This window comes from Citrobacter freundii complex sp. 2024EL-00216 (assembly GCF_043945515.1).
GTDB lineage: Bacteria > Pseudomonadota > Gammaproteobacteria > Enterobacterales > Enterobacteriaceae > Citrobacter > Citrobacter portucalensis.
On the sequence record NZ_JBIMRA010000013.1, the window covers coordinates 1 to 115,343 of the forward strand.

108 protein-coding genes and 2 pseudogenes (1 of these 110 running past the window's edge) are annotated in these 115,343 nt (G+C 52.4%); 51 read left to right on the forward strand and 59 right to left on the reverse strand.

The features are described 5' to 3' along the window. Positions 1–198: 198 nt before the first annotated feature. Together mobB and mobA are read right to left on the reverse strand one after the other, a co-directional pair. On the reverse strand, positions 199–702 hold the full coding sequence (gene mobB, locus ACHHZ7_RS16905) for a molybdopterin-guanine dinucleotide biosynthesis protein MobB (protein WP_060683030.1): 504 nt from the start codon (positions 700–702) through the stop codon (positions 199–201). Beyond that, positions 699–1,283 (reverse strand): molybdenum cofactor guanylyltransferase MobA, encoded by a 585-nt coding sequence (mobA, locus tag ACHHZ7_RS16910; protein ID WP_048227536.1) that lies wholly within the window; start codon positions 1,281–1,283, stop codon positions 699–701. Before mobA ends, mobB begins: the two co-directional genes overlap by 4 nt. 69 nt (positions 1,284–1,352) lie before the next feature. Here mobA and ACHHZ7_RS16915 point away from each other — a divergent pair, with 69 nt between their 5' ends. From ACHHZ7_RS16915 to dsbA, 3 genes are all read left to right on the forward strand, one after another. Next, entirely contained in the window at positions 1,353–1,622 is a 270-nt protein-coding gene (locus tag ACHHZ7_RS16915) for a YihD family protein (RefSeq protein WP_003028616.1), read from the forward strand. A gap of 76 nt (positions 1,623–1,698) precedes the next feature. Then, complete coding sequence (locus tag ACHHZ7_RS16920) at positions 1,699–2,685, forward strand: serine/threonine protein kinase (protein WP_008786978.1); 987 nt, start codon at positions 1,699–1,701, stop codon at positions 2,683–2,685. A 16-nt stretch (positions 2,686–2,701) separates the two neighbouring features. Beyond that, on the forward strand, positions 2,702–3,325 hold the full coding sequence (gene dsbA / locus ACHHZ7_RS16925; RefSeq protein WP_003028621.1) for a thiol:disulfide interchange protein DsbA: 624 nt from the start codon (positions 2,702–2,704) through the stop codon (positions 3,323–3,325). Positions 3,326–3,338: 13 nt separating this feature from the next. On the opposite strand, the gene ACHHZ7_RS16930 is transcribed toward dsbA, so the two are convergent. Continuing rightward, complete coding sequence (locus ACHHZ7_RS16930) at positions 3,339–4,202, reverse strand: acyltransferase (RefSeq protein ID WP_225624899.1); 864 nt, start codon at positions 4,200–4,202, stop codon at positions 3,339–3,341. Between ACHHZ7_RS16930 and ACHHZ7_RS16935 the strand changes: the two genes are divergently transcribed. Together ACHHZ7_RS16935 and polA are read left to right on the forward strand one after the other, a co-directional pair. Next, positions 4,087–4,422, forward strand: a complete 336-nt coding sequence (locus tag ACHHZ7_RS16935; protein ID WP_224759913.1) for a hypothetical protein — start codon at positions 4,087–4,089, stop codon at positions 4,420–4,422. The two genes, ACHHZ7_RS16930 and ACHHZ7_RS16935, sit on opposite strands and share 116 nt — an antisense overlap. A 215-nt stretch (positions 4,423–4,637) precedes the next feature. Continuing rightward, positions 4,638–7,424, forward strand: a complete 2,787-nt coding sequence (polA, locus tag ACHHZ7_RS16940; protein WP_060683031.1) for a DNA polymerase I — start codon at positions 4,638–4,640, stop codon at positions 7,422–7,424. Between the two features lie 333 nt (positions 7,425–7,757). On the opposite strand, the gene yihA is transcribed toward polA, so the two are convergent. After that, complete coding sequence (yihA, locus tag ACHHZ7_RS16945; protein ID WP_071845249.1) at positions 7,758–8,390, reverse strand: ribosome biogenesis GTP-binding protein YihA/YsxC; 633 nt, start codon at positions 8,388–8,390, stop codon at positions 7,758–7,760. A 209-nt stretch (positions 8,391–8,599) separates the two neighbouring features. On the opposite strand from yihA, the pseudogene ACHHZ7_RS16950 reads away from it, so the two are divergent. The 3 genes and pseudogenes from ACHHZ7_RS16950 to hemN all read left to right on the forward strand — a co-directional run bounded on the left by ACHHZ7_RS16950 (position 8,600) and on the right by hemN (position 11,026). Further along, a pseudogene (locus tag ACHHZ7_RS16950) lies at positions 8,600–8,785 on the forward strand (hypothetical protein). A gap of 169 nt (positions 8,786–8,954) precedes the next feature. Continuing rightward, positions 8,955–9,464, forward strand: a complete 510-nt coding sequence (gene yihI / locus ACHHZ7_RS16955; RefSeq protein WP_003028627.1) for a Der GTPase-activating protein YihI — start codon at positions 8,955–8,957, stop codon at positions 9,462–9,464. Between the two features lie 188 nt (positions 9,465–9,652). Further along, positions 9,653–11,026, forward strand: a complete 1,374-nt coding sequence (gene hemN / locus ACHHZ7_RS16960) for an oxygen-independent coproporphyrinogen III oxidase (protein WP_020996122.1) — start codon at positions 9,653–9,655, stop codon at positions 11,024–11,026. Positions 11,027–11,113: 87 nt separating this feature from the next. Here hemN and ACHHZ7_RS16965 read toward each other — a convergent pair whose 3' ends face one another. The 4 genes from ACHHZ7_RS16965 to glnA all read right to left on the reverse strand — a co-directional run bounded on the left by ACHHZ7_RS16965 (position 11,114) and on the right by glnA (position 15,498). After that, positions 11,114–11,224, reverse strand: coding sequence for a YshB family small membrane protein (locus tag ACHHZ7_RS16965; protein ID WP_020996121.1), 111 nt, complete (start codon positions 11,222–11,224; stop codon positions 11,114–11,116). A 112-nt stretch (positions 11,225–11,336) separates the two neighbouring features. Next, positions 11,337–12,746: a nitrogen regulation protein NR(I) gene (gene glnG / locus ACHHZ7_RS16970; protein WP_003825317.1), complete on the reverse strand. Its 1,410-nt coding sequence runs from the start codon at positions 12,744–12,746 to the stop codon at positions 11,337–11,339. Between the two features lie 10 nt (positions 12,747–12,756). Then, positions 12,757–13,806: a nitrogen regulation protein NR(II) gene (glnL, locus tag ACHHZ7_RS16975; RefSeq protein ID WP_008786986.1), complete on the reverse strand. Its 1,050-nt coding sequence runs from the start codon at positions 13,804–13,806 to the stop codon at positions 12,757–12,759. A 282-nt stretch (positions 13,807–14,088) separates the two neighbouring features. Then, positions 14,089–15,498 carry a glutamate--ammonia ligase gene (glnA, locus tag ACHHZ7_RS16980; protein WP_060683032.1) on the reverse strand — a complete coding sequence of 470 codons (1,410 nt, stop codon included), beginning with the start codon at positions 15,496–15,498 and terminating at the stop codon, positions 14,089–14,091. A gap of 379 nt (positions 15,499–15,877) precedes the next feature. On the opposite strand from glnA, the gene typA reads away from it, so the two are divergent. After that, positions 15,878–17,701, forward strand: coding sequence for a ribosome-dependent GTPase TypA (gene typA, locus ACHHZ7_RS16985; protein ID WP_008786988.1), 1,824 nt, complete (start codon positions 15,878–15,880; stop codon positions 17,699–17,701). A 69-nt stretch (positions 17,702–17,770) separates the two neighbouring features. On the opposite strand, the gene ompL is transcribed toward typA, so the two are convergent. The 8 genes from ompL to yihU all read right to left on the reverse strand — a co-directional run bounded on the left by ompL (position 17,771) and on the right by yihU (position 27,408). After that, positions 17,771–18,463 (reverse strand): porin OmpL, encoded by a 693-nt coding sequence (gene ompL / locus ACHHZ7_RS16990; RefSeq protein ID WP_060683033.1) that lies wholly within the window; start codon positions 18,461–18,463, stop codon positions 17,771–17,773. A gap of 66 nt (positions 18,464–18,529) precedes the next feature. Further along, on the reverse strand, positions 18,530–19,951 hold the full coding sequence (locus ACHHZ7_RS16995; RefSeq protein ID WP_060683034.1) for an MFS transporter: 1,422 nt from the start codon (positions 19,949–19,951) through the stop codon (positions 18,530–18,532). Between the two features lie 46 nt (positions 19,952–19,997). Next, positions 19,998–21,380 (reverse strand): MFS transporter, encoded by a 1,383-nt coding sequence (locus tag ACHHZ7_RS17000; RefSeq protein WP_048227542.1) that lies wholly within the window; start codon positions 21,378–21,380, stop codon positions 19,998–20,000. 45 nt (positions 21,381–21,425) lie between these two features. Then, a complete protein-coding gene (locus tag ACHHZ7_RS17005; RefSeq protein WP_060683035.1) occupies positions 21,426–23,462 on the reverse strand; it encodes an alpha-glucosidase in 2,037 nt (678 codons plus the stop codon). A 48-nt stretch (positions 23,463–23,510) separates the two neighbouring features. Beyond that, positions 23,511–24,353 (reverse strand): aldose-1-epimerase, encoded by an 843-nt coding sequence (locus tag ACHHZ7_RS17010; protein ID WP_060683036.1) that lies wholly within the window; start codon positions 24,351–24,353, stop codon positions 23,511–23,513. An 18-nt stretch (positions 24,354–24,371) separates the two neighbouring features. After that, positions 24,372–25,613: a sulfoquinovose isomerase gene (gene yihS / locus ACHHZ7_RS17015; RefSeq protein WP_060683037.1), complete on the reverse strand. Its 1,242-nt coding sequence runs from the start codon at positions 25,611–25,613 to the stop codon at positions 24,372–24,374. A 12-nt stretch (positions 25,614–25,625) separates the two neighbouring features. Further along, positions 25,626–26,501 carry a sulfofructosephosphate aldolase gene (gene yihT / locus ACHHZ7_RS17020; protein ID WP_043018880.1) on the reverse strand — a complete coding sequence of 292 codons (876 nt, stop codon included), beginning with the start codon at positions 26,499–26,501 and terminating at the stop codon, positions 25,626–25,628. 10 nt (positions 26,502–26,511) lie between these two features. Continuing rightward, entirely contained in the window at positions 26,512–27,408 is an 897-nt protein-coding gene (yihU, locus tag ACHHZ7_RS17025; RefSeq protein WP_060683038.1) for a sulfolactaldehyde 3-reductase, read from the reverse strand. A gap of 166 nt (positions 27,409–27,574) precedes the next feature. Here yihU and ACHHZ7_RS17030 point away from each other — a divergent pair, with 166 nt between their 5' ends. The 6 genes from ACHHZ7_RS17030 (at position 27,575) to fabY (ending at position 32,300) form a co-directional block, all read left to right on the forward strand. After that, positions 27,575–28,471 carry a sugar kinase gene (locus ACHHZ7_RS17030; protein ID WP_060683039.1) on the forward strand — a complete coding sequence of 299 codons (897 nt, stop codon included), beginning with the start codon at positions 27,575–27,577 and terminating at the stop codon, positions 28,469–28,471. A gap of 33 nt (positions 28,472–28,504) precedes the next feature. After that, positions 28,505–29,308: a DeoR/GlpR family DNA-binding transcription regulator gene (locus ACHHZ7_RS17035; RefSeq protein ID WP_060683040.1), complete on the forward strand. Its 804-nt coding sequence runs from the start codon at positions 28,505–28,507 to the stop codon at positions 29,306–29,308. Positions 29,309–29,414: 106 nt separating this feature from the next. Then, on the forward strand, positions 29,415–30,014 hold the full coding sequence (gene yihX / locus ACHHZ7_RS17040) for a glucose-1-phosphatase (protein ID WP_060683041.1): 600 nt from the start codon (positions 29,415–29,417) through the stop codon (positions 30,012–30,014). After that, positions 30,008–30,880, forward strand: a complete 873-nt coding sequence (locus tag ACHHZ7_RS17045; protein WP_008786998.1) for a virulence factor BrkB family protein — start codon at positions 30,008–30,010, stop codon at positions 30,878–30,880. The genes yihX and ACHHZ7_RS17045 overlap by 7 nt, the downstream gene beginning before the upstream one ends. Then, a complete protein-coding gene (dtd, locus tag ACHHZ7_RS17050; RefSeq protein ID WP_003825289.1) occupies positions 30,877–31,314 on the forward strand; it encodes a D-aminoacyl-tRNA deacylase in 438 nt (145 codons plus the stop codon). Before ACHHZ7_RS17045 ends, dtd begins: the two co-directional genes overlap by 4 nt. Before the next feature lie 44 nt (positions 31,315–31,358). Then, entirely contained in the window at positions 31,359–32,300 is a 942-nt protein-coding gene (gene fabY / locus ACHHZ7_RS17055; protein WP_003825286.1) for a fatty acid biosynthesis protein FabY, read from the forward strand. 17 nt (positions 32,301–32,317) lie between these two features. Here fabY and ACHHZ7_RS17060 read toward each other — a convergent pair whose 3' ends face one another. From ACHHZ7_RS17060 to ACHHZ7_RS17070, 3 genes are all read right to left on the reverse strand, one after another. Further along, a complete protein-coding gene (locus ACHHZ7_RS17060; protein ID WP_060683042.1) occupies positions 32,318–32,764 on the reverse strand; it encodes a type II toxin-antitoxin system HigA family antitoxin in 447 nt (148 codons plus the stop codon). Continuing rightward, entirely contained in the window at positions 32,761–33,072 is a 312-nt protein-coding gene (locus tag ACHHZ7_RS17065; protein WP_048215202.1) for a type II toxin-antitoxin system HigB family toxin, read from the reverse strand. Before ACHHZ7_RS17065 ends, ACHHZ7_RS17060 begins: the two co-directional genes overlap by 4 nt. Positions 33,073–33,156: 84 nt before the next feature. Then, a complete protein-coding gene (locus ACHHZ7_RS17070) occupies positions 33,157–34,086 on the reverse strand; it encodes an alpha/beta hydrolase (protein ID WP_060683043.1) in 930 nt (309 codons plus the stop codon). A 219-nt stretch (positions 34,087–34,305) separates the two neighbouring features. Here ACHHZ7_RS17070 and ACHHZ7_RS17075 point away from each other — a divergent pair, with 219 nt between their 5' ends. Together ACHHZ7_RS17075 and nadS are read left to right on the forward strand one after the other, a co-directional pair. Next, entirely contained in the window at positions 34,306–34,617 is a 312-nt protein-coding gene (locus tag ACHHZ7_RS17075) for a hypothetical protein (protein WP_060683044.1), read from the forward strand. Further along, positions 34,618–34,905, forward strand: coding sequence for a NadS family protein (gene nadS / locus ACHHZ7_RS17080; RefSeq protein ID WP_038635893.1), 288 nt, complete (start codon positions 34,618–34,620; stop codon positions 34,903–34,905). A gap of 43 nt (positions 34,906–34,948) precedes the next feature. Here nadS and fdhE read toward each other — a convergent pair whose 3' ends face one another. The 4 genes from fdhE to fdnG are packed head-to-tail and all read right to left on the reverse strand — an operon-like array spanning position 34,949 to position 40,472. After that, positions 34,949–35,878: a formate dehydrogenase accessory protein FdhE gene (fdhE, locus tag ACHHZ7_RS17085; protein ID WP_060683045.1), complete on the reverse strand. Its 930-nt coding sequence runs from the start codon at positions 35,876–35,878 to the stop codon at positions 34,949–34,951. Beyond that, positions 35,875–36,510, reverse strand: a complete 636-nt coding sequence (gene fdoI, locus ACHHZ7_RS17090) for a formate dehydrogenase cytochrome b556 subunit (protein WP_003028686.1) — start codon at positions 36,508–36,510, stop codon at positions 35,875–35,877. The genes fdhE and fdoI overlap by 4 nt, the downstream gene beginning before the upstream one ends. After that, positions 36,507–37,409: a formate dehydrogenase O subunit beta gene (fdoH, locus tag ACHHZ7_RS17095; protein ID WP_003825273.1), complete on the reverse strand. Its 903-nt coding sequence runs from the start codon at positions 37,407–37,409 to the stop codon at positions 36,507–36,509. The genes fdoI and fdoH overlap by 4 nt, the downstream gene beginning before the upstream one ends. Before the next feature lie 12 nt (positions 37,410–37,421). Continuing rightward, complete coding sequence (fdnG, locus tag ACHHZ7_RS17100) at positions 37,422–40,472, reverse strand: formate dehydrogenase-N subunit alpha (RefSeq protein WP_123969740.1); 3,051 nt, start codon at positions 40,470–40,472, stop codon at positions 37,422–37,424. Positions 40,473–40,666: 194 nt separating this feature from the next. Here fdnG and fdhD point away from each other — a divergent pair, with 194 nt between their 5' ends. Beyond that, the gene (gene fdhD, locus ACHHZ7_RS17105; RefSeq protein WP_060683047.1) at positions 40,667–41,503 is read left to right on the forward strand and encodes a formate dehydrogenase accessory sulfurtransferase FdhD; all 837 of its coding nucleotides are present in this window, start codon (positions 40,667–40,669) and stop codon (positions 41,501–41,503) included. On the opposite strand, the gene ACHHZ7_RS17110 is transcribed toward fdhD, so the two are convergent. Both ACHHZ7_RS17110 and ACHHZ7_RS17115 read right to left on the reverse strand, forming a co-directional pair. Beyond that, the gene (locus ACHHZ7_RS17110; protein WP_060683048.1) at positions 41,470–41,976 is read right to left on the reverse strand and encodes a YgjV family protein; all 507 of its coding nucleotides are present in this window, start codon (positions 41,974–41,976) and stop codon (positions 41,470–41,472) included. The two genes, fdhD and ACHHZ7_RS17110, sit on opposite strands and share 34 nt — an antisense overlap. Positions 41,977–42,034: 58 nt before the next feature. Continuing rightward, a complete protein-coding gene (locus ACHHZ7_RS17115) occupies positions 42,035–42,556 on the reverse strand; it encodes a Crp/Fnr family transcriptional regulator (RefSeq protein WP_032945571.1) in 522 nt (173 codons plus the stop codon). A gap of 129 nt (positions 42,557–42,685) precedes the next feature. On the opposite strand from ACHHZ7_RS17115, the gene ACHHZ7_RS17120 reads away from it, so the two are divergent. Continuing rightward, positions 42,686–42,898, forward strand: a complete 213-nt coding sequence (locus ACHHZ7_RS17120) for a DUF1471 domain-containing protein (RefSeq protein WP_003825262.1) — start codon at positions 42,686–42,688, stop codon at positions 42,896–42,898. 42 nt (positions 42,899–42,940) lie between these two features. Here the strand turns inward: ACHHZ7_RS17120 and ACHHZ7_RS17125 are convergent, their stop codons facing one another. Beyond that, positions 42,941–43,264, reverse strand: coding sequence for an AzlD domain-containing protein (locus tag ACHHZ7_RS17125; protein ID WP_003825260.1), 324 nt, complete (start codon positions 43,262–43,264; stop codon positions 42,941–42,943). Next, positions 43,264–43,923: an AzlC family ABC transporter permease gene (locus ACHHZ7_RS17130; protein ID WP_003825259.1), complete on the reverse strand. Its 660-nt coding sequence runs from the start codon at positions 43,921–43,923 to the stop codon at positions 43,264–43,266. The genes ACHHZ7_RS17125 and ACHHZ7_RS17130 overlap by 1 nt, the downstream gene beginning before the upstream one ends. A 101-nt stretch (positions 43,924–44,024) precedes the next feature. Between ACHHZ7_RS17130 and ACHHZ7_RS17135 the strand changes: the two genes are divergently transcribed. Beyond that, positions 44,025–44,573, forward strand: a complete 549-nt coding sequence (locus ACHHZ7_RS17135) for a helix-turn-helix domain-containing protein (protein WP_003825255.1) — start codon at positions 44,025–44,027, stop codon at positions 44,571–44,573. 57 nt (positions 44,574–44,630) lie between these two features. Here ACHHZ7_RS17135 and rhaM read toward each other — a convergent pair whose 3' ends face one another. From rhaM to rhaB, 5 genes are all read right to left on the reverse strand, one after another. Beyond that, entirely contained in the window at positions 44,631–44,945 is a 315-nt protein-coding gene (rhaM, locus tag ACHHZ7_RS17140) for an L-rhamnose mutarotase (RefSeq protein WP_008787008.1), read from the reverse strand. After that, complete coding sequence (gene fucO, locus ACHHZ7_RS17145) at positions 44,942–46,090, reverse strand: lactaldehyde reductase (RefSeq protein WP_060683049.1); 1,149 nt, start codon at positions 46,088–46,090, stop codon at positions 44,942–44,944. Before fucO ends, rhaM begins: the two co-directional genes overlap by 4 nt. 74 nt (positions 46,091–46,164) lie before the next feature. Beyond that, on the reverse strand, positions 46,165–46,992 hold the full coding sequence (rhaD, locus tag ACHHZ7_RS17150; protein ID WP_008787010.1) for a rhamnulose-1-phosphate aldolase: 828 nt from the start codon (positions 46,990–46,992) through the stop codon (positions 46,165–46,167). A 143-nt stretch (positions 46,993–47,135) separates the two neighbouring features. After that, positions 47,136–48,395 (reverse strand): L-rhamnose isomerase, encoded by a 1,260-nt coding sequence (rhaA, locus tag ACHHZ7_RS17155; protein ID WP_008787011.1) that lies wholly within the window; start codon positions 48,393–48,395, stop codon positions 47,136–47,138. Next, a complete protein-coding gene (gene rhaB / locus ACHHZ7_RS17160) occupies positions 48,392–49,861 on the reverse strand; it encodes a rhamnulokinase (RefSeq protein WP_060683050.1) in 1,470 nt (489 codons plus the stop codon). Before rhaB ends, rhaA begins: the two co-directional genes overlap by 4 nt. 303 nt (positions 49,862–50,164) lie before the next feature. Between rhaB and rhaS the strand changes: the two genes are divergently transcribed. Together rhaS and rhaR are read left to right on the forward strand one after the other, a co-directional pair. After that, positions 50,165–51,013 carry an HTH-type transcriptional activator RhaS gene (gene rhaS / locus ACHHZ7_RS17165; protein WP_008787013.1) on the forward strand — a complete coding sequence of 283 codons (849 nt, stop codon included), beginning with the start codon at positions 50,165–50,167 and terminating at the stop codon, positions 51,011–51,013. Between the two features lie 147 nt (positions 51,014–51,160). Continuing rightward, positions 51,161–52,009: an HTH-type transcriptional activator RhaR gene (gene rhaR / locus ACHHZ7_RS17170; RefSeq protein ID WP_008787014.1), complete on the forward strand. Its 849-nt coding sequence runs from the start codon at positions 51,161–51,163 to the stop codon at positions 52,007–52,009. Here rhaR and rhaT read toward each other — a convergent pair. After that, on the reverse strand, positions 52,006–53,040 hold the full coding sequence (gene rhaT, locus ACHHZ7_RS17175; protein ID WP_003825242.1) for an L-rhamnose/proton symporter RhaT: 1,035 nt from the start codon (positions 53,038–53,040) through the stop codon (positions 52,006–52,008). The two genes, rhaR and rhaT, sit on opposite strands and share 4 nt — an antisense overlap. Before the next feature lie 289 nt (positions 53,041–53,329). Here rhaT and sodA point away from each other — a divergent pair, with 289 nt between their 5' ends. Together sodA and kdgT are read left to right on the forward strand one after the other, a co-directional pair. Continuing rightward, entirely contained in the window at positions 53,330–53,950 is a 621-nt protein-coding gene (gene sodA / locus ACHHZ7_RS17180) for a superoxide dismutase [Mn] (RefSeq protein WP_003825239.1), read from the forward strand. Positions 53,951–54,183: 233 nt separating this feature from the next. Continuing rightward, positions 54,184–55,167 carry a 2-keto-3-deoxygluconate transporter gene (gene kdgT / locus ACHHZ7_RS17185; protein ID WP_395149131.1) on the forward strand — a complete coding sequence of 328 codons (984 nt, stop codon included), beginning with the start codon at positions 54,184–54,186 and terminating at the stop codon, positions 55,165–55,167. Positions 55,168–55,208: 41 nt separating this feature from the next. Here the strand turns inward: kdgT and ACHHZ7_RS17190 are convergent, their stop codons facing one another. After that, on the reverse strand, positions 55,209–56,105 hold the full coding sequence (locus ACHHZ7_RS17190; RefSeq protein ID WP_060683052.1) for a dihydrodipicolinate synthase family protein: 897 nt from the start codon (positions 56,103–56,105) through the stop codon (positions 55,209–55,211). A 152-nt stretch (positions 56,106–56,257) separates the two neighbouring features. Between ACHHZ7_RS17190 and yiiM the strand changes: the two genes are divergently transcribed. The 4 genes from yiiM (at position 56,258) to ACHHZ7_RS17210 (ending at position 60,198) form a co-directional block, all read left to right on the forward strand. After that, positions 56,258–56,932, forward strand: coding sequence for a 6-hydroxyaminopurine reductase (gene yiiM, locus ACHHZ7_RS17195; RefSeq protein WP_020996113.1), 675 nt, complete (start codon positions 56,258–56,260; stop codon positions 56,930–56,932). A 229-nt stretch (positions 56,933–57,161) separates the two neighbouring features. Beyond that, complete coding sequence (locus ACHHZ7_RS17200; RefSeq protein ID WP_060683053.1) at positions 57,162–57,866, forward strand: GntR family transcriptional regulator; 705 nt, start codon at positions 57,162–57,164, stop codon at positions 57,864–57,866. A gap of 7 nt (positions 57,867–57,873) precedes the next feature. Next, positions 57,874–58,830 carry a sugar phosphate isomerase/epimerase gene (locus tag ACHHZ7_RS17205; protein ID WP_060683767.1) on the forward strand — a complete coding sequence of 319 codons (957 nt, stop codon included), beginning with the start codon at positions 57,874–57,876 and terminating at the stop codon, positions 58,828–58,830. A gap of 117 nt (positions 58,831–58,947) precedes the next feature. Then, on the forward strand, positions 58,948–60,198 hold the full coding sequence (locus tag ACHHZ7_RS17210; protein WP_095533158.1) for an MFS transporter: 1,251 nt from the start codon (positions 58,948–58,950) through the stop codon (positions 60,196–60,198). Positions 60,199–60,241: 43 nt separating this feature from the next. Here the strand turns inward: ACHHZ7_RS17210 and cpxA are convergent, their stop codons facing one another. Continuing rightward, positions 60,242–61,615 (reverse strand): envelope stress sensor histidine kinase CpxA, encoded by a 1,374-nt coding sequence (gene cpxA / locus ACHHZ7_RS17215; RefSeq protein ID WP_003028758.1) that lies wholly within the window; start codon positions 61,613–61,615, stop codon positions 60,242–60,244. After that, positions 61,612–62,310 carry an envelope stress response regulator transcription factor CpxR gene (gene cpxR, locus ACHHZ7_RS17220; protein ID WP_003028763.1) on the reverse strand — a complete coding sequence of 233 codons (699 nt, stop codon included), beginning with the start codon at positions 62,308–62,310 and terminating at the stop codon, positions 61,612–61,614. The genes cpxA and cpxR overlap by 4 nt, the downstream gene beginning before the upstream one ends. A gap of 150 nt (positions 62,311–62,460) precedes the next feature. Here cpxR and cpxP point away from each other — a divergent pair, with 150 nt between their 5' ends. The 7 genes from cpxP to ACHHZ7_RS17255 all read left to right on the forward strand — a co-directional run bounded on the left by cpxP (position 62,461) and on the right by ACHHZ7_RS17255 (position 70,167). Next, on the forward strand, positions 62,461–62,961 hold the full coding sequence (gene cpxP / locus ACHHZ7_RS17225) for a cell-envelope stress modulator CpxP (protein ID WP_008787022.1): 501 nt from the start codon (positions 62,461–62,463) through the stop codon (positions 62,959–62,961). Positions 62,962–63,108: 147 nt separating this feature from the next. Next, complete coding sequence (gene fieF, locus ACHHZ7_RS17230; RefSeq protein ID WP_003825216.1) at positions 63,109–64,011, forward strand: CDF family cation-efflux transporter FieF; 903 nt, start codon at positions 63,109–63,111, stop codon at positions 64,009–64,011. Between the two features lie 185 nt (positions 64,012–64,196). Next, positions 64,197–65,159 (forward strand): 6-phosphofructokinase, encoded by a 963-nt coding sequence (pfkA, locus tag ACHHZ7_RS17235; protein ID WP_003825214.1) that lies wholly within the window; start codon positions 64,197–64,199, stop codon positions 65,157–65,159. A gap of 200 nt (positions 65,160–65,359) precedes the next feature. Then, a complete protein-coding gene (gene sbp, locus ACHHZ7_RS17240; RefSeq protein WP_060683054.1) occupies positions 65,360–66,349 on the forward strand; it encodes a sulfate/thiosulfate ABC transporter substrate-binding protein Sbp in 990 nt (329 codons plus the stop codon). A 104-nt stretch (positions 66,350–66,453) separates the two neighbouring features. Then, positions 66,454–67,203, forward strand: coding sequence for a CDP-diacylglycerol diphosphatase (locus tag ACHHZ7_RS17245; RefSeq protein ID WP_020996109.1), 750 nt, complete (start codon positions 66,454–66,456; stop codon positions 67,201–67,203). Between the two features lie 73 nt (positions 67,204–67,276). After that, positions 67,277–68,581, forward strand: coding sequence for an SLC13 family permease (locus tag ACHHZ7_RS17250; protein WP_060683055.1), 1,305 nt, complete (start codon positions 67,277–67,279; stop codon positions 68,579–68,581). A 113-nt stretch (positions 68,582–68,694) separates the two neighbouring features. Next, the gene (locus ACHHZ7_RS17255) at positions 68,695–70,167 is read left to right on the forward strand and encodes a DASS family sodium-coupled anion symporter (RefSeq protein WP_003825206.1); all 1,473 of its coding nucleotides are present in this window, start codon (positions 68,695–68,697) and stop codon (positions 70,165–70,167) included. Positions 70,168–70,206: 39 nt separating this feature from the next. Here ACHHZ7_RS17255 and tpiA read toward each other — a convergent pair whose 3' ends face one another. Beyond that, on the reverse strand, positions 70,207–70,974 hold the full coding sequence (gene tpiA, locus ACHHZ7_RS17260) for a triose-phosphate isomerase (protein ID WP_003028783.1): 768 nt from the start codon (positions 70,972–70,974) through the stop codon (positions 70,207–70,209). 228 nt (positions 70,975–71,202) lie between these two features. Next, positions 71,203–71,805 (reverse strand): YiiQ family protein, encoded by a 603-nt coding sequence (locus ACHHZ7_RS17265; protein WP_008787027.1) that lies wholly within the window; start codon positions 71,803–71,805, stop codon positions 71,203–71,205. A 100-nt stretch (positions 71,806–71,905) separates the two neighbouring features. Between ACHHZ7_RS17265 and ACHHZ7_RS17270 the strand changes: the two genes are divergently transcribed. Then, positions 71,906–72,334: a DUF805 domain-containing protein gene (locus tag ACHHZ7_RS17270; RefSeq protein ID WP_008787028.1), complete on the forward strand. Its 429-nt coding sequence runs from the start codon at positions 71,906–71,908 to the stop codon at positions 72,332–72,334. Positions 72,335–72,397: 63 nt separating this feature from the next. On the opposite strand, the gene fpr is transcribed toward ACHHZ7_RS17270, so the two are convergent. The 4 genes from fpr to ACHHZ7_RS17290 form a co-directional block, all read right to left on the reverse strand. Next, positions 72,398–73,144, reverse strand: coding sequence for a ferredoxin--NADP(+) reductase (gene fpr / locus ACHHZ7_RS17275; RefSeq protein WP_008787029.1), 747 nt, complete (start codon positions 73,142–73,144; stop codon positions 72,398–72,400). 95 nt (positions 73,145–73,239) lie between these two features. Beyond that, the gene (gene glpX, locus ACHHZ7_RS17280) at positions 73,240–74,250 is read right to left on the reverse strand and encodes a class II fructose-bisphosphatase (RefSeq protein ID WP_008787030.1); all 1,011 of its coding nucleotides are present in this window, start codon (positions 74,248–74,250) and stop codon (positions 73,240–73,242) included. A gap of 135 nt (positions 74,251–74,385) precedes the next feature. After that, positions 74,386–75,894 carry a glycerol kinase GlpK gene (gene glpK, locus ACHHZ7_RS17285; protein ID WP_003028792.1) on the reverse strand — a complete coding sequence of 503 codons (1,509 nt, stop codon included), beginning with the start codon at positions 75,892–75,894 and terminating at the stop codon, positions 74,386–74,388. 22 nt (positions 75,895–75,916) lie between these two features. Next, on the reverse strand, positions 75,917–76,762 hold the full coding sequence (locus ACHHZ7_RS17290) for an MIP/aquaporin family protein (protein ID WP_008787032.1): 846 nt from the start codon (positions 76,760–76,762) through the stop codon (positions 75,917–75,919). A 428-nt stretch (positions 76,763–77,190) separates the two neighbouring features. On the opposite strand from ACHHZ7_RS17290, the gene zapB reads away from it, so the two are divergent. Then, entirely contained in the window at positions 77,191–77,436 is a 246-nt protein-coding gene (gene zapB / locus ACHHZ7_RS17295; RefSeq protein ID WP_088732415.1) for a septal ring assembly protein ZapB, read from the forward strand. A gap of 221 nt (positions 77,437–77,657) precedes the next feature. Here the strand turns inward: zapB and rraA are convergent, their stop codons facing one another. The 7 genes from rraA to priA form a co-directional block, all read right to left on the reverse strand. Next, positions 77,658–78,143 carry a ribonuclease E activity regulator RraA gene (rraA, locus tag ACHHZ7_RS17300; RefSeq protein ID WP_008787034.1) on the reverse strand — a complete coding sequence of 162 codons (486 nt, stop codon included), beginning with the start codon at positions 78,141–78,143 and terminating at the stop codon, positions 77,658–77,660. 92 nt (positions 78,144–78,235) lie between these two features. After that, positions 78,236–79,165: a 1,4-dihydroxy-2-naphthoate polyprenyltransferase gene (menA, locus tag ACHHZ7_RS17305; protein ID WP_003825185.1), complete on the reverse strand. Its 930-nt coding sequence runs from the start codon at positions 79,163–79,165 to the stop codon at positions 78,236–78,238. Between the two features lie 67 nt (positions 79,166–79,232). Further along, complete coding sequence (gene hslU, locus ACHHZ7_RS17310; protein WP_003028803.1) at positions 79,233–80,564, reverse strand: HslU--HslV peptidase ATPase subunit; 1,332 nt, start codon at positions 80,562–80,564, stop codon at positions 79,233–79,235. Positions 80,565–80,573: 9 nt separating this feature from the next. Then, the gene (hslV, locus tag ACHHZ7_RS17315; protein ID WP_003028805.1) at positions 80,574–81,104 is read right to left on the reverse strand and encodes an ATP-dependent protease subunit HslV; all 531 of its coding nucleotides are present in this window, start codon (positions 81,102–81,104) and stop codon (positions 80,574–80,576) included. Positions 81,105–81,195: 91 nt separating this feature from the next. After that, a complete protein-coding gene (ftsN, locus tag ACHHZ7_RS17320) occupies positions 81,196–82,170 on the reverse strand; it encodes a cell division protein FtsN (protein WP_071845252.1) in 975 nt (324 codons plus the stop codon). 93 nt (positions 82,171–82,263) lie between these two features. Then, positions 82,264–83,289 carry a DNA-binding transcriptional regulator CytR gene (cytR, locus tag ACHHZ7_RS17325; RefSeq protein ID WP_003825179.1) on the reverse strand — a complete coding sequence of 342 codons (1,026 nt, stop codon included), beginning with the start codon at positions 83,287–83,289 and terminating at the stop codon, positions 82,264–82,266. A gap of 156 nt (positions 83,290–83,445) precedes the next feature. Then, complete coding sequence (gene priA, locus ACHHZ7_RS17330; protein ID WP_048215183.1) at positions 83,446–85,644, reverse strand: primosomal protein N'; 2,199 nt, start codon at positions 85,642–85,644, stop codon at positions 83,446–83,448. Positions 85,645–85,901: 257 nt separating this feature from the next. Between priA and rpmE the strand changes: the two genes are divergently transcribed. From rpmE to ACHHZ7_RS17345, 3 genes are all read left to right on the forward strand, one after another. After that, on the forward strand, positions 85,902–86,114 hold the full coding sequence (gene rpmE, locus ACHHZ7_RS17335) for a 50S ribosomal protein L31 (protein WP_008787040.1): 213 nt from the start codon (positions 85,902–85,904) through the stop codon (positions 86,112–86,114). 338 nt (positions 86,115–86,452) lie between these two features. Next, complete coding sequence (locus tag ACHHZ7_RS17340) at positions 86,453–87,133, forward strand: oligogalacturonate-specific porin KdgM family protein (RefSeq protein WP_003825173.1); 681 nt, start codon at positions 86,453–86,455, stop codon at positions 87,131–87,133. Positions 87,134–87,211: 78 nt separating this feature from the next. Continuing rightward, a complete protein-coding gene (locus tag ACHHZ7_RS17345; RefSeq protein ID WP_060683058.1) occupies positions 87,212–88,636 on the forward strand; it encodes an MFS transporter in 1,425 nt (474 codons plus the stop codon). Between the two features lie 58 nt (positions 88,637–88,694). Here the strand turns inward: ACHHZ7_RS17345 and metJ are convergent, their stop codons facing one another. After that, positions 88,695–89,012, reverse strand: a complete 318-nt coding sequence (gene metJ / locus ACHHZ7_RS17350) for a met regulon transcriptional regulator MetJ (protein WP_003825168.1) — start codon at positions 89,010–89,012, stop codon at positions 88,695–88,697. Between the two features lie 265 nt (positions 89,013–89,277). Between metJ and metB the strand changes: the two genes are divergently transcribed. Both metB and ACHHZ7_RS17360 read left to right on the forward strand, forming a co-directional pair. Next, positions 89,278–90,438: a cystathionine gamma-synthase gene (metB, locus tag ACHHZ7_RS17355; protein ID WP_003028818.1), complete on the forward strand. Its 1,161-nt coding sequence runs from the start codon at positions 89,278–89,280 to the stop codon at positions 90,436–90,438. 2 nt (positions 90,439–90,440) lie between these two features. Beyond that, the gene (locus tag ACHHZ7_RS17360) at positions 90,441–92,873 is read left to right on the forward strand and encodes a bifunctional aspartate kinase/homoserine dehydrogenase II (protein ID WP_032945630.1); all 2,433 of its coding nucleotides are present in this window, start codon (positions 90,441–90,443) and stop codon (positions 92,871–92,873) included. 44 nt (positions 92,874–92,917) lie between these two features. Here ACHHZ7_RS17360 and ACHHZ7_RS17365 read toward each other — a convergent pair whose 3' ends face one another. Continuing rightward, positions 92,918–93,151 (reverse strand): hypothetical protein, encoded by a 234-nt coding sequence (locus ACHHZ7_RS17365; RefSeq protein WP_060683059.1) that lies wholly within the window; start codon positions 93,149–93,151, stop codon positions 92,918–92,920. 58 nt (positions 93,152–93,209) lie between these two features. Here ACHHZ7_RS17365 and ACHHZ7_RS17370 point away from each other — a divergent pair. Next, positions 93,210–94,205 (forward strand): annotated as a pseudogene (locus ACHHZ7_RS17370) (bifunctional metallophosphatase/5'-nucleotidase); the annotation flags it as partial. 38 nt (positions 94,206–94,243) lie between these two features. Here the strand turns inward: ACHHZ7_RS17370 and ACHHZ7_RS17375 are convergent. Then, positions 94,244–94,621 carry a carboxymuconolactone decarboxylase family protein gene (locus ACHHZ7_RS17375; RefSeq protein ID WP_060683060.1) on the reverse strand — a complete coding sequence of 126 codons (378 nt, stop codon included), beginning with the start codon at positions 94,619–94,621 and terminating at the stop codon, positions 94,244–94,246. 89 nt (positions 94,622–94,710) lie between these two features. On the opposite strand from ACHHZ7_RS17375, the gene ACHHZ7_RS17380 reads away from it, so the two are divergent. From ACHHZ7_RS17380 to katG, 3 genes are all read left to right on the forward strand, one after another. After that, entirely contained in the window at positions 94,711–95,619 is a 909-nt protein-coding gene (locus ACHHZ7_RS17380; RefSeq protein ID WP_060683061.1) for a LysR family transcriptional regulator, read from the forward strand. A 157-nt stretch (positions 95,620–95,776) separates the two neighbouring features. Next, positions 95,777–96,664: a methylenetetrahydrofolate reductase gene (gene metF / locus ACHHZ7_RS17385; protein WP_060683062.1), complete on the forward strand. Its 888-nt coding sequence runs from the start codon at positions 95,777–95,779 to the stop codon at positions 96,662–96,664. A 168-nt stretch (positions 96,665–96,832) separates the two neighbouring features. Next, positions 96,833–99,013, forward strand: coding sequence for a catalase/peroxidase HPI (gene katG, locus ACHHZ7_RS17390; RefSeq protein ID WP_048215178.1), 2,181 nt, complete (start codon positions 96,833–96,835; stop codon positions 99,011–99,013). An 86-nt stretch (positions 99,014–99,099) separates the two neighbouring features. Here katG and ACHHZ7_RS17395 read toward each other — a convergent pair whose 3' ends face one another. Genes ACHHZ7_RS17395 through ptsP form a run of 3 tightly spaced genes read right to left on the reverse strand, consistent with a single transcriptional unit; the run spans position 99,100 to position 103,395 of the window. Continuing rightward, a complete protein-coding gene (locus ACHHZ7_RS17395; RefSeq protein ID WP_060683063.1) occupies positions 99,100–100,203 on the reverse strand; it encodes a glycerol dehydrogenase in 1,104 nt (367 codons plus the stop codon). 12 nt (positions 100,204–100,215) lie between these two features. Next, the gene (gene fsa / locus ACHHZ7_RS17400) at positions 100,216–100,878 is read right to left on the reverse strand and encodes a fructose-6-phosphate aldolase (RefSeq protein WP_060683064.1); all 663 of its coding nucleotides are present in this window, start codon (positions 100,876–100,878) and stop codon (positions 100,216–100,218) included. A gap of 15 nt (positions 100,879–100,893) precedes the next feature. Further along, a complete protein-coding gene (gene ptsP, locus ACHHZ7_RS17405) occupies positions 100,894–103,395 on the reverse strand; it encodes a phosphoenolpyruvate--protein phosphotransferase (RefSeq protein ID WP_048227754.1) in 2,502 nt (833 codons plus the stop codon). Positions 103,396–103,703: 308 nt separating this feature from the next. On the opposite strand from ptsP, the gene ACHHZ7_RS17410 reads away from it, so the two are divergent. The 5 genes from ACHHZ7_RS17410 to ACHHZ7_RS17430 all read left to right on the forward strand — a co-directional run bounded on the left by ACHHZ7_RS17410 (position 103,704) and on the right by ACHHZ7_RS17430 (position 108,719). Beyond that, positions 103,704–104,783 (forward strand): PTS fructose transporter subunit EIIC, encoded by a 1,080-nt coding sequence (locus ACHHZ7_RS17410; protein ID WP_003825153.1) that lies wholly within the window; start codon positions 103,704–103,706, stop codon positions 104,781–104,783. Between the two features lie 14 nt (positions 104,784–104,797). Further along, positions 104,798–105,118, forward strand: coding sequence for a PTS fructose-like transporter subunit IIB (locus tag ACHHZ7_RS17415; RefSeq protein ID WP_003825151.1), 321 nt, complete (start codon positions 104,798–104,800; stop codon positions 105,116–105,118). A 101-nt stretch (positions 105,119–105,219) separates the two neighbouring features. Then, the gene (locus ACHHZ7_RS17420) at positions 105,220–107,517 is read left to right on the forward strand and encodes a formate C-acetyltransferase (protein WP_048237074.1); all 2,298 of its coding nucleotides are present in this window, start codon (positions 105,220–105,222) and stop codon (positions 107,515–107,517) included. Further along, positions 107,483–108,361: a [formate-C-acetyltransferase]-activating enzyme gene (locus ACHHZ7_RS17425; protein ID WP_008787051.1), complete on the forward strand. Its 879-nt coding sequence runs from the start codon at positions 107,483–107,485 to the stop codon at positions 108,359–108,361. Before ACHHZ7_RS17420 ends, ACHHZ7_RS17425 begins: the two co-directional genes overlap by 35 nt. A gap of 1 nt (position 108,362) precedes the next feature. Then, a complete protein-coding gene (locus ACHHZ7_RS17430; protein ID WP_008787052.1) occupies positions 108,363–108,719 on the forward strand; it encodes a PTS fructose-like transporter subunit IIB in 357 nt (118 codons plus the stop codon). Here the strand turns inward: ACHHZ7_RS17430 and ACHHZ7_RS17435 are convergent. The 4 genes from ACHHZ7_RS17435 to argE form a co-directional block, all read right to left on the reverse strand. Then, positions 108,706–109,566, reverse strand: a complete 861-nt coding sequence (locus tag ACHHZ7_RS17435) for a helix-turn-helix transcriptional regulator (RefSeq protein WP_008787053.1) — start codon at positions 109,564–109,566, stop codon at positions 108,706–108,708. The two genes, ACHHZ7_RS17430 and ACHHZ7_RS17435, sit on opposite strands and share 14 nt — an antisense overlap. A 151-nt stretch (positions 109,567–109,717) precedes the next feature. Further along, entirely contained in the window at positions 109,718–111,451 is a 1,734-nt protein-coding gene (locus tag ACHHZ7_RS17440; protein ID WP_008787054.1) for a phosphoethanolamine transferase CptA, read from the reverse strand. Positions 111,452–111,661: 210 nt separating this feature from the next. After that, a complete protein-coding gene (gene ppc, locus ACHHZ7_RS17445) occupies positions 111,662–114,313 on the reverse strand; it encodes a phosphoenolpyruvate carboxylase (protein ID WP_008787055.1) in 2,652 nt (883 codons plus the stop codon). A gap of 269 nt (positions 114,314–114,582) precedes the next feature. Then, a protein-coding gene (gene argE / locus ACHHZ7_RS17450; RefSeq protein ID WP_032945643.1) for an acetylornithine deacetylase crosses the window boundary here: on the reverse strand, positions 114,583–115,343 show its 3' portion. It continues 391 nt past the right edge of the window; the window shows 761 of its 1,152 coding nt (coding positions 392–1,152); the start codon falls outside the window, past its right edge; it ends in the stop codon at positions 114,583–114,585.

The following is a 115,343-nucleotide window of genomic DNA, read 5'->3' on the forward strand; positions in this document are numbered from 1 at the left end:
CGGGCAGGACGCCCGCCATAAACTGCCAGGCATTAATTTAGTGAAGAAGCCCATCCTGACGGATGGGCTTTTTTGCGTCTGTGCGGGATGAAAACCGCCGGATGCGGCGTGCCGCCTTATCCGGCCTACAGGGGCCGGGCTGAATGTATTTTGTAGGCCTGATAAGCGCAGCGCATCAGGCACATCACAACACCACGGTTACCATCTTATCCATTGCGTAACAAAATCAGCAATTTGCTGTATGTCGTTAATATCTAACAATGGAACATCCACCGCCAGCGGAACATCACTGGCAACCGCGATAACATATTCGTCTATCGCCAATTCTTCAGGACTATGCCCGCAACCGTCGCGAAAAAGCACGATCTTAGCGACAGGTTCATGCTTAAACCCTTCAACCAGCACCAGGTCCAACGTTGCTGCATCCATCCGGCTTACCAGATACGCTAAATCCAGTTCGGGCTCTTCCGGTGTTTCTACCATTAATGCCCAACGTTGCTGGCTGGCGACCAGCGTTTGTGCTGCACCGGCTTTGCGCAGTTCATAGCTATCTTTACCGGGCTTGTCGACATCCATATTGTGATGAGTATGTTTAATCAATCCGGGACGTATACCTCTGGCACGTAGCTCCGGGATCAACTTTTTGAGCAGCGTGGTTTTTCCCGTGCCGCTCCATGCCGCAATGGCGAGAAATGGGATCATGATTTATCCTGCCATTTTGCGAGCTCTTCGGGGGTGTTCACGTTTACGAACGCATCTTTATGATCGCTGAAATCGACAGCATGGCCGCCAGCCAGACGCATAAAGACCATGACACGTCGTTCACCGGACTGAAGATAATCCTGCAGCAAAGGCTGCATCGAGCGGTGCATCAACGCAATGGTTGGGTGATCTCTTTCCCCATCATGCACCCAGACAACGGGAGCAGCTTTGCGCTGCTCTTTTAAACGAGCGACCAGATTGTGAGGAATATAGGGCATATCGCACGGGCAAAACAGAAACCACTCCCCCGTTTGCTGCAGGAATACCGATAGCATCCCGGCCAGTGGGCCAGGGAAATCGGCCAAGGAATCGGGAATAACTTTCAGGCCGCTTTGCTGGTATATATCCCGGTGGCGATTGGCATTAACCACCACGGTTTCGACCTGCAAAGCGAGAATGTCGGCCACATGCCGCCAAAGAGGTTTACCGTCCAGTTCAAGCAGACCTTTATCGGTCCCACCCATCCGTCTGGCCTTACCGCCAGCCAGCACAACCCCTGTTATTGCACTATCCAGAATCACTGATATCGCCTCTTTTAATGTGGGATTGACCCTGCTAACGTATCTGTATTGAGCCTAAGGAGCACAACCATGAAATGTAAACGTCTGAATGAAGTTATTGAACTCCTCCAGCCTGCCTGGCAGAAGGAACCCGATCTTAACCTGATGCAATTTTTGCAGAAACTGGCGCAAGAGTCAGGTTTTGACGGCGAACTGGCGGATTTAACTGATGACATTCTGATCTATCACCTGAAAATGCGAGACTCAGCGAAGGATGCTGTCATCCCTGGTATTCAGAAAGATTATGAAGAAGATTTTAAAACCGCACTACTCCGCGCTCGTGGCGTAATTAAAGAGTAAAAGCTTGTAATCGCCGCCACCGAAAGCGCTGCGAAATGATATCCTGAATCATTCGTAGTATTTTCCGGATGATGGGATGAACGACAACGCTTTTAATTTCCAGACGCTACACCCGGATACCATCATGGATGCACTGTTTGAGCAGGGGATCCGGGTGGATTCCGGGCTTACCCCGCTTAACAGCTATGAAAACCGTGTCTATCAATTCCAGGACGAAGACCGTCGACGCTTTGTCGTTAAGTTTTATCGCCCTGAACGTTGGTCTGTCGATCAGATCCAGGAAGAGCACCAGTTTGCTCTGGAACTGGTAAGCGATGAAGTCCCGGTAGCTGCGCCGTTGGTACTGAACGGCCAAACGCTGTTAAGCCATCAGGGTTTTCATTATGCGATCTTCCCCAGCGTCGGTGGGCGCCAGTTTGAGGCCGACAACATCGATCAGATGGAGGCGGTCGGGCGCTATCTCGGGCGTATGCACCAGACCGGATCCAAGTGTACTTTTGCCTTCCGACCGACGATTGGCCTTGAAGAATACCTGACTGAGCCGCGTAAAGTTTTTGAACACGCACAGCTTATCCCATCAGGGCAAAAAGCGGCTTTCCTGAAGGCAACGGATGCGCTTATCGCGGTGGTTACCGAACGCTGGCATACGCGTTTTACTACGTTACGCCTGCACGGTGATTGTCATGCCGGTAATATTTTGTGGCGCGATGGCCCGATGTTTGTCGATTTAGATGATGCCCGCAATGGTCCGGCTATTCAGGATTTATGGATGCTCCTCAATGGTGATAAAGCTGAACAACGCATGCAGCTAGAAACCATTATCGAGGCTTATGAAGAGTTTAGTGAGTTCGACATCTCTGAAATCGGACTGATAGAACCTTTACGCGCTATGCGTTTAGTTTATTATCTTGCCTGGCTGATTCGACGTTGGGCTGACCCTGCGTTCCCAAAAAACTTCCCGTGGTTAACCGGGGAAGATTACTGGCATCGTCAGACCGCGACCTTTATTGAGCAGGCAAAAATTCTGCAAGAGCCCCCCTTACAATTAACGCCAATGTATTAATCGGAGAAACTTGAACATGAAAAAAATATGGCTGGCGCTGGCTGGTATGGTCTTAGCTTTTAGCGCATCTGCAGCGCAGTTCCAGGATGGTAAACAATACATCACCCTGGAGAAGCCTGTTGCGGGTGAACCGCAAGTGTTGGAGTTCTTCTCCTTCTACTGCCCGCACTGCTACCAGTTTGAAGAAGTGCTTCATGTGTCTGATAACGTGAAGAAAAAACTGCCGGAAGGCACCAAGATGACCAAATACCACGTCGAGTTTCTCGGGCCTTTGGGCAAAGATCTGACGCAGGCATGGGCGGTTGCAATGGCGCTGGGCGTTGAAGATCAGGTCACTGTTCCGCTGTTTGAAGGGGTTCAGAAAACCCAGACCGTTCAGTCTGTTGCTGATATCCGTAAAGTGTTTGTCGATGCGGGTATTAAAGGCGAAGACTATGATGCGGCATGGAACAGCTTCGTAGTGAAATCTCTCGTTGCACAGCAGGAAAAAGCAGCGGCTGATTTACAGCTGCAGGGCGTTCCGGCGATGTTCGTGAATGGCAAATATCAGGTCAACCCGCAGGGCATGGATACCAGCAGTATGGATATCTTTGTACAACAGTATGCGGATACCGTGAAATACCTGGTCGGTCAGAAGTAAAAGCAAAAGCCGGTCACTGACCGGCTTTTTTATTTGCAGCTTTAATCGCGTCGAGCTGCGCGTCTTTCTCACTCCACAGCGTATTCAACCACAGCTGAAAGCGGCGCTTGAATGCCTTATCGTTCACGTAATCACCGTGTAACTCTTCATGGATTGGCTCCAGATTCACCCGCACGACAATCCTCGTTAGCTTACCGCTCAGCATATCGTAGAACGGTCGGCTACTGTTTTCCGGATAGCACAACGTGACATCCAGCATTTTATCGAACTGTGACCCCAGCACATTTAATGCCATCGCAATACCGGCCGCCTTGGGTGGGAGCAGGTTTTGATAAGGAGAACGGGTTTGCTCACGCTTCTCATGAGTAAACCGCGAACCTTCGACAAAATTCACAATGGTTGTCGGGTGCGCACGAAATTTCTCGCAGGAACGACGCGTCGTTTCGACATCTTTACCACGGCGTTCCGGATGGCGAAGCAGATAGCCACGTGAATAGCGTTTCATAAACGGCATATCCAGCGCCCAGCAAGCCAGGCCAATAAAGGGCACCCAGGCCAACTGCTGCTTGAGGAAATATTTATTCATCGGGATGTGCTTACGTAACAGAACGCAAAGCACAACGATATCGGCCCAGCTGTAATGATTACAAATGAGCAGATACCAGTTTTTCTTGCTAAGACCTTCCAGTCCTTCAACATCCCACTTCAGCCGTGGATTAAGGTGCAGCAGTAGCGCCAGACCTTCACACCAGCAGTACATCATGAAATTACAGAAGACAGAAACCTTGCGCCAGACGACAGGAATGGGCAAAAGGAGTTTCACAACCCCGGCAAGGATGATCGGCACAGAACAAAAAATTGTGACCAATATGGTCAATACGATACTCAGCAACAGCGTTATCGCAGCGAGTATTCTCGTCATAATTAAATTATTCAAAAGGTTAGCCATAGACAGTGCGCGAAAGAGGCGCAAGGGGCTGATTTTATCAGAAAACGAACCAAATGATGGATCTTCCCTGAATAGAAAAAAAGAGAATATCTATCCACATCAGGATATAAGCTGTAAAAATGGAATAAAATGCTGCGCGCTAAATTAAGTTTATGAAAAATATATATAAATACAATGAAGCACTAATTGCCTTGCTATATTTAAAGAACTGAAAATTATTTACTCACAAAGTTATCCACAGCCGTGTTTGCGAGCAAAGCAGAAGAACTGCAAAAGTTTTTCGACAAATGCGGCGAAAAACTCATGTTTTTATCCTGTCTGTGGCATCCTTTATCCATAATCTGATAAACAGGCACGGACATTATGGTTCAGATCCCAGAAAACCCACTTATCCTTGTAGATGGCTCATCTTACCTGTATCGCGCATACCACGCGTTCCCACCGCTGACTAACAGCGCAGGAGAACCTACGGGCGCGATGTACGGTGTCCTCAACATGCTGCGTAGCTTGATTCTACAATATCAACCAACCCATGCAGCGGTGGTATTCGACGCCAAGGGTAAAACCTTCCGTGATGAATTATTCGAACATTATAAGTCTCACCGCCCACCGATGCCGGACGATCTGCGTGCGCAGATTGAACCTCTGCATGCGATGGTAAAGGCGATGGGGCTGCCACTGTTGGCTGTTTCTGGCGTGGAGGCGGACGATGTTATCGGTACGCTGGCGCGGGAAGCAGAGAAGATCGGTCGCCCGGTGCTGATTAGCACCGGTGATAAAGATATGGCTCAGTTGGTGACGCCGAATATCACCCTTATCAACACCATGACCAATACGATCCTCGGCCCGGATGAAGTGGTAAATAAGTACGGCGTCCCGCCGGAACTGATCATCGATTTCCTGGCGCTGATGGGGGATTCCTCAGATAACATTCCTGGCGTTCCAGGCGTAGGCGAAAAAACCGCTCAGGCACTGCTGCAGGGGCTGGGTGGGCTGGATACCCTCTATGCCGAATCAGACAAAATAGCGGGGCTGACCTTCCGTGGTGCGAAAACCATGGCGGGCAAACTTGAGCAGAACAAAGAGGTGGCGTACCTCTCTTATCAATTGGCTACCATCAAAACCGATGTTGAGCTGGAATTGACCTGTGAGCAGCTGGAAGTGCGTCAGCCCGCTGCAGAAGAACTGCTTGGCCTGTTTAAACAGTATGAATTTAAACGTTGGGTTACCGACGTTGAAGCGGGTAAATGGCTACAGGCGAAAGGGACGAAACCGGCGGCAAAACCGCAAGAAACTATTGTCGTCGATGAAACGCCTGAGGAGCCGGCCACGGTTCTTTCGTATGAAAACTATGTGACGATTCTGGACGAAACGACGCTGGAAGAGTGGATCGCTAAGCTGAAAAAAGCACCTGTCTTTGCCTTCGATACTGAAACTGACAGCCTGGACAACATTTCCGCGAATCTGGTTGGCCTGTCTTTTGCCATTGAACCGGGTGTGGCGGCGTATGTTCCTGTTGCCCACGATTACCTGGATGCCCCTGACCAGATCGCGCGCGACCGTGCGCTGGAGCTGCTAAAGCCGCTGCTGGAAGATGAGAACGCGCACAAAGTCGGGCAAAACCTGAAGTACGATCGCGGCATCCTGGCGAACTATGGCATCGAGCTGCGCGGCATCACCTTTGACACCATGCTCGAATCCTACATTCTTAACAGCGTCGCTGGACGACACGATATGGACAGCCTGTCGGACCGCTGGCTGAAACATAAAACCATCACCTTTGAAGAGATCGCCGGAAAAGGCAAAAACCAGCTGACCTTTAACCAGATAGCACTGGAAGAGGCTGGCCGTTACGCTGCGGAAGACGCCGACGTTACGCTACAGCTGCATCTGAAAATGTGGCCAGAATTGCAGCAGCATAAAGGGCCGTTGAACGTCTTTGAAAATATCGATATGCCGCTGGTGCCGGTTTTGTCTCGCGTTGAGCGCAACGGTGTGAAAATCGATCCGGCTGTTCTGCACAAGCATTCAGAAGAGCTGACGCTGCGTTTGAATGAGCTGGAGCAAAAAGCGCACGAGATCGCCGGAGAAGCGTTTAACCTCTCTTCCACTAAGCAACTGCAAACTATCCTGTTTGAAAAGCAGGGTATTAAGCCGTTGAAGAAAACCCCTGGCGGCGCGCCATCAACGTCGGAAGAGGTACTGGAAGAGCTCGCGCTGGATTACCCATTGCCGAAAGTGATCCTGGAATATCGTGGTTTAGCAAAACTGAAGTCGACCTATACGGATAAGCTTCCGTTGATGATTAACAAGAAAACCGGGCGCGTGCACACCTCATACCATCAGGCGGTAACTGCCACCGGGCGCTTGTCTTCAACGGATCCAAACCTGCAAAACATCCCGGTACGTAATGATGAAGGTCGTCGTATTCGTCAGGCGTTCATTGCGCCAGAAGACTACCTGATTGTCTCTGCGGACTACTCACAGATTGAACTGCGTATCATGGCGCACCTTTCACGTGATAAAGGTCTGCTTACCGCGTTTGCCGAAGGGAAAGACATTCACCGCGCAACGGCGGCAGAAGTCTTTGGTTTACCGCTTGATTCTGTGACCAGCGAGCAACGCCGCAGTGCTAAAGCCATTAACTTCGGTTTGATCTACGGGATGAGCGCCTTTGGTTTGGCGCGCCAGTTGAATATTCTGCGCAAAGAAGCACAGAAGTACATGGATCTCTACTTCGAACGCTACCCTGGTGTGTTGGAATACATGGAACGCACCCGCGCGCAGGCGAAAGAGCAAGGCTATGTAGAAACGCTGGAAGGTCGCCGTCTCTATTTACCGGATATTAAATCCAGTAATGGTGCTCGTCGCGCTGGTGCTGAACGTGCGGCTATTAACGCCCCGATGCAGGGAACTGCCGCAGACATTATCAAACGAGCCATGATTGCCGTGGATGGATGGCTGCTAACCGAGCAACCGCGCGTGCGCATGATCATGCAGGTACACGATGAACTGGTGTTTGAAGTGCACAAAGATGATCTGGAAAGCGTCTCCAAAAAGATCCACCAACTGATGGAAAACGAGACTCAGATTGACGTGCCGTTGCTGGTGGAAGTCGGGAGTGGTGAAAACTGGGATCAGGCGCACTAAGGGTTTACTTAATAACGCTCCTTTTTCGTAACTAAGCAACATAAGAGAGAGCTTTTTGTGATGTCCATTAGAATTCCCTATGTAAGGAATGAAAAAAAATTACAAAAAGTGCTTTCTGAGCTGCTCAAAAAAGAGTAAAGTTATTCTCGTAGGGTACAGAGGTAAGATGTTCTATCTTTCAGACCTTTTACTTCACGTAATCGGATTTGGCTGAATATTTTAGCCGCCCCAGTCAGTAATGACTGGGGCGTTTTTTATTGTGCGAAAGAAAAGTTTTGCACATGCTGTAGGCCGGATAAGACGCGCAGCGGCGTCATCCGGCATATCGGTGGGTTATTCCTCTTCCTGCACCTCTTCAACTGGTGCCAGTTCACTAAACCAGCTATCCAGTTTTTGCCGCAGTTTGTCCACACCCAGTTTTTTCAGCGATGAAAATGCTTCTACCTGCACATCACCGTTAAATGCCAGTACGGCTTCACGTACCATATTCAGCTGCGCTTTGCGTGCGCCGCTGGCCAGCTTATCTGCTTTAGTCAGCAGTACCAGAACCTGAACGTTGCTCTCAACTGCCCACAGGATCATCTGTTGATCGAGATCTTTTAACGGGTGACGAATATCCATCAGTACCACCAGACCTTGCAGGCTCTGACGCTTTTCCAGATATTCAGCCAGCGCGCGTTGCCATTTACGCTTCATTTCTTCTGGAACTTCGGCATAACCGTATCCTGGCAAATCGACCAGGCGTTTGCCGTCAACGACTTCAAACAGGTTGATGAGCTGAGTACGACCCGGCGTTTTAGATGTACGCGCCAGACCTTTTTGATTCGTCAGGGTATTTAGCGCACTGGATTTGCCTGCGTTGGAACGGCCAGCAAAAGCCACTTCGATACCGGTATCGGAAGGTAAGTGGCGAATATCAGGCGCACTCATCACAAAGTGCGTCTGTTGATAATTCAAGTTAGTCAAAGCAGTCCTCTCCATCAATCAGGGCTTTGCAGCGATTATACCTGAACCCCAGCAAAAGGCTGGTTTTTCGACGAGTGAGCTGTGTAAGTAAAAACCTCGCGCTTTGTGAGACATTGCCGACAGTTTCTATACGAGATGACAGAGTAAAAAATGACAGAACTAAAATAAATCATATGGTTACATTTGGGCGCTATTCTTAAAATCAGAAATTGTTACCCAGGTTACTTGTACGTTTAAACCAAAACGGTAAAGTAGCGTCCATAGCGAGGAAGCTGAAAGGATAGACGACTCAGGATGAGGGTCAGGAGCGCCAGGAGGCGAAGACACAGGATTGTCAGGAAGACAAACGTCCGGAGACGTTAGTAAAAGGAAATGGAAACAACACGGAATGTTAGAGGCTAAGGGAAAAACAGGGTGTGTTGATAGCCAACAGGGATTGTAGAGCCCGTAAGGGTTGAGAGTCAGGAAAAAAGGCGACAGATTACTCTGTCGCCTTTTTTCTTTATTTCTGCTAGATTCCGGCGCAATTATATACTGAATAAAAACAGCCAAAGACGAATCATGATGAAACCAACTTCTACACCACGCGGTAAAGGTCCTGCAAAAGCGCGTCGTAAAACACGCGAAGAAATTAACCAGGAAGCTCGCGACCGTAAGCGCCAGAAAAAACACCGTGGTCATGCGGCAGGTAGCCGTGCGTCCGGTAGCGAAGGCGCATCTGGTGGCGGAAACCAAAATAAGCAAAAAGATCCTCGTATTGGCAGCAAAACCCCCATTCCATTGGGCGTGACCGAAAAAGTCACCAAACAGCACAAACCGAAGAGTGAGAAACCTATGCTTTCACCACAGGCTGAGTTGGATTTACTGGAAACGGATGAGCGCCTGGATGCGCTGCTGGAGCGTCTTGAAGCAGGAGAAACCCTGAGCGCGGAAGATCAGTCCTGGGTTGATGCCAAGCTGGATCGCATCGATGAGCTGATGCAAAAGCTGGGTCTTTCTTACGATGACGAGGAAGAAGAGGAAGAAGAAGAAAAGCAGGAAGACATGATGCGCCTGCTGAAAGGCGGCAACTAACGGTTTCACACCGTGGGTCTTCCCGTCCTGCTTATAACCCTTCCGGTTATATGTTATCTGGTGTGGTTATTCGTTAAACTACAGCGGTTGTCGCGGCGACAGAAGTGGCTGCGCAACCGACTTATCACCCGTACTGGGGTTAAGTCGGTACGCCGTACCCGCCAGAGACGCCATCGGAAGGAGTGAGCATGTCAGAGCAGTTAATAGACTGGGACCTGGCCCTGATCCAGAAATATAACTATTCCGGGCCACGATATACCTCGTACCCGACCGCGCTGGAGTTTTCTGAAGACTACGGCACTGAAGCATTTCTAAAGGCCGTGGCGCGTTATCCTGAGCGTCCTCTCTCGCTGTACGTTCACATCCCGTTCTGCCACAAGCTGTGCTACTTCTGCGGCTGTAACAAGGTCGTGACTCGCCAGCAGCATAAAGCCGATCAATACCTCGATGTCTTAGAACAAGAAATTATTCATCGCGCACCGCTGTTCGCCGGACGCCATGTCAGTCAGCTGCACTGGGGCGGCGGCACGCCAACGTACCTGAATAAAGCGCAAATCAGTCGTTTGATGTCGCTGCTGCGTGGCAACTTTAACTTTAACGACGACGCTGAAATCTCGATCGAAGTGGATCCGCGAGAAATTGAGCTGGATGTGCTCGATCATTTACGCGCTGAAGGTTTTAACCGCCTGAGCATGGGGGTGCAGGACTTCAATAAAGAAGTTCAGCGCCTGGTGAACCGTGAGCAGGATGAGGAATTCATCTTTGCGCTGCTGAATCATGCGCGTGAGATTGGCTTTACTTCGACGAATATCGATCTGATTTATGGTTTGCCAAAACAGACGCCGGAAAGTTTCGCCTTCACCCTGAAACGCGTTGCTGAGCTGAATCCAGATCGACTGAGTGTCTTTAACTACGCGCACCTGCCGACGCTGTTTGCCGCTCAGCGCAAAATTAAAGATGCCGACCTGCCCAGCGCGCAGCAGAAGCTGGATATCCTGCAGGAAACCATCTCTTCACTGACCGAAACTGGCTATCAGTTCATTGGCATGGATCACTTTGCCCGTCCGGATGACGAACTGGCCATTGCTCAACGCAAGGGTGTGCTGCATCGTAATTTCCAGGGTTATACCACCCAGGGTGATACCGATCTGCTGGGAATGGGCGTGTCAGCCATCAGTATGATTGGTGACAACTACGCGCAGAACCAGAAAGAGCTGAAGCGCTATTATCAGCAGGTAGACGAGCAGGGGGACGCGCTGTGGCGCGGAATTGCACTGACCCGTGACGACTGCATTCGTCGAGATGTTATTAAGCTCCTGATCTGCAACTTCCGCCTCGACTATGCCACTGTGGAACAGCAATGGGATCTGAACTTCGCTGACTATTTTGCCGAAGACCTGAAACTGCTGGCACCGCTGGCGAAGGATGGGCTGGTGGATGTCGATGAGAAGGGGATTCAGGTCACGCCGAAGGGCCGTCTGCTGATCCGTAATATTTGCATGTGCTTCGATGCGTATCTGCGCCAGAAAGCACGGATGCAGCAATTCTCGCGGGTGATTTAACGCTTTTCCGGGTGGCGCTTCGCTTATCGTGCCTACGAAAATCTCAATATGTAGGTCGGGTAAGCGAAGCGCCACCCGGCGAACCCGCTAGCTGAACAGTCCAACCAGCGCTGCGCACAATACTGCGGCGACCGCAGTTTGTGGCGTATGGCTTTCGACCGCACCGCTCGACAGCAGATTAATGATTGATTCCAGCATGATGACTTCCCCCCGTTAGTCGGGCACGATCATACTTAACTCATCGGAACAGTAAAGCGCAAAATAGCAGCTATTTGCGCTCAATTATTAATCTTTACACAGTGACGATATGTCACTCCATTCCGAGTTCTTTTAGCTTACGCGTCAAGGTATTACGACCCCAACCGAGCAAGCGTGCCGCTTCCTGTTTATGCCCCTGGGTATGACGTAGCGCGGTAGTCAACAGCGTGCGCTCCATCTCTGGTTGGGCCTCAGAAAGCAAGTTTTGATGACCGGAGCGTAATGCCCGATCCGCCCACTGTGCCAATAGCGTTGCCCAACTATCCGGCTGCATATGGGACGGTGCGTCTGGCACAGAGGTTTCAAACAGCTCGGTTGGTAAGTCCTGAATCAGGACTTCCTGCCCGGCGGCCATTACGGTTAACCAGCGGCAGGTGTTCTCAAGCTGACGCACGTTACCTGGCCAGGCCAGACGGGTGAGCGCAGCCTCGGTTTCCGGGTGTAATTGTTTGGCTTCCACCCCCAGTTCGCGGGCGGCCTCCTGCAGGAAATGACGCGCCAGGCGGGGGATATCTTCCCGACGTTCGCGCAGTGGCGGCAGATGTACCCGGATGACGTTCAGGCGATGGAATAAGTCCTCACGGAATTTGCCTTCCTGTACGCGCAGTTCAAGGTTTTGGTGCGTGGCGGCGATAATGCGCACATCCACTTTCACCGGTGCGTAACCACCCACGCGGTAAAACTGTCCATCGGCTAATACGCGCAATAAACGCGTTTGCACGTCCAGCGGCATATCGCCAATTTCATCGAGGAACAGCGTACCGCCGTCTGCCTGTTCAAAGCGCCCCTGACGAATGGTATTCGCCCCGGTAAACGCGCCTTTCTCGTGGCCAAACAGCTCAGATTCGATCAAATCTTTCGGGATTGCCGCCATGTTCAGCGCGATAAACGGCGCTTTGACGCGCGGGCTATGACGGTGCAACGCATGGGCGACCAGCTCTTTACCGGTTCCTGACTCCCCATTAATCAATACGCTGATTGAAGACCGGGACAGGCGACCAATAATGCGAAAGACGTCCTGCATTGCTGGCGCTTCGCCGATGATGTCGGTTGTGGGGCCGTTAATCTGAACATTGCGCGGCTGCTGCTGTTCCTGATAATGACTGATGGCGCGCTCGACCAGCGCCACCGCTTCATCAATATCAAAAGGTTTGGGCAGATAATCAAACGCTCCTTGCTGATAGGCGCTGACGGCAGCATCCAGATCGGAGTGCGCGGTCATTATGATGACCGGAAGCATCGGATGCCGCTGTTTAATCTGTTTTAACAGCGTCAGGCCGTCCATACCCGGCATGCGGATATCCGACAACAGCACGTCCGGCGTTTTGCTGGCCAGCGCGTCCAGTACCTCTTTACCACTTTCAAATGTGGTACAGCTTAGCCCTGCCCCTGCGAGCGCACGTTCAAGCACCCAACGGATGGAACTATCGTCATCAACGACCCAGACTATTCCTCGTTGCATAAACGTCACCTTATTTCCTGATAGGCAGGTAAACCGAGAACTCGGTATGACCCGGCCAACTGGTAAATTCAATTTTGCCGGAATGTTGATCAATCAAATTACGGGCGATAGATAATCCAAGGCCGGTACCGCCTTCGCGACCGCTAACCATTGGGTAGAACAGCGTATCCTGCAAATGCGAGGGAATACCTGGACCGTTATCCTCGACATCAATTCGTGCCGCCAGACGGTAACGCATGCCGTGTAGCGTGAGCTGAAACGCGGTGCGGGTGCGCAGAATGATCTCGCCGCCTTCCGGTCCCAGCGCCTGCAAAGCATTGCGTACGATGTTCAGCAATACCTGCTCGATCTGGTCCGGGTCGTGCAGTAATTCGGGCAGGCTTGGGTCGTAATCCCGGATTAGCGTGACGTTTTCCGGCAGCTCCATCGAGACCAGCGCCACCACGCGTTCCGCCACTTTGTGAATACTTTCCGTGATGTGCATGCCGGGCTGTTGTGGCCCCAGCAGACGGTCGACCAGATTACGCAGGCGGTCCGCCTGTTCAATAATGACTTTGGTATATTCGGTCAGCGCCGGGTCCGGAAGCGCTTTACTGAGAAGTTGCGCCGCACCGCGTAATCCGCCCAGCGGGTTTTTAATTTCATGTGCCAGACCACGCACCAGATCACGGGCGGCAATCTGCTGGGCGTGCTGGAGCTGTTCCTGACTCAGACGGCGCTGGTTATCCATAGGGGCCATCTCCAGCAAGATAAGGCCATCAGGCAGCCTCTGAGCGGTCACAGAGAGGATATGTGAGTGGCTGTCTATCACCAGCGTCACTTCGTTATCCGTAAAGCCCTGGCCTGCTTCCAGGCTCTCTCGCATCAGTCCGATGTTTAAGGAGAAATAACTCAACAGATCGGGAAGCGGTGTACCAAACAGTTTGCGGGAGCTTTGGGCGAGCAACTGCTGTGCCGCCGGGTTGGCGTAATGTACAGCCAGCTCATCGTCGACGAGTAAAATGCTGTTGATTAAAGAATTTAGGATCTGCCCAGCATCGGGCAGCGTGCCGGTTGCCATTCAGCAGTCTCCTGAAAAGTGTTGCACCAATTTAGTGCATTATAGCTTTTTACATCAAAAAAGCGCGAAAAAGCAGGTTGTTAGTGGAGAAAAAAGCCCATCCAGAGATGGGCTACAGATGACTGGCAAACATAGATGCCGGATGGCGGCTTTGCCTTATCCGGCCTACAAGGTAATGTTACCCTCCAGGCCTGATAAGTTTGCGCCATCAGGCGTCCTATCATTCACCATCGATCTCAAGCCTGCCTGAGCAGGCTAAAAGTTCCACGGCAACTCAAACGATTAAACGCTGTAGTACAGCTCAAACTCTACCGGGTGCGGAGTCATGCGCACGCGGTCATCTTCTTCGCGACGCAGCGCAATGTACGCATCGATCGCTTCATTGGTGAACACGCCGCCTGCGGTCAGGAACTCGCGGTCCAGATCCAGTTCTTTCAGTGCTTCTTCCAGAGAACCAGCAACCTGTGGGATCTCTTTCGCTTCTTCCGGCGGCAGGTCGTACAGGTTTTTATCCATTGCTTCGCCCGGGTGGATCTTGTTCTTAATACCGTCAAGACCAGCCATCAGCAGCGCTGCGAAGCACAGGTATGGGTTAGCAGCCGGGTCCGGGAAACGCACTTCGATACGACGCGCTTTCGGAGAAGCAACCACCGGGATACGGATAGACGCAGAACGGTTACGGGCAGAGTAAGCCAGCATTACCGGTGCTTCGTAACCCGGGACCAGACGCTTGTAGGAGTTGGTGGTCGGGTTAGCCAGGGCGTTGATCGCTTTAGCGTGCTTGATTACGCCACCGATGTAGTACAGCGCCTGCTCAGACAGACCCGCATATTTGTCACCGGAGAACAGGTTTACGCCGTTCTTGGACAGGGACATGTGGCAGTGCATGCCGGAACCGTTATCGCCAAACATTGGTTTTGGCATAAAGGTTGCGGTTTTACCGAAACGGTGAGCGATGTTGTGAACGACATATTTGTAGATCTGAATTTCGTCCGCTTTTTTGGTCATGGTGTTAAAGCGGGTCGCGATTTCGTTCTGACCGGCAGTCGCCACTTCGTGGTGATGCGCTTCAACAACCAGGCCCATTTCTTCCATGATCAGACACATGGTAGAACGGATATCCTGAGAAGAATCTACCGGAGGAACCGGGAAGTAACCGCCTTTCACGCCTGGACGGTGACCTTTGTTACCACCTTCGTATTTGGTGGAGGAGTTCCATGCGCCTTCGATGTCATCGATAGCCACGTGGGAACCGGAAATAGTTGCGCCGAAACGGATGTCGTCAAACAGGAAGAATTCTGGCTCTGGCCCGAACAGAACGGTGTCTGCGATGCCGGTAGAACGCAGATACTCTTCAGCACGTTTAGCAATGGAGCGCGGGTCACGGTCGTAGCCCTGCAGCGTACCTGGTTCCAGGATATCGCAACGGATGATCAGGGTAGACTCTTCAAAGAACGGGTCGATGAGAGCAGTAGACGCATCTGGCATCAGAACCATGTCTGATTCGTTAATGCCTTTCCAGCCACCGATTGAGGAGCCGTCAAACATTTTGCCTTCTTCAAAGAATTCGGCATTTACCTGATGAGCAGGAATAGTGACGTGCTGTTCTTTACCTTTGGTATCAGTGAAGCGTAAATCAACAAACTTCACTTCGTGTTCGTTCAGCATCGTCAAAACGTGTTCAGCGGACATACTTACTCTCCCGGATTGGTCATTGTCGTCGTGGTAACGAAGTCTTCAATTCTGCAAAAATTGGCCGTGTCGCCATAAAAAATATAAAGCGAAATCTGTGCCAACTTTTAAATTGCCCCTAAAAGGCGTTATCATGCGCACCATCGTGCAAAGGGGCTGCACCATGAAGGTTGTATTGCACCATTATAGTGCTTTAATGTGAACATTAAGCACCATATTGGTGCAAAGCATGTCAGATTACCCCTTTTAACGCTCCGTGAATGTGATCACAAAGAAACTCTGCAATACTTGTTTGCGGAGGATGTTTGTGATCCTGTTTTGTACTGCGATTAATCCGTGTACAATAACGCGCTATTTCTAAAATGCCTGAGGCAAAGTTGTGATCGAAAATTTGCGTAACATCGCCATCATCGCGCACGTAGACCATGGTAAAACGACCCTGGTAGACAAGCTGCTCCAACAATCCGGTACGTTCGATGCACGTGCTGAAACCCAAGAGCGCGTGATGGACTCCAACGATTTGGAGAAAGAGCGTGGGATTACCATCCTCGCTAAAAACACCGCTATCAAATGGAATGACTACCGTATCAACATCGTTGATACCCCGGGGCACGCCGACTTCGGTGGTGAAGTTGAACGTGTAATGTCCATGGTCGACTCTGTGCTGCTGGTGGTGGATGCAATGGACGGTCCGATGCCGCAGACGCGCTTCGTGACCAAAAAAGCCTTTGCCCATGGCCTGAAGCCAATTGTTGTTATCAACAAAGTTGACCGTCCTGGCGCGCGTCCTGACTGGGTTGTTGATCAGGTATTTGACCTGTTCGTTAACCTCGACGCTACCGACGAGCAACTGGACTTCCCGATCGTTTACGCTTCTGCGCTGAACGGTATCGCGGGTCTGGATCACGAAGACATGGCTGAAGACATGACTCCGCTGTATCAGACTATCGTTGATCGTGTACCGGCTCCGAGCGTAGATCTTGATGGCCCGCTGCAGATGCAAATCTCTCAGCTGGACTACAACAACTACGTTGGCGTAATCGGTATCGGCCGCATCAAACGCGGTAAAGTTAAACCGAACCAGCAGATCACTATCATTGATAGCGAAGGCAAAACCCGTAACGGTAAAGTCGGTAAAGTTCTGACTCATCTGGGTCTGGAACGTATCGAGAGTGATATTGCCGAAGCAGGCGATATCATCGCGATCACCGGTCTGGGCGAACTGAACATCTCCGACACCATCTGCGATCCGCAGAATGTTGAAGCGCTGCCAGCTCTGTCCGTTGATGAACCGACCGTTACCATGTTCTTCTGCGTAAACACCTCTCCATTCTGCGGTAAAGAAGGTAAATATGTTACCTCTCGTCAGATCCTTGACCGCCTGAACAAAGAGCTGGTGCACAACGTTGCGCTGCGCGTTGAAGAAACCGAAGATGCGGATGCGTTCCGTGTATCCGGTCGTGGTGAGCTGCACCTGTCTGTTCTGATCGAAAACATGCGTCGTGAAGGTTTCGAAATGGCGGTTTCCCGTCCGAAAGTAATCTTCCGCGAAATCGATGGCCGTAAACAAGAGCCGTTCGAAAACGTAACGCTGGACGTTGAAGAGCAGCACCAGGGTTCTGTGATGCAGGCTCTGGGTGAGCGTAAAGGCGACCTGAAAAACATGAATCCAGATGGCAAAGGCCGCGTACGTCTTGACTACGTGATCCCAAGCCGTGGTCTGATCGGCTTCCGTTCAGAATTCATGACCATGACTTCCGGTACCGGTCTGCTGTACTCCACCTTCAGCCACTACGACGATGTTCGTGCGGGTGATGTTGGTCAGCGTCAGAACGGCGTACTGATCTCCAACGGCCAGGGTAAAGCAGTTGCGTTCGCACTGTTCAGCCTGCAGGACCGCGGTAAGCTGTTCCTGGGTCACGGTGCTGAAGTTTACGAAGGCCAGATCATCGGTATTCACAGCCGTTCTAACGACCTGACTGTAAACTGCCTGACCGGTAAGAAACTGACCAACATGCGTGCGTCTGGTACTGACGAAGCAACGGTTCTGGTTCCGCCGGTTAAGATGACTCTGGAGCAGGCTCTGGAATTCATCGATGACGACGAACTGGTAGAAGTAACACCAACCTCTATCCGTATCCGTAAGCGTCACCTGACTGAAAACGATCGTCGCCGTGCAATGCGTGGCGCGAAAGAAGAGTAATTAACACTCTTTTTCAGGTAAGCACAAAAAAGCCGCTGGTTATCAGCGGCTTTTTTTATTTCGGAAAGATTAGAAGAAATACTTAGCCCCGACACGAATTTGATTTTGTTCGCGGTGATAAGGTTCTACATTGCGATCTAACCAGCGTAGTTCCAGGTAGGGTAACCAGTGTTCATTGATACGATACTTGAAGGTATTCGTAATCTCCCAGTGATGATCTTTTCCGTTACTGCTATTGAAGTCATTCACTCGAATAAAATAGTGCGGCTCAAAGGTATAGGAAAACTTATCGGTGATGGTAAAGTTCCAGTAATTACCTATTTCATAAGTATCGTTATTATCCTGATCACCGTTTAGATCGGTTGAACTATAGTTATTATGGTTATAACGGTTACGCACGGTAAGATTAAACCACGGGGTAAATTTATAGTTAACATCCAGATAAGCCGCACCACCGGAACCCGTACTCTTATCATTTATCAACCCACCTGGCTGGATAGTTAATTTATCTGTCGGTTTAAATAACGGATACCAGCCCTCTATTTCATTATAGCCGTGTTTTAACTCATCCTTGCGTTGCATTGTGTAGGTGTTGGTGAGCATGATACCCGCGCCCATATCGGAGTTATAGCCAACGCGCATCATCACTTCTATCTGATCTGACGCCAGATTATATGCCTCGCGGTTCTCGACATAGGCACCCGCAAAAACAGAGGTAGAAGCAACCGAAGATAAGAGAATTATTGTTGTTAACTTTTTCATAATAAATTCATTTTTTAAGCGTAGGGAGGCCGCCATCCATTAAGATGGAATAGGCGGCTATTATTTTTATACGTTTACAGCAGAGGTATTATTTTTAGTGGTAACAGGATCCGATAGAGCATTGTTTTTCTTCCGTTGGCTGATTTCCTCAATAATAAAAGCAAAGCGAGTTTCGTTGAGCTTATAAAATAAACCCATCGTGAATGCAGCGATAATGGCCAATCCACAAGGCCAAAGGAAAATAAGCTGACGCAGGCCGAGCAAAGTTGCATCGCTTTGAGTTATGTTGGGGATATAACCGATTTGCGTCAGCATTATGCCCGGCAGGAAACCAGCGAGCGCAGCGGAAATTTTGCGCGAAAAGGTATAACCCGTATACACCGAACCTTCCGCGCGGATCCCTGTTTTCCATTCGCCATAATCGACCGTATCCGGAACCAGCGCCCAGTTCAGGCTGTTAACAAAAGCGGTTCCGAAGAAGGCCATACAGGAGAATGTCACGAACAAAAATGATGTGTTGCCCCAGAAAAAGTTCAGTACATCGCCGATAGCCCATAATGCCAGACCGCCGAGGTAAACCTGCTTTTTACCGAAGCGTTTCACCGCAGCGGGAACCAGCAGTACCCCAACCAGAATGCATCCCATGCTGAAGAACCCCATCCACGACAGCAGATGAATATCATTGAGCACGTACTGGGTGTAGTACACCTGGATTGCCAGCTTGATGTTGAATGCCGCCAGCGTGCATAAGTTGGCGACACACAGCACCAGCAGGGGAGGGTTACGGAAAATGGCACAGAACGATTTGAGAATGCTGGGCTTATGGTGGTCCGGCACAATTTCAATGTAGCGTTCCTTCACTCCGCTGAAACACCACCACATGCTGAACAGCCCGCAGACTGAAAAGATCAGTGCGGCGATCAGATAACCCAGTGAGGATGAACTGACAAATAGCGCTTGAATCGGCATAAAGCCAACGGTGCACAGTAACAGACCAACGGTAGCGCCGCCCTGACGCCAGGCGGCGAGCTGAGCGCGTTCATGCGGGTTTTTAGTGATCGCAGGCACCATCGCGCCGTAGGAGCAGTTCATCAGGCTATAGAACAGACCGAATAGCATAAACAATACCGTCGCCAGCCCAGTTTTTACCGTTAGCGTAAAATCTGTCGCCAAAAACTGCGCGCTGGCAACAACTGCGACAGGAAATGACGCATACAAAATAAAAGGTCTGAATTTACCTTTTGCGCCAATATTACGTCTTGAGTCCAGCAATACACCGGTCAACATATCAGTGAAGGCGGTGAAGAACTTCGCCACCAGAAAGATAATCCCACCGTAATACGCCGGCATCCCTAGTTCATCGGTATAAAATTTAAGCAGATACAGTGTGCCGATACACAGCATCAAATTTGAGCCGAAGTCACCCACTCCGTAGGCGAATTTTTCACGCAGGCTCAGTTTTAGCGTTAGCGGATCATGAAAAGACATAATCGCTCCTCAATAGCGCCCCGTAGAGCGCTATTCATTATTATTATCAAACGGGTTGTTTACGCGCTTCTATCTCTTCAACGATGCGGACATACATCTTCTCGTTAAGGTTGTAGAAACAGCCCATAGCCACAATGGTGATCACCGCTAAAGCGCAGGGATAAATAAAGATCAACTGACGCAAACCTTCGACCGTACTTGCTGATTGCACCACGTTGGGAACGTAGCCGATTTGCGTCAGCATCCAGCCGGGGAAGAATCCTGCCAGCGCTTGTGACACTTTACGAAAGAAGGTGAAACCGGTGTATACCGTGCCTTCAGAGCGTACGCCGGTTCGCCATTCGCCATATTCCACCGTATCGGAGACCAGCGCCCAGTTCAGGCTGTTAACGAATGCTGAGCCGAAGAACGCCAGGCAGGAGAAGGCGACAAAGCTGACGGAACCGCCACCAAAGAAGTAGTTAAGCAAATCCCCTGCAACCCAAATTAGCAAACCGCCAATGTAGACTTTTTTCTTGCCGAAACGCCTAACCATTCCTGGCATCAAGAAGACGCCGATGAAGATACAGCCCATGCTGAAAAAGCCCATCCAGGAAAGGAGGATTGGGTCATTCAGTACGTACTGGGTGTAATAGACCTGAATTGCCAGCTTAACGTTAAATGCGCCAAGCGTACAAAGGTTGGCAACGCACAGAATAAACAGAGGGCGGTTACCGGCGATGGCGCGGAAGGATTGCAATAATCCCGGTTTTTGCGCGGCATCCACGGGTTTCACTTCCACGTAGCGTTCTTTTACCCCGGCATAGCACAGCCACATAAACAGCAGGCCAAACAGCGAGAACAACGTGGCGGCGAAGATATAACCCAGCTGTGAATTGCCTTCGATCAAGTTCATTACCGGTACAAAGCCGACTGTACATAGCAACAAACCAAGGGTTGCGCCCCCTTGTCGCCAGGCTGCCAGTGAAGCGCGCTCGTCCGGATTTTTCGTAATCGCGGGAACCATTGCACCATAGGAGCAGTTCATCATGCTGAAGAACAGTCCGTACAGCATAAACAGCACCGTTGCCATCACCGTTTTACCGGTTACTTCAAACGGTGTACCGACAAAGTTGGCAATCGCCAGCAAGGTAACTGGAAATGCGGCGTAAAGAACGAACGGACGGAATTTCCCTTTCGGGCCGATTTTGCGGCGGGAATCGAGCATAATCCCGGTGCCCATATCGGTAAACGCGGTAAAAAATTTGGCGATAAGGAAAATGATGCCGCCATAAGTACCTGGTAAACCAAGGACATCGGTATAAAACTTGAGTAAATAGAGCGTACCAATGTCCAACAGGATATTGGAGCCTAAATCACCCATCCCATAGGCGAGTTTTTCTTTGAACGGCAAGCGTAGGGTTGCCGGATTAGAGGAATTCTGACTCATTATTATTCTCCATTTGCCCGCGAGTTGCCCCGCGGGCGAGCCGTGTTAGATGTTGCGTAAAGTGGCAAACAGTGACGCCCATTCACTCTTCGCGCGATAAAACACCGGAGGTTTGCCAATAGGCGTATCTACGGTAATTTCACCGCCCTGGTAAGTTTCCCCAGTCCAGACGTTTACCCAGCTATCCTCTGGCAGATACAGCGTCCAGTTTTGCTGGCCCTGTTCGTGAACCGGCGCGACCAGCAAATCTTGTCCCAGCAGATACTGATATTTCAGGGTATAGGTCCGAGCATCGTCTTCGTAATGCAGGAACAGCGGGCGCATCACCGGCAGACCGGTAGCGCTGTTTTGCGCGACAGCCTGTTTTAGATACGGTTTCAGGGTGGTAAAGACGGTGGTCATACGGGCAAAGTGGGCGATGGTTTCAGCATCACCATCAAACTGCCAGTTATCGCCAGGGCGGTTACCTTCGTGGGTGCGCATCATCGGCGTGAAGGCGCTGAAGTCACACCAGCGCAGTAGCAGTTCTTTGCTGCGTTTCATGTCAAACAGGGTGGTGTAGCCGCCGATATCGCTGTGGTGCAGACCGTGACCGGTCATCGCCAGCGACAGCGCCGCAGGAACGACGGAAGCCAGACCGTCGTCGAGGCTCCAGTCAACGTTCTGATCGCCTGCCCACATCATGGTGGAGTACTTCTGGCTGCCGGTGTAGCCCGCACGCATAAAGAACAGGATTTCGCCGAGTTTGCCGGTCTCCTGTAACGCTTCATAGTTGCATTTCGCCCACAGTGCGGGCCAGGCGTTATGCATAATTTCAGCGCTGACGCCGTTGTGCAGATACGTATCGGTTGGCAGGTATTCGCCAAAGTCGGCCATCCAACCGCCGCAGCCCAGCTCAATCATGTTCTTTTTGATGACTTCTTTGAACCAGTCGTAGGCTTCGGGGTTGGTCAGATCGACCACACCGCCGTAAAACTCGCCGAACTCAACCAGATAGTCAGCGCCTGAGGCATCTTTCGCCAGATAACCGCGTTCAGCCGCTTCGGCACAGAGATCTTTGTCGCTGGCGACGTACGGGTTGATATAGGAGAGGAACTGTACACCTTCTTCTTTCCACTGCTTAATACGGTTATCCAGCTGCGGATAGTTGTCGCTGTTCCACTTCCAGTTCCACATCACGCGCTTGCCAAAGGAGGTCATGCGGATCCCGGACCAATCCTGCGCCCAGATGCCGTTTACTTTCACGCCTGCGTTACGCATGGTGTCCAGTTTGTTCTGGCAAATTTCAGTACCGCCCTGAATACCGAGCGTGACGCCATCGTAGATCCAGTCCGGCAGCTCCGGTTGGCGTCCTAACAGCGCAGTCAGTTTTTCCAGCAGAGAGATATAGGTTTCGGCGCACTCAATACGCAGAGTGGTTTTGTCTTCCCACAGAGCGAGTTCGTGATACTCCGGCGCGCTGAAATCGAAATTCATATAGCAACTGTTATCAACGTGGCAGTAGTACTTCTGTGTGCTGACGAAGGTTGGCTGCGGAAAGAAGGTCCAGTAATAGTCACCGCCGGCATTTTCTTTGCAGTCGGCCTGCCAGGTGACATAGCTGTTTTTGTTGCGGCCCACGCCCTGTTCGCTGGTCCACAGCGGGAACGGTTTACCGCGTAAGTCGAAATAAGAGAACTGTTCGCCGCAGCCGTAAATATGATCGTCTGGGTTGGCCGCCAGACGCAGCCAGATACGGTTATGGCTGAGTTCCTCGTTATGGAGGTCGAGCTTCAAACGACCCTGATCATCGGTAGAGATGTGTAGCGTGGCGTTGATGGTATTACCGCGGCTGAAATGTACCAGCCAGCCATCAGGTGACTCGCTAACCGTGGCGTCGGTCAGAGCAATCTTCTCATTGAGCTTGTCTTTGATGCTGAAGTTGCCGCGAAACATGTCAATGTCGGCAACGCCAGTGCCGATCCACAGACAGGGGGTTTCTGTGCTGTGACGTAAAATCAGGCGCTGGTGGTACGTTAAAGCAAATCCATCAGGTAATGATGTGAGTTCTAAGGCGGTTGACCGTTGTTGTAGCGAATTCATTATCGTCTCCGTAAAAATAGGGTAATTCGGTAATTTGTCGGAAATCTGTTATTCACTGCCGATTAAAAAATGCATTTGATGTGTTTCTCCGGGCGCGAGATGAATCAGGCTAATTCCGGAGTTAAAGGCGTCTGGCGGGCAGGTCATCGGTTCAACCGCCAGGCCACGCCGTGCTAATTTTTCGCCGGTGTACACCTGTAGCCAGGGCTGGTGGCTGCGTAAAAAAGTGGACATGTTTTGCGATGGACTGGTTATCCTGACTTCCCACTCAGCGTCAGGTGGCATGGTCCTGAACGTATGATCGATAGTGGTCTGCGCAATGCGTCGCTGCGTTGTGAAATCCCGTTCATCGCATGTTTCTTCACTCGCTGGGAGTGTTAATTCACAGTCATCGATAGGGTGCAGATTGCAGGTCAAGTAGGGATGTGCTCCCGCGCCATAGGGTGCAATTTCGTCACCCACATTCTGTGTCCGAATAATGACGTGCAATCCGCTGTCGGCCTCCAGTCGGTAAATCACCTCTGAAACCAGCGCAAAGGGATAGCCATAAGAGGGCGGAAGAAAAATCGTCAACGACACTTCCGTGTTCGACAGTTGATTAATCTGCCAGTCCCGCCAGGCCAGCAATCCATGGATGGCGGTATGTGAAACAGGGTCGTTAACGGCAAGTTGGAAGGTCTTGCCGTTATGTTGATAGCAGCCATCTGCAACGCGGTTTGGCCAGGGAACCAGCACTTTTCCTAAATGTGCCAGCGGCATCTCTTCCGGCTTATGTGGAATCACAATGTGACGCCCAAGGTGCGTCAATTCTGCTAGTCCAGCACCAACCGTGACGATTTTCGCCTGGAAGTTTCCGGCTTGAAGATGAATGGTTTTTCCACCGTTATGCATGGCTGCTCACCTTGTTACTTATTTAGCGTTGATATCCAGCAGACCGGCAGCCACTGCCGGAGCAAGGCCCGGAGCCAGCGGTAGACGCGGGATCACCAGGCAGTGCAGTAGGTGATAAATGTCCTGCTTACCGTCCCAGACTTTGGTAGTCACCTTGTTATCGGTGTCCAGCTCCTGCCACCATGAACCGGTCTCGTAGTCCATCAGATATGTGATGCAGTAATCCCACCACTTCTGGTACCAGGCTTCGTATTGGCTGTCGCCGGTGAGGGTATACAAGGCATAGGCGGTACCCATGGCTTCGACTATCGGCCAACGCACTCTTTCGCGAACGATGGGTTTACCATCCCAGTCCACCGAATAGACAAAACCATCTGCGCCGTCCGGTGCCCAGGCATCACGGATGGTGGCGTGGAACAAGCCTTTGGCATCTTCCAGCAGCCATTTGGGAGGCGTTTCAAAACGGGCTTCCAGCGCGGCATGCAGATGCAGCATCAGGCGGCCCCATTCGATCCAGTGTCCCGGCGTGCCGCCGTAGGCGCGGAAACGGTGAGCTAGGTTATCCTTGTTGTAATCGCGGATTGGGTTCCACTGTGAATCGAAGTGTTCGTTAACGCGATACTCCCCGCTGCGGGCTACGTCGTGAATAATCACCGAAGCAATTCGCAGTGCGCGATCGAGCCATTTACGGTCATGGGTAACGTCATACACGATCAGGAAAGCCTCGACCGCGTGCATGTTGGCGTTACCGCCGCGGTAATCTTCCGTCTGGCTAAAAGCTTCGTCCCAGGATTCCAGGCACATCTGCTCCTCTTCGCTCCAGAAGTACTTTTCAATCACGTCGATAGCGTCATCCAACAATTGTCTGGCCTGCGGATGACCGGTGGTGACCGCACTTGCCGCACCAAGCAAAACGAAGAAATGCTGATAGCCCTGTTTGGAGGCGTCCATAACGCCTTCATCATTTACGCAGGCGTACCAACCGCCGTAGCGAGTGTCGCGTAACGCACCGTTCAGTGCTTTAATGCCGTGATCGACTAGCTGATATGCGCCAGGACGACCCATTGACGCGGCAACGGAGTAGACGTGCAGCATGCGGGCGGTGATCCACAGATGTGTCCCCATATCTGCTCTGACCTGACCACTGTTTCCCAGCCAGCCAAATCCGGTGGGTACCGCCGCATTCTTACCAAAGTTAAAGATGCGGTCGGTTTCTTGTTCCAGCCAACGGTTGTGGCTTAGGGTGTTGAACCATTTCATTCTTAGATCCTCTTAGCGCCGGGCCATCATTTCGTCGACGATATCGCCCAGGCGTTGTAATTTAGGCGCGGAAACATCGCGCAGCATCAGTTCGGTATCTGGCAGGCCAACAACCGATGACCAGACCGCACGTCCGGCCAGGAAGCCAGATGCGCCTGCGGTCATTGCTACGCTGACTGCGCGCGGGAACAGTTTTTCATCCACACCAGAGGAGAGAATGACCCACGGCATGTTGATGTTCTCATTCAGGCGTTGAGAGGCGCTAAGCAGTTCTTGTTGGGTACCTTTGCCGTACAGCGGCATTTCGACCTTGTAGAGATCGGCACCGCTATCACCCAGCTCTTTTGCGGCATCGATAATGGCCTGTTCGCGATCGAACTTATCGCCACGACGCGGCGGACGAACAACCGGCTCGATGATGCTCAGTAAGCCATTGGAATGGCATAACTCATTGAATTCTTTCACCATGTCCAGACGCTGTTGGGCATCTTCATCGCTACGCCATAGCACCAGCAGTTTGAGAGCCTTAGCACCATCTTGCTTCACGGCCTGCGGGTTGATTTTTTTATCAATCACCACGCTATCGACCGGAATACCGTTACCCGGAATGAACTCATCAGCGGCCACAATCATGGCGCAGCTTTTGGCGACAGCGTTTTGCTCTACAACCTGGCGGTAGCAGAACTGCTGATCGACCAGAATGGCGGAGGCATAGGGGGACAGGATCTTCGCCGCATTGACTTTGAAATCGGTCAGCACGCTGTCATTGACCGGGGATTTTGCACCCGCTGCGGCAAACATTAAGCGCATGGCTTCGCGCTGATCGACCGCCAGCATGGCAAAACCGCCAGAAGCTCGGGTGATATCTTTCAGGGTGTACTTCGTCATTGTTCAGTCCTTACTTATCTGTGTGTTTATTTAGCCCGGCGGATGCGCGAACCTGTTCGAGAATTGCCGTCCAGTCTTCCCGGCCACGGCCAGCGGCGCGTGCCTGGTTATAGACTTCGCGGGAGGCGGCGCCGAGCGGCATCGGCACATGCAGTTGGTTGGCAACGTCCAGGGCGATGCCAAGATCCTTGTGAGCTAAATCGATCATAAAGGCCGGGGAAAGATCGCCTTTCAGCACTTTGTTTGGCCAGGAGGTGGTGAAGTGGCCTTTCCCGGCGGGGGTGCCGCTCATAACTTGCAAGGCCACATCAAAGGAGAGGCCAAGTGCCTCGCACAACACGGCTGCTTCGGCAGAAAGAGCGTTCAGTGCGATACTCATGTAGTTGTTGATGAGTTTCACGCGGATCCCCATGCCGGGACCCCCTGCATTGATCAATTCATTACCCATCGCCATCAGAACCGGTGCGGCGCGTTCTACCTGCTGTGCCGTTCCGCCTGCCAGCAGCAACAGTGTTCCCGCGATAGCGTGATCGGAGGTGCGTCCAACCGGGCAATCCATCATGTCGAAACCTTTGGCACGCATATCAGCGATAAGCTTGTCGGTTTGCAGTGGATGAATGGTCGACATATCAATCACTAATTCCTGTGGGGAGAGGCTTTCACAGATACCTTGCTCTCCGAACAGTACGCTACGCACCAGATCGCCGTTTGGCAGCATGGTGATGACAAATTCGGCCCCTTTTGCTGCCTGAGCCGGGTTGCTGGCAGGCTGTGCTCCTTTTTCCACCAGGCGCTGAACAGCATCCGGGTTAACGTCAAAGACGCTGAGTTGATGACCCTGCTTCAGCAAGTTGCTCGCCATGGGTGAACCCATCTGACCTAATCCGATAAATGCTATAACTGCCATAACGTTCTCCTGAGACGTGGATGTCATTTTTTGTCATTTAAGGTCGTTTGTTTTTGTCTGTTTTTGATCGTATTTGTAATTTATGGTCAAAAAATTGACAGCCGTCACTTTTTAAACATTTTGTGAAATTAAAATGATCCCATCTTGAAATGCCTAAGGAATGACCATGATTCGTATTGCTTGTGTAGGTATTGCCGTGATGGATCGCATCTATTACGTGGAAGGTTTACCGACCGAAGGAGGTAAGTATGTGGCTAAGCGTTATACGGAAGTGGGCGGCGGGCCTGCTGCAACGGCCGCAGTGGCTGCAGCGAGGCTGGGCGCGCAGGTGGACTTTATTGGCCGTGTGGGCGATGACGACACCGGAAATAGCCTGCTGGCGGAGCTGGAATCCCTGGGGGTAAACACCCGCTACACCCGGCGCTACGCGGGGGCAAAGTCTTCGCAATCGGCAATTATGGTTGATGTGCAAGGGGAACGGATTATCGTTAACTATCCCAGCCCGGATTTATTGCCGGATGCTGATTGGCTCAATGAGATCGATTTTTCCCAGTGGGATGTGGTGTTGGCGGATGTTCGCTGGCACGAAGGGGCCAGGCAGGCGTTCGCGCTGGCGCGTCAGGCGGGAGTGATGACGGTACTGGATGGCGACGTAACGCCACAAGATATCAGCGAGCTGGTGGCGCTAAGCGATCATGCTGCATTCTCTGAACCTGGACTGGCGCGTTTAACCGGGATAAACGATTCTGTCGCTGGACTGAAACAAGCACAAACGCTCACAAATGGACATGTTTACGTAACGCGGGGAAGTGAAGGCTGTGACTGGATAAAAAATAATACGTTGCAGCATCAATCTGGATTTAAAGTCGATGTTGTGGATACTACGGGAGCTGGAGATGTTTTCCACGGTGCGCTCGCATTCAGCCTGGCCGGCGGCGATGCTCCAGAAGAGGCCGTCAGGTTTGCCAGTGGGGTTGCTGCGTTAAAATGCACTCGCCCGGGAGGAAGGGCCGGAATCCCTGACTGTGATCAAACCCGATCTTTTCTGTCACTTTTTGTATAAAATGCCAGGGCAATGGTTTTTCGAGGAAATTTCATGAGTCTTACCGAACTGACCGGTAACCCGCGACACGATCAACTGCTTATGCTGATTAGCGAGCGCGGTTATATGAATATCGACGAGCTGGCCAGCCTGCTGGACGTGTCCACGCAAACCGTGCGTCGTGATATTCGTAAACTCAGCGAGCAGGGATTAATTACGCGTCATCATGGTGGCGCGGGCAGAGCTTCCAGCGTGGTGAATACGGCGTTTGAGCAGCGTGAAGTCTCCTGGACGGAAGAGAAAAAAGCCATCGCGGAAGCGGTGGCTGATTACATTCCCGATGGGTCAACGGTGTTTATTACCATTGGCACCACCGTTGAGCAGGTGGCACGCGCGCTGTTAAACCATAATCATTTGCGCATTATCACCAATAGCCTGCGTGTGGCGCACATTCTGTATAACAACCCGCGTTTTGAAGTCATGGTACCGGGGGGAACGTTACGCCCGCATAACAGTGGCATCATTGGCCCTTCTGCCTCGGCATTTGTCGCTGATTTTCGGGCCGACTACCTGGTTACCAGCATTGGCGCGATCGAAAATGATGGTGCGCTGCTGGAGTTTGATGTCAACGAGGCCAGCGTAGTGAAGACGATGATGGCCCATTCAAGGCATATTCTGTTAGCTGCGGATCATACGAAATACACGGCTTCTGCCGCGGTAGAAATTGGTAACGTGTCTCAGGTGACCGCGCTATTTACCGATGAATATCCAGGCCCGGCACTGCATAATTTACTTCAGTCACAGCAGGTGGAAATTGTGCAAGTGAGTCCTTCACAGGATGATGCTCTGGCAGTGTAATTCTCCCCCAATGATGGCTCGATAAGTTCGTAGCCATCACTCTCGCATAGTCAAACTTCTCCTTTCCCGCTACAGTTATTCATCCACGGCGAATAAGGAGAAGGGCATGCTCTATATCTTTGATTTGGGGAATGTGATTGTCGATATCGACTTCAATCGCGTGTTAGGTACTTGGAGCGATCTGAGCCGTGTACCGCTGGCTTCGTTAAAGCAAAGTTTCACCATGGGAGAGGCTTTTCACCAGCACGAGCGAGGTGAAATAACGGATGAAGCCTTTGCCGAAGCGCTATGTCATGACATGGCGCTACCGCTAAGCTATGAGCAGTTCTCCCACGGCTGGCAGGCCGTTTTTGTTGCCTTGCGTCCTGAAGTCATCGACATCATGCAAAAGCTGCGTGAGCAGGGGCATCGGGTGGTCGTCTTGTCGAATACTAACCGTCTGCACACGACGTTTTGGCCGGACGAATACCCCGAAATCCGTCAGGCTTCTGACCATATTTACCTTTCCCAGGATCTGGGCATGCGTAAACCGGAAGCGCGGATTTACCAGCATGTCCTGCAGTCTGAAGGTTTTTCTGCGCATGAGGCGGTATTTTTCGACGACAATGCCGATAATATTGAAGGGGCTAATCGGTTAGGGATTACCAGCATCCAGGTTGTCGATAAAACGACCATTCCGGACTATTTCGCGAAGTTGCTATGCTAAAAAATGTTCAGCAACAAGCCAGGCACCATACGCGTCCTGTTCGGGCCTGGCTGAAGCTACTATGGCAGCGGATTGATGAGGACAACATGACGACGCTGGCAGGGAATCTTGCCTATGTCTCATTACTCTCATTAGTGCCGCTTATTGCCGTAGTTTTTGCGCTTTTCGCTGCATTTCCGATGTTTTCTGACGTCAGCGTCCAGCTACGTCATTTCATTTTCGCAAACTTTATCCCGGCGACGGGAGATGTCATTCAGCGTTATATCGAACAGTTCGTTGCCAACTCGAACAAAATGACCGCCGTTGGGGCGTGCGGGCTGATTGTGACAGCGCTATTACTGATGTATTCCATTGATAACGCGCTGAATACTATCTGGCGCAGCAAGCGTACTCGGCCTAAAGTTTACTCTTTCGCCGTTTACTGGATGATTTTAACGCTGGGGCCACTGCTGGCGGGGGCCAGTCTGGCGATCAGCTCTTATCTGTTGTCATTGCGCTGGGCCAGCGATCTCAACACGGTGATCGATAACGTCCTGCGTATTTTCCCGCTGGTGCTTTCCTGGCTCTCGTTCTGGCTGCTTTACAGCATCGTACCGACTACGCGTGTACCTAACCGTGATGCGGTTATTGGCGCCTTTGTGGCCGCAGTGTTGTTCGAAACCGGAAAGAAAGGATTTGCGCTCTATATCACGATGTTCCCGTCTTATCAGCTCATTTACGGTGTCCTGGCGGTGATCCCCATTTTATTCGTCTGGGTATACTGGACCTGGTGTATCGTCTTGCTAGGCGCGGAAATAACTGTCACTCTCGGGGAATACCGCAAACTTAAACAAGCCGCAGAACAAGAAGAAGCAGAGCAACCATGATTGCATTAATTCAGCGCGTAACCCGTGCCAGCGTCACCGTGGAGGGCGAGGTGACGGGTGAAATTGGCCCAGGACTTTTGGTCCTGTTAGGTGTCGAAAGGGATGATGACGAACAGAAAGCGAACCGCCTGTGCGAGCGCGTACTCGGCTATCGAATCTTTAGCGATGCCGAAGGCAAAATGAACCTTAACGTGCAGCAGTCAGGGGGCAGCGTGCTGGTGGTTTCACAGTTCACGCTGGCGGCAGATACCGAACGCGGCATGCGCCCGGGGTTTTCAAAAGGGGCTGCGCCCGATCGTGCAGAGGCGCTGTATGAGTACTTTGTTGAGCGTTGCCGCCAACAGGAAATGAATACGCAAACCGGTCGATTCGCTGCGGATATGCAGGTTTCACTGGTTAATGATGGCCCCGTGACGTTCTGGTTACAAGTATGAACCAGCTACCGGTGTGGCCGCGGACAACAAGAGAGAATACGACGATGTATCACCTTCGAGTACCGCAAACAGAAGAAGAATTGGAGCGTTACTACCAGTTTCGCTGGGAGATGCTGCGTAAACCGTTGCACCAGCCTAAAGGCTCCGAACGGGATGCCTGGGATGCGATGGCGCATCACCAGATGGTGGTGGACGAAGAGGGGAATCTGGTCGCAGTAGGACGTCTGTACATCAATGCGGATAACGAAGCCTCCATACGCTTTATGGCCGTTGACCCCTCCGTGCAGGAGAAAGGGTTGGGCACGCTGATGGCGATGACCCTGGAGTCTGTGGCGCGTCAGGAAGGGGTAAAGCGCGTAACCTGTAGCGCCCGTGAAGATGCGGTCGAATTTTTCGCCAAGCTGGGGTTTGTGAGCCAAGGAGAAATCACCACGCCGCAAACCACGCCGGTGCGTCACTTTTTGATGATTAAACCCATCGCGACGCTGGACGACATTCTCCATCGCGGGGACTGGTGCGGACAGCTACAGCAAGCCTGGTACGAACATATTCCATTGAGTGAGAAAATGGGTGTGCGCATTCAGCAGTATACCGGGCAGAAATTTATCACCACGATGCCCGAGACGGGCAATCAGAACCCGCACCATACGCTGTTTGCCGGGAGCCTGTTTTCACTGGCGACGCTAACGGGCTGGGGGCTAATCTGGCTGATGCTACGCGAGCGTCATCTCGGCGGGACGATAATCCTTGCTGACGCGCATATACGGTACAGCAGGCCGATCACCGGGAAACCTACAGCCATCGCCGATCTGGGCTCGCTGAGCGGAGACCTGGATCGTCTGGCAAGAGGTCGTAAGGCGCGCGTTCAGATGCAGGTCGGGGTATTTGGCGACGACACGCCGGGCGTGGTGTTTGAAGGCACCTACATTGTGCTACCCGCAAAACCGTTTGGCGCGTATGAAGAAGGCGGGAACGAGGAAGAGTAAGTCAGAGGGTATCTTCTCTACTCGATGAATGCGTCTGCCGGAAGATTAAAGCGTTCTGCAAGCGCTTTAATATGGCTTACAGTCAGTGCTCTGCGACCATTTAAGATGTTGCTGACGTTCGATTTTGAACCGAGTTCGTTGGCAAGGTCTGATGCTTTGAGACTGTATTGGTCCATGAGCGTACGCAATACTGAAACGCCAGAGGGTGTTTTCTCCAGGTGTTGGTTGAGTGCTTTGAATTCCGGCGCATGTTTTTCATATTTACTGATTCGGGCACAGAGCAATTCAAATAGTGGGTTTTCAAGATCGTCGTGGTCGACCAGATACTCCACTAGCGCAAGTGCCCTGCGATACTCAGTGTCATTTCGGTCTTCCCCCAACAGTGGGATGGTTTTTACCGCATCGCTGAAGGTATCAACAATCTTTTTTGCGCTGGCTGTATCCATATGACGATGCGTTCTCATTCTTTATTACCCCGATAATATGCTGTCAGTTTGTCATATTCGGCATGGGAAACGATATGTTTGACAAATATCTTATGTGACCTGAAATCTATGTAGGAGATGAGTCTTAGGCTGTTACCAGAAACATCAATCACCCACCATTTATCTCTGTACTTAAAATTATCCAGTGAAGGAATATACTGCTTCATCTCTTCAGGCTGAATGAATGTTTTTTTCTCCAAAACATTCAGTAAATCAGCGAGAGCAAGCTGATGATTTGGATACATGAGCATTGCCTCGTTAAAAGGTTTTCGGCTGATAACATGCAAGGTGTAGTTCCATTACAAGGTTTTCAACCTGAAAACAAAATAACGCAACGCAATTAAGTTTACAAGATGAAAACACTATATTAATTAAGCATGTCTTATTGCTGTAGAATTTATGGCGCGCCAGGCAACATCCCGCATTGCGCTTCGTGCCGCTTGACTCACCCCTGCTAGCTGGAAAAATCCGTGGATAACACCGAGATAGCGTTGGCAGGTGCAATCCACGCCCTGCTCCTGGAACTGTTGATACAGGGCCTCACCTTCATCTCGCAGTGGGTCGAATTCAGCTGTAATGATGTGCGTGGGCGGTAAACCGTTGAAGTCTTCGCGCCAGAGCGGGCTGACTTCGGGATGCAATGGATCGGTTTGCGGCATATACATCTCGTAGCCCGACAGCAGTGTGTCGCGGGTGATAATGTAATCCTGTCCATTATGGTCATAGCTCGCAAAGCTGGCGGTTGCATCCAGCATCGGGTAGATCAGCATAAGCTGCGCAGGTTGCCATTGCCTGGTAGCTTTCAGGCGTAGTGCGGTGACCAGCGCCAGATGCCCGCCAGCGCTGTCGCCAGCCAGCGTAATGTTGTCCCGGTCTACTCCCAGTTTCTTGGCATACTTCCAGATAATATTGGCCCCCGATTCAGCATCGTTATGTGCTGTCGGGAAGATGTGCTCTGGTGCGAGGCGATACTGCACCGCAATGACCCGACAGCCGCTGTACCAGGCGAGTTGCCTTAGCTGGTTATCATGAGTGGTAAATCTGCCGCTGACAAAGCAGCCGCCGTGATAATAGATAACGCAGGGGAGATTTCCCGTGCAGCCCCGCGGCGAAACTACGCGAAACATCATGGCATCGAGTTCAATATCTTCAACCTGTACGCGGGTTTCAGTGTCTCCGGCCAGGACCGTGCTGGCGATGTAGCCTGCTCTCCGGTCATCAATATTCTGCTCGCGCGAAGAAGGGCGTCCCGCCGCGATAAATGCTTCAACCAGCTGTGCAATCCCGCTTTCCAGTGCCATTTTCACATCTTCTTATCTGTATGGATATACAGGTTTATAACCTGGATAACTAAGAATGAAAATGGGAAAAATGGGGGTGGTTATGATTCTGGAAAGCTGCTCGCAGATTAAATACCGTCATTGGTTTCTGCTGTTTGAATTCTGTATTGTGAGGAAAATGTACTATACGCCATTGACGTATAGTTAATTTCTATTAATATAGTCCAATGGCGTACTAAAATGCTATTCATAGAAACGGAAATCTTCACTGAAGACGTCAAAAAATTACTGGATGATGATGAATACCGTAGATTACAGATATTCCTTGCGATTCAGCCTGATTGTGGCGATCTGATACAAGAAACGGGCGGACTGAGAAAGGTTCGCTGGAGAGCGCGAGGGAAAGGCAAACGTAGCGGTGTGAGGATTATTTACTTTCATCAAATCAGAAAATCACAAATTCGATTGTTGCTGATTTATCAGAAAGGGATCAAGGATGATCTGACTCCACAAGAAAAAGTGCTGCTGCGTATGTTGAATGAGAGGTGGTAAATGGATAAGGCACTATTTGAGCGATTAACTCAAAGTATGGTTCAGATGAATGAGATCGCTGAAGGAACGCGACAACCTTCCCGTACCTTTCATATTGACGCCATGAAAATAAAGGAAATTCGCCAGTCTTCAGGATTATCACAGACTCGTTTCGCAGATTTGATATCGGTAAGCGTGGATACGTTGCGAAATTGGGAGCAAGGGCGTCGTTCACCGACCGGTCCAGCAAAAGCGTTGTTACGTGCTATTGCCAATGATCCAAAACATGTCATTCAGGCACTAAGATAATCCCCGGCAGTTTGGTTCAATTGCCGGGGGAAGATCTTAAAACTTACTCCCCTTCACCTGGGAACAGGAACGGGTTGATAGAGCTGCGGGCAAAGCCCTCTTGCTCCATGTGCGCGTCCAGCATCAGTGAAGCGAGATCGTCAGCCACGGCTTCAACTTTAGGGTCCTTTTCCTGATAGAGAATCTTCAGATAAGTCCCACAGTCGCCGCAGCTTTCAGCTTTAATTGCCGCCTGTTCGTTATCCAGCGACCAGTAGTTCAAATCACGGCTTTGCTCGCAGTTGCTGCATTTCACGCGCACCACGTGCCACTCGGTTTCACACAGGTTGCAGTGCAGATAACGCAGCCCCTGAGTGGTACCGATTTGCACCATGCTGGAGACCGGCATTGAACCACACACCGGGCAGTACTGACGCTGTTCACCGTATTCCGCACGGGCTTTGCCGGGGATCAGGCTTGCCATCTGCGCCCAGTAGAGCGACAGGGCAGCCCAAATGAACGGCGCTTTATCGCTGCTGACGGAGGCGAAATCAGAGGCAAACAGCGCGCTGGCCATCAGCTCCAGTTCCTGTTCTGAGGCTTTTTCCAGATTTTCGATCACGGCAAGCGCAGGACCGCTCATTTCTGGTTTCAGCTCAGCAATTAACGACTGCAGCAGTTTTTGCCAGTGCTTGTCGCGCGGCAGGACGTGGATATCCAGCGGCGGTTTGCCCTGATCGTTCGCTTCTTTGATGCGATCGGTCAGATCCATCTGCAGCGGATGGTCGTACAACACCACTTCCTGCGCGTGGGCAATCAGCGCGGCAAAGCGCAGATAATCGCCCAGCGGGTTGTTCTCGGCCAGCTCGCGCAGGCGCTCAGCGCGGCGGTTATACAAATTTTTGAGTCTGGGGAATAATAACGGCGGAATCATATCCGCCGTGCGTTTCTCGCTCTTCTCCAGCTCATCTTGCGGGATTATGCGAATACTCATTCAGATGACTTTTCCTGTTTCTGGCGGACTTCACGGTACCAGCGTGGGTGATGTTTCTTCGCCCATGAACTGGTAACCCATCCTTCCACCATCGCGGTAATGGTGCCTTTCACCCAAAGGGCGGCGTAAATGTGCACCATGATAACCACAATTAACGCTACTGCGGCAAATGAATGCAGCATTAACGCGAATCGGATCACCGGGATTGAGAAAGCAGGCGCAAAATACGGACGCCAGATGACCACTCCGCTCACCAGCAACAGGACCAGGAAGATAATCGCCGCCCAGAATACGCATTTCTGGCCGAAGTTATAACGTCCCGTGTCACCTACTTCCTCGTTGACGACAATCTTACGAATATTCTTCGCCCAAAAGATATCATCCCGATTGATTAGATTGTGGTGCCAGTAACGGAAAAACATGATGATAAACGAGGCAAACATGATCACGCCGACAAACGGGTGCACAATTCGCGCCAGTTGTGGAGTGCCCATGATGTGCATCAGCCAGTTAAAAGACGGGAAGAGAAAGCCCATCCCGCTCACCGCCGCCAGAATGAAGCAGAAGGCGGTGATCCAGTGGTTGATGCGTTCCGGCGCCGTGTAGCGCACGATGGTGTCACGTCGTTTCATTTGCGCACCTCGTCGTCTTTTTCATGCAGATTGTCTTCTTCCTCTTCCGCACGGTTCGGGCCTACGCCGACGTAGTGGAAGATGCTGGCCGCAAATGTCGCTGCAAAGCCGACGGCTGCGAGGGGTTTCCAGATGCCTTTCCAGAACTTAACGGTAGCGCTGATCTCCGGGTTCTCCGGCAGGCCGTGATACAGATTTGGCTTGTCAGCATGGTGCAATACGTACATCACGTGCGTCCCGCCAACACCCGCCGGATCGTACAGACCCGCGTTTTCGTAACCACGCGTTTTCAGCTCCGCCACGCGCTCGCCTGCCAGCGTTTTCATCGACTCTTTGGTGCCGAAATGAATGGCGCCGGTTGGACAGGTTTTCACGCAGGCCGGTTCTTGCCCGACCACAACACGGTCAACGCACAGCGTACATTTGTAGACGCGGTTGTCTTCCGGATTGAGGCGCGGCACGTCGAACGGGCAGCCCGCGATGCAGTAGCCACAGCCGATACACTGCTCAGACTGGAAGTCGACAATACCGTTGGCATACTGAATGATTGCGCCTTCAGCCGGACACGCCTTCAGGCAGCCCGGATCGGCGCAGTGCATACAGCCATCCTTGCGGATAAGCCATTCCAGTTTGTCGTTTTGTTCCACTTCCGAGAAGCGCATCACCGTCCAGGATTTGGCGGTCAAATCGGCCGGGTTGTCGTACACCCCAACGTTGTTGCCCACTTCATCACGGATGTCGTTCCATTCAGAACACGCCACCTGACACGCTTTACAGCCGATACAGGTGGTGACGTCGATAAGCTTCGCCACTTCTTCCTGATGGTCCCGCGCCTGAGGCGCGGGGGTGAAACCGTTAGTGGCGGAACGACGAATGATGTCTTGCGATTGATAAGCCATAGGTCGTCTCCGTTACACCTTTTCCACGTTCACGAGGAAGGACTTAAATTCCGGCGTCTGCGTGTTCGCATCACCGACGAATGGCGTTAACGTGTTAGCGATAAAGCCTTTTTTCGCCACACCTTCGTAGCCCCAGTGAATCGGAATACCGATAGTGTCGATATCCTTACCGTTAGCCTTCAGCGTGCGAATACGTTTGGTCACCACAGCCTTGGCCTTAATGTAGCCGCGATTAGAGGAGACTTTGACGGTATCGCCGTGGGAGATACCGAGCTTATTCGCCAGCTTCTCGCCAATTTCCACAAACTGTTCCGGCTGAGCGATGGCATTCAGCAGCGCATGCTTGGTCCAGTAGTGGAAGTGCTCGGTCAGACGGTAGGTTGTACCGACGTACGGGAACTTATCTGCTTTACCCAGTGCTTCTTCGTCACCTTTAAAGATGCGCGCGGCAGGGTTAGAGATAACGTTCGGGTGCAGCGGGTTAGTCCCCAGCGGTGTTTCAAACGGCTCGTAGTGTTCCGGGAACGGACCTTCCGCCATCTTATCGATAGCAAACAGGCGTCCCATCCCTTCCGGCTGCATGATGAACGGCCCTACGTTGCTGCCAGGTGCGGCGGCACTGTAGTCCGGAATATCCATCCCGCTCCACTTCGCCCCATCCCATTTCAGGATCTGACGTTTTGGATCCCACGGATTCCCCTGCGGATCAGCGGAGGCGCGGTTATACAGAATGCGTCGGTTAAGCGGCCATGCCCAGGCCCAGCCCAGCGTATTACCAAGGCCTGACGGGTCGGCGTTATCGCGACGTGCCATCTGGTTGCCTTCCGGCGTCCAGCTACCGGCAAAAATCCAGCAGCCGCTGGAGGTCGTGCCATCGTCACGCAGTTGGGCGAACGAGCTAAGCTGTTGGCCTTTCTTGACGATAACCGCACCGGTTGCCGGGTCGGTAATGTCGGCCAGCGCTTTACCGTTGCTCTCCATCGCCACTTCTTCCGAAGCCGGTTCGTGCGGGGTGGAGTAGTTCCAGGTCATGCTCAGCACCTGTTCCGGGTTCGCGCCACCTTGCTCGGAATACATCTTGCGCAGGCGAAGGAAGATACCGGCGAGGATTTCGCCATCGGTAACGGCAATCCCCGGGGCATCAGCGCCTTTCCAGTGCCACTGCAGCCAGCGGCCGGAGTTGACGATAGAACCGTTCTCTTCGGCGAAGCAGGTGGATGGCAGACGGAATACTTCGGTCTGGATTTTCGACGGATCAACATCGTTCGACTCACCGTGGTTCTGCCAGAAGGTGGAAGTCTCAGTGTTGAGTGGGTCGATAGTGACCAGGAACTTCAGTTTGGACAGTGAAGCCACAACTTTGTTTTTGTTCGGGAATGACGCGACCGGGTTAAAGCCCTGGCAGATATAGCCATTCACTTTGCCCTGATTCATCATCTCGAAGTACTGCAGGACGTCGTACCCTTTATCCCACTTCGGCAGCCAGTCGAAGCCCCAGCTGTTTTCCGCTGTCGCTTTATCGCCAAAGAAGGCTTTCATCATCGAAACGAAGAATTTCGGGTAGTTGCCCCAGTAGTTCACCTGACCTTCCAGCAACGGTTTTGGCGTGTTGGCGGCAAGGTAGGTTTGCAGGTCAGTCTGTTTCTCGCTTGGCAGCGTCATATAGCCTGGCAGGCTTTGTGACAGCAGGCCTAAGTCGGTCAGGCCCTGAATGTTGGAGTGACCGCGCAGGGCGTTAACACCGCCGCCTGCCATCCCCATGTTGCCAAGCAGCAACTGGATCATCGCCATGGTACGGATGTTCTGTGCACCCACGGAGTGTTGCGTCCAGCCCAAGGCGTACAGGAACGACGCGGTTTTATCTTTGGCGCTGGTTTCTGCGATGTACTCACAGACCTTCAGGAAGTCGGCCTTTGGCGTACCGCAGATGTTTTCTACGACGTCCGGCGTGTAGCGGGAGACGTGCTGTTTCAGCAGGTTCCACACGCAGCGCGGATGTTGCAGTGTGACGTCGCGTTTGGCGAAGCCTTTTTCATCCAGCTCGTAGTTCCAACTGGTTTTGTCATACTTGCGTTTGTCCGCGTCGTAGCCGGTGAACAGGCCATCTTCGAAACCGTAATCCTCACGCACGATCAGGCTGGCGTTGGTATAGGCCTCAGTATATTCGCGGTTGAATTTTTCGTTGTTCAGCAGGTACAGCAAAACGCCTGACAGGAAAGCAATGTCAGTACCGGAACGAATCGGCGCATAGAAATCAGCCACCGCAGCGGTTCGCGTAAAGCGTGGATCGATAACAATCAGCTTCGCGCCGTTGTGAATTTTGGCTTCCATCGCCCAGCGGAATCCGACCGGGTGAGCTTCAGCGGCGTTACCGCCCATCACCACGACGAGGTTGGCGTTTTTAATGTCGACCCAGTGGTTGGTCATCGCACCGCGACCAAATGTTGGAGCAAGACTTGCTACCGTTGGTCCGTGTCAGACGCGTGCCTGGTTGTCGACCGCGAGCATACCGAGCGCGCGGGAGAATTTTTGCGTTAAATAGCCGGTTTCGTTACTGGAAGCGGAAGCACACAGCATTCCGGTGGAAAGCCAGCGGTTAACGGTTACGCCTTCAGCGTTTTGTGCAACGTAGTTAGCGTCGCGGTCTTCTTTCATCAGCTTAGCGATGCGATCAAATGCCTCATCCCAGCTAATCTGTTGCCACTTATCTGAGCCTGGTGCGCGATATTCCGGGAATTTCAGGCGGCTTTCGGAGTGGATGAAGTCCACAAGTCCTGCCCCTTTCGGGCACAATGCGCCACGGTTCACCGGGTGATCCGGGTCCCCTTCGATATGGAAGATGGATGCTTTGGCGTTTTTTGCGCCGTCACCGAGGCTGTACATTAACAGTCCACAGCCAACGGAACAGTAAGTGCAGGTGTTACGGGTTTCGCGGGTGCGCAGCAGTTTATATTGCCGTGTTTCCGCGAGCGCTACGCCGGGTGCAAAGCCCAGTGCCGCTGCCGTGGTGCCTGCCATACCGCCAGCGCAGATCTTAAAGAACTGCCTTCTGCTGACCTGCATGGTTCGCTCCTTGTTTCGACATTGTCACGTTCCCTTCGCTTTTCTGTAACGCGAACGCGAGGGAAGTGGTTGTTATTTTTCTTTGCGGACGGGACCGCAAAGGTCCAGAATTGAGTGAATTTCCCTCCGTCCAGGAGGGATTTGTAAAGAATACCACAATGTTGGTATGCGTGTTCCAATATGGTTAAAAGAAAGTGAATAAGATTATTCAAGAAAACATCAAGAATGTGACATCTCTGACAGGATCGCGCCAGTTGACCCTCTGGAAGCGCGAGGATTTGCAACATCCTCAGCCTGATGAGGTAGCTGAAGAAGTGCCTGTTGCGCTGGTATACAACGGGATTTCGCACGTGGTGATGATGGCATCACCGAAAGATCTTGAGCACTTCGCGATGGGTTTTTCACTTTCTGAAGGCATTATTGAGTCCCCGCAGGATATCTACGGAATGGACGTAGTGCCTTCCTGCAACGGATTGGAAGTGCAGGTTGAACTGTCCAGCCGTCGCTTTATGGGGCTGAAGGAGCGTCGTCGCGCGCTGGCCGGTCGCACCGGTTGCGGCGTTTGTGGCGTGGAGCAGCTCAATGACATTGGCAAGCCGGTCCAGCCGCTGCCGTTTACCCAGACATTCGATCTGGCGAATCTTGATAACGCTTTACGACATCTCAACGATTTTCAACCCGTGGGGCAACTGACAGGCTGCACGCACGCGGCTGCCTGGGTACAGCCGTCAGGTCATCTGGCGGGCGGGCATGAAGATGTTGGACGTCATGTTGCGTTGGATAAACTGCTGGGACGACGTGCAATCGAAGGGGAAACCTGGCAACAGGGCGCGGTATTAGTCTCCAGCCGAGCCAGTTATGAGATGGTGCAGAAGTCGGCGATGTGCGGTGTGGAGATCCTGTTTGCTGTTTCTGCGGCGACAACGCTCGCCGTGGAAGTTGCCGAACGTTGTAACCTGACGCTGGTGGGTTTTTGCAAACCGGGCAGGGCGACGATCTATACGCATCCGCAACGTCTGGTCGCGCTGTGACGCCACCAGGCGGCCAGAATACTGCCGGAAAATGCCAGTTCCATGATTACGGCAACTGGCGAGCAAACAATCACATTGTTCAGCAGCCAGCACAGGCTGCCACACAAGGTGTATCCCCGTAATTTTCCGCTGCGTTTTTGAAATGACGCAAAGGTCATCAGCAGGCTTCCCATCAGCGGCAAAATACTCGACAGATTTTGCCAAAGATAAATGCTACACAGCATCGACCCCAGCATAAATCCCCACATCACCCAGCGGTGAAAGGTGACGATGGCCGTCGCATAGCGGCATGCGGCAATGATCATTAACCCAGCCGCAGCGTGTTGATCCAAAAGATAGAAATGGATAGCTAACAGAGAAGTAGAGCTGGTGAGCAGCGTTAAAGTGATAGCCCGGCGTTGAAAATGAAAAGCGGAAATATCCAGTAAGAAGCTGATGCCAGCCAGCATCTGAGAAAGAAGAAATGCGTTCATTGTGGTCGCCATTTATTAAAGAGTGACGGGACAATAATCGACGCATCACCGTAAGGCGTTAACCTTTGTTAAGACGCTGGCGAATACGGGACAGGCTAACGGGGGTAATGCCGATATAGCTGGCAAGATCGCGCTGGGTGAGCTGTGACTCCCAGTCCGGGAAGTGTGTTTGTACGTACTGATAGCGTTGCTCTGGGGTATTGAGCAGCAGCATTTGCTCTTTTTTCTCTTTGTAGATCAATTGCTGGACCAGTAGCTGAGTCTTAATATCCTGATTTTCCGGCGCATCAAGCAAAGCCAAGGGTATTTCAGTGGTTTCTCCAGCGGCGATCATTTGTAGGCTGTAATCGGCAGGTGTGTTAGTTAGCCAGTTCAGGTACAGAAAGCAGTATTCCCCGGCAAAGTAGAACTCTTTAACCCTTTCAACGCCGTTGTCCGCGTGATAAACCGCACGAGCCACACCATGATGTAAAAGATGAATTTTACTTTGTGGTTCACCCTGACGAAGTAACCAATTACCCGCCAGTTGCGTTTTTCTACGGCTGCCAGCAAGCCATTGTGATTCCTGATTACGTAACATCTTATCTCTCAAATAATTTGAATAAGACTGGCAAATCCTTCCGCTTTCAGTTGTTCGGGTATCAGCCTATTATTTATCACATCAAGGCACGGTGCCTTACTCAAACAACTAAGTTAAAGGGTTTATATCATGAAAAGCATCAAAACTTTTGTCGCAGTTATCGCTCTGGCTACTTCTTTCGGTTCTTTCGCTGCTCAGACAGTGACCGCAACCGGTTCTACGCTGGAAAGCGCTGAAGCAAAAATCGCCGCTCAGGCTGAACGTGCGGGCGCCAGCGATTACAAAATCACTCAGGCATACACCGGTAACCGCGTGCACATGACCGCCGAACTGCTGAAATAAGATACCTTAGTACTGTCGAAAGAGCGCCCTTGAGGCGCTTTTTTAGTTTATACCCGCCATTCGCAGCAATGCGGTCACCACTGCAGCAGCGACGATCACCACGATTAGCGGCATCTTGCGCCAGGCGAGAAATACCGCAAAAGCCACGCCCAGCACGCGGGCCATGCCAGCGAAGTGTTCACCTTCGTAAAAGGTGGTCGCCAGTGCAACGGAGAACAATAATACCGTTGCGGCGTCGGAAAGCAGCGCCTGCGAGCGTTCCGAGAACGCTAAACGGCTCCCAAGCTTCGCTCCTCCTAAACGCATTAAATACGTTCCCAGAGATAACATGGCGATACCGACGATAAACAGCGTCATGTTGCCCATTATTTTTTCCTCGTCAGTAAGCCAAACAGTGAGAGCAAAACAGGTAAACCGACCGGCGCAAAGGGGATGGCGGCAAGCGACAACCCGGCACCGCTACAGGCGCGAATCAGCGTGGTGCGGTTTTTAAAGGCCGGGACCACTAAGGCTAATAAAATTGCAGGGAAGACGGCATCCAGACCGATGGTTTCCGGGGCGGGGAGCAGTTTGCCGACGCCCGCGCCGATCAGTGTGCCAACAGGCCAGAAAATCGCGACGCCCAGACCGCACAGCCAGAAGGCGGCTTTACGTTGTTCGGGCGTTTTTTGCGACAGGCCAAAGACTACGCTTTCGTCGTTCATGATATGACAGCCGAGGAAACTCGCAGCCCGGGAGCCCACCAGATCGCGCACCGTGACGCCAAACGGCACGTGTCTGGCGTTGACCAGTAAACCGGCAGCCGCCGCCGCCAGTGGGTTACCGCCGCTGGCGACGATACCGATAAACATAAACTCGGACGCACCCGCCAGTACCGTAATCGAAAGCACAAACGGCACCCACAGTGGGAAGCCGTAGGCCATCGCCAACGAGCCGTATGACATGCCGACTACGCCGACGGCCAGACAGACTAAAAATATTGCTTTTATCGTGTCGCCTTTGAGACTGGAAAAATAATGTTTCATACCGTTTTAGCCATATCGAACGAATTTCCATTATAATGAACGCGACCAGTTAATATTACAAGTCGAACGATTCGTTCGATATAAAGAACATGGAGTCGTGAATGACCCAGCCCATCAGTATGATCGCGAAAAGCCTTGTGCGTGAACGTCAGCGCACCGGTTTGTCATTGGCAGAGATTGCCCGTCGCGCAGGGATTGCAAAATCGACACTCTCGCAATTGGAAGCGGGCAATGGCAATCCTAGCCTGGAAACGCTCTGGTCGCTGTGTGTGGCGTTGGATATTCCCTTTGCTCGCCTGCTGGAGCCGCAGGAACAAAAAACGCAGGTGATTCGCCGCGGCGAAGGAACAAAGGTGGTGGCCGAGCAGGCCCACTACCAGGCCATTTTACTGGCCGCCTGCCCGCCGGGGGCGCGGCGGGATATCTATCTGCTGCTGACGCAGCCGGGCGCGGATCGTATTTCACAGCCGCATCCACCTGGATCGGTTGAACACATCATCGTGACGCAGGGTAAGGCGATGGTAGGATTGACGGAAGCGCCGGAGGAGTTAGGTGAGGGGGACTATATTTGTTACCCCGCCGATCGGGCGCATATTTTTAAAGCGCTGGAGCCTGACACTCAGGCGATTCTGGTTTCTGAGCAGAACTAACTGTTCTGTTGCGTTGTGCCGGATGCGGCGCGTTAGCGCCTTATCCGGCCTACAAGTCTATTGCAAATAAAACACTTCTTTTAGCTCTGCGCTAACCGGGCTGTTGTCCGGGTTTGCTGGCATTACGTCACGCATATGCTTCCACCAACGTTGGCAAACGTCGGTGCTGGCAACGGCATTCCAGCGTTCTTCGGACTCAATCTCAACGGTGGCGAACAGCAGATTGCGCACCTGATCGAGATAAATCGCGTAGTGATGGGCGCCGTGCTCTTTCAGCACCGCTTCCAGCTCTGGCCAGATGGGATTGTGCCGACGTTGATATTCAACGTGCGCGTCGGCATTCACCTGCATCACAAAGGCCTTGCGGATCATAACGCCTCCAGATACAGCTCGCGGACCTCGTCGCGGCTGGCGGTGCGCGGGTTGCATGGCGCACACGGATCGGCCAACGCTTTATCCAGCCAGCCTTCAATATCCTCTTTCGTCACGCCAAGGGAACTAAAGCCCGCAGGAATACCAACACGCTTGCTGAGTGCACGAATCGCGTTGATGGCCTCTATACTTGCCGCTTCATCGCTCATGTCACGGGTATCGACGCCCATTGCCTGCGCCACGCGGGCAAAGCGCGCCACGGCGTTCGGACGGTTAAAGTTTTCGATTACCGGCAGCAGGATGGCGTTGCAGACGCCGTGTGGCAGATTATGGGTTGCGCCCGGCTGGTGCGCCAGCGCATGCACCAGACCCAGACCAGCGCTGTTAAATGCCATCCCCGCCAGATACTGACCAAACGCCATTTGCTCACGAGCTTCGAGGTTATGACCGTCGTCGACCGCTTTTGGTAGCCACAGGTTGATCAGGCGAATCGCTTCCAGTGCGTTAGCGTCGGTGAGCGGATGAGCACCAACGGAAACATAGGCTTCCACCGCGTGGGTCAGGGCGTCCATACCGGTTGCGGCGGTGACGGAGGCCGGGATTTCCAGCATGACGCTGGCATCATCCACAGCGATGTCCGGGATGATATTCGGGTCGATGATCACCTCTTTGACCTTACGGGCAGAGTCGATAATGACCGCGTTGCTGGTCATCTCTGCTGCCGTACCGGCGGTAGTGTTGATGGCGACCAGCGGGACGCCTGCATTTTTCACTTTGCCCACGCCGGAGTAGGCGGTAGAAGGGCCAGGGTTGGCTGTCAGGATTTTCACTGCTTTGGCGGTATCGATCGGGCTGCCGCCACCGAAGGCAATGATGTAGTTACATTCTGCGCCCTGATAGGCCGCAAACCCTTTCTGTACCAGCTCTTCTGTCGGGTTCGGGAATACTTCATCAAACAAGTGGTAAGACATTTGATGTTTATCCAGCGCGGCAAACAGGCTATCCAGCAGGCCCAGTTTTACCAGTTGACCATCGGTGACGATCAGCGCTTTGCCCCATTGTTTATTCGCCACGAGATTCACCATATCGGCAATCGCGCCGGCGCCATGCAGGCTAATTTTTGGCAGTGCCAACATAAAGCTCATCACTATTCTCCTTAATAATAAAATCCTGTAGGCCGGATAAGGCGAAGCCGCATCCGGCGTTGAGTTGGGAGGTATCAGTACAGCTCTATGGCGCTTGCCAGCGGCGTAACACCAAAGCGTTTGCCAAGTGCGACCAGCTCTTCACGTGAGATGGTTTGCTTCATACCGCCCATCGAAAAGATTTTGACCAGAACTTCGGCGGATTTCTCTGCGGTATCTATCAAACCGAACGCTTCGTCGAGGGTAGGTCCGCTTCCGAACACGCCGTGGAACGGCCAAAGTACCAGCGAGTGTTTCTGCATTTCCTCGGCGGTAGCCTGACCAATTTCATCTGTACCCGGCACCATCCACGGCAGAATGCCAACGCCATCCGGGAACACCACCAGGCACTCGGTGCTGCCTTCCCACAGCTTGCGGGTAATCAGCGCTGTATTGTTTTCCAGTACGTAGGTCAGAGCGATCAGGTTGGTGGCATGGCAGTGCATGATCACGCGGTCTTTACCGTTCGTCGCTTTAATGCGTTCGCAGTGAGAGAGGAAGTGAGCCGGCAGTTCAGAGGTCGGCACGGCCTCGTGGGTCAGGCCCCAGAGGATGTGGTAGCCCGCACCGTCGCTGTCTATTTGTACCACGCCCAAGTTTGCCGCGGGATCGAGCTGGACGTTACGGAAAAACTTACCGGAACCGGTGACGATAAACGGTGTGTTTGCCAGCAGCGGCATCGGCTGACTTAGCGCAATATAGCGTGGTTTTTCGTGGAAATCGGCGCTAAACGGCGCAATATCTGCTTCATCAAGACGCAGCGTCAGGTTGCCGCCATTACGCTCGTCCCAGCCTTTCAGCCACGCATCAGAAGTGGCTTTGATCATCCCCTGGACGAACCAGGAAGTCGTAATTTTTTGCATGTTCGGTGTTCCTGTTTATTGCCCGAACGTTATCGGGTCTTACGTAGGCCGGATAAGCGAAGCGCCATCCGGCAATCGTGTTTCATTTATTGCCGGATGGCGACGCGGGGCGTCTTATCCGGCCTACAAGCCTGGTGTCACGGTTAGCTACGTTTGCTCAAAATCTCTTTTTCATAAGCGCGCACGCTGTCCAGCCACTGGCTGCCCGCAGGCGTGTCGTGGCGCTGGCAATACATCTCCCAGACGGCCTGCCACGGCAGCGATTTTTGCTCTTCCAGCAGGGCCAGACGAGCGGTGTAGTCGCCGCTGGCTTCGAGCTGACGCAGTTGCTCGGTGGGTTCTAACAGCGCGCGCAGCAGGGCTTTTTTCATATTGCGGGTGCCGATCACCCATGCGGCGATGCGGTTAATGGAGGCGTCGAAGAAGTCGAGGCCAATGTGTACGCGGTCAAACAGGTTGTGGCGAACGATCTCGCTGGCAATCGCCTGAGTTTCATCATCCAGCAGCACCACGTGATCGCTGTCCCAGCGCACCGGACGGCTGACGTGCAGCAGCAGACGCGGCACATACAGCATGGCGGCGGAAATTTTGTCGGAGATCACTTCAGTCGGATGGAAGTGGCCCGCATCCAGACACAGTGCGGTCTGGCGGCTGGTGGCGTAACCCATGTAGAACTCGTTAGAGCCCACGGTGTAGCTTTCCGCACCGATGCCAAACAGCTTGCTTTCGACGGCATCGATATGGTGCGCCGGGTCGAGTTTCTCGCTGATCACTTCGTCCAGTGCGTCCAGCAGACGCTGGCGCGGTGCTAAACGGTCAACGGTGATGTCTTTCATGCCATCCGGGATCCAGATGTTCATCACCGATGGTGTACCCAACTGCTCGCCAAAATACGCCGAGACGCGACGGCTGGCTTTGCAGTGATCGATCCAGAACTGGCGAATGGTGTCGTCGGCGTGCGCCAGCGTGAAACCGTCGGCGCTCAGCGGGTGTGAGAAGCAGGATGGGTTGAAATCCAGCCCTAACTGGTTCGCTTTCGCCCACTCCACCCAGTTTTTAAAGTGCTCAGGTTTGATTTGGTCGCGGGCAACCGGCGTATCAGATTCCAGATAGATCGCGTGCAAATTCAGACGTTTTGGACCAGGAATCAGGCTCAGCGCCTGCTCCAGATCGGCCCGCAGTTCGGTGGCGTTACGCGCTTTACCCGGATAGTTACCGGTAGCCTGAATACCGCCAGTGAGCGAGCCTTCCGGATTTTCGAAACCGGCGACATCATCGCCCTGCCAGCAGTGCATGGAGACCGGCAGACGATCGAGCTGGCGTAAGGCCGCCTCGACATCAATGCCTACCGCGGCGAAACGCAGTTTTGCCAGTTCCCAGGCTTGTTCAAGTTGAGTGGTCATGCGCAAAGCTCCTTTGTCTGTCGTAGTGATTGAAACTGCGCCTGGTAGCGGGCAATTTCACTTTCAGGATTGGGAATGAAGGTGGTCAGTTCGTAGTTGGCGCGCACCACCTGACGGAAATCATCGACGTTGTTCAGCTCGTCCAGCGTCATCAGCTGGATGCCAATATTGCCGAGCGTGGAGGCCTCAATCGGCCCGGACATCACGCGAATACCGCAGGCGTCCGCACACAGCTGGTTCAGTAAGGTGTTCTGGCAGCCGCCACCGACAATGTGCAGTTGGCTAAATGCTGCACCACGCAGTTGTGCCAGTTCTTGCAGGATGTCGGCGTACAGCAACGCCAGGCTGTCGAAGATACAGCGCGCCAGTTCGGCGTTTTGCAGGGGAACGGGTTGGCCTGATTCACGGCATGCTGCCTGAATTTCTGCACTCATATCGTCGGGGTTGATAAAGCGATCGTCGTTCGGGTTTATCAGGAACTGGCAGGCCGGCAGCGCTTGCGTTTGGCTGATAAGCGTTGGCAGGTCGGTAATCTGGCGCTCTTTTAATACGCGCTGGAGCAGCCACAGCCCCATAATATTTTTCAGGACACGGTAGCGTCCTTCCGCGCCGCCTTCGTTGGTAATATTCGCCGCCAGCGCCGCATCGTTGGTATACGGTGTTCTGCTCTCAAAGCCCATCAGCGACCAGGTCCCGGAAGAGAGATAGGCGCTGTTTTTGTCGGCCAGCGGAGAAGCAATGACCGCGCTGGCCGTGTCGTGACTGGCGACGGCGACAACCGGAATTTGGTTTTTCTGTGGGCAAATCCAGTGGCCGATCACGTTCCCTGGATGCGTCGGGCGACCAAACCAGGCTTTGTCTGCCCCGGTCCACGCCAGCAGTGTGTCATCCCAGTCGTCGGTATTGATATTGACGAGCTGGGTGGTGGTGGCGTTGGTGTATTCCCAGTTCATTTTGCCGGTCAGGCGAAAGCTGAAGTAGTCGGGGATCAGCAGGGCATGGGCCACCTGCGGGAGCAGTTCTGGCTGCTGTTCAACCAGCGCACGCAGTTGATACAGAGTGTTAAAGGGCAGAAACTGAATGCCGCTACGGCGGTAAATTTCACCTTTACCCGGCTGCTCCATCGCCTGCGCCATAATGCCGGTCGTGCGGCTGTCACGGTAAGAGACCGGCAGGCCGACACGTTGACCGACGTTATCGATCAGAACGTAATCCACGCCCCAGGTATCAATGCCGATGCTGTCTATCCGAATGCCTTCATCGCAGACTTTTTTCAGGCCAAGACGAATATCGTTTTCCAGGCTGTCGATGTCCCAGGTGTCAAAACCGTCTGTTTTTTGCAGGCAGTTCATGAAGCGGTGGATTTCACGTAGCGTCAGGGAGCGGTGTTCACTGTCGTAACGCGCCAGCATTACGCGCCCACTGGATGCGCCGAGATCGACTGCGACACAATGGCGAAAAGTCATAGCGAGGTCCTTCTGAGTTTTATTGCACTCAGTCTAAGAACCCCAGATAACGCGTACCTTCTTGACAGTGACAGCCACAATTAGCGGCTGGCAACATGGCAAAGGTGAACGTGACGCTGTTCACAATTTCTATTAATAGGACCTGTTTTAGCGGATGTGACGCCTTCCGCAATTCGCGATCTTTCCCGCCATTTCTTGAAGAATTGACCGTGTTTACGCACTTTGGCGTCAAAAATTTAAGGTGAGGGTGATAACCCTTAATTACTATTCAGCCATGTTCATTTGATCGGGAAGGATGTCATCATGACGGTATTGCATTGCGTGGATTTTTTTCCGACAGGTAAAGCGCCAGTGGCTATTGAACCGCGGCTTCCTCAACCTGCGTTTCCAGAGCATCATCATGATTTTCATGAAATTGTTGTGGTCGAACATGGAACGGGGATCCATGTGTTCAATGGGCAGCCTTACACCATCAGCGGCGGTACAGTGTGTTTCGTTCGCGATCATGACCGGCATTTATATGAACATACTGACAATCTGTGCCTGACCAATGTGTTGTATCGCTCCCCGGATGCGTTTCAATTTCTGGCTGGGCTGAATCAGCTTTTACCTCAGGAACAGAACGGGCAGTATCCCTCCCACTGGCGGGTGAATCAGGGGGTGTTGCAGCAGGTTCGACAACTGGTGGGGCAGATGGAAGCGCTCGGTGAGGGGATGGATACACCAACGGCGGCAAACCGCGAGATCCTGTTTATGCAGCTGCTGGTGCTGCTGCGTAAAAGCAGCCTGATGGAAGCAGCGACCGATAACGACGCGCGGCTTAACCTCCTGATGGCGTGGCTGGAAGATAACTTTGCCGACGAGGTGTGTTGGGAGGCGCTGGCCGAGAAGTTTTCCCTCTCTTTGCGCACTCTGCATCGCCAGCTCAAACAGCAAACCGGATTGACGCCGCAGCGCTACCTTAACCGCTTGCGGCTGATCAAGGCCCGGCATCTGCTTCGCCACAGTGATGACAGTGTGACAGACATCGCTTATCTCTGCGGATTCGGCGACAGTAACCACTTTTCGACGCTTTTTCGTCGTGAGTTCAAGTGGTCACCACGCGATATTCGTCAGGGGCGCGATCTCGTTGTGGCAAGCCGCCTCCAGTAACGCGAAAGCTATCAACGTTTTTTACCGCCGAATCTCAGATAATCATGTCCCTTAATGCCGGATGGTGGCTACGCCTTATCCGGCCTACGTGTCACGTAATCTGTAGGTCGGATAAGGCGTAGCCGCCATCCGACAGGGAATATTGTGATGGCGAATCATCTGGTCCTTCTGAAATCAGACTTCTTTGCGCATGAGCAGCAGGCTGTGGCCGTGGCTGACCGTTATCCGCAGGATGTCTTTGCTGAGCATACCCACGAGTTTTGCGAGCTGGTCATGGTCTGGCGCGGTAATGGTCTGCATGTCCTTAACGATCGCCCGTACCGGATAACCCGTGGCGATCTGTTTTACATTCGCGCCGAAGATAAACACTCCTACACCTCCGTGAACGACCTGGTGTTGCAAAATATCATCTACTGCCCGGAGCGGTTGACGCTGAATGTTGACTGGCAAGGGGCGATCCCCGGATTTAACGGTACGCCGAGGCAGCCGCATTGGCGACTCGGTAGCGTTGGCATGAGCCAGGTCCGACAGGTGATAAGCCAGCTTGAACATGAAAGTAATCAACGTGATGCACAGGCTTTTACCATGGCTGAGCTGCTGTTCGGGCAACTGGTGACACACCTTAAGCGGCATCGTTATGCCACGGATACGCTCCCGGCGACCTCCAGTGAAACGCTGTTGGATAAACTGATCACCGCGTTAGCCGGTAGCCATGAGCATGCGTTTGAACTGGATACGTTTTGCGAGCGCGAACAATGCAGCGAGCGCGTTTTGCGCCAGCAGTTTCGCAGCCAGACCGGGATGACCATCAACCAGTATCTCCGCCAGGTGCGGGTTTGCCATGCGCAGTATCTGCTCAAACATAGTCGGTTGATGATTAGCGAGATTTCCATGCGCTGCGGCTTTGAGGACAGTAACTACTTTTCGGTGGTATTTACGCGGGAAACCGGGATGACGCCGAGCCAGTGGCGTCATCTCAGTACTCAGCATGCTTAGCTGGCCATTCCCAGACCGACAATGTTTGCCGCGACAATGATCACTACGCAGCCGAGGCTTAGCACGCTGACCGGACGACGACCCGCGTTTTTCCACTCTTTCAATACCAGACCGACAATCCCGCCGCACAGAACATAGAAGCTCATGTGCAGCATCCAGCTTACATAGTCATACTGCGCCGGAATACGTGCGTGGCCCCAGGCGTAGAAGAAGAATTGTAGATACCACATCAAGCCACCAAGCGCAGAGAGCAGCACGTTGGTGATAATCAGCGGTTTGGCTAACGAGAAGTCGGCTTTTATCGACAAGTTCTTCACTTTTGCCAGACGAATGAAGCAGAAGCCCAGGTTAACAAGCGCGCCACCGCCCATAATGACCACATAGCTAGGCAGGGCGACATACAGCGGATCGACGCCCAACGCGGCGGCGGCATCGTGCATCGGTTTCGCCGCGTTCATCGCAAAGGACATCCCGGCGGAGAAAATACCGCACATGACGGCCAGAACCAGACCTTTTTTCAGGTTGAAATCTTCCGCTTTGATGCCCATTTTGCGTTCTTTTAACTGACCGGCGCGGGTAACAATGCCTACGCCAATCAGCGCGACCAGTACGCCAAGCAGCGTCATGCGGCCACCAGAGGTATTGATCAGTACATCAAAATTGCCGTTGATAATCGGGGTCATCAGCGTGCCGACAATCAGCGTAATACCTATCGCAATCCCGATACCCATCGACATACCGAGATAGCGCATGGTCAGGCCATAGTTGATATTGCCAATCCCCCACATTGCACCAAACAGAAATACCGGCGCCAGCGTGGAGAGGCTGAAGGAGCTGAAGTAGGCCCAGAAATCGGGAAGTAACATGGCGCTGATGGTCCACGGCAGGATTATCCAGGAGACGATCCCGCCAACCGACCACATCGTTTCCCATGACCAATGTTTGACTTGCTTGAACGGGGCATAGAAACAGGCGGCACTGGCTGCCCCTATCAAATGCCAAAAGATACCCATCGTAATCGCGTTACTCATGACTTAATCCTCGTTATTTTTTATCGTCGGTAATGACCCCTCCGACCTAACGAGTTTAAAAATTACGCAGGTGGTTAACCTTTTGACGATTGCCGCCCTTTTGCGCATGTTGGCAATTATCACGTTAAGTGGGTGATTCGGCTCACATCTTTAACAATGGGTTTGATTCATTAAGACCCTGTAAAAAGTACGGCATTGATAATCATTTTCAATATCATTTAATTAACTATAATGACCCAACTGCTTACGCGGCGTTAACACTGGCCGCCCGACAATACTGGAGATGATTATGAGTTATACACTGCCATCCCTGCCGTACGCTTATGATGCCCTTGAACCGCACTTCGATAAGCAGACGATGGAAATTCACCACACCAAACACCACCAGGCTTACGTAAACAACGCCAACGCTGCGCTGGAAAGCCTGCCTGAATTCGCCAGCCTGTCCGTTGAAGAGCTGATCACCAAACTGGATCAACTGCCAGCAGACAAGAAAACCGTACTGCGTAACAACGCGGGCGGTCACGCTAACCACAGCCTGTTCTGGAAAGGCCTGAAAACCGGTACTACGCTGCAGGGCGACCTGAAAGCGGCTATCGAACGTGACTTCGGCTCCGTTGACAACTTCAAAGCTGAATTTGAAAAAGCAGCGGCAACCCGCTTTGGCTCCGGCTGGGCGTGGCTGGTTCTGAAAGGTGACAAACTGGCTGTTGTTTCCACCGCCAACCAGGATTCCCCGCTGATGGGTGAAGCTATCTCTGGCGCTTCCGGTTTCCCAATCGTGGGCCTGGACGTTTGGGAACACGCTTACTACCTGAAATTCCAGAACCGTCGCCCGGACTACATCAAAGAGTTCTGGAACGTCGTGAACTGGGACGAAGCTGCCGCGCGTTTCGCAGCAAAAAAATAAGTTCTACGCTTTAACAAAGCCCTGCAAGCGATGCTTGTGGGGTTTTTTTGTGATCAAACTCAATATAAAAACAATGATCCACTTAAATTGAAACAAGGTTTTATTATGCGAGTGGGATCACTTTTATAGTCTCTATGAATGTCTATCTTCTTTTCATCAAGACGGGCGCATCTCAAAGCAAGATGCAATCGCCCATAAAAATTGCCCCATTTTTATGTCTACAGGTGATGGAAATGCAGATCAAACGTACGATAGAGAAAATCCCAGGCGGTATGATGCTGGTGCCGCTTTTCCTGGGCGCGTTGTGTCATACCTTTTCCCCCGGCGCCGGGAAATATTTCGGTTCTTTTACCAACGGTATGATCACCGGTACCGTGCCTATCCTGGCAGTCTGGTTCTTTTGCATGGGGGCGTCGATCAAGCTAAGCGCCACCGGCACCGTGCTGCGTAAATCAGGTACGTTAGTCATCACCAAGATTCTGGTGGCGTGGGTGGTTGCAGCGATTGCTTCACGCATTCTGCCGGAACATGGTGTAGAGGTCGGATTCTTCGCTGGGTTGTCTACGCTGGCGCTGGTGGCCGCGATGGATATGACCAACGGCGGGCTGTATGCCTCGATTATGCAGCAGTACGGCACCAAAGAAGAGGCCGGGGCGTTTGTCCTGATGTCGCTGGAGTCTGGCCCGCTGATGACCATGGTGATTCTGGGAACCGCCGGGATCGCGTCGTTTGAACCACACGTATTTGTTGGTGCGGTATTGCCGTTCCTGATTGGCTTTGCGCTGGGGAATCTGGACCCTGAACTGCGGGAGTTCTTCAGCAAAGTGGTGCAGACGCTGATCCCGTTCTTTGCCTTCGCATTAGGTAACACCATTGATTTGAGCGTGATTGCGCAGACCGGCGTGCTGGGTATTCTGCTGGGCGTGGCGGTGATTATAATCACTGGTATTCCATTGATTATCGCCGATAAACTGATTGGTGGTGGCGATGGTACGGCGGGGATTGCCGCTTCCAGTTCTGCGGGGGCGGCGGTTGCTACGCCTGTGCTGATTGCTGAAATGGTTCCGGCATTTAAACCGATGGCACCGGCAGCAACTTCCCTGGTCTCCACGTCGGTGATTGTGACCTCCATTCTGGTGCCGATTATCACGTCTATCTGGTCGAAAAGGGCCAAAGCAAGGGCGGCAGAAATTGATATTCGTGGCACCGTGAAGTAAGTCTCTTCAGCCGGATGGTCTGCACCATCCGGCTTAATTATTTACCCTTTGACGACAAACACCTCATCGATTGTTCGACACTCACTCTCGTTCAACTCTCCACCGGCATTACGTGACACGCCGGTACAATAGCCAAACTTACGCGATACCACGGTTTTGATGGTGGTGACAAAATCTTCGCCGATGGCATAGATGGACATGTAGGTGCCAATCTGGTCCTGAATATCGCGAAGTGCTGCCAGGTCGCCCTGTTTAAACGCTTCCCGCGCGCTGACAAACAGTTCCGGCATGACGTTGTTCAACCCTGAAATTATCCCCGCGCCACCTGCTAACAGGTTGGGAATGTAGTATTCGTCATAGCCGGACAGCACGGCAAAATCCTCCCGCACGGCGCGGGTGGTCTGAATCATACTGCGGGTATGGGACTGGCAGTCGACGGTGTCTTTAATGCCAGCGAAATTCGGGAACTCGGCGGCGAGGGTGGCTACCAGTTCGGGGGTTAAATCGCAGCCGGTGCGTGCCGGGAAGTTATAAGCAAACCATTTGCCGCTGAGTGTCTGCCCCAACTGACGGAAGTAGCTCAGCAGCTGTTTCGCCGTTTGTCCGTAGTAGTAGGGCGGCAGGATCATCACGGCATCGTAACCTGAGCGATACGCTTCCTGCGCCATCAATAAAACATCATTCTGGCAGGTGGATGAGACGTTGGCGACCATCTTCAGCGAGCTCATGGCGCGGGCCTCGCGGATCAGCAGCAGTCTTTCTTCGAGCGTGAAGGAGGCAAATTCCCCGATGCTGCCCATCAGCAAAATCACGTCGATTTTGGCCTCGGTAAGGCGTTTGAGATGTTGGCTTAGACCGTTGAGATCGATCTTGCCATCATTGTCCATTGGCGTAATGGAAGGACACCAGACGCCAGCAAATTGCGATTGACCAGTCACGTTGTCGACTCCTTATTTGAAATGATGTTTCAAAACCAGATTACATTGATAGCATGTGTCCCTAAGTTTCATGTGAACCGTGCTCTCATTTTGAGCGACTGGGGTAAAATAAATGTGGTGTAATGGGGGAAATTTATCGGGAGAGGGAACAGATGCGATATCCGGTCGATGTTTTTACAGGCAAAGTTCGGGACTACACGGGAAGCCGTCCCAGCGCGATTGCTAAAGTCCAGATTGACGGTGAGTTGATGCTGACCGAACTGGGGCTGACGGGGGATGAACAAGCGGAAACGAAAATTCACGGCGGGCCGGATCGCGCGCTGTGTCACTATCCGCGTGAACACTATCAGCACTGGAGACAAGCGTTTCCGGAGCAGGCGGAGCTATTTGTCGCCCCCGCGTTTGGTGAGAACCTCTCTACTGAGGGGCTGACTGAAGATAATGTGTATATTGGCGACATTTTCCAGTGGGGAGAGGCGCTGATTCAGGTCACGCAGCCGCGCTCGCCGTGCTTTAAGCTGAATTTCCATTTTGGCATCAGCGATATGGCCAGCCAGATGCAGGATGCGGGCAAGACGGGCTGGCTGTGTAGCGTCATCGCGCCTGGTCAGGTGTCAGCAGACGCGCCGTTGATCCTGGCGTCACGCGTGAGCGACGTCAGCGTGCGGGAGGCCATTGCTATCGCCTGGCATATGCCGTTTGATGATTCGCAATATCACCGTTTACTGTCGGCTGCTGGGTTATCAAAAAGCTGGACCAGAACGATGCAAAAGCGCCGTTTAAGCGGCAAGATCGAAGACAATTCCCGCCGTTTGTGGGGAAAATAAACCTACCTTCATCTGGCAGTTAAATCAGGTGGAGACACCTGATTTACCTCTCCCCCGTGCTTCATCCCCCCTGTGTACCAAACCGGGCAAAAACCTGACGGTCACGGTTTGCTTCAAAGCCATTCTTGATACCTGGTCCACAAAAAGAAACTCTGCGTTGAAAAAAAACTTGAGTATTTCCTGCACTCAAATATCTTAGCTTCAAATTGGTTTAAACCAGATGAGCGAAATGAAAAAGAAAAACAATGTTGATGTGCTCAGAGAGCGCTTTGAAAGCTGGTTAAACGAGAATAATTTGCCAGCGGGCTCCAAATTGCCTTCGGAGAGAGAGCTATGTGAGCTGCTGGATGCAAAGCGTATGACCTTACGTCAGGTTCTGATCGAGCTGGAGATTGATGCACGTATTTTCCGCAAGAACCGTAGCGGGTGGTTTATTTCATCGAAGCGATTCATTTATAACCCGAAATCACTTTCCAGCTTCAATGCCGAGGCCTGTGCCCAGGGGCGTAAACCTTTTTGGGATTATTTGACCAAGGAAACGATTGAGACGGTTCCGCACCATGTTGAGGATGTTTTTCTCTCCTCCGGCGATCGCTATTTAGTTACCGGCTGGTGTGGTCTTGATTCGCATAAAGTGTTTTACCATGAATCCTATATTGATGCCGATGTTGCGCCAGGATTCATAAACAAACTTGGCAATCAGTCTTTTGCCAGCGTCTGGGAAGATGCGTTTGGTCATGTATTAAATATCAAAGAAATGATTTTTAAACCGGTCAACATGCCGGAAGTGGCCTGTAAAGAACTGGGCGTTGCGCCAAATACTTATGGAATTTTAGTAGAAAAACATCGGGCAACCCGAGATAAAAAAGTGGTTCAGGTTGATTTTGAATACTGGCGACTTGAATCAGTGGAACTTGTTATTCGTGATGAATGAGAAAACTATGGGAAAATATAACCAGGAACTTCTCGCTGAACGCGCGAGAAATATACCGCTGTACCTACATGCTTATGCCTTTCATCTGAATATGCGCTATGAGAGAGTCCTTCCTGGCGATCTTCTGGATATTGCATATCAGCAAAAATTAAAAGGTGTAAAAATACATGTTGAGGATGGTGAATCCCAGTCACTGCAGAAACTAAACGATCGACAGTTACACGATTTTAAAGAAAAGGCCAAAAAATATAATTTGGATGTGCATATCGAAACGAGCGCATCGGACAAGGCGACGTTGACGGATGCGATCCGTATTGCCGTGGCAACTGGCGCAACGTCAGTTCGTTTCTACCCGCGCTATGAAGGGCATCTCAACGATGTTATGGCGAAGATCGCCAATGATATTGCGTGGTTGTCTCAGTATGATGATTGCGGCCTAAGCTTTACCATCGAACAGCATGAAGATCTGCAAGGCCATGAGCTGGTGACGCTGGTTAAGAATAGTGGAATGAAGAATCTCTCTATTCTGTTTGATTTTGGCAACATGATTAATGCCAATGAGCAGCCGCTTTCTGCGTTAGAGGTTATGTCTCCTCTGATCACTCAGGTACATATCAAAGACGCTAAAATTATTAAAGAAGGTAAAGGCTGGGGGCATGAGGCTTGTCGTTCTGGATACGGCGACTTACCCATGGAAGAGATGCTCAAAGCATTATTACTCTTAGGTGAAGATAAACCGCAAGTACATGCTTTTGGTCTGGAAGAAGAGGTTGAATATTATGCACCGGCATTTCGTTTCGATGATGAAGGTGATAATCCCTGGATCCCATGGCGCGATGCAAGTTATACGCCGCTACCTGACGCTGACATGATTGATGCGCGACTGGCGCAGGAAAAAGAACATGCTCTGGCTCAAATAAAATATATTCGTGACTTGTGTAATAAATTTATAGGTAATCAATAACTTTTTAAAATTTTACTAAATGCGAAAAGGGTTATGAAAATAACTCTACAATTTTATTAACTATATAATTTAATCTGGATATTTCTCTCAACAAGCAATGAGGGTTTACTCATGTTCATGAATAAATGGGCAAGGCTTTGTTTTTTGATTTTAGGCGGCGGCACAATATTCAAACTTTCAAGTATGAAAGATGTTTTCTATGTGCCAATGCAAAATGACTGGGGTTTAACCAATACGCAGATTGGCTTAAGCTTTACGGTTTATACGATTGTTCAGACAACCGGACTGTTTCTTTCGCTCTATATTGCAGACCGTTATTCTAAGAAAATATTATTACCCTTTGGTCTGATCGGCGTAGGGCTTTGCGGTTTATATCTGGCAACGCTACCGTCATTTACCGGTTATCTCATTTGCTTTGCCGCAATGGCGTTCTTTGCCGATGTGGTGTATTGGCCGGTATTGCTGAAAGCCGTTCGTTTGCTGGGAACGAAAGAAGAACAAGGACGCATGTTCGGCTTTTTAGAAGCCGGACGTGGCGTGGTGGATGTTATCGTTGCATCTGGCGCTCTGTTTGTCTTCGTTCAGTTTGGTGAAGGTAAAGCGGGGATGCAGGCGGGCCTGTTGTTCTATACGGTAATTACGCTTGTGGCAGGTATTGTGACGTACTTTATTGTCGATGATGACAAAGTGAAAGGCGGCGAGAAAACCAGTGCCAACATGGAAGTGTTAAAGGGTATCAAACATGTTTTGTCCTGCCCTAATGTTTGGCTGGCTTCTTTAGGTATTTTCTTCGTTTATGCCGCGTACTGTGGACTGACTTACTTTATTCCGTTCTTAAAAGATATCTATATGCTGCCGGTAGCTCTCGTCGGTGCGTACGGCATCATCAACCAGTATGCGTTAAAAATGGTAGGTGGGCCGATTGGTGGAATGTTGGCAGATAAAGTTGCTAAATCACCGACAGTGTATCTGAAGTGGACGTTCCTGATCTCTGCTGTGGCGATGCTTGTGTTCATGCAGTTACCGCATCAAACAATGAACGTGTATATCGGTATGGCGGCGACATTAGGGTTCGGAGCGATTATCTTCTCACAGCGCGCCATTTTCTTCGCGCCGATGGATGAGATCGGTACCCCACGTGAGTATGCGGGCTCGGCAATGGCATTTGGTTGCATCATCGGTTATATGCCAGCGATGTTTGCGTACACGTTGTACGGCTATTTGCTGGATACCAATAGCGGCATCACTGGCTACAACTATGTCTTTAGCGTGATGATTGCGTTCAGCTTAATGGGCTTTATCTGCTCGACCATTCTGGTGAAGCGAATTAAAAAGCAAAAGCTAGCGGCTGCGGCTGCGGCGGCATAACGTAAATGCTTCCCCGGTAATTATGTCGTACCGGGGAAGCCTGTTAAGCGCGTTTATACAGCGGCAACCAAATCACCAGCCGTAAACCACCCAGTGGGCTGTCTTCGGCCTTTACCCAGCCACGATGCTGCTGAATTGCGGTTTCAACAATCGCCAGACCCAGACCTGTTCCGCCAGACTCGCGATCGCGCGCCTCATCGGTACGATAGAACGGACGGAAAATCTGTTCTCTGTCTTCAGGGCTAACGCCTGGGCCATCGTCGTCCACGGTGATGGTAATCCCGTCGATATCCACCGCGAAGCCAACTTCAATCTTCGTATGTGAATAGCGCAGGGCATTGCGCACAATGTTTTCCAGCGCACTTTCCAACGCATTTGGGTTACCGTACAGCGGCCACGGACCCGGCGGGAAATTCACCGTGAGTGATTTACCCATCTGCTCAGCTTCAAAGGCGGCGTTATCCAACACTTCACCCCAAAGCTGATTAGCTTTCACTGTTTCGCTGACCAGCGCGTTTTTCTGCTGATTACGTGACATCACCAGCAGGTCGTTGATCATGCTGTCCAGTCGGTGAGCTTCTGTTTCAATGCGCTCCAGCTCTTTGCTCTCACCGCTACGACGGCGCAGCAGAGCGGTGCCCAGTTGCAGACGCGTTAGCGGTGTTCTCAGCTCGTGAGAGATGTCCGACAGCAGGCGTTGCTGTGTGGTCATCATCCGTTCCAGCGCCGTCACCATCTGGTTAAAGCTTGCGCCTGCCGCCAGGAACTCCTGCGGACCGGCTTCCAGCTCCGGATGCTGACGCAGGTTACCCTGAGCTACTTCATCCGCCGCGTTTTTCAACTTACGCGCCGGTTTCGCCAGACTCCAGGCAAGCCAAAGCAATAGCGGTGAGCTGACTAACATGGTGACGATCAGCAACAACAGCGGTCGGTCGAACAGCAGGTTGATAAAGTCAGATTGTGAGCTGCTGGCAGGTCGTATGAGATACAACTGGTAGTTATCTTCACCGTCTCTGACGGAGAAAGGCCCGACCATCTCAACGCGACCGTATTTTTTCTTTTGCGGATGGTCGGCGTTATCGGCCTGACCAATAAAGTTACGAATGATCTGCATTTCGTTGCGTTCTGCGCCGATCACGCGTCCTTCCGTCGTAACAAGTAATAACCGCTGTCCTGGCGGCGCCCACTTGTCTATCGCCCGAAACAAGCGACGCCACCACATCAAATCATTGGGTGGATCGTTCGCCAGTTCAGCTTCAACGTGTTGCTCAATCATTAACCCCTGGCGCTGCTCGCTGTCCAGTAGCTCGGTCATCTGGCGTGAGTCGAGCTTGGGTAACATCAGTACCAACATCAACACCAGTGCCAGCGTCAACCAGAAGATGGCAAAGATGCGTGCGGTTAAGCTCCCTATCATGAAGCGGAGACCATCAGGTAGCCGCGACCACGCAGGGTTTTAAACCACGGGTGTCCGTCTTTACGCTCTGGCAGCTTACGACGCAGGTTCGAGATATGCATGTCGATCGCGCGATCGAAAGGCGTCAGGCGTTTGCCCAGCACTTCCTGGCTCAGGTGCTCACGCGAAACCACCTGACCGAGATGCTGAGCCAGCAAATAGAGCAGGGTGAATTCGGTGCCGGTTAACTCCAGAATTTGCCCGTCAAAGCTGGCTTCCTGGCGACCCGGATTAAGGCTTAACGCATCAACTTCCAGCGTCGGCGAGCCGTTATCGCTGTTCTGCTGCTGTTCGCTCCAGTGTGAGCGACGCAGAATAGCGCGGATGCGCGCGACCAGTTCACGGTCGTTAAACGGTTTAGGTAAATAGTCGTCCGCGCCCAGCTCAAGGCCAAGTACGCGATCCAATTCGCTGCCGCGAGCGGTCAGCATGATTACGGGTGTCTGGTGTGTCTGACGAAGTGCTTTCAGCGTATCAATGCCGTTTTTCTTCGGCATCATGACGTCGAGCAAAAGTAAATCGATGCTGTCATCCAGAAGCTCAAGCGCCTGTTCCCCATCATAGGCAACCAGCACATCGAAACCTTCCATTTCGAGCAACTCCTTTAACAGGGAAGTCAGCTCTCGGTCATCATCAACTAACAGGATTTTATTCATTGTTTACGTACCTCCGAGGCAGAAATTACGTCATCAGGCGTCGCTAATCTATGACTTTACGTTGTTTTACACCCCCTGACGCATGTTTGCAGCCCGAATCGTAAACTGTCTCTCGTTGAATCGCGACAGAAAAGATTTTGGGAGCAAGTGATGGGCAAAGTTACCGCTGCCGTCATGGCCTCAACGCTGGCACTCAGTACATTTAGCCATGCAGCTGAAGTCGTCACAGGCGATCACTGGCACCTGGGTGAAGGCTCATCGCAACGCAGCGTTCAGAGCCACATGTTTGACGGTATCAGTTTAACCGAACATCAACGTCAACAGATGCGAGATTTAATGCAGCAGGCAAGACACGAACAGCCTCCTGTTAATGTTAGCGAAATGGAGACAATGCATCGCCTTGTCACCGCAGAGAAATTTGATGAAAGCGCAGTGCGCGCTCAGGCAGAAAGAATGGCGCAAGAACAGGTTGCCCGCCAGGTTGAAATAGCCAGGATCCGCAATCAGATGTATCGCCTGTTAACGCCAGAGCAGCAAGCGGTTTTAAATGAGAAACATGAACAACGAATGGAGCAACTGCGCGATGTAGCGCACTGGAAAAAAAGCTCATCGTTGAATTTATTGAGTAGTAGCAACTCACGTTCCCAGTAGTAACCCTGTTTTCCTTGCCATAGACACCATCCCTGTCTTCCCCCACATGATGTGGGGGTTTTTTTTGCCCAAAATTTGTCCCTCGGTTATTGCCTGACTGTTTTACTTCATCCGTTATACTAGCGGCATATCCTGGCAGGAGTGTTTATGAATCAAACCTATGGGCGGCTAGTGAGCCGGGCGGCAATCGCGGCAACCGTGATGGCATCGCTGTTACTTTTGATCAAAATTTTTGCGTGGTGGTACACCGGATCGGTCAGTATTCTGGCTGCACTGGTGGATTCTCTGGTGGACATCGCGGCGTCGTTAACCAACCTGTTGGTGGTGCGCTATTCGCTGCAGCCCGCCGATGATGAGCATACGTTCGGACACGGAAAAGCGGAATCGCTGGCGGCGCTGGCGCAAAGCATGTTTATTTCTGGTTCGGCGCTGTTTTTATTCCTGACCGGGATTCAGCATCTCATCCAACCCACGCCGATGAAAGATCCGGGCGTTGGGGTGGTTGTCACCATCATTGCGTTAGTGTGTACAATCATTCTGGTCTCGTTTCAGCGCTGGGTAGTGAAGCGTACGCAAAGTCAGGCCGTTCGGGCAGATATGCTTCATTATCAGTCTGATGTTATGATGAACGGTGCGATTCTCATTGCGCTCGGACTGGCATGGTATGGCTGGCATCGTGCAGATGCCTTGTTTGCGCTCGGGATTGGCATCTATATTTTATATAGCGCATTACGCATGGGGTATGAGGCAGTGCAATCTTTGCTGGATCGCGCTTTACCCGATGAGGAACGTCAGGAAATTATTGATATCGTGACGTCATGGCCTGGAGTCAGCGGCGCTCACGATCTTCGCACGCGGCAGTCAGGGCCGACCCGCTTTATTCAGATTCATTTGGAAATGGAAGATAATCTGCCGCTCGTTCAGGCGCATTTAGTGGCTGAACAGGTTGAGCAGGCAATTTTACGGCGTTTCCCGGGATCGGATGTCATCATTCATCAGGATCCCTGTTCAGTCGTACCCAAGGAAGGCAAGATGTTTGAGCTTTCATAATTCGTTGTAAAAAAAGTGAACCGGGCCAGCATTTTGTGTATAAATTACCACCATTTGGCCTGACCTGAATCAATTCAGCAGGAAGTGATTGTTATACTATCTGCATATTCGTTGGATCGTTTCGATATGCGGAATCGACTTCCGGCAGCAGATTTCATTTTGCATTCCAAAGTTCAGAGGTAGTCATGATTAAGAAAATCGGTGTGTTGACAAGCGGCGGTGATGCGCCGGGCATGAACGCAGCAATCCGTGGTGTTGTACGTGCAGCGTTGACGGAAGGGCTGGAAGTCATGGGGATCCATGATGGCTACCTGGGTTTGTATGAAGACCGTATGGTCCAGCTTGACCGCTACAGCGTGTCCGACATGATCAACCGTGGCGGTACTTTCCTCGGTTCTGCTCGCTTCCCGGAATTCCGTGATGAAAACGTACGTGCGGTGGCGATCGAAAACCTGAAGAAGCGTGGCATCGACGCCCTGGTTGTTATCGGGGGTGACGGTTCTTACATGGGTGCAAAACGCCTGACTGAAATGGGCTTCCCATGCATCGGTCTGCCGGGCACTATCGATAATGATATCAAAGGTACCGACTACACCATCGGTTACTTCACCGCTCTGGGTACCGTTGTCGAAGCGATTGACCGTCTGCGTGATACCTCTTCTTCTCACCAGCGTATTTCTATCGTTGAAGTGATGGGCCGCTACTGTGGTGACCTGACCCTGGCAGCAGCGATTGCCGGTGGCTGTGAGTTCGTGGTGGTTCCGGAAGTGGAATTCAGCCGTGACGATTTGGTTACTGAAATCAAAGCGGGCATCGCGAAAGGTAAAAAACACGCAATCGTAGCGATCACTGAACACATGTGTGACGTTGACGAACTGGCGCATTACATTGAGAAAGAAACGGGTCGTGAAACGCGTGCAACCGTACTGGGTCACATTCAGCGTGGTGGTTCCCCGGTTCCTTACGACCGTATCCTGGCATCCCGTATGGGCGCCTATGCCATTGAACTTCTGCTGGAAGGTCACGGCGGTCGCTGCGTAGGTATTCAGAACGAGCAGCTGGTTCACCACGACATCATCGACGCTATCGAAAACATGAAGCGTCCGTTCAAAGGTGACTGGCTGGACTGCGCGAAAAAACTGTACTAATTGCAATTGCCGGATGGCGGCTTGCGCCTTATCCGGCCTACATGATGCAAATCGTAGGCCTGATAAGCGTAGCGCCATCAGGCAAAAACTCGACTCCATATATTCCCCCAAGTTATAGCAAATCTTTTTTTATTCTTTAATGTTTGGATTCCTTTCTGGCACGCTTTGCTCATCACAACACTACCTAAGAGAGCTGGGCGATGAACAAATGGGGCGTAGGGTTAACATTATTGCTGGCATCGACCAGCGTTCTGGCAAAGGATATTCAGTTACTTAACGTATCGTACGATCCAACGCGTGAATTGTACGAGCAGTACAATAAGGCCTTCAGCGCGCACTGGAAGCAGGAAACGGGCGACAACGTTGTGATCCGCCAGTCGCATGGCGGTTCGGGTAAACAGGCGACTTCCGTCATCAACGGTATTGAAGCCGATGTTGTGACGCTGGCACTGGCTTACGACGTGGATGCCATTGCTGAACGTGGCCGTATCGATAAAAACTGGATTAAACGCCTGCCGGATAATTCTGCGCCTTACACCTCCACCATCGTGTTCCTGGTCCGCAAAGGCAATCCCAAACAAATTCATGACTGGAACGATTTAATCAAACCGGGCGTGTCGGTCATTACGCCAAACCCGAAAAGCTCCGGCGGAGCTCGCTGGAACTATCTGGCGGCATGGGGCTATGCCCTGCACCACAACAACAGCGATCAGGCCAAGGCACAAGACTTTGTGAAGGCCCTGTATAAAAACGTTGAGGTACTCGATTCTGGTGCACGTGGTTCAACCAATACCTTCGTTGAACGTGGTATCGGCGATGTGCTGATTGCCTGGGAAAACGAAGCGCTGTTAGCAACGAACGAGCTGGGCAAAGATAAATTCGAGATAGTGACCCCGAGTGAATCTATCCTCGCGGAGCCGACCGTGTCCGTGGTTGATAAAGTGGTGGAAAAGAAAGACACCAAAGCGGTGGCGGAAGCTTACCTGAAGTATCTCTACTCTCCGGAAGGCCAGGAAATTGCGGCGAAAAACTACTATCGTCCACGTGATGCAGAAGTCGCGAAGAAATACGAAAACGCATTTCCGAAGCTGAAGCTGTTCACTATCGACGAAGAGTTTGGCGGCTGGACGAAAGCGCAGAAAGAGCACTTCTCTAACGGCGGTACGTTCGACCAAATCAGTAAACGATAAATAAGTCTGTGATTTACCGACCCGGTGGCCAAGCGCGACCGGGTTTTTTATTTGTCATGGTTTTGCGTTACTCTTGCCCTTCAATGGGATACAGGAAACGCGTAATGAAAAAAGCAGGCTATCTTTTACTGGCGGTGATTGTGGTCGCCGCCGCTGCAGGTATCGGGTACTGGAAATTCACCGGCAACCCGGACGCATTACGCCAGATCGTTCTTCAGCAATGCCTGCCGCACCAGTTGCAGCAGCAGGACCCCGCCCCATGCGCTGAAGTAAAGCCGGATGCCGGATATGTGGTGTTCAAAGACCGTAACGGCCCACTGCAATATCTGTTGATGCCTACCTGGCGGATCAACGGTACGGAAAGTCCGCTGCTGTTGAAATCAGGCACGCCGAACTTTTTCTGGCTGGCCTGGCAGGCGCGTAGCTTTATGAGCCAAAAATACGGCCAGGAAATCCCTGACAAAGCAGTCTCTCTGACCATTAACTCACGTAGCGGGCGTACGCAAAATCACCTGCATATTCATATCTCCTGCCTGCGAACCGATGTCAGAAAGCAGCTGGATGACAACCTGGCGAAAATCAGCACCCGCTGGCTACCATTACCGGGTGGGCTGCGCGGTCATGAATATCTGGCGCGTCGCGTCACGGAAAATGAACTGGCACAACGCAGCCCGTTTATGATGCTGGCGGAAGAGGTGCCGGATGCGCGTGAGCATATGGGCAGCTATGCGTTGGCGATGGTGCGCCAGAGCGACGAATCCTTTGTCCTGCTGGCTACTCAGCGCAATCTGCTGGCTCTGAATCTCGCCTCCGCTGAGGAAATTCAGGATCATCAATGTGATATTCTGCGTTAACCCCACCTAATCTGGCGTTTACTCCGCATGCCTGTCCCCGTATTCTTGTTGAAAAAAACAACAGGAGACAGGCATGTCGCTCTGGCTTACACACCCTCTGTTTATCCCCTCTCTGGTGGTTGGTATCACCATTCTGCTCTGGGCTACGTCGCTGCTGCCGGAGTTTATAACGGCGCTGCTGTTCTTTGCCGTGGCGATGGTCGCCAAAATTGCGCCACCGGATGTGATTTTTGGCGGCTTTGCGTCCTCCGCATTCTGGCTGGTGTTTAGCGGTTTTGTACTGGGTATCGCGATTCGTAAAACGGGGCTGGCGGACAGGGCGGCGAGGGCGCTGTCATCGAGGTTGACTGATTCCTGGCCGTTAATGGTGGCGAGCGTAGTGCTGCTGAGTTACGCGCTGGCATTTGTAATGCCATCCAACATGGGCCGCATTGCGCTGCTGATGCCGATCGTCGCGGCGATGGCGAAACGGGCTGGAATTAACGACGGCACGCGCGCCTGGTATGGTCTGGCACTGGCCGTCGGGTTTGGGACGTTCCAGCTTTCTGCGACGATTTTACCCGCTAACGTACCGAATCTGGTGATGAGCGGCGCGGCGGAAGGCTCTTACGGTATCCACCTCAATTATCTTCCCTATTTGCTGCTGCATACGCCGGTTTTGGGTTGGCTTAAAGGCGCGGTGCTCATTGTGCTTATCTGCTGGTTGTTCCCTGGCAAGCCGCATGAGCCGCGCGATCTCACGCCGCCGGAGCCGATGAGCCGGGATGAAAAACGTCTGGCCTGGATGTTAGCGGTGGTGCTGTTCTTGTGGGTAAGCGAAAGCTGGCACGGCATTGGCCCTGCGTGGACCGGACTGGCTGCGGCAGTTATCACATTGCTACCACGGGTTGGCTTTATCAATGGCGACGAGTTTTCCACTGGGGTCAACATTCGTACCTGTATTTATGTGGCGGGTATTCTGGGGCTGGCGATCACCGTCACGCAAACCGGTATTGGTAGCGCTGTTGGCGAAGCGCTGTTACAGGTGATGCCGCTGGATGCGGAAAAGCCGTTTACCAGTTTCCTCGCGCTGACCGGTATTACCACAGCGCTTAATTTTATTATGACGGCGAACGGTGTTCCGGCGCTGTATACCACGTTGGCGCAAAGTTTTGCCGATGCGACGGGATTCCCGCTGTTGTCGGTGATTATGATCCAGGTGCTGGGTTATTCCACGCCACTGTTGCCGTATCAGGCTTCACCGATTGTAGTGGCGATGGCGCTCGGGAAAGTACCTGCAAGGGCGGGGATGCTGCTGTGTATCGCACTGGCGGCGGCAACGTATTTGATTCTTCTGCCGCTGGATTACGCCTGGTTTACGGTGTTAGGAAAACTGTAGATGTATCAAAATGTTAATTTTATGTTTTGTGAGTGAGTGAATTGTATTATGTGCGGCAATATCGGTTAATGCCCGAGCGCAGATTTGCGCACTGGAAACTCAAGGATTGATTCATGGACAGTTTGACCCCCATCCGCTGTTGGCCTGCCATCATCTCGCTCGTGATTACGCTGACCATCTGGTTTGTTATCCCGTGTCCTCCTGACGTAACCCCGCAAGCGTGGCACCTGCTGGCACTGTTTATTGGTACGATCGCTGCGATTATCGGTAAAGCTATGCCCATTGGCGCAATTGCGATTGTGGCGATTATGCTGGTGGCTATGACTGGCGTTACTAACCCCGGCAAACCCTCCGCGGCGTTGAACGATGCGTTGAGTGGCTTTTCGAACCAGTTAATCTGGCTGATTGGTTTATCCATTATGCTGTCGCAAAGTCTGTTAAAGACTGGCCTGGGAGCGCGTATTGGCTACGGGTTTATTGCGCTATTTGGTAAAAGAACGCTGGGTATTGCGTGGGCATTAACCCTTGCGGAAACGCTAATTGCACCCGTAACGCCAAGCAATACCGCGCGTGGTGGCGGCATTATCCACCCGGTAATGCGGGCGATTGCGGAGAGCCTCGGCTCGCAGCCAGGCCATGCCGAGAATGGCTCAACGGGCCGTTATCTCGCGCTGGTGAACTACAACATTAACCCGATCAGCTCGGCAATGTTCATCACCGCGACCGCACCTAACCCGTTAATCGTCAGCTTTTTGACGAAGGGGACGGATGGCGTGCTGAACATGACCTGGGGAATGTGGGCTATTGCGGCGCTTCTTCCCGCTCTGGTATCACTGGTTGTCATGCCGATTGTAATCTGGTGGCTCTATCCGCCAGCTATCACGCGCACGCCAAATGCGCCGCAGTTCGCGCGGCAAAAACTGGATGCGCTGGGTCCACTATCACTGGCAGAAAAAATCACCCTGGCAGTGTTCATTTTGCTGCTCTGCCTGTGGGCGGGTGTTCCAGCGATGCTGATGGGCAGTGCCTGGAGCGTAAACCCCACTAGCGCCGCGTTAATTGGTTTGTCGATTCTATTGATGGCGGGCGTATTGAGCTGGGATGACATTCTTAAATGCCGCGGGGCATGGGATACGATAGTCTGGTTTGCCGCACTGGTGATGATGGCGGATTTTCTCAGCAAACTGGGGTTGGTGGGATGGCTGGCAACCAGCGTTGGTAGTGCAATCGACCATCTTGGCGTGCACTGGAGTGTTGCAACGCTGCTGTTGATTCTGCTTTACGTCTACTCGCACTACTTTTTCGCCAGCACTACTGCGCATATTACGGCTATGTTCGCTGCGTTCTTCGCCGCAGGATTAGGCCTCGGCGCGCCGCCAGCATTGCTTGGTTTAATGCTCGGTTTCTCCTCCTCCCTGATGATGTCGCTCACGCACTATGGCACGGGTACTGCGCCGATCATCTTTGGTTCGGGCTATGTCACGCTGGCGGAGTGGTGGAAAACGGGCCTGGTGATGAGTGTGGTCAACCTGACCATTTGGGGGGTGACCGGCGCCTTCTGGTGGCACTGGTTGGGATACTGGTAGTTAATACAGCGGGAGGAGTGCTCCTCCCGCCTTAACAACTTAAGCCTGTTTAGCGGCTTCTGCTGCTTTAACGATGACGGCGAAGGCGTCTGCTTTCAGAGAAGCACCACCAACCAGCGCACCGTCGATGTCCGGCTGAGCAAACAGTTCTGCCGCGTTAGCCGCGTTTACAGAACCGCCGTACTGGATGATTACTTGCTCAGCGATTTTCGCGTCAGCTTTAGCAATGTGGTCACGAATAAATTTGTGAACAGCCTGAGCCTGAGCAGGAGTTGCAGATTTACCGGTACCGATAGCCCATACTGGTTCGTAAGCGATAACGACGCCTTCGAATGCTGCCGCGCCCTGAGTTTTCAGAACCGCGTCGATCTGACGTGCACAAACTTCTTCAGTTTTGCCCGCTTCGTTTTCTGCTTCGGTTTCACCGATGCACAGAACTGGAGTCAGACCCTGCTCTTTCAGCACGGCGAATTTTTTAGCGATCAGCTCGTCAGATTCTTTGTGGTAAGTACGACGCTCAGAGTGACCGATAATGATGTACTGTGCGCCAATGTCTTTCAGCATTTCAGCACTTGTTTCACCAGTGAATGCGCCAGACAGGTTCAGGTCAACGTTCTGCGCGCCCAGAATGATGTGGCTACCGGCAGCGGCGTGTTTCGCCAGGTCGATATACATTTCCGGCGGAGCAATCGCTACTGCACAGCCAGCAACGCCAGCCAGTTCTTTACGCAGATTAGCAACCAGTTCGTTTACCATGTGGCGGCTGCCGTTCAGTTTCCAGTTACCCATCACTAAAGGATGTCGCATTTCATTTCTCCACGCTTGTCAGCGAATTAAGGAATATGGCCGCCCGTAAGGGCAGCATGGTCTGTGAAACAGTATAGAGATTCATCCCCCGAAAGGCTTTGCTTTTTGTCATTTCCCCGTCATTCTCCACGTTGCAGGTGCGTTGGCTGTACTCTCTCACCCCAGTCACTTACTGATGTAAGCTCCTGGGGATTCGTTGCGTCGCCGCCTTCCTGAAACGTGAATAATTTAGGGGGGATTCGACCCTTCGAGGTTTTCAGATAGAGCCAGCTTAATCGGTTCAACAGCGAAGGTCAGCCCCTTTTCACCGTTATCTGCCACGACATAGCGAATTGCGCCTTCTGTTTCGGCGTAATAGTGCTTACCTTTGCCTGCGGCGAGCAGTTTTTGTAGCTTTTTCTGGCTCTGTTCCTTCGTCAGTAGCGGTGCGACGGTGCGGATGACGGCGGTCATGTATTCCAGCGCTTTCGCTTTAGCTGCCTTTTGCTCTGGTCCCTGAATTGGTAACCAGGTTATCTGCATGCTTTTGATTTTCAGGGTACCGCGCTCAAGGGCGGAAGACGCATACAGGTTTTCATTGATTTTGCTGGCCGCGCGGGTGAGATTTGCCCGATCGCGACTGCTGTCGATGGCGCGGAACTCATTCAGGATAAGCTTCGGATTCTGTGTATTAAAGTTTTCGCGAAACTGGCTAATCGACAGGTCAAAGGTCGGCGCGCCCGCCAGTAAATAGGGGGCTGTGGTTGCCGTCGATGGCTCTTCCGCCAATGCCGCAGGGCTGGCGGTTAAGGCTGAAAACAATAATAAAAACAGTGTAAATCCGTGCTTCATCAATCGTACCTTTCATTCTCACTGCTCACGATTAAAACGGTAACCGTCGAGCTTGTCAAAAGGGTAAACTGTTCTGGAAGGTAATAATAAAGGAACTTACATGACCATACAGCAGTGGTTATTCTCATTTAAAGGGCGCATCGGGCGCCGTGATTTCTGGATTTGGATTGGCCTATGGATCGTCGGCATGCTGGTTCTGTTTTCGCTGGCGAGCAAACAATTACTCGATATTCAGACCGCGGCTTTTTGTCTGGTGTGTCTGCTATGGCCAACGGCGGCAGTGACGGTAAAACGTCTGCATGACCGTGGGCGTTCTGGAGCGTGGGCGCTGTTGATGATTCTGGCGTGGATGCTGCTGGCCGGAAATTGGGCGATGTTACCCGGCGTCTGGCAATGGGCGGTAGGCCGCTTTGTTCCAACGTTGATTCTGGTCGGTATGCTTATCGATCTGGGTGCGTTCATTGGCACCCAGGACGCAAATAAATATGGTAAGGATACGCAGGACGTAAAGTACAGAGCTGACTCGTAGGCCGGATAAGTGTAAGCGCCATCCGGCAAAATGCCCGGGTGTTTACCGGGCATTGAAACGTTCTTACCAGTAGTGCTCTGCGGTCATATGACCCGGTCGGCGGCGGAGGTGTTTGGTCATCTGCCGGGTGTCCTTCAGCAACTGCTGCGTGTCGCGTACCATCTGCGGGTTTCCGCACAGCATCACATGACAGGTTTCTTTATCCATTGGCAGCCCGACCGCTTTTTCCAGTTCACCGCTTTCAATTAGTGCCGGTACACGCCCGGTCAGCGAATCTGCCACGGTTTCACGACTGACCACCGTCTGGATGCGTAATTTACCTTCGTAGCGCTTTTCCAGCGCCTGCATCAACGGTAGATAGCTCAAATCGGCGGCATAGCGCGCGGCGTGGACCAGCACCAGATTTTTGAAGCGATCCAGGTCTTTGCCTAATTGCAGAATCGACAAATATGGGCCGATAGCCGTGCCGGTTGCCAGCATCCACAGCGTGTCGCAATCGGGGACTTCATCCAGCACGAAGAAACCAGCAGCTTCACTCACCACCTGGACTTCATCGCCAGGCTTCAGTGCTGCCAGACGAGGGCTGAGTTTGCCGTCGGGAACCGTCACCAGATAAAACTCTAAATCGGGGTTATCAGGGGCATTGACGTAAGAATAGGCGCGCTGGACGCGCTCGCCGTCGATCTCAAGGCCAAGCTTGGTGAATTGACCTGCAGTGAAAGGAAGAACCGGAGCTCGCACGGTCAAACTAAACAGGGCATCGGTCCAGTTCTGTACCTTCGTGACTTTGCCTGTTACCCAATCTGCCATGGTTCTCTCCTGTCTGCTTTGATTGCCTTATCTTCGTTCGTTGGACGAAAGATTTCCAGCCCATATGGGCTGGAAGGCTCTATTGATCAAATCAATTACAGGATGTGCGCCTGCACATCGGGATCTTTGCGATCGAGGTAGTGAATCGACTGAATGCGCCGGATCGTACGTGATTTACCGCGGATCAGCAGCGTTTCGGTGGTTGCGATATTACCTTTGCGGCTAATCCCTTCCAGCAAATCGCCTTTGGTGATGCCGGTGGCAGAGAAAATGACGTTGTCGCTACGCGCCATTTCATCGAGGCGCAGCGCTTTGCCCGCTTCAATGCCCATGGCGGCGCAACGAGCCAGTTCCTGTTCGCCAATGCGACGGTTTTCTTCGCTGTCGCCTTTGACGTCATGACGCGCCAGCAAACGGCCCTGCATGTCGCCGTCCAGCGCGCGGATGACGGCGGCAGAAACGACACCTTCAGGTGCGCCGCCAATGCCGTACAGCACGTCAACTTCACTGTCTGGCATGCATGTCAGAATGGAAGCAGCAACGTCACCGTCTGGAATAGCAAAGACGCGCACGCCCAGTTTTTGCATTTCGGCGATCGTTTCATCATGGCGTGGCTTGGCCAGAATGGTGACGGTCAGTTCACTCAGCGGCTTATTGAGTGCAGCGGCAACGTTCTGCAGGTTGGCTTCCAGCGACAGGTTCAGGTCGATAGACCCTTTTGCGCCTGGGCCGACAATCAGCTTTTCCATGTACATGTCTGGCGCGTTCAGGAAGCAGCCTTTATCGCCAACAGCCAGTACGGCCAGCGCGTTTGCCTGACCCATTGCCGTCATGCGTGTGCCTTCGATAGGATCGACGGCGATGTCGACCGCATCACCAAGACCGGTCCCGACTTTCTCACCGATAAACAGCATCGGTGCTTCATCGATCTCACCCTCGCCAATCACGATGGTGCCGTCGATATTGACCTGGTTGAGCATAATACGCATGGCGTTTACCGCCGCGCCGTCAGCGGTATTTTTGTCGCCGCGGCCCAGCCATTTATAGCCAGCCAGCGCGGCCGCTTCGGTCACGCGTGAAAATTCAATGGCAAGTTCTCGTCTCATTGCAAACTCGTAGCTGAAAGGAATGGCGCGAAGTGTAGCACAGGGGAGGGGGCGAGATTATTGATGTGTGTGCGGGGTTGCCCCCGCACGAAGATATTGCCGGATAAGGCACAGTTGCCATCCGGCTATGACGTATTACTCGTCGTGATCTTCCCATGCCATGGCGCGTTTGACCGCTTTTTTCCAGCCGCTGTAACGGAAGTTACGTTCGGTGGTTTCGATGCCTGGGCGGAATTCACGCTCGATGACCGCTTTTTCCTGCAGCTCATCCAGATTCTGCCAGAAGCCTACTGCCAGACCGGCCAGGTATGCCGCACCCAATGCGGTGACTTCGCGGACTTCCGGGCGCTCAACGCGCGTGCCGAGAATGTCGGACTGGAACTGCATCAGGAAGTTATTGGCGACCGCACCGCCATCAACGCGCAGGGCGTGCAGGCGAATACCGGAGTCAGCCTGCATTGCTTCCAGAACATCACGAGTCTGATATGCAATAGACTCAAGCGTGGCACGGATGATGTGGTTGGAGTTTACCCCACGGGTCAGACCAAAGATGGCGCCGCGAGCATACGGGTCCCAGTATGGTGCGCCCAGGCCAGTAAATGCTGGAACGACGTACACGCCGTTGGTGTCTTTCACTTTGGTGGCGAAATATTCGGAGTCGAACGCATCGCTGATGAGTTTCATTTCATCACGCAGCCACTGGATAGATGCGCCAGCCATAAATACCGCACCTTCCAGCGCGTAGTTCACTTCCCCGGTCGGTCCGCAGGCGATGGTGGTCAGCAGTCCGTTTTCGGACTTAACGGCTTTCTCGCCGGTGTTCATCAGCATGAAGCAGCCGGTACCGTAAGTATTTTTCGCCATCCCTTCCTTCACGCACAGCTGGCCAAACAGCGCCGCCTGCTGGTCACCAGCGATACCGGAGATAGGAATACGAATGCCGCCTTTACCACCGATGTTGGTTTGGCCGTACACTTCAGAAGAACGACGTACTTCCGGCAGCATTGCACGCGGAATATCCAGCGCATCCAGCATTGTGTCATCCCAGTCCAAGGAGTGGATGTTGAACAGCATGGTACGTGAGGCGTTGGTGTAATCCGTGACGTGTACACGTCCCTGCGTCATTTTCCAGATAAGCCAGGTATCTACGGTACCGAACAGCAGTTCGCCGCGACGAGCGCGCTCACGTGAGCCTTCTACGTGGTCGAGGATCCACTTCACTTTGGTGCCGGAGAAGTACGGGTCAATGACCAGACCTGTATTATTACGGATGTACTCTTCCATACCGTCGCGCTTGAGCTTTTCGCAGATATCCGCGGTACGACGACACTGCCACACAATCGCGTTATAGATAGGTTTACCGGTTTCGCGTTCCCAGACAATGGTGGTTTCACGCTGGTTGGTAATACCGATCGCTGCAATTTCATCGGAACTGATATCGGCTTTCGCCAGAACTTCTACCAGCGTGGAGCTTTGGGTCGCCCAAATTTCCATCGGGTCATGTTCTACCCAACCTGCTTTCGGGTAAATTTGTTCGAATTCGCGCTGTGAAACGGCAACGATATTCGCATCGTGGTCCATTACGACCGCGCGGGAGCTGGTGGTGCCCTGGTCGAGCGCAACGATATATTTTTTTTCAGTCATAATTTTTTGTCCCGTAGTCACATTACTGCGAAGCTTTTTGTTGAGTGTTGGCCGCAACGTCTTTTTCTTCAATCGCGCAGACATCGCACGGTAAATGACGACCAATCAGTTTGCGATATGCCCATGCGCCCAAAATCGCGCCGGTAATCGGGCCAAACACCGGAACCAGGAAGTAAGGGATATCGCGACCACCCGTGAAGGCAATCTCACCCCATCCGGCCATCCAGGCGAAGAGTTTCGGTCCGAAGTCACGTGCCGGGTTCATCGCAAAACCTGTCAGCGGACCCATGGAAGCACCAATAACGGCAATCAACAAGCCGATCAGCAGTGGTGCCAGCGGACCACGAGGTACACCGTTACCATCGTCGGTCAGAGCCAGAATCAGCCCCATTAGAATAGCGGTAATGACCATTTCAACCGCGAAGGCCTGCACAAAATTGATATGCGGGTTCGGATAGGTGGAGAAAGTACCTGCCAGACCCAGGCTCTCGGTACTGCCGCGTACGATATGGTTAGTTTGTTCGAAATCGAGGAAAAGATTGTAATAAAGCCCGTAAACCAGTGCCGCTGCGCAAAAGGCGCCGGCAATTTGAGAAATAATAAAAGGAACAACTTTGCGTTTATCAAAACAGGCGAACAGCCAGAGTGCGATGGTTACCGCGGGATTCAGGTGTGCACCAGAAACGCCTGCGGTCAGATAGATAGCCATCGCTACCCCCAGACCCCAGATGACACTGATTTCCCACTGACCGAAAGTAGCCCCAGCCACTTTAAGTGCAGCGACACAGCCCACACCGAAGAAAATCAACAACCCGGTACCGAGGAATTCAGCAATGCACTGGCCTTTTAAGGTTGATGTTTGACTCATAATCGGATCCTGAAGAGAGTTTAATGTTTATTGTGTGCGAGAAGGTCACTGACATCCCCGGAGCCGGTAGGCACACTGTTAATTTATCGTTAACGCGCAAAAACGAGAAATATCGAAATTAAAATGTGTGTACTGCATCAACAAAATGAGCGTTTTCGCGCCATTGTGAGGTATTTGTTATACAAAAATAGTGTGAGCTGAATCATTTCACTGATCAACCTGTTAACACTTAAGAGTTATGACAGTAATGTCACCAGGAGAAAGACTAAAAGTGTTGCAAACCGCAATCTGCGCGGGATGCCGCTGGACAGGGATGACGCGGCTTCATACAATCGGTGTTAAGTAGAGTGCGCTCGTTTTTATTAAGGCGTCGCCGGTTATCGGGACGAGGATTTTTATCCATCAACGCCTTGCAATTCAGGAGAGGTATGACGATGTCATTAGAAGTGTTTGAGAAACTGGAAGCAAAAGTACAGCAGGCGATTGATACCATCACGCTGTTGCAGATGGAAATCGAAGAGCTGAAAGAAAAGAACAACTCACTGTCGCAGGAAGTTCAGACTGCACAGCAGCAGCGTGAAGAACTGGAGCGTGAGAACAACAACCTGAAAGAACAGCAGAACGGCTGGCAGGATCGTCTGCATGCCCTGCTGGGTCGTATGGAAGAAGTCTAATCCTCGTCATATTTCACGTTATGGCGGCGTTGGCTGCGTGCGTTCACCCCAGTCACATAGTGGCCTATGCTCCTGGGGATTCACTTACTTGCCGCCTTGCCCTGACGCGAAATCTATAGAGGATTTAGAATGCGGATACCTGTAGGCCGGATAAGGCGTGAGCCGACATCCGGCAATCAGCGACAACGCATAAAAAAAGGCACCTTGCGGTGCCTTTTTGATCACTCGATATCGAGCGGGTCTTCGGAGAGAATTATCCCGGTGTTATCGGCGTACAGGTGGTCGCCGGAGAAGAACGTCACGCCGCCAAAGTTGACGCGCACATCGCTTTCCCCAATGCCTTCACCGGAAGCGCCTACCGGAATTGCGGCAATCGCCTGAATGCCGATATCCAGTTCTTCCAGATCGTCTACCTGGCGTACTGAGCCGTAGATGACCAGACCTTCCCATTCATTCTGTACGGCCAGCCGCGCCAGTTCGGCATCGACCAGCGCACGACGGACAGAACCGCCGCCATCGACCAGCAGAATGCGACCACGGCCGTTTTGTTCGAGCAGATCGTACAGCAACCCGTTGTCCTCGAAACATTTTACCGTGATGATTTGTCCGCCAAACGACGACCGTCCCCCAAAGTTAGAGAACAGCGGTTCCACGACGTTGACATCTTCCTGATAGATGTCACAAAGCTCGGATGTATCGTATTTCATAGGCTTAACGTTCAGTTGCTGCGAGAATTTTTAGTATATCGCGCTATGTGTACTGTTGGCAAAATCATCAATTGTTAATTGATATTTGTCAGTTAAAGAGACCACTGACTTAAGAAAATTCCAACGACAAACAGCAGGTTAGTTAACAATGCCGCTTTTACGGTGCGTTCCAGCATCGGACGCATTGCAGCCGGGTCCATCTCGCGCATTACATAGCGAGCCTGTTTGATCAGCAGCGGAGCGGCGAGGATAAACAGCCATCCCCACAGGCTTTGCAGTGAGAACAGGTTGAACAGTGCCAGACAGACCAGCGTGCCCATCAGCAGACAGGCGTGGTAGCGGCGGGCATTGACAGCACCTAAACGTACGACCAGCGTGTTCTTGCCGTTCTCTCTGTCGCTGTTGATATCGCGCAGGTTGTTGACGTTGAGCACGGCGGTTGCCAGCAGGCCGCAGGCGGTGGCAGGCAGAATCAGCGCTGGAATCAACGTATGCGCCTGCAGATACCAACTTCCCATTACGCTGAGCCAGCCGAAGAATACCAGCACAGAAATATCGCCCAGGCCGATATATCCGTAAGGGCGATTACCCACGGTGTAGGTGATCGCGGCGATAATCGACAGACCGCCGAGCACCAGGAAACCGACAAAATCCGCCAGCGTGTGACAGGCTACAGCAACCAGGGCTAGCCCGGACAGACAGATCAGCACCACGGTGACGATCAGCGCGCGCTTCATCTGCTGTTGGGTGATGACCCCTTTTTGCATACCGCGCAGCGGTCCAATACGGTCGGGTTTGTCGCTGCCTTTAACGGCATCGCCATAGTCGTTAGCGAGATTGGACAGAATTTGCAGCAGTCCTGCCGTAATCAATGCCAGCAGAGCAACCAGCGGATCGAAGTATCCTTGCCACCATGCTAATGCCGTACCGACGATGATCGCCGCGAAGGCGAGCGGTAAGGTCTTAGGTCGTAAACTTTCCAGCCAGGCTTGTGAGCGGCTAATTTGTTGTTGTTCAGTCATATTTAGCGCCAATAAAAATGGGGCTTTATCAGCCCCATCAACAGTGATGAAAATGCATTGAACGCGATTATAGGATAAAACGGCTCAGATCTTCATCTGCGACCAGCGCATCCAGATGTTTGCTCACATATTCGGCATCAATTGTGATGCTTTGGCCGTTCAAATCGCTCGCATCATAGGAAATATCTTCCATCAGACGTTCCAGAACGGTATGCAGACGACGTGCACCGATGTTTTCGGTGGTTTCGTTAACCTGCCAGGCCGCTTCGGCAATGCGTTTAATACCGGATTCAGTGAAGTTGATGTCCACACCTTCAGTCGCCATCAGCGCTTTGTACTGGACGGTGATGGAGGCATTCGGTTCGGTAAGGATACGCTCAAAATCGCTGGTGGTCAGCGCCTGCAGCTCGACACGAATCGGCAGACGACCCTGCAGTTCTGGGATCAGGTCGGACGGTTTGGCTACCTGGAATGCACCAGAAGCGATAAACAGAATGTGATCTGTTTTCACCATGCCGTGCTTGGTGGAGACCGTGCAGCCTTCAACCAGCGGCAGCAGGTCGCGCTGTACGCCTTCACGGGACACGTCCGGGCCGGAGGATTCACCGCGCTTACAGATTTTGTCGATTTCGTCGATAAACACGATCCCGTGCTGCTCAACGGCGTCGATAGCTTCTTGTTTCAGCTCTTCCGGGTTCACCAGTTTGGCTGCTTCTTCTTCAATCAGCAGCTTCATCGCGTCTTTGATTTTCAGCTTACGCGGTTTTTGCTTCTGACCGCCCAAGTTCTGGAACATGGACTGCAGCTGGCTGGTCATCTCTTCCATTCCTGGAGGCGCCATAATTTCAACGCCCATCGGTGCGGCCGCGAGATCGATTTCGATCTCTTTATCATCCAGCTGGCCTTCACGCAGTTTTTTACGGAATGCCTGACGCGCTGCAGAAGGTTCCTGCGGCTGCTCTGACTGCCCCCAGTTATTTTTAGCAGGTGGGATCAGCACGTCGAGAATGCGCTCTTCCGCCATCTCTTCGGCACGGAAGCGGTTTTTCTCGATTGCCTGCACGCGGACCATTTTGATGGCAGCATCGGTCAGATCGCGGATGATGGAATCTACTTCTTTACCAACATAGCCGACTTCGGTGAATTTTGTTGCTTCAACTTTGATGAACGGCGCGTTGGCTAGTTTTGCCAGACGACGGGCGATTTCGGTTTTACCGACGCCGGTCGGGCCAATCATCAGAATGTTTTTCGGCGTGACTTCATGACGCAACTCTTCGTTGAGCTGCATACGACGCCAGCGGTTACGCAGGGCGATCGCCACGGAACGCTTAGCGTTATCCTGGCCGATGATGTGTTTGTTCAGTTCGCTGACAATTTCGCGTGGGGTCATTTCAGACATGGGGGATCCTTACGCTTTGGAGTTCAATTCTTCGATGGTATGGAAGTGGTTGGTATAAATGCAGATATCCCCTGCAATATCCAACGCTTTCTCAGCAATCTCGCGTGCACCAAGCTCGGTATTTTCAAGCAGAGCGCGTGCAGCAGCCTGGGCGTAGGGACCGCCGGAGCCGATGGCAATCAGATCGTTTTCTGGCTGGATGACGTCGCCGTTACCGGTGATTATGAGCGATGCAGTTTCATCTGCGACGGCCAGCAGCGCTTCGAGTTTGCGCAGCATACGGTCGGTACGCCAGTCTTTTGCCAGTTCAACGGCAGCTTTCACCAGGTGACCCTGGTGCATTTCCAGCTTGCGTTCAAACAGTTCAAACAGCGTGAATGCATCCGCAGTACCGCCCGCAAAGCCCGCGATGACTTTATCGTTGTACAGACGGCGGACTTTCTTCACGTTGCCTTTCATTACGGTGTTACCCAGTGTGGCCTGACCATCACCGGCGATTACCACATGGCCGTTACGGCGTACGCTTACTATTGTTGTCACGAGCAGACCCCTTGGTTACAAATGCAATGTACAGGCCCCGCACAGTGTACGGGGCGTAATGCAAGTATAGATGGGGGGGATTTTGGGGGTTTCAACCCCCAGTGGAGAGTCGAATGCAGTTTGTGTGACCAGCAACCTTCAGGCGGCTGATGGTGTTGTCGGCATTCTCTTTGCCTTTGACCGGACCAATGACCACGCGATTCCAGCCGTTATTGGTGGTAATACGCGAGTTGAACCCTTCAAAGGCCAGCTGCGCGCGCACGGTTTCTGCCTGCTCAGCGCCTTTAAATGACCCGCACTGAACCATCCAGCGGCGTTCATCTTTTTTCTCAGCAGTCTGTTTTGGCGGCTGCGTTTCATTCGTTATCGGCGCGGCCGGCTGCGGTTTTGGCTGAGCAGCGGTGGTATGCGCTGGCGTTTGCAGCAGATCCTGATACGGCTGTTGCGCCGCCGGTTTTGGCTGCGCTTTCGGCTGCTGTACCGGCGCGGCTTGTGCTGTACGCGTTTGCTGCTGCTGATACGGCTGTTCTGTTGCCCGTGGACGCGGCTGCTGAGCCTGCTGCTGTGCGTTATTCCACTGCTGCTGTTGCACCTGACGCTGACGCTGCAGCGTTTGCTGGCGTTGTTCAGGCGTTTGCTCGTTCCACGGTACTTCGTTGAGCTGTGTCGGCTGTTGACGCATATCAGCCTGCATTTGCGCCAATAGCTGGCGCTGCTCATTGGTTAGCTGGTCGGCATTCAGCACCTCGCCGCCCGCAGACGGTTCGGTAGGCGCACGTACGCCAGGCTGACGGCTTTCCAGCTCTTTGATGTATCGCCAGCGCTCTTCCGGTTTTGGCGGAATGCCATTACCGGTGACTTTCTGGTTTTGCAGCGTTTCGGACTCTTCTTTCTTGTGATGCGTAATGAAGTACAGACCACCGATAAAGGTCACGAGTACGGCTGCAGCAATAGCAACCATTGCGGGCGATACCGCAGGCGTATTGCGTTGTTTTTTCCGTGATGTGCTCTTCTTGCGCCGCGAAGGTGCCGGTTGGCCGCGACGTACATAATCTCGTTGTGCCACTATCGTTTCGCTGTATTTATTCGTTCGTCAGCCCGCCATGTTACTTAAGCGGCGGGCCTTTGACCAGACAGGGGAGTCCGAAAGCACTTTACTTTACGTCAGTGCCCGGGTAGTACCCCGAATAATAAGCTCGCAGTCCAGTAAACGTGAGCCACTGCTGACGCTCTGCCCTTGTAATTGATCGAGCAGTAACAGCATAGCTTCACGTCCGATATCGAAACGCGGCTGTGCGACGGTTGTCAGGGGTGGATCACAAAATTCCGTGAGCGAAATGTTATCAAAGCCAATAATGGATAAATCATCAGGGACTTTCAGACCCTGACGTTTGGCGTAAGAGAGTGCACCCAGCGCCATGACGTCGCTGTGACAAAAGACAGCGGTAGGCGGCTGCGGTAGTTCAAGGAGCTGCTTCAACGCATTGGCTCCCGCTTCATAGGTAAAGTCACCGCGCGCGATGAAATGCGGATCGACCGTAATTCCGCTGCGGCGTAATGCCTGAACGTAGCCTTGCAGACGGTAATGGCACAGCGGCATATCTTCGGGTCCGGCGATACAACCAATGCGTTTATGCCCCAGTTCCAGCAGATAATTCATCGCGTTAAAGGCGGCGGTGAGGTTATCAATGTGCACGGTAGGGAGTTCCAGCTCTGGCGCGAACTCGTTCGACATGACCATCGGCGGTAAATTGCGCTGTTCTTCCACGCTGGCATCAAACGGCAGGCGCGAGCTGAGCAGTACCATGCCATCGATCTGCTTGGTGATAATGAGGTTAAGAAACGTCTTTTCCTGCTGATTCTGGTGCGCGCAGTCGCCAATAAGCACCAGGTATCCCTGTTCTGCGGCAGTCACTTCGATGCCACGAATCACTTCGCTAAAAAACGGATCGCAGATATCCGGCACAATCACCAGAATGGTACGTGACTCATTACGCTTAACGTTACGTCCCATTGATTGGGGTAGATATCCCACTTCCAGCGCTGCCTGCTCAACCTTGTTACGGGTTGACTGTGAGACTTTGTCCGGGTTCATTAATGCGCGGGATACGGTTGCCGTTGAGACTTTCGCCTTCAGAGCAACATCTTTCATCGTAGCGGCGGCAACCTGCTTATTCGGTTTCACTCTTTCTCCTCGCCAGAGAGCTGCTGGCACAGACTCGTCCCTGGATAACCTTCATCTGAAACATTTTTATCAGATAGTGAATGGAAGCGGTTACAGAATTTTCATAAAAAGTGTGATGGATCTTTAATTTTACGATCCGCCTCGCATCGTGAGGGGTTATCCCTCGATGGGATCGACATCCAGCACCCATTTAACCTTGCGTGCATCGGGTAGCGTATTGATCAGTGCCAGCGTGCCGCTGACGATATGTTGCAGACGAATTCGTGATGGATGTTGCAACAATATTTGCCAACGATAACGACCACCGCGTTTGGGCGCCAGTGCGGGAACCGGGCCGAGCACCCAGAGTTTGTCATCGGCCAACGGGCTGGCTTGAATGAGATTCCGTAGTTGCTGCAAGAACATTGGTGCATGCTGGTTGTTATGATCTTCTGCCCGCACGATCACATGGCTGGTCCACGGTGGAAGCTGGAGCGTTTGTCGCTCGGCCAGCGCCTGTTCGGCAAACGCGTCATAGCCTTTATACAGCAAGGTTTGCAGCAGCGGATGTTCAGGATGGTGCGTTTGCAGCACCACTTCGCCTTGCTTCCCGGCGCGTCCGGCACGGCCAGAGACCTGCGTATAGAGCTGGGCGAAGCGTTCTGCTGACCGGAAATCTGCGGAGAATAGCGCGCCGTCAACGTCCAGCAGCGCCACCAGAGTGACGTCCGGGAAGTGGTGGCCTTTGGCCAGCATTTGCGTGCCTATAAGAATTCGTGCGCCGCCGCGATGCACTTCCGCCAGATGCTGCTCCAGCGACCCTTTACGGCTGGTGGTGTCGCGATCGATACGTGAAATTGGCACACCGGGGAAAAAAGGTGCCAGAGCCTGCTCAAGCTGTTCGGTGCCGAGTCCTACTGGAACCATATGCGTCGAACCGCAGGAGGGGCACTGACGCGGTATTGGGCGCTGGCTGTCACAGTGGTGGCAACGCAGGTGGTGCTGCGCCTGATGTAGCGTGTAGTAGTGATCGCAACGCGGACATTCTGCAATCCAACCACAGTCGTGGCACAGCAGCGCAGGCGCAAAACCACGACGGTTCAAAAACAGGATCACCTGGTTATCCGCCTGCAGGTGCTGACGCATACGGGCGATTAGAGCAGGGGCGAGTCCGGCCTGCACTTGCTGACCTTTGAGATCCAGCACGTGCTGAGTGGCTGGGCGCGCATTTCCGGCGCGGCGCGTCAGGCGTAGCATGCGATATTTGTTCTGCCGCACGTTACACAGCGTTTCCAGTGCCGGGGTGGCTGAGCCGAGAATAATCGGGATTTGCTCGCTATGGGCGCGGTAAACCGCGAGGTCGCGCGCATGATAGCGCCAGCCTTCCTGCTGTTTATAAGAGCTGTCGTGCTCTTCGTCGATGACAATCACACCGAGATTTTTAAACGGCGTAAACAGCGAAGAACGCGTGCCGATAACAATCGCCGCCTCGCCATTTTTTGCTTTCAGCCAGGCTGAAAGACGTTCACTGTCGTTTAAACCGGAGTGCAGGACTTCGACCGGCGCATTGAAACGTTCGCGAAAACGGGCAATAGTTTGCGGCGTCAGGCCAATCTCCGGCACCATCACCAGCGCCTGCTTGCCCTGGGCAAGGACGTTTTCCAGAACGCTGAGATAGACCTCTGTTTTGCCTGATCCCGTTACGCCCGCTAATAGCCAGGCGCTAAAACTGTCTGAGGCGCTGTGAATAGCCCCGACGGCGGTGGCCTGCTCGGTGTTCAGCCGCAGACGCTCACCGGAAACCGCGTAGTGCGTACGCCAGTCGCTAAAGCCTGGTGTTTCGCTCGCCAGATCGCACAGCCCTTTTTTCCGCAGTGCCTGTAATGCGGCATCATTAAATTCCAGTTCAGCCACCTGGTCGCGCCAGATTTTCCCCTGGCGTAGCGCAGCCAGCGCCTGTTGCTGCTTGGGAGAACGCTTCAGGCTGTTGAGGTCAATAACTTGGCCTTCTTCAGTGGCAAACCAGTACCACATGGGCGCGTTTGTCGCCGGGCGTCCCTGGCGCAGTAAAATTGGCAGAGCGTGAAACAGTACGTCACCGATGGGATGATGATAATAATCAGCCGCCCACAACAGCAGACGCCAGACAGAGGTCGAGTAGACCGGTTCGCTGTCCAGCACTTCGAGAACGGCTTTCAATTCGCTCCGCGGCAGTTCACTGTGCTCGCTGACGGAAAGGACGATACCCACGCGCTCCTGCTGCTTGCCAAAGGGCACGCGTACACGACACCCGGCTTTGGCACTCAAGCCTTCCGGCAGGAGGTAGTCAAAGGTGCGAGGTAGCGGAACAGGTAAGGCAACGTGCGCAACGGGCATTGAATCATCCTGACTTGAAATCTGGCGGGTTAGTATACACATTAGTGGAGGGTAGAATGCGGATCAGTTTGCATGAGCAGGTTAATTTCTGTATGATTCGCCGCCTTTGATGCAAATTGATTGCGTCAAACAATGACCATTACCCGAGAGTTTCAGGCTGTTGATGCAGCGTGAAAGGTGACGGGGAATAATTAACATCGCGTGGTGTCTGGCGTTAGGGCTGGAAGAGCGACGCGGCCTTAAACCGAGGTTTTCCCATGAAAAAAGATATTCACCCGAAATACGAAGAAATTACTGCAAACTGCTCTTGCGGTAACGTCATGAAAATCCGCTCTACCGTCGGTCACGATCTGAACCTGGACGTGTGCGGTCAGTGCCACCCGTTCTATACTGGCAAGCAGCGTGATGTTGCTACCGGTGGCCGTGTTGATCGCTTCAACAAGCGTTTCAGCATCCCAGGCAGCAAGTAAGTTTCAGCTGTCAGAAAAAAGCGCCTTATGGCGCTTTTTTTGTTTCTGCGCTTCAGAACTGAAATATATATTGATGTATTGAATAATCTATTTTATTCAATAAATAAAACGGTGTTTTATTTTTTCGATAAAATATCGCAACTGGTGATCTGCGTCCTTTTTATCTTCTGTCTTTTGCCACTTTTACCAGCTCCTGGCAAAATACCAAAGGTTTCTGCTTTCTTTCTAAAATACACTTTCGTGGAAATATAAAATTAATCTAAAAGCCTTTTTGTTTTCCCATTTTATGGACAAACGAGATGGATTATTTCCGTTGTTGAGTGTGAAGAGGGATTGTCATGAAATTTAAATCTGCGTTATTACTGATTCCATTATTCTCTGCGGCCGCACAGGCGGGTTATGTTGATTACCGACATGAATATTATGACGATGGACGTAATTACGATCGTGTGTATATGTCTCACCGTTTTGCCACGGGTTTTGGTGTGGCAGTAGAAGCCATTTCTCGTTCCGAAAACACGCAGTCAAATGATGCGTGGAATAATATGGAAAGTAACGGCAACGAGTATACCGCAAGCTATCAGTTCACCTGGCAGGGTCTTGTCTGGCAGCCCGGCATTGCGATCGAAACGGGCGATAATATCGCGATTTATAAGCCTTATATCCGCGTGCAGTACAACATCAACGACAACTGGTGGACCGCGTTCCGCTATCGTCAGGAGTACATGCGCAGAAATACTGACGGCAAAGATGACCGCATGGTCTATCGTCCGGAAGCCTGGCTTGGTTATAACGTCAATGACTGGATGTTTGAGCTAAATGGTATTTATAAAATTGCCGATAGCGAAGATTTATATAACAACCGGAAAGATGATTATGAATATAACTTCCGCGTGGCGTACAAATTAGGCTCCTGGGTTCCATTTGTTGAGGTTGGCAACGTTTCCTCGGGTTATAACACAACAACGACAGACGATCGTCAGACCCGTTATCGTGTCGGTCTTGGTTATAACTTTTAATCGGTAATAGTTTTCGTATCGGCTGATTACGTCGATAAGCATAGTTTGTTTGAATAATATGTCTAAGGAGTTGACATCATGTCTAATGATGGAACTATTATCGGAAATAATGAAACCACTGCCGTCAGGCCTTTCGGAATTAGAGATAAAATTGGTTATTTATGTGGTGACCTCGGAACCTGTTTTATTCTTGGCTTAGTTAATAGTTTTTTAATGATTTATTACACTAACGTCCTCGGTATTTCCGGCGTTATTGTTGGCTCACTCTATTTTGTGACCAAACTCTTTGATGCGTTCGTTGATGTTGGTGTAGGGCGCTTATGCGATATCTCTAAACTGACGGTACATGGACGTTTCAACCCGTGGGTGCGTCGCATGAAGTATCCATTTTGCATCATTGCGGTTGTCCTGTTCCTGCCGTTTGTGAATGATTTTTCTTATACGGCGAAAATCATCTACATCTGCTGCTCCTATTTCATTTACGGTTCGCTGTTATCTACCGTGAGTATTCCGTACGGTGCTATGTCTGCGGCGATTAGCTCGAATCCTGAAGATCGTGTATCGCTTTCAACCTGGCGTAGCGTTGGGTCAGCAATTGGCGGTGGGGCAACTGGCTTTTTCATTCCAATCCTGATGTACACCACCCTGGTGGATGGAAGCCAGGTGATTTCCGGGCAACACTTCTTCTGGATTTCCATTGGTTGCGCAGTGCTGGGCTTGATCTTTTTATCCTTGACCTGTCATTTAACGACGGAGCGCGTGCGCGTGGAGAGAAAAGAGAGCATGCCCGTTTCGGTGTTGCTGAAGGGACTGGCACGCAATAAGGCGCTGATTGTTTTAGTGGTTGTGGATTTGCTGATTGTAATTAATCAGGGGTTGTCCGGTACCAACATGACTTACCTGTTTAATGACTATTTCCACAATAAAGAGGCGATGTCAGTCGCGTTTCTGTTTACCTTTGGTTCCCTGGTTCTGCTGGCGCCATCGGCATCCTGGCTCACGAAGCGGTTTGGTAAAAAAGAAGCCAGTGTAGGCGCGTTGCTTTTTGCCGTGGTCATGTATGTGATTATGTACTTTGTCCACATTACGGATGCAAAGGTCTATCTGGTTTTCTTGTTCCTGGCGACGCTGGGTGCAGGGTTATTCAACCTGATGATTTGGGCGTTTATGACTGATGTTTGTGACTACCATCAGTATGTCACTGGCGATCGCGAGGATGGCACGGTTTATGGTGTGAACTTCTTTGCGCGCAAGGTTGGTCAGGCATGCGCAGGGGCGATTGGTGGCTTTATGTTGGCTATCATTGGCTATCAATCATCGTCAACAGGTGGTGCAGTGCAAACCAGCATTGTGCAGGAAAATATTTATACGATGGCGAATCTCTTGCCGGCGCTATGCCTGTTTTTGGCGGCGGTCATTCTGATTTATTTCTATCCATTGAACCGTACGGAAACGCTCAAAATGGAAGAAACATTGAATAAACTCAATGGTATTAGTAAGTAACACAGTGAGAAAAGGCGGGAGCATTCCCGCCTCTACACGCCCATTGCCGTTCTAACTATCAGTATTCCCACGTTTCCGGGTTGATACCCAGTTCGCGCATGATTACCTTTGCTTCTTCCGGGATTTCATCACTGCGTTCTTTACGCAGGTCGTCATCGTTGGGTAAGGGTTGCCCAGTAAAAGCATGCAGAAACGCTTCACACAGCAGTTCGCTGTTGGTGGCGTGGCGCAGGTTGTTCACCTGACGACGCGTGCGTTCATCGGTAAGGATTTTTAACACCTTCAGAGGAATGGAAACCGTAATTTTTTTGACTTGCTCACTCTTCTTACCGTGCTCAGCGTATGGGCTGATATATTCGCCGCTCCATTCAGCCATGAGATACCTAATCCTCTTCGTCATTAATATTGAGGCCAGAACCTGAGCCCGGACCATAATTGCGCGTAGTTTATCGTAGTGGCGTGGCCCTGACACGAAGTAAGCCGACGCAGATGTACGCTAATGCATATAATTTTAACGGCTATTTCCAGTTTGCTCAATCTATACGCAAAGAAGTTTAGATGTCCAGATGTATTGACGGCTATCGTAACTATGATTACTCTGGTGTCTGACTTTTCACCGACTCAGCCAGGATCTCCTCAATATGACGCGTAAACAGGCCACCATCGCAGTGCGTAGCGGGTTAAATGACGACGAACAGTACGGTTGCGTTGTCCCGCCGATTCACCTCTCCAGCACCTATAACTTTACCGGATTTAATGAACCTCGCGCCCATGACTATTCGCGTCGCGGCAACCCAACGCGCGATGTTGTTCAGCGTGCGCTGGCGGAACTGGAAGGCGGTGCAGGTGCTGTGCTGACCAATACTGGCATGTCGGCGATTCATTTGGTGACCACGGTCTTCCTCAAGCCAGGCGATCTGCTGGTCGCACCGCATGACTGCTACGGCGGGAGCTACCGACTGTTTGACAGTCTGGCAAAACGTGGCTGTTACCGCGTCCTGTTTGTCGATCAAGGTGATGAGCAGGCATTGCAGGCCGCATTGGCGGAAAAACCGAAACTGGTGCTGGTAGAAAGCCCAAGCAACCCGCTGCTGCGCGTGGTGGATATTGCGAAAATCTGTCAGCTGGCGCGTGAAGCTGGCGCGGTCAGCGTGGTCGACAACACTTTTTTAAGCCCGGCACTGCAAAATCCACTGGCATTGGGCGCCGATCTGGTGTTGCATTCATGCACGAAATATTTAAACGGTCACTCAGATGTGGTGGCTGGTGTTGTGATAGCGAAAGATCCGGAAACGGTCACTGAACTGGCATGGTGGGCGAATAATATTGGTGTGACCGGCGGCGCGTTTGATAGTTATCTGCTGTTGCGCGGCCTGCGTACTCTGTCTCCTCGAATGGAGGTGGCGCAACGTAATGCTCAGGCGATAGTCGATTATCTGCAAACTCAGCCGCTGGTGAAAAAATTGTATCACCCGTCATTGCCGGATAATCAGGGCCATGAGATTGCCGCGCGTCAGCAAAAAGGCTTTGGCGCGATGTTAAGTTTTGAACTGGATGGTGATGAGCAAACGCTGCGCCGCTTCCTCGGAGGGTTGTCATTGTTTACGCTGGCGGAATCGTTAGGGGGCGTTGAAAGTCTGATCTCCCACGCCGCAACCATGACACACGCGGGCATGGCGCCAGAAGCGCGTGCTGCCGCCGGAATTTCCGAAACGCTGCTGCGTATCTCCACCGGTATTGAAGATGGCGAAGATTTAATTGCCGACCTGGAAAATGGCTTCCGGGCTGCAAACAAGGGGTAAACATGAGTGTGATTGCGCAGGCAGGGGCGAAGGGTCGTCAACTGCACAAATTTGGTGGTAGTAGTCTGGCTGATGTGAAATGTTATCTGCGTGTCGCAGGCATTATGGCGGAGTACTCGCAGCCTGATGACATGATGGTTGTTTCAGCCGCAGGCAGTACCACTAACCAGTTGATTAGCTGGCTGAAATTAAGCCAGACCGATCGCCTTTCTGCGCATCAGGTTCAACAGGCGTTACGTCGCTATCAGAGCGAGCTTATCAGCGGTTTGTTACCGCCTGATATAGCGGATGGACTAATTGGCGCGTTTATTCACGATCTGGAGCGTCTGGCTGGATTACTCGACAGCGGCGTGAACGATGCCGTCTATGCTGAGGTTGTTGGGCATGGTGAGGTATGGTCCGCGCGTTTGATGTCTGCGGTCCTTAACCAACAGGGGCTGGAGTCAGCCTGGCTGGATGCGCGCGATTTTTTACGTGCTGAACGCGGTGCCCAGCCGCAGGTAGATGAAGGTCTTTCTTACCCGCTGCTACAGCAACTGCTGGCGCAGCATCCGGGTAAACGGCTGGTGGTTACCGGCTTTATTAGCCGCAGCAATTGCGGTGAAACGGTCCTGCTGGGGCGTAACGGCTCCGACTACTCGGCGACGCAGGTTGGCGCGCTGGCGGGCGTTTCTCGCGTAACTATCTGGAGCGATGTCGCCGGGGTTTACAGCGCGGATCCGCGTAAAGTAAAAGACGCCTGTTTGCTGCCGCTGCTGCGTCTGGATGAAGCCAGCGAGCTGGCGCGTCTGGCGGCACCGGTTCTCCATGCCCGTACCTTACAGCCGGTTTCCGGTAGCGATATCGATCTCCAACTGCGTTGTAGCTATACGCCGGAGCAGGGTTCAACGCGCATTGAACGCGTACTGGCCTCCGGTACCGGGGCGCGTATTGTGACCAGTCATGATGACGTCTGCCTGATTGAGTTTTTGGTTCCGACTGGCCAGGACTTTAAGCTGGCTTATAAAGAGATTGATCAGGTTTTAAAACGTACCCAGGTGCGTCCGCTGGCAGTGGGTGTGCATCCTGACCGCCAACTGCTGCAATTTTGCTATACCTCCGAAGTCGCTGACGGCGCACTGAAAATTCTGGATGAAGCTGGTCTGCCGGGCGAGCTGCGTTTGCGCCAGGGGCTGGCGCTGGTAGCGATGGTCGGGGCGGGCGTCACCCGTAATCCGCTGCACTGCCACCGTTTCTGGCAACAGTTGAAAGGTCAGCCGGTTGAATTCACCTGGCAATCGGAAGAGGGTATCAGCCTGGTCGCGGTACTGCGTACTGGGCCAACAGAGAGCCTGATTCAGGGCCTGCATCAGTCAATTTTCCGCGCGGAAAAACGCATTGGTCTGGTGTTGTTCGGCAAAGGCAACATTGGTTCGCGCTGGCTGGAGCTGTTCGCTCGCGAGCAGAGCACGCTCTCGGCGCGCACCGGATTAGAGTTTGTGCTGGCGGGTGTGGTTGATAGCCGTCGTAGCCTGCTGAATTACGAAGGGCTGGATGCCAGCCGCGCGTTAGCTTTCTTTGATGACGAGGCGGTAGAGCAGGATGAAGAGTCTCTATTCCTGTGGATGCGTGCTCACCCGTATGATGATTTAGTGGTGCTGGACGTTACTGCCAGCGAGCAACTTGCGGATCAGTATCTGGATTTTGCCAGCCATGGTTTCCACGTTATCAGCGCCAACAAACTGGCGGGGGCGAGCAGCAGTCATAATTATCGCCAAATTCATGACGCTTTTGAAAAAACCGGCCGCCACTGGCTGTATAACGCCACCGTGGGAGCAGGTTTGCCGATCAATCATACCGTGCGCGATCTGATTGATAGCGGAGATACCATTCTGTCGATCAGCGGGATCTTCTCCGGTACGTTGTCGTGGTTGTTCCTGCAATTTGATGGCACGGTCCCGTTCACCGATCTGGTGGATCAGGCGTGGCAACAGGGGCTGACTGAACCCGATCCGCGCGTAGATCTTTCCGGCAAAGATGTGATGCGTAAGCTGGTGATTCTGGCGCGTGAAGCAGGTTACGACATCGAACCGGACCAGGTTCGCGTGGAATCGCTGGTGCCTGCACACTGTGAAGAAGGCTCTATTGACCATTTCTTTGAGAATGGTGATGAGCTTAACGAGCAGATGGTGCAGCGTCTGGAAGCGGCGCGTGAAATGGGGCTGGTGCTACGCTATGTGGCGCGTTTTGATGCTAACGGTAAAGCGCGCGTTGGTGTTGAAGCGGTTCGTCCTGAACACCCGCTGGCGGCGCTGTTGCCGTGCGATAACGTATTCGCCATTGAAAGCCGCTGGTATCGCGATAACCCGCTGGTAATCCGTGGACCGGGCGCAGGTCGTGACGTTACCGCCGGCGCTATTCAGTCAGACATCAACCGTTTGGCGCAGCTGCTGTAGTTTGCGTTGCCTAATGACGCTTACGCTTATCCGGCCTACATATTTCATGAATCGTAGGCCCGGTAAGCGGCAGCGCCACCGGGCAAATCGTGCTGGGTGATCAGGGCGTTGTATTGATCTACCAGCGTCCTTATCGTCTGAAATACCGAATGGGCGGAGTAGCGGGGGCTTTGCTGAAATTCCGTCTGTTGCTGCAACCAGGCGAGAAAATGATGGCTTGCCGCCAGAGTTTTTGACGCGCCTTCTTCAACACGCCCCTGCGTTAACAAACACACCATTTTACGCGTATCGCCTCGTTGCCAGATTTGCCACTCATTTTGCCACCATCCCTGATAGGTTAAGTGGTTGCAACGCTATATCGATGAGCTTAAAGGCAAAGTCGATCTCACCGTGGCACTCATCCACGAAGGCACGCCAGCACGTCAATCCAGTCTGGGGGGCACCGATGTGCGCCGTGCGCTGGATAAAGATATCCAGACTGCAGGTCAGGTGCATGGCCTGGATATCCTGATCACCGGTCATGCGCATGTGGGCACGCCGGAGCCGATTAAAGTCGGTAACACCCTGATTCTGTCTACCGACAGCGGCGGTATTGATGTGGGTAAACTGGTGCTGGATTACCAGCAAAAACCGCATCAATTTACCGTTAAGAACTTCGAACTGAAGACCATTTTTGCTGATGAGTGGCAGCCAGACCCGCAAACGAAACAGGTCATTGATGGCTGGAATAAAAAGCTCGATAAAGTGGTACAACAAACGGTAGCCAACTCTCCGGTTGAGCTGACGCGTGCTTACGGTGAATCTTCTTCCCTGGGAAATCTGGCGGCAGATGCATTGCTGGCTGCGGCGGGTAAAGATACCCAGTTAGCACTCACTAACTCGGGCGGCATCCGGAATGAAATCCCGGCAGGTGCTATCACGATGGGTGCCGTCATTAGCACCTTCCCGTTCCCGAACGAGCTGGCAACCATGGATCTCACCGGGAAGCAGTTACGTAGCCTGATGGAGCACGGCGCGGGTTTAAGCAACGGCGTATTGCAGGTGTCCAAAGGACTGGAGATGAAGTATGACAGCAGCAAACCGGTTGGCCAGCGGGTCACCGTATTGACGCTTAACGGTAAGCCAATTGAGGACGCTGTGGTTTATCACATTGCCACCAATAGCTTCCTGGCAGACGGCGGTGATGGTTTTACGGCATTCACCGAAGGTAAAGCGCGTAACACATCCGGCGGTTACTATGTCTCTAATGCTGTCGTTGATTATTTCAAAGCGGGAAATACGCTGACGGATGAGCAACTCAAAGGCATGCGTGTGGAAGATGTGAAACCGTAGTGAGGTCAGGCCAGCAGATATTCCGCTGGCCTGTTGTTTTAGCCTTTGTGGGAGGCAAACACCTCTTTTGCGGCGAACAAGCCGTTGAGTGCCGCGGGGAAGCCAGCATATACGGCCATCTGCATAATCACTTCAATGATCTCATCCTGCGTTAAACCCACGTGGAATGCCGCGCCAATATGCACTTTCAACTGCGGTGTGGCGTTACCCAGCGCAGTTAATGCCGCGACGGTGGCGATTTCTCTACTGCGTAAATCCAGCCCCGGCCTTGAATAGATGTCGCCAAAAGGAAATTCAATCAGGTATTGGGCGAAGTCTGGCGCAATATCCTGCAGACTTTCGACGACCGCATCGCCCCCTTTACCATCCACTTTTTGCAACATCTCCTGACCGGTAATAAAGCGTTCTGAAGGCATCATTCCTTCCTCTTTCGTGTGGTTTGTAGTGTGAGGATAGGGCGTGCGGAATGATTGGGATAATACCGTTTCCGTGATACCTTTTCGGTATGACAACATCGTCTTTGCACTCTCTGGACATTCGCCTGCTGCGTTACTTTTCCGTAGTAGCGGAAGAGAACAATATGAGCCGGGCGGCGCAGCGCTTGTTTATGTCGCAGCCGCCGCTGAGTCGCCACATTCGCCAGCTTGAAGAACGCCTGGGAGTGACGCTTTTTGTCCGTCATACCCGTGGGCTTACGCTGACGGAGGATGGCCAACGCGTACTTGAAATCGTACGCCCGCTATTGGCGCTACAGGATAAAACCTGGGCGGCGCTGGGTCAGTTAGTGAAAACGGGGGAGCAATCTCTGCGCTTAGGGCTAAGTACGGCGTTTGAGCAGGGTGTCTTTACGGCGCTTGAGTCCCGGCTTAATATGCGCATACAGAAGCTACATATTGTCCGGCATGGTTCGCCTGAACTGGCGCGCCAGGTGCGTCGGGGCAAACTGGATGCCGCTCTGGTGGCACTACCGCTTGAAACTTCGGGGCTTAGCGTCACGCCGCTTGGCTGGCAAGAATCGATGATTGCCGCCTTACCCGCGCAGTGGGCAGAAGCGGCACTGTCGTCACTCTCATTAACCGCGCTGAGCCACCGACCGCTGTTCTGGTTCAAACGCGAACGTAACCCTGCCTTCTTTGATTACACCCGACACATTTTTCGTCGTGCGGGTTACTCGCCTGCCTGTATTGAAGAGCCGCTGGAACATGACGTGCTGCTGGCGCGGATCGCGCAGGGTGACGGCCTGAGCCTGATTCCGGCCTCCTTTTCCGCGATCCAGCGTCAGGGCGTGATATTCCTTCCTCTTACCGATACCGAGTTGCGTATTAGCATGGGGTTGCTGATGCTGCCTGAGAACGTAACAAAATTAGCGTGGCTGCAGACGGTCGTGACGCAATCCCTCATCATTTCAGGCTGATGTGAATTTTTTTCACGTTGGCTGAGTATTCCTCACCTTTAACGATGATTTTTGTGTTGACGCCAGCATGCTTTTCCGTCATTTTTACATCTAGACGTCTAAACGTATAGCAGTTCACAACACAACATATAACGACAAAAGATTGATGAGGTAAGGTATGAGCTTTTTTCACGCCAACCAGCGGGAAGCCCTGAATCAGAGCCTGGCGGAAGTACAGGGTCAGATTAACGTTTCGTTTGAGTTTTTCCCGCCGCGCACCAGTGAAATGGAGCAAACCCTGTGGAACTCCATCGATCGCCTGAGCAGCCTGAAGCCGAAGTTTGTTTCAGTCACCTATGGTGCAAACTCTGGTGAGCGCGACCGTACGCACAGCATTATTAAAGGCATTAAGGATCGCACTGGCCTTGAAGCGGCTCCGCACCTGACCTGTATTGATGCTACCCGCGATGAGCTGCGGACCATTGCTCAGGACTACTGGAATAACGGTATTCGTCATATTGTTGCTCTGCGCGGTGACTTGCCGCCGGGAAGCGGTAAACCGGATATGTATGCCTCTGACCTGGTGGCTCTGCTGAAAGACGTTGCGGACTTTGATATCTCCGTTGCGGCTTATCCGGAAGTACACCCAGAAGCGAAGAGCGCTCAGGCCGATTTGCTGAACCTGAAGCGTAAGGTTGATGCCGGTGCAAACCGCGCCATTACTCAGTTTTTCTTCGATGTGGAAAGCTATCTGCGCTTTCGCGATCGCTGCGTGTCTGCGGGAATCGATGTGGAAATTATTCCGGGTATCCTGCCAGTCTCCAACTTTAAACAGGCGAAAAAATTTGCCGATATGACCAATGTTCGTATCCCTTCCTGGATGTCGACCATGTTTGATGGTCTGGATGATGATGCGGAAACCCGCAAGCTGGTAGGTGCAAACATCGCTATGGACATGGTGAAAATCCTCAGTCGCGAAGGGGTGAAAGATTTTCACTTCTATACCCTTAACCGTGCCGAGATGAGCTACGCTATTTGTCACACACTGGGTGTAAGACCGAATTAAACAGATGCCCCAGCCCTCTACGGAGGGCTTTTTATTGATCATTTTGATCTACATCTCTGTAACTTTAAATATAAAAGGAATTAGCTATCGAATCTGTGGGTTTTTTCGACTATATCTTATCTCTGGTGGTGTATATCGTAGTCAGAACACTGTAAAGGGAGCATATAGATGAGCATGTCCGACGATAGCCAAAACGCATCAACTGCCGGTAAGTGTCCTTTTCATCAGGGCGGTCACGATCAGAGTGCGGGAGCAGGAACGAACAACCGCGACTGGTGGCCCAATCAACTCCGTGTAGATCTTTTAAACCAACATTCCAACCGTTCTAACCCGCTGGGTGAGGACTTCGACTACCGTAAAGAGTTTAGCAAACTCGACTATTCTGCCCTGAAAGGGGATCTCAGAGCCCTTCTGTCCGAATCTCAACCGTGGTGGCCCGCTGACTGGGGAACCTATGCCGGATTATTTATCCGCATGGCATGGCACGGTGCAGGGACCTATCGCTCCATCGATGGACGCGGTGGCGCGGGTCGCGGACAGCAGCGTTTTGCACCACTGAACTCCTGGCCGGACAACGTCAGCCTGGATAAAGCGCGTCGTCTGCTTTGGCCAATCAAGCAGAAATATGGCCAGAAAATTTCCTGGGCCGACCTGTTTATCCTTGCGGGTAACGTGGCGCTGGAAAACTCAGGCTTCCGCACTTTCGGCTTCGGTGCCGGTCGTGAAGACGTCTGGGAACCGGATCTCGACGTAAACTGGGGTGATGAAAAAGCCTGGCTGACCCACCGTCATCCGGAAGAACTGGCAAAAGCGCCGCTGGGCGCAACCGAAATGGGCCTTATCTATGTGAACCCGGAAGGGCCGGACCATAGCGGCGAACCGCTCTCTGCGGCCGCGGCTATTCGCGCGACCTTCGGTAACATGGGTATGAACGACGAAGAAACCGTAGCGCTGATTGGCGGCGGTCATACGTTGGGTAAAACCCATGGTGCAGCACCGGCTTCGCACGTAGGCGCCGATCCAGAATCCGCACCAATTGAAGCGCAGGGCCTGGGCTGGGCCAGCAGCTACGGCAGCGGCGCGGGTGCAGACGCAATTACTTCCGGTCTGGAAGTGGTCTGGACGCAGACGCCGACCCAATGGAGCAACTATTTCTTCGAGAACCTGTTCAAATATGAATGGGTACAAACCCGCAGTCCGGCAGGTGCGATTCAATTTGAAGCGGTTGACGCACCGGAAATTATCCCCGATCCGTTCGATCCGTCGAAAAAACGTAAGCCAACAATGTTGGTTACCGACCTGACGCTGCGTTTCGATCCGGAGTTCGAGAAGATCTCCCGTCGTTTCCTGAACGATCCGCAGGCCTTCAACGAAGCATTTGCCCGCGCATGGTTTAAGCTGACGCACCGTGATATGGGGCCAAAAGCACGTTACATCGGACCGGAAGTGCCAAAAGAAGATCTGATTTGGCAAGACCCGCTGCCGCATGCGTTCTTTAACCCAAGCGAAGAAGATATCCTGAAACTGAAGGCGACCATTGCCGCTTCCGGGTTGTCCGTGGGCGAACTGGTATCGGTAGCGTGGGCTTCGGCATCAACGTTCCGCGGTGGGGATAAACGTGGCGGCGCTAACGGTGCGCGTCTGGCGCTGGACCCACAGCGTGGCTGGGATGTGAATGCTACCGCGGCACGCGTACTGCCTGTGCTGGAAGGCATTTATAAGTCAGCCCATACCGCTTCGTTAGCCGATATTATCGTGCTGGCCGGTGTTGTCGGTATAGAGCAGGCGGCTAGCGCTGCGGGTGTCAGCATTAAAGTACCTTTTGCGCCGGGCCGCGTGGATGCGCGTCAGGACCAAACGGATATTGAGATGTTTGAACTGCTTGAGCCGATTGCCGATGGTTTCCGTAACTACCGCGCTCGTCCTGACGTATCGACCACCGAGTCGCTGCTGATTGATAAAGCACAGCAGCTGACGCTGACCGCACCGGAAATGACCGTGCTGGTGGGCGGTATGCGCGTACTGGGCACCAACTTCGACGGCAGCCAGCATGGCGTCTTTACCGATCGTCCTGGCGTGCTCAGCACTGACTTCTTCGTCAATCTGCTGGATATGCGCCATGAGTGGAAGGCGGTTGATGAGTCAAAAGAGCTGTTTGAAGGTCGTGACCGTCTGAGCGGCGAAGTAAAATACACGGCAACCCGCGCCGATCTGGTGTTCGGTTCTAACTCCGTACTGCGCGCAGTGGCTGAAGTTTATGCCTGCAGCGATGCTCACGAGAAGTTCGTGAGAGATTTCGTTGCCGCATGGGTGAAAGTGATGAACCTGGATCGTTTCGATCTGCTGTAACAGCTAATGCCGGATGTCGCTTGCAGGTATCCGGCATAGTATGAATAAAAAAATCCCCGCGATTGCGGGGATTTTCTGTTTGCAGGTTATTCCCACTCTTGCAGGTAACGTTGACCGTACTGATCAGCCACCAGCAGGGCGGCATACACCTGGTCCGGCGTTGCGCCGCCAGGCATGTTGTGGATGGTTTCGCCTTCTGCACAGGCTGCCTCAGCCACAATGCGCATTTTCGCCTGAATATCCTGTTTGATGTCCAGTTGCGCCAGGGTAATCGGCAGGCCAACGGAATGGCACAGCGCGGCAACGGTTTCAATTTCATCGACCGGTGCGTTTTCCAGCACCAGCTGCGTCAGCGTACCAAACGCCACTTTCTCGCCGTGATAGTAGTGATGCGCATCCGGGATTGCGGTCAGACCATTATGAATGGCGTGAGCCGCTGCCAGACCACCGCTTTCAAAACCGACGCCACTCAGATAGGTGTTGGCTTCAATAACACGTTCCAGTGCTGGTGTCACCACGTGCTGCTCGGCTGCCAGCATCGCTTTTTCGCCTTCTTCGATCAGCGTATTAAAGCACAGCTCTGCCAGCGCCAGCGCCGCCTGAGTACACTGACCGCCCGCCATGGTGGTTGCGCCGCTGCGTGAACAGGCACGCGCTTCGAACCAGGTTGCCAGCGCATCGCCAATACCCGCAGCTAACAGACGCGCCGGTGCGCCCGCGACAATTTTGGTATCCACAATGACCCTGTCCGGGTTGTTGGGCAGCAGCAGATAGCGATCGAATTCACCGGCATCGGTGTAAATGACGGACAGCGCGCTGCACGGCGCATCGGTAGAGGCGATGGTTGGGGCAATGGCGACAGGCACGCCCATAAAGTGCGCCAGCGCTTTGGCGGTATCCAGCGTTTTACCGCCGCCAATACCAAGTACTGCGCCACACTGCGCTTTTTCCGCTACGCCGCGCAGACGGTCGATTTCGTTTTGTGAACATTCGCCGCCAAACGGTGCAATTTCCAGCGCCAGTCCGGCATCCTGGAAGCTTTTTTCCAGTGCGCCCTGGGCAAAGCCTAAGACAAACTTGTCCCCAACGACCAGCCAGCGTTCTGCCAGTGGTTTGAGGTAGCTACCAAGACGGGTAATAACATCGGCACCCTGGATATACTTACCAGGTGATTGAATAATGCGATCCATACTTTATTTCCCTCACAGGTTGATGTGACCAAATGCGTTGTTCCAGTCCTGCTCAAACTTCTCTATTGCTGACTCTACCGCAGGGGTATTGAGCATTTGTTGCGCTACGTCTAATGGCAGGGTGATAGCTTCACATCCTGCCAGTAAGCAATCCAGCGCCTGACGCGGGGTTTTAAAGCTGGCTGCCAGTACCATGCTGTTTGGCGCATGCAGCTCCAGTAACGTTTGCAGTTCTTGTACTGTGCGAATCCCGTCGCCGCCCTGTGCGTCGATACGGTTAACGTAAGGCGCGATATATTTGGCTCCTGCCAGCGCAGCCAGTAGCCCCTGAGAAGCACTGTAAACGGCGGTTCCCAGCGTGGTGATACCCTCTTTTTTCAGCATCTTAATCGCGGCCAGACCTTCGGATGTCACCGGGATTTTCAATACCAGACCGGGCACTGCATTGCTCAGGCGTTTGGCTTCTTCCACCATGCCCTGCGCCTCGCGGCTCATGGTTTGGGCAAACAAAATACCCTCTTCGCCGATGGCGTTTTGCAGGCGTGGCAGTACATCCCAGATAGATTCTTTGCTTGCCGCCACAATGCTTGGGTTGGTGGTAACACCCGCGATAGGGAAGATGCGTGCCAGACGTTCAACTTCTGCGACGTTGGCGGTATCAAGGTAAAGTTCCATACAAAAACATCCTCTTTAAAGTTCAAGTTCATGTTGCAACAGGCTGGCGATAGCGTCGGCTGAGGCGGCGCTAACCAGCGCGTTACGGAATTCTTCATGCATAATGCGGCGCGCCAGACGCGAGAAAATACGCATATGCTGATCGCCAGCGGCATGTTTGTTGAGCGTCAGCATAATAATGAACTGTGCATCATCATCACCCCAACGTACCGGCGCTTGCAGGCGCGCTACGCTGATGGTGGACTGCTCAATATGTTCGGATTTGCTGTGTGGAATGGCGAAGCTAAAACCTAATCCGGTAGAGAAGACGGCTTCGCGTGCCCACAGGTCTGCTTCCAGCTTACGTGGATAGCGACAACGGCCTGCCAGCAGGAGGTTGTCGGTCATCCCTTTGATGACCTCTTCTTTACTGCGCCAGTCGCTGTCCAGTGTGATGCATTCGGCGGTAACCAGAGGCGTATCCTGTTGGGTCATGCGGAACTGGGCCAGCAGATGTTCGACCTCCAGCGAGGTTCGACAAGCCATCGCTTGATTCAGCAATTGACGGCAGGCACGGCTGTCGAGTTGCGCCATCCGCGCTTTGGCGGCGGGAATGGAGGGAGCGCTCATACTGATTTCGTCCAGACCCAGTCCCACCAGCAATGGCAGCACCGAACCTTTGGCACCCAGTTCGCCACACAGGCCAATCCATTTCCCTTGCCGATGTACTGCCTGCACGGCGTAATCCAGCGCGCGCAGGAAGGCCGGATTCAGGCTGTTGTAGTGGCGGGTAACTTTGGCGTTGTCGCGGTCGACCGCCAGCAGGTATTGCGTCAGGTCATTGCTGCCAATACTAAAGAAATCAATCTCTTCACAGCATTGGTCAATGATGAACATCACAGACGGAACCTCCAGCATAATACCGAGCTGGATCTTCTCATCAAACGGAATGTGTTCACTTCGCAGTTGCTGCTTGGCTTCTGCCAGTTTCTCTTTGACCCACAGGATCTCTTCCATCGAGGAGATCATTGGGATCATGATTTTCAGGCTACCGTGCGCTGAGGCGCGCAGGATCGATCGCAGTTGCGTAGTAAACAACGTGGCATATTCTTCATAAATACGCACCGCGCGATAACCGAGAAATGGGTTGGTCTCAGCAGGAATATTCAGATAATCAACGGGTTTATCACCGCCGATATCCATGGTGCGTACAATAATGCTGCGTCCCTTTGCGGGTTCCAGCGCCTGGCAGAAAATGTTGTATAGCTCGTTCTCATCCGGGGCGCAGGTACGGTCCATATACAGCATTTCCGTACGGAACAGGCCAACCGCTTCCGCACCGTTACTAAAGGCTGCTTGTGCTTCCACGGAGTGGGCGATGTTGGCGGCGACTTCCATACGGATGCCATCAGCCGTGCGTGCCTCCTGGGTCAGCCAGATACGTTGCTGTTCCCGAATGGCATCCTGGATACGGGCTTCTTGCTGATAATAACGTACGATGGATTCATCAGGGGCAACGACGACTGCTCCTGCGTTACCATCGATATAAACCGTTTGCTGTAGCCATGGCATCAAAGATTCAATATCTACGCCAACCAGCGTAGGGATGTTGAATGACCGGGCGAGAATCACCGTGTGTGATGTAGTACCACCGCTTTTTAACAGCAAGCCTTTCAGCAATGTTTTGTCCAGTTCGAGGAACTGGCTCGGTGTTAGCTCATCCGCCATGCAAACCGTAGGCTGGGTCAGTTTTCCCGGTGCAGGGAAGCGCTGTTCCCCATAAATTTGCTGCAGAAGCTGGAAGCAAACATCGCGTACATCCAGTGCACGCTCCTGTAAATAACTGCTGCTTGAACGGGCGAATTCATCACAAAAATGTCCGGCACTTTCGACAACCGCCTGGGCGCAGCTTAACCCGCGTGATACGCCAGCGAGCAGGTGCTGGCGCAGTGAGAGGTCGCTTGCCAGCGAGCGGTGTGCTTCCAGAATCGCACTGGTAGCGCCGTCGCTGTCGAGTAATCGAAACTCAATATTTTTCATCAACAGCGTTAAACCGTTATCCAGTGCCGCTTGCTCGGTTTCAATATCTTGAGCGGATGGAAGGTTACTGAGCGCGTTAAGATCCAGCGAAGAAAGCAGACTCAGAACGCCTCCTGCGCTGCCGCTGCAGACGGTGCGAGCGCGGAAAAGCTGTGGATTTAAATGGGTGAGCGATGCCGGAAGTGGCTCCAGCTCGTTGTTTTTGGCTTCCGCTAGCGGTGCATCGCAGTGCGGAAATTCATTTCGTAACCATTGGCTCAGATGCTGGTGGGCTGCCTGTTCATCTGTACCGGAAATCAGCAACTGGCAGCTATCACCCGCCAGAGTATCGGTGCCAATCAACGATAGTGCGCTCTTAGCGTTGCCCTTACGTTCGGTACGCAGGTTGTGCCACTCAATGTGTGAGGTAAAGGTGTTGCACTGCGTTTCTATGTGGCTTGCCGGGCGTGCATGTACGCCATTGGGTAGCTCACAGGTAAATTCCACAATCAGGGCCATAGCCTCATCTCCCATAACGATTTCTCGCTACAGGATAAAAGGGCAACGCCTGAGCCTGCCATGTGACAAATCTGCCAAAAACTGGATAAATGTAATGTAACTATCAAAGTGAGACATCCCTCACAAGTCAGCGTATCCACTATAAATTCCGAGAAACTGCAAGTTATGAGGCGGATCGCATTTTTGTACTGACATTACAAAAGTCCAGCAAATGGCCTTTTTATCCACTGTTTGCGTCGCGTCAGATTGCCTATTGTTTTCCGCAACAAGTTTATGGATATGGGCTTTAGGCAGCCCGGGAGCGACTTATGAAAGAGTTGGTACAAATCCTGAAAAATACTCGTCAGCACCTGATGACCGGTGTTTCGCATATGATCCCCTTCGTCGTAGCGGGCGGTATTTTGCTGGCTGTCTCCGTCATGCTGTATGGCAAAGGCGCGGTACCGGATGCTGCGACCGATCCTAATCTTAAAAAGCTGTTTGATATTGGCGTCGCCGGGTTGACTTTGATGGTGCCATTTCTTGCTGCTTATATCGGCTATTCCATCGCTGAACGTTCTGCTCTGGCCCCTTGTGCGATTGGCGCATGGGTGGGAAACAGCTTCGGTGCAGGTTTCTTTGGCGCATTAATTGCTGGGATTATTGGCGGTATCGTTGTCCATTATCTGAAGAAGATCCCCGTACATAAGGTGTTGCGTTCGGTAATGCCTATCTTCGTTATTCCCATCGTCGGCACTTTTATCACCGCAGGCATCATGATGTGGGGGCTGGGGGAGCCTGTTGGCGCGTTAACCACTAGCCTGACTGAGTGGCTGCAGGGTATGCAGCAGGGCAGCATTGTGCTGCTGGCGGTAATTATGGGACTGATGTTGGCCTTCGATATGGGAGGGCCAATTAACAAAGTTGCCTATGCCTTCATGCTGATTTGCGTGGCGCAGGGGGTTTATACCGTCGTGGCAATCGCCGCAGTAGGGATCTGCGTGCCGCCGCTGGGTTTAGGTTTAGCGACGCTGATTGGTCGTAAGAATTTCTCTTCTGAAGAACGCGAAGCCGGTAAAGCTGCGCTGGTAATGGGCTGCGTTGGCGTAACGGAAGGCGCGATTCCGTTTGCTGCAGCCGATCCGCTGCGTGTCATTCCATCGATTATGGTGGGTTCCGCCTGTGGCACGGTAACTGCCGCCCTGTTTGGTGCGCAGTGTTATGCCGGCTGGGGCGGGCTGATTGTTCTGCCTGTAGTGGAAGGAAAACTGGGTTATATCGCGGCGGTTGCCGTTGGTGCTGTAGTGACCGCCGTGTGCGTTAACGTACTGAAAAGTCTGGCGCGGAAAAAAGTGTCTCAGGTCGATCAGAAAGAAGATGACCTGGATTTAGATTTTGAAATGAATTAAGTGAGGAATGAGTCATGACCAAGATTATCGCAGTAACCGCATGTCCTTCTGGCGTTGCCCACACCTATATGGCTGCCGAAGCGCTGGAAAGCGCCGCTAAAGCTAAAGGTTGGCAAGTAAAGGTTGAGACTCAGGGTTCGATCGGTCTGGAAAACGAACTGACCGCGGCGGATGTGGCGGAAGCCGACATGGTCATTCTGACCAAGGACATTGGTATTAAATTTGAAGAACGTTTTGCGGGCAAAACTATCGTTCGCGTCAACATCAGCGATGCAGTGAAACGTGCCGACGCCATCATGAACAAGATTGGCGCGCATCTGGCGCAAACCGCTTAACCGTTTGTTTGCCGGATGGCGGCTTCGCCTTATCCGGCCTACAGATGCGTAGGCCTGATAAGCGTAGCGCCATCAGGCAACTATTCCCGCAGGAGTTCCTCATGACGAACCGTATCCAACGTTTAAAAACCGCTCTGTTTCAGAACAACCGTGAAATTTCGCTTGAGCGTGCGCTGTTATATACCGCCAGCCACCAGCAGACGGAGGGAGAGCCGGTTATTCTACGTCGGGCGAAAGCCACCGCATATATTCTTGAGCACGTTGAGATTTCGATTCGTGATGAGGAACTGATTGCCGGAAACCGTACTGTTAAACCGCGTGCGGGCATTATGTCACCGGAAATGGATCCTTACTGGCTGCTTAAAGAGCTGGAGCAGTTTCCAACCCGTCCGCAGGACCGTTTTGACATCAGCGAAGAGGATAAACATCTCTATCGCGATGTGCTGTATCCGTACTGGGAAAAGCGGTCGATGAAAGATTTCATCAACGGTCAGATGACCGATGAGGTTAAAGCCGCCGTCAGTACCCAGATTTTTAGCATTAACCAGACTGACAAAGGTCAGGGACATATCATTATTGATTATCCACGCCTGTTGAATCATGGGCTTGGCGAACTGGTAGCGCAGATGCGAGCGCATTGTCTGCAGCAGCCGGAGAATCACTTTTATCAGGCTGCGCTGCTACTGCTTGAGGCTTCGCAAAAACATATTCTGCGTTACGCTATGTTGGCAGAGAAGATGGCGGAAAGCTGCCCGGATGCGCAGCGACGCCAGGAATTACTGACGATTGCTGAAAACTCTCGGCATAACGCCCAAAGCAAGCCGCAAACCTTCTGGCAGGCATGTCAGCTGTTCTGGTACATGAACATTATTTTGCAATATGAATCCAACGCCAGTTCTCTTTCACTCGGACGCTTCGACCAGTATATGCTGCCGTTTTATCAGGCTTCGCTGACGCAGGGGGAAGACCCAGCATTCTTACAAGAGATCCTCGAATCCCTGTGGGTGAAATGTAATGACATCGTACTGCTGCGATCCACCAGTAGTGCGCGCTATTTCGCTGGCTTCCCAACAGGCTACACCGCGCTACTGGGGGGATTGACGGAGAATGGTCGTAGTGCGGTAAATGTATTGTCTTTCCTCTGTCTTGATGCGTATCAGAACGTACAGCTACCACAACCAAACCTCGGTGTGCGCACGAATGCGTTGATCGATACACCGTTCCTGATGAAAACAGCACAGACCATTCGTCTTGGTACCGGCATCCCGCAAATCTTTAACGATGAAGTGGTGGTGCCCGCGTTTCTGAATCGCGGTGTTTCTCTGGAAGATGCGCGGGATTACGCGGTAGTAGGCTGTGTCGAGCTGTCTATTCCAGGCAGAACATACGGTTTGCACGATATCGCTATGTTTAATCTGCTGAAAGTGATGGAAATTTGTCTGCATGAGAACGAAGGCAACCGCACTCTGACGTACGACGATCTCCTGGCGCATATTCGTGCCAAAATCAGCCACTACATCACGTTGATGGTGGAGGGCAGTAATATCTGCGATATCGGTCACCGCGACTGGGCACCGGTGCCGCTGCTCTCCTCGTTTATTAGCGACTGTCTGGATAAAGGGTGCGATATTACCGACGGCGGCGCGCGTTATAACTTCTCCGGCGTACAGGGGATCGGTATTGCAAACCTGAGCGATTCGCTGCATGCGCTCAATGGGCTGGTATTCGAACAACAGCGCTTATCTTTTGATGAACTTTTGTCGGTGCTAAAAGATAACTTTGCTACCCCGGAAGGCGAGAAAGTTCGCGCCAGGCTGATCAATCGCTTCGAAAAATACGGCAACGATATCGATGATGTAGATAACATCAGCGCCGAACTGCTACGTCATTACTGCAAAGAGGTAGAAAAATACCAGAATCCGCGCGGCGGGCAATTTACGCCGGGTTCGTATACCGTCTCTGCGCACGTGCCGCTGGGTTCGGTCGTTGGGGCAACACCGGATGGCCGCTTCGCCGGGGAGCAACTGGCAGATGGGGGGCTGTCGCCGATGCTGGGACAGGATATGCAAGGACCGACGGCGGTATTGAAGTCGGTCAGCAAGCTGGATAACACACTGCTTTCCAATGGGACGTTGCTGAACGTGAAGTTTACGCCAGCCACACTGGAAGGTGAGGCCGGTTTACGCAAGCTGGCGGATTTTCTGCGGGCATTTACCCAGCTCAAACTCCAGCATATCCAGTTTAACGTGGTGAATGCCGACACATTGCGCGAAGCGCAGCAGCGCCCGCAGGATTTCACCGGGCTGGTGGTGCGTGTGGCGGGTTACAGCGCCTTCTTTGTCGAGTTGTCGAAGGAGATCCAGGATGACATCATTCGCCGCACCGCGCATCAACTGTGAGGTAATTGACCCACGAGGCGAGGACGTCGCGCGTATATTCAACATTCAGCGTTACTCACTGAATGATGGGCAGGGTATTCGTACGGTCGTCTTTTTTAAAGGCTGTCCGCATACCTGCCCTTGGTGTGCTAACCCGGAATCACTCTCACCACGTATTGAAACGGTACGGCGGGAGAGTAAATGTCTGCACTGTACACCCTGTCTGCGTGATGCCGACGAGTGTCCCTCTGGGGCATTTGAACGTATTGGTCGTGATATCACGCTGGACGATCTGGAACGTGAAGTGATGAAAGATGATATTTTCTTTCGCTCTTCTGGTGGGGGGGTAACGCTTTCCGGCGGTGAAGTGCTGATGCAAGCGCCCTTTGCCACACGGTTCCTGCAACGTCTGCGGCGCTGGGATGTGCGCTGTGCAATTGAAACGGCTGGCGATGCGCCGGCCGGTCGCTTGTTATCGCTGGCAAAAGAGTGTGATGAGGTGTTGTTCGACCTCAAAATAATGGATGGAGATCTGGCTCGTGAGGTTATCAACATGAACCTACCGCGTGTACTGGCGAATTTACGGCTATTGGTGAAGGAAGGGGTTAATGTCATACCTCGCCTGCCGCTGATTCCGGGCTTTACGATGAATTCAGATAACACGCAGCATGTGTTGACGATGTTGTCATCACTAGGCATAAAACAGGTACACCTGCTACCGTTTCATCAATATGGCGAGCCCAAATACAGCCTGCTCGGTTTGCCCTGGTTGATGAAAGAAGTGCCCGTACCGACAGCGCAAGAGGTGGATATTATACGTAAGATGGCAGAATGCGCCGGATTTCAGGTAACAGTAGGAGGATAGTATGACCATCGCACCTGTACGATATCTGGTTGCTGTCACCGCGTGCGTAAGCGGCGTAGCCCATACCTATATGGCAGCTGAGCGGCTGGAGAAACTTTGCCAGCAGGAAAAATGGAGCATCAAGATCGAAACTCAAGGGGCACTGGGTACCGAAAATCGCCTGACGGAAGAGGATATTAACCGCGCTGATGTGGTGTTGCTCATTACTGATATTGAACTGGCAGGAGCAGAGCGTTTTACGCAGAGCCGATACGTTCAGTCGGGCATTAGCGCATTTCTGCGTGAGCCGCAGCGGGTGATGAGCGCCGTGCGAAAGCTGCTTTCAGCGCCACAGCACACACATCTTACTCTGGATTAGCTTCTTTCTCCGTCAATTGGCTGTGGTATTGCCGACGGTATTCTGATGGTGAACGTTCTGTATTTTTGCGAAACAGGCGGCAGAAGTAGTTGCTGTCAACAAACCCACAAATGTGCGCCACCTCTTTAATCTTCAATTCGTAACCCTTCAACAGCGTTTTTGCGTGTTCCAGTCGCGTGTGGTTCAGGTATTCGTTAAAACCGATAGCGCCCGTTTTTTGAAAAAGGTGGGAAAGATAATTGGGTGAGATGTAGAACGCCTGCGCGACGGATTCTCGGGTGAGCGGTGAAGCGTAGCGTTCGTCAATATAGTTGCGAATGGCTTCGAAAAGCGCCTGGCTGCGTGATGCGGTTTGGATCTGGCTGCCGAGCAGATCGCGGCAGTGGCTCAGTAAGCTTGCAACGATTAGCCTGGCGGTTTGCTGCTCCTGCGGCTGCATCTGCATTTCATTGAGCGTTTGCAGCAGGAATGAGCCAATACGCGGTCCACGCCGCGCGACGTGCTGGCGGGTAAGGTTTTGATATTGCTTACCGTCCCACTGAACGATGCTAAATCCCAGTTGCTGTTTGCCAAATAAGATACTGAGTGTGGTCACCGGTGTGAGCCACTGTGGAAAGTTCCAGCCCCCAGCCGGAACGAACAAGGCATCGCAAGGCTGTAACGTCGCGGATGCACCAGCAACACCGTTATCGGTGAATTCACCTTCCAGCACAATCTCCAGTCGGGGAAAATCGACCTGATACGCCAGTTCCGGCGTTGAGCTACTGGTGCTGGCAAAGTAAATCTGCCGCAGCGGTGTGGGGCCGTTGATCAGGCGAGAGAGCAGGTGGCTGATGTCGTGATACATGTTAATCCCTTGCAGGCAGCAGACAGGGAAACAGTAACGTTGAAAACAATCGCCCTCAAGTGATTATTGCCGGATGGCGGCTAATGCCTTATCCGGCCTACAAGTCTTTGCGAGCTGTAGGCCGGATAAGCGTAGCGCATCCGGCAGACTGTTACTGATTACCGATTTGATCGCCGTAAGGCAGGGTATCGTAATCAATCAGGGCATTCTTTTTGTACGGGTTGCCAATCCAGCGGGTCGTCTCTTTGAACTGCGGGCTGGTAATGGCACGAGTTGGATCGAAACCATCATAGGTGAAGCCCGCTAAATCAGACCAGGTGTGGATAAGCTCTGAGCTGCTGTATTTACGATTCACATCCTGTGAGAAGTCACGCGGGTGTGCGGCCTGCCATTTTTCCGAGGTCCACAGCAGGAACGGCACCGTATACATATGGCGCGTTGGGTTGTCTTCATTACGACCCTGCGTTTTATGCGGCGGCGTATCGTATACCTCTTCTCCATGATCGGAGAAGTACAGCAGGAAGCCGTTCGGATCGGTCGCTTTATAGTCTTTGATCAGACTGGCAATGATATGGTCATTGTAAACATTCGCGCTGTCGTAATCGTTGTAGGCTTCCAGCTCATCGTCACTCAGGCCTGCGGGCACATTGTCGACATTATTGTCGAACTTACCCTGACCATCCGGATAGCGGAATTTGTACTTAATATGCGTTCCCAGCAGGTGCACGATGATGAACTTTTTCGGTGCAGGGTCGGCCAGTACTTCTTTAAACGGTGCCAGCACGTTGCTGTCATATTCGCGCGCACTTTGTGTACGCTGCTGGTTCATATAGAACTGTTTATCCGTCTGCTTAGAGAACACCGTCAGCATGGTGTTGCGGGCGGTCATCGTCTGCTGATTGGTGATCCAGAAGGTTTTATAACCTGCCTGTTTCATCATGTTCATCAGGGACGGCTGAGTCAGATACAGATCCGGGTTCTTCTCGTTGGCAAAGGTCAGCGCCTGCTGCAGGATTTCAATGGTGTACGGACGGGAGGTCACGACATTATTGAACACGGTGAAGTTAGGATCGGATTTATGCAGTGCATCCAGTTCCGGCGTTGTTTCGCGTGGGTAACCGTACAGGCTCATGCGGCCACGTTGCGTTGATTCGCCAATCACCAGTACCAGCGTACGCGGTGCATCACCTGAGCTGTCTTTAAAGTTGGCCAACGGCGGCAGGGCATTGTTCTCATTCAGCAGGCTGTTCAGCGCGGTCAACTGCTGACGATACTGATAATAACCAGAGATGAATTGCCATGGCGCAGCTGGTTCCATGCGTGAGGCGAGACCATTCAACGTTTTTTCAAATGGTTTATGTTTGATAAACGTGTTCACCGTCATCGGATGCAGAATCAAACCGTATAACAGTGCAAACGACACCAGATAGCGCCAGGGCGATGGAATATGCACAGGACGCAGACGTGTCCATAGCAGAATTGCCACAGCTGTATAGGCCAGCGCAATCAAGACAATCTTCAGACTGAAATACTGGCTCAGATATTCGCTGGCTTCGTTCGCATTGGTTTCAAACATTACGTACAGAACGCTTTGCGAGAACTCTTGTCCGTAAATGACGTAATAGCTTAGAGCAGCCAGCGAGGCTGCCCATAGCATTACGCCAATGACGGCAGCAATAACGCGGATACGGTTTGGAAATAAGAATACCGGAATCAACCACAGCGAACTGAACAGCAAGGAGTCGCGTAAACCATTAGTTCCGCTATAGCCGGATAAGAGAATAACGACCTGGAGTAAACTGGAAAAAAAACAAAAATAGAGGAGCGCCCAGCCCAGGGCTTTCCAGCTAAATTTAGGTTTAGACTGGGGGTGTAAGGATTGCATAATGTAAGCCTGTCTTTAATTGTAGCGCCAAGAGTAGCACTTAAACATTAAGAGGAACTGAAGCATCACGATCTTAGGATCGTGTTTTGCCATCTTTATATTCATTTGATGAATATATTCGAGGGGGAATATATTGAAAATGAAGTGGTTGTAACAGCGGTTTTTGCCGTCGCCTCCGAATAATAGCACGAAGGCGACGGGGGAGGGACGTTAGCCTGTATTGCGCATACCAGCGGCGACACCAGCGATTGTGACCATCAATGCTTGTTCTACGCGTGGGTCCGGTGCATTGCCTTGCTCTTCCGCCAGGCGTGAGCGGTGTAACAGCTCTGCCTGTAATACGTTTAGCGGGTCAGTATAAATATTTCTTAACTGAATGGACTCGGCAATCCACGGCAGGTCGGCCATCAAATGTGAGTCGTTGGCAATCGCCAGTACGACATCGATATCTGCTGCCAGGCGTTGGCGTAGCTCTGCACCCAACGGCCACAGATCTTTTTTGACCAGGCGCTGATCGTAATACTCTGCCAGCCACAGGTCTGCTTTCGCGAAAACCATTTCCAGCATGCCAAGGCGTGTGGAGAAGAATGGCCAGTCGCGGCACATGGCTTCAAGTTCGCTTTGCTTGCCGTCTTCAACCACTTTTTGCAGCGCGGTACCTGCACCCAGCCAGGCCGGGAGCATCAGGCGGTTCTGCGTCCAGGCGAAGATCCACGGAATGGCGCGCAGAGACTCTACCCCGCCGGTCGGACGGCGTTTTGCCGGACGTGAACCGAGCGGGAGTTTACCCAGTTCCTGCTCAGGTGTTGCCGAGCGGAAATAAGGGACGAAGTCTTTGTTTTCACGCACATATCCACGATAGAGCTCGCAGGAAATATCGGAAAGCTCATCCATGATATGACGCCAGCTATCTTTCGGTTCTGGCGGTGGTAACAGGTTGGCCTCCAGAATTGCTCCGGTGTACAGCGACAGGCTGCTGATGGTCACTTCCGGCAGGCCGTATTTAAAGCGGATCATCTCCCCTTGTTCTGTCACGCGCAGACCGCCTTTCAGGCTGCCCGGCGGTTGAGAGAGTAGCGCCGCATGTGCAGGCGCGCCGCCGCGACCAATGGAACCACCGCGACCGTGGAAAAGCGTCAGTTCGATACCGGCTTTTTCGCAGGTTTTGATTAGCGCGTCCTGAGCCTGGTATTGCGCCCAAGAGGCCGCCATCACGCCCGCGTCTTTTGCGGAATCAGAGTAGCCAATCATGACCATCTGTTTGCCCTGAATAAAGCCGCGGTACCAGTCGATATTTAAAAGTTGAGACATGACGTCATCGGCATTGTTGAGGTCGTCCAGCGTTTCAAATAGCGGAGCGACCGGCATAGCAAAACCAATTCCGGCTTCTTTCAGCAGCAGATGCACGGCCAGCACATCCGACGGAGTTTTCGCCATCGAGATAACATAGGCGGCAATGGAGCCATATGGGGCTTCGGCAATGACCCGACAGGTGTCGAGCACTTCGCGGGTGTCGTTGCTCGGTTCCCAGTTACGCGGCAGGAGCGGACGCTTGGAATTCAGTTCGCGGATCAGGAAAGCCTGTTTATCCGCTTCCGACCAGTTTTCGTAGTCGCCAATGCCCAGATAACGGGTCAGTTCGCCCAGGGCTTCAGTATGACGGGTGCTTTCCTGGCGAATATCAATACGCACCAGCGGCACACCGAAACACTTCACGCGCCTAAGGGTGTCGAGCAATTCGCCATTGGCGATGATGCCCATGCCACAGGACTGCAGAGACTGGTAGCACGCGTAAAGTGGGTCCCAGAGCTGTTCGTTTTGGGTGAGAAGTCCCGCAGGTTTCGGCAATTTCTCGCCTTTCAGACGGGCTTCAAGCCAGGCCTGGGTTGCCATCAGACGAGAACGCAGGGTTTTCATCAGATAGCGATAAGGTTCAGCTGCACCTTCTTCGCCTACCAGCGCCATCAGCTCCGGCGTGGCATCCACCATCGACAGCTCAGAAATCAGAAACTGGATGTCTTTCAGGAACAGGTCTGTCGCTTTCCAGCGGCTGAGTAATAGCACGTGACGGGTGATATCTGCCGTTACGTTCGGGTTACCATCACGGTCACCGCCCATCCAGGAAGTAAATCGAACCGGGACAAAATCAACCGGCAGCTTATAACCCAGATGCTCTTCCAGTTGTTCATTCAGCTCGCGCAGGTAGTTCGGTACACCTTCCCACAGGCTGTTTTCAACTACCGCGAAACCCCATTTGGCTTCATCAACCGGGCTTGGGCGCAGCTTGCGGATCTCATCCGTATGCCAGGACTGGGCAATGAGCTGACGCAGACGGCGCATCAGTTGGTTGCGTTCATAATCGACGAGGTCTTTGTTATCAAGCTGCTTGAGGCAGGCGTTCACTTCACCCATTTTATGGATCAGCGTACGACGAGTGATCTCGGTTGGGTGGGCGGTGAGTACCAGCTCCAGAGAGAGTGATTCTACGGCTTTCTTGATGGTGGCGTCATTGAGGTTGGGCTGCTCTTTCAGTTTACGCAGAGTGCGAGCAATCACTTCCGGGTTGCTGGCTGCTTCGCCTTTTGGCGAAATGCTGTGGTATTGCTCGGCGGTGTTGGCCAGGTTCAGGAACTGGCTAAATGCGCGGGCAACCGGCAGCAGCTCGTCGTTAGACAGATTTTGCAGTGTGGTGAGCAATTCCTGGCGATTAACTTCATTGCCAGCGCGAGATGATTTGGACAGCTTACGAATTGTTTCTACGCGATCAAGAATGTTCTCTCCCAGCGCATCCTTGATGGTCTCTCCCAGCACTTTGCCGAGCATACTGACATTACTACGCAACGCGGAATATTGTTCGTTCATATTAACCCAGACACCCCATCTATTTTGAATATGTCCTGTATCTTTCGCGCCTGACTATCACGCGAAATCTTGCGGACTTAACTTTTTAGCCGTCTTTTATAAAGCCACGTAAAACACGTGACGTCAATTGCTGCGAAATCGGTTCAGCAAACGAATAAATGCCGTGAATTTACGTTATTTAATTCACATCCAATCAAATAAGCGTTGCTTATGGAAATGTTAAAAAATCACCTCGCTTACCACTAAAGGATTAGCGGGGTGACAAGCAGTTAATGCCAGCAGAAATGATGCACAACCTGGGTGATTAATTCGCGAGTTGGCTTAATAAAGCGTGTTTCCAGATATTCATCCGGCTGATGCGCCTGATTAATAGAACCTGGACCCAATACCAGCGTCGGGCAAAGCGTCTGGATAAATGGCGCTTCGGTGCAGTAGTTCACCACTTCAGTCTGTGCACCCAGCAGTTTCTCAACCACCTTTACCAGTTGATGGTCAGGCGGACACTCATAGCCTGGAATCGGTGGATGCAGTTCCGATACGGTCAGGCGGCCCGGCCAGCGTTCGCTGACAGGGGCCAGCGCTTCGTTAAGTAACCCATTGAGATCGTTTAGCGTCATACCCGGTAGCGGGCGAATATCCATATGCAGTTCGCAGCAGGCGCAGATTCGGTTGGCGGCGTCGCCACCGTGGATGTGGCCCAAATTTAACGTTGGATACGGAACGGTAAAGGCATCATGGTGATAGCGCGCTTTCAGGTCATCGCGCAGATGCATGATATGGCCGATGGCATCATGCATCAGTTCAATCGCATTAACGCCACGTGCCGGATCGCTTGAATGACCCGATTGTCCCAGAATGCGTATCGCATTAGAGATATGACCTTTGTGTGCGCGAACCGGTTGCAGTGAAGTGGGTTCGCCAATAATCGCGCAGTCTGGGCGCAGAGCAGTGGTTTCAGAAAAGTAGCGAGCTCCCGCCATGCTGGTCTCTTCGTCAGCAGTGGCCAGAATGTAGAGGGGCTTTTTCAGCT

Bases quoted from the DNA above. Each gene is read 5' to 3' on its own strand.
- mobB (WP_060683030.1), bottom strand. From the start codon at position 702: ATGATCCCATTTCTCGCCATTGCGGCATGGAGCGGCACGGGAAAAACC.
- ACHHZ7_RS16915 (WP_003028616.1), top strand. From the start codon at position 1,353: ATGAAATGTAAACGTCTGAATGAAGTTATTGAACTCCTCCAGCCTGCC.
- ACHHZ7_RS16920 (WP_008786978.1), top strand. From the start codon at position 1,699: ATGAACGACAACGCTTTTAATTTCCAGACGCTACACCCGGATACCATC.
- dsbA (WP_003028621.1), top strand. From the start codon at position 2,702: ATGAAAAAAATATGGCTGGCGCTGGCTGGTATGGTCTTAGCTTTTAGC.
- ACHHZ7_RS16935 (WP_224759913.1), top strand. From the start codon at position 4,087: ATGAAATTACAGAAGACAGAAACCTTGCGCCAGACGACAGGAATGGGC.
- polA (WP_060683031.1), top strand. From the start codon at position 4,638: ATGGTTCAGATCCCAGAAAACCCACTTATCCTTGTAGATGGCTCATCT.
- yihI (WP_003028627.1), top strand. From the start codon at position 8,955: ATGAAACCAACTTCTACACCACGCGGTAAAGGTCCTGCAAAAGCGCGT.
- hemN (WP_020996122.1), top strand. From the start codon at position 9,653: ATGTCAGAGCAGTTAATAGACTGGGACCTGGCCCTGATCCAGAAATAT.
- ACHHZ7_RS16965 (WP_020996121.1), bottom strand. From the start codon at position 11,224: ATGCTGGAATCAATCATTAATCTGCTGTCGAGCGGTGCGGTCGAAAGC.
- glnG (WP_003825317.1), bottom strand. From the start codon at position 12,746: ATGCAACGAGGAATAGTCTGGGTCGTTGATGACGATAGTTCCATCCGT.
- glnL (WP_008786986.1), bottom strand. From the start codon at position 13,806: ATGGCAACCGGCACGCTGCCCGATGCTGGGCAGATCCTAAATTCTTTA.
- glnA (WP_060683032.1), bottom strand. From the start codon at position 15,498: ATGTCCGCTGAACACGTTTTGACGATGCTGAACGAACACGAAGTGAAG.
- ompL (WP_060683033.1), bottom strand. From the start codon at position 18,463: ATGAAAAAGTTAACAACAATAATTCTCTTATCTTCGGTTGCTTCTACC.
- ACHHZ7_RS16995 (WP_060683034.1), bottom strand. From the start codon at position 19,951: ATGTCTTTTCATGATCCGCTAACGCTAAAACTGAGCCTGCGTGAAAAA.
- ACHHZ7_RS17000 (WP_048227542.1), bottom strand. From the start codon at position 21,380: ATGAGTCAGAATTCCTCTAATCCGGCAACCCTACGCTTGCCGTTCAAA.
- ACHHZ7_RS17005 (WP_060683035.1), bottom strand. From the start codon at position 23,462: ATGAATTCGCTACAACAACGGTCAACCGCCTTAGAACTCACATCATTA.
- ACHHZ7_RS17010 (WP_060683036.1), bottom strand. From the start codon at position 24,353: ATGCATAACGGTGGAAAAACCATTCATCTTCAAGCCGGAAACTTCCAG.
- yihS (WP_060683037.1), bottom strand. From the start codon at position 25,613: ATGAAATGGTTCAACACCCTAAGCCACAACCGTTGGCTGGAACAAGAA.
- yihT (WP_043018880.1), bottom strand. From the start codon at position 26,501: ATGACGAAGTACACCCTGAAAGATATCACCCGAGCTTCTGGCGGTTTT.
- yihU (WP_060683038.1), bottom strand. From the start codon at position 27,408: ATGGCAGTTATAGCATTTATCGGATTAGGTCAGATGGGTTCACCCATG.
- ACHHZ7_RS17030 (WP_060683039.1), top strand. From the start codon at position 27,575: ATGATTCGTATTGCTTGTGTAGGTATTGCCGTGATGGATCGCATCTAT.
- ACHHZ7_RS17035 (WP_060683040.1), top strand. From the start codon at position 28,505: ATGAGTCTTACCGAACTGACCGGTAACCCGCGACACGATCAACTGCTT.
- yihX (WP_060683041.1), top strand. From the start codon at position 29,415: ATGCTCTATATCTTTGATTTGGGGAATGTGATTGTCGATATCGACTTC.
- ACHHZ7_RS17045 (WP_008786998.1), top strand. From the start codon at position 30,008: ATGCTAAAAAATGTTCAGCAACAAGCCAGGCACCATACGCGTCCTGTT.
- dtd (WP_003825289.1), top strand. From the start codon at position 30,877: ATGATTGCATTAATTCAGCGCGTAACCCGTGCCAGCGTCACCGTGGAG.
- fabY (WP_003825286.1), top strand. From the start codon at position 31,359: ATGTATCACCTTCGAGTACCGCAAACAGAAGAAGAATTGGAGCGTTAC.
- ACHHZ7_RS17060 (WP_060683042.1), bottom strand. From the start codon at position 32,764: ATGAGAACGCATCGTCATATGGATACAGCCAGCGCAAAAAAGATTGTT.
- ACHHZ7_RS17070 (WP_060683043.1), bottom strand. From the start codon at position 34,086: ATGGCACTGGAAAGCGGGATTGCACAGCTGGTTGAAGCATTTATCGCG.
- ACHHZ7_RS17075 (WP_060683044.1), top strand. From the start codon at position 34,306: ATGCTATTCATAGAAACGGAAATCTTCACTGAAGACGTCAAAAAATTA.
- nadS (WP_038635893.1), top strand. From the start codon at position 34,618: ATGGATAAGGCACTATTTGAGCGATTAACTCAAAGTATGGTTCAGATG.
- fdhE (WP_060683045.1), bottom strand. From the start codon at position 35,878: ATGAGTATTCGCATAATCCCGCAAGATGAGCTGGAGAAGAGCGAGAAA.
- fdoI (WP_003028686.1), bottom strand. From the start codon at position 36,510: ATGAAACGACGTGACACCATCGTGCGCTACACGGCGCCGGAACGCATC.
- fdoH (WP_003825273.1), bottom strand. From the start codon at position 37,409: ATGGCTTATCAATCGCAAGACATCATTCGTCGTTCCGCCACTAACGGT.
- ACHHZ7_RS17110 (WP_060683048.1), bottom strand. From the start codon at position 41,976: ATGAACGCATTTCTTCTTTCTCAGATGCTGGCTGGCATCAGCTTCTTA.
- ACHHZ7_RS17115 (WP_032945571.1), bottom strand. From the start codon at position 42,556: ATGTTACGTAATCAGGAATCACAATGGCTTGCTGGCAGCCGTAGAAAA.
- ACHHZ7_RS17120 (WP_003825262.1), top strand. From the start codon at position 42,686: ATGAAAAGCATCAAAACTTTTGTCGCAGTTATCGCTCTGGCTACTTCT.
- ACHHZ7_RS17125 (WP_003825260.1), bottom strand. From the start codon at position 43,264: ATGGGCAACATGACGCTGTTTATCGTCGGTATCGCCATGTTATCTCTG.
- ACHHZ7_RS17130 (WP_003825259.1), bottom strand. From the start codon at position 43,923: ATGAAACATTATTTTTCCAGTCTCAAAGGCGACACGATAAAAGCAATA.
- ACHHZ7_RS17135 (WP_003825255.1), top strand. From the start codon at position 44,025: ATGACCCAGCCCATCAGTATGATCGCGAAAAGCCTTGTGCGTGAACGT.
- rhaM (WP_008787008.1), bottom strand. From the start codon at position 44,945: ATGATCCGCAAGGCCTTTGTGATGCAGGTGAATGCCGACGCGCACGTT.
- fucO (WP_060683049.1), bottom strand. From the start codon at position 46,090: ATGAGCTTTATGTTGGCACTGCCAAAAATTAGCCTGCATGGCGCCGGC.
- rhaD (WP_008787010.1), bottom strand. From the start codon at position 46,992: ATGCAAAAAATTACGACTTCCTGGTTCGTCCAGGGGATGATCAAAGCC.
- rhaA (WP_008787011.1), bottom strand. From the start codon at position 48,395: ATGACCACTCAACTTGAACAAGCCTGGGAACTGGCAAAACTGCGTTTC.
- rhaB (WP_060683050.1), bottom strand. From the start codon at position 49,861: ATGACTTTTCGCCATTGTGTCGCAGTCGATCTCGGCGCATCCAGTGGG.
- rhaS (WP_008787013.1), top strand. From the start codon at position 50,165: ATGACGGTATTGCATTGCGTGGATTTTTTTCCGACAGGTAAAGCGCCA.
- rhaR (WP_008787014.1), top strand. From the start codon at position 51,161: ATGGCGAATCATCTGGTCCTTCTGAAATCAGACTTCTTTGCGCATGAG.
- rhaT (WP_003825242.1), bottom strand. From the start codon at position 53,040: ATGAGTAACGCGATTACGATGGGTATCTTTTGGCATTTGATAGGGGCA.
- sodA (WP_003825239.1), top strand. From the start codon at position 53,330: ATGAGTTATACACTGCCATCCCTGCCGTACGCTTATGATGCCCTTGAA.
- kdgT (WP_395149131.1), top strand. From the start codon at position 54,184: ATGCAGATCAAACGTACGATAGAGAAAATCCCAGGCGGTATGATGCTG.
- yiiM (WP_020996113.1), top strand. From the start codon at position 56,258: ATGCGATATCCGGTCGATGTTTTTACAGGCAAAGTTCGGGACTACACG.
- ACHHZ7_RS17200 (WP_060683053.1), top strand. From the start codon at position 57,162: ATGAAAAAGAAAAACAATGTTGATGTGCTCAGAGAGCGCTTTGAAAGC.
- ACHHZ7_RS17205 (WP_060683767.1), top strand. From the start codon at position 57,874: ATGGGAAAATATAACCAGGAACTTCTCGCTGAACGCGCGAGAAATATA.
- ACHHZ7_RS17210 (WP_095533158.1), top strand. From the start codon at position 58,948: ATGAATAAATGGGCAAGGCTTTGTTTTTTGATTTTAGGCGGCGGCACA.
- cpxA (WP_003028758.1), bottom strand. From the start codon at position 61,615: ATGATAGGGAGCTTAACCGCACGCATCTTTGCCATCTTCTGGTTGACG.
- cpxR (WP_003028763.1), bottom strand. From the start codon at position 62,310: ATGAATAAAATCCTGTTAGTTGATGATGACCGAGAGCTGACTTCCCTG.
- cpxP (WP_008787022.1), top strand. From the start codon at position 62,461: ATGGGCAAAGTTACCGCTGCCGTCATGGCCTCAACGCTGGCACTCAGT.
- fieF (WP_003825216.1), top strand. From the start codon at position 63,109: ATGAATCAAACCTATGGGCGGCTAGTGAGCCGGGCGGCAATCGCGGCA.
- pfkA (WP_003825214.1), top strand. From the start codon at position 64,197: ATGATTAAGAAAATCGGTGTGTTGACAAGCGGCGGTGATGCGCCGGGC.
- sbp (WP_060683054.1), top strand. From the start codon at position 65,360: ATGAACAAATGGGGCGTAGGGTTAACATTATTGCTGGCATCGACCAGC.
- ACHHZ7_RS17245 (WP_020996109.1), top strand. From the start codon at position 66,454: ATGAAAAAAGCAGGCTATCTTTTACTGGCGGTGATTGTGGTCGCCGCC.
- ACHHZ7_RS17250 (WP_060683055.1), top strand. From the start codon at position 67,277: ATGTCGCTCTGGCTTACACACCCTCTGTTTATCCCCTCTCTGGTGGTT.
- ACHHZ7_RS17255 (WP_003825206.1), top strand. From the start codon at position 68,695: ATGGACAGTTTGACCCCCATCCGCTGTTGGCCTGCCATCATCTCGCTC.
- tpiA (WP_003028783.1), bottom strand. From the start codon at position 70,974: ATGCGACATCCTTTAGTGATGGGTAACTGGAAACTGAACGGCAGCCGC.
- ACHHZ7_RS17265 (WP_008787027.1), bottom strand. From the start codon at position 71,805: ATGAAGCACGGATTTACACTGTTTTTATTATTGTTTTCAGCCTTAACC.
- ACHHZ7_RS17270 (WP_008787028.1), top strand. From the start codon at position 71,906: ATGACCATACAGCAGTGGTTATTCTCATTTAAAGGGCGCATCGGGCGC.
- fpr (WP_008787029.1), bottom strand. From the start codon at position 73,144: ATGGCAGATTGGGTAACAGGCAAAGTCACGAAGGTACAGAACTGGACC.
- glpX (WP_008787030.1), bottom strand. From the start codon at position 74,250: ATGAGACGAGAACTTGCCATTGAATTTTCACGCGTGACCGAAGCGGCC.
- glpK (WP_003028792.1), bottom strand. From the start codon at position 75,894: ATGACTGAAAAAAAATATATCGTTGCGCTCGACCAGGGCACCACCAGC.
- ACHHZ7_RS17290 (WP_008787032.1), bottom strand. From the start codon at position 76,762: ATGAGTCAAACATCAACCTTAAAAGGCCAGTGCATTGCTGAATTCCTC.
- zapB (WP_088732415.1), top strand. From the start codon at position 77,191: ATGACGATGTCATTAGAAGTGTTTGAGAAACTGGAAGCAAAAGTACAG.
- rraA (WP_008787034.1), bottom strand. From the start codon at position 78,143: ATGAAATACGATACATCCGAGCTTTGTGACATCTATCAGGAAGATGTC.
- menA (WP_003825185.1), bottom strand. From the start codon at position 79,165: ATGACTGAACAACAACAAATTAGCCGCTCACAAGCCTGGCTGGAAAGT.
- hslU (WP_003028803.1), bottom strand. From the start codon at position 80,564: ATGTCTGAAATGACCCCACGCGAAATTGTCAGCGAACTGAACAAACAC.
- priA (WP_048215183.1), bottom strand. From the start codon at position 85,644: ATGCCCGTTGCGCACGTTGCCTTACCTGTTCCGCTACCTCGCACCTTT.
- rpmE (WP_008787040.1), top strand. From the start codon at position 85,902: ATGAAAAAAGATATTCACCCGAAATACGAAGAAATTACTGCAAACTGC.
- ACHHZ7_RS17340 (WP_003825173.1), top strand. From the start codon at position 86,453: ATGAAATTTAAATCTGCGTTATTACTGATTCCATTATTCTCTGCGGCC.
- ACHHZ7_RS17345 (WP_060683058.1), top strand. From the start codon at position 87,212: ATGTCTAATGATGGAACTATTATCGGAAATAATGAAACCACTGCCGTC.
- metJ (WP_003825168.1), bottom strand. From the start codon at position 89,012: ATGGCTGAATGGAGCGGCGAATATATCAGCCCATACGCTGAGCACGGT.
- metB (WP_003028818.1), top strand. From the start codon at position 89,278: ATGACGCGTAAACAGGCCACCATCGCAGTGCGTAGCGGGTTAAATGAC.
- ACHHZ7_RS17360 (WP_032945630.1), top strand. From the start codon at position 90,441: ATGAGTGTGATTGCGCAGGCAGGGGCGAAGGGTCGTCAACTGCACAAA.
- ACHHZ7_RS17365 (WP_060683059.1), bottom strand. From the start codon at position 93,151: ATGGTGTGTTTGTTAACGCAGGGGCGTGTTGAAGAAGGCGCGTCAAAA.
- ACHHZ7_RS17375 (WP_060683060.1), bottom strand. From the start codon at position 94,621: ATGCCTTCAGAACGCTTTATTACCGGTCAGGAGATGTTGCAAAAAGTG.
- ACHHZ7_RS17380 (WP_060683061.1), top strand. From the start codon at position 94,711: ATGACAACATCGTCTTTGCACTCTCTGGACATTCGCCTGCTGCGTTAC.
- metF (WP_060683062.1), top strand. From the start codon at position 95,777: ATGAGCTTTTTTCACGCCAACCAGCGGGAAGCCCTGAATCAGAGCCTG.
- katG (WP_048215178.1), top strand. From the start codon at position 96,833: ATGAGCATGTCCGACGATAGCCAAAACGCATCAACTGCCGGTAAGTGT.
- ACHHZ7_RS17395 (WP_060683063.1), bottom strand. From the start codon at position 100,203: ATGGATCGCATTATTCAATCACCTGGTAAGTATATCCAGGGTGCCGAT.
- fsa (WP_060683064.1), bottom strand. From the start codon at position 100,878: ATGGAACTTTACCTTGATACCGCCAACGTCGCAGAAGTTGAACGTCTG.
- ptsP (WP_048227754.1), bottom strand. From the start codon at position 103,395: ATGGCCCTGATTGTGGAATTTACCTGTGAGCTACCCAATGGCGTACAT.
- ACHHZ7_RS17410 (WP_003825153.1), top strand. From the start codon at position 103,704: ATGAAAGAGTTGGTACAAATCCTGAAAAATACTCGTCAGCACCTGATG.
- ACHHZ7_RS17415 (WP_003825151.1), top strand. From the start codon at position 104,798: ATGACCAAGATTATCGCAGTAACCGCATGTCCTTCTGGCGTTGCCCAC.
- ACHHZ7_RS17420 (WP_048237074.1), top strand. From the start codon at position 105,220: ATGACGAACCGTATCCAACGTTTAAAAACCGCTCTGTTTCAGAACAAC.
- ACHHZ7_RS17425 (WP_008787051.1), top strand. From the start codon at position 107,483: ATGACATCATTCGCCGCACCGCGCATCAACTGTGAGGTAATTGACCCA.
- ACHHZ7_RS17430 (WP_008787052.1), top strand. From the start codon at position 108,363: ATGACCATCGCACCTGTACGATATCTGGTTGCTGTCACCGCGTGCGTA.
- ACHHZ7_RS17435 (WP_008787053.1), bottom strand. From the start codon at position 109,566: ATGTATCACGACATCAGCCACCTGCTCTCTCGCCTGATCAACGGCCCC.
- ACHHZ7_RS17440 (WP_008787054.1), bottom strand. From the start codon at position 111,451: ATGCAATCCTTACACCCCCAGTCTAAACCTAAATTTAGCTGGAAAGCC.
- ppc (WP_008787055.1), bottom strand. From the start codon at position 114,313: ATGAACGAACAATATTCCGCGTTGCGTAGTAATGTCAGTATGCTCGGC.